This is a genomic window from Ruminococcus sp. AM31-15AC (genome assembly GCF_003462045.1).
Lineage (GTDB): Bacteria > Bacillota > Clostridia > Oscillospirales > Ruminococcaceae > Hominimerdicola > Hominimerdicola aceti.
The window spans coordinates 57,672-172,753 of sequence record NZ_QTYG01000001.1; the positions used below are offsets into that span (position 1 = coordinate 57,672).

The window sequence follows — 115,082 nt, forward strand, 5'->3', positions numbered from 1 at the left end:
ACGTTCTATCTCCGCTAGATAACGGCGATAAAGCTCTTCGGGGTCATGGGATTCACCTGATATTATTGGAGAGAATACTCCGCCGCTTGTGAACACTTCGACACCGAACTGCGAATTTATCAGTCCGTCATCAAAAAGCTGTTTATAAAGTGGCGAAGACGAGCCTATAAGCAGATGAAGCGCAACTGACGCTGTTCCAGCCTTTTTGAAAAGTTCTCTGCCCTCATAAGGCTTGCACTTGAAGCCGATATTGAAAAGTGGCAGACCCACAGGGAAGCTCTGAAATATCTTTTTCTGCGCTACATTCTCAGGTTCATCAGGAAGCTTTGTTTCAGCTCCATATTCTCGCATGGCTTCAACATTTTATCGCATATTTCCATGACCTTATCCTCGTCAACGTTTCCCGCAATGGCAAGGACCATGTTGTGAAGATTATAGAAAGTGTAGTAACACTTATAAAGAAGATCAGGGGTTATCTCAGCAATAGTATCAACAGTTCCTGCAATATCTATCTTTATAGGGTGATTTACATACATTGCTCTCAGCAGATTATAAAAGCACTGTCTTTCAGGAGAATCTGCACACATTTTTATCTCCTGACCGATTATACCCTGCTCTTTGGCTACAGACTGCTCTGTAAAATATGGCTTCTGAACAAAGTCAAGAAGTATTTCAAGAGAATCCTCCCAGTTTTCCGAGCAACTGAACGTATATGCCGTTTCATCAAAAGACGTGAAAGCGTTTGCGTTGGCACCAGTTTTTGCATATAAGTCAAAAACATCTGTGTCCTCGTTTTCAAAAAGCTTATGCTCCAAAAAGTGAGCAATGCCCTCAGGCACAGTGATGAAATCTTTGCTGTCCTTGGTCTTGAAACAGTTGTAAATTGAGCCGTACTTTGTGGCAAATATGGCTTCTGTAGTTGTGAAGCCCTCCATTTTCCACACAAGCACGTCAAGTCCTGACGGGTGATGAAAAACGCTGTAGCTCTCGCCCAGTCGCTCGCTCTTTACGATCTCCTTATTCATCACAGTCCTCCTCTTCCTCGCCCCTGATCACGAAAACAGTATCAGGCCTAAAGGTCTTTGCACAGCTATTATGTCCTCACGGGTAAGCTTTGCTATCCGCTCGTTTATCTCCTCAGGGGTGAAAGCCGTGTTTCGTGTATTCTGTGCCGCATACCAACCCATGATATCATATATGCTGTCATAGTTCGACTTGAAGCCGCCGCAAAGAGATTTCTTTGTGTTTTCAAGCTCCTCATCTGTAAAGTCACCATTACATATGGCTTCGAGCTGTTCTTCGATAGCTTTTTTTGCCTTTTCTATGTTACAGCTTTCAACGCCACTATCGATAAAAAGAGTGCCCTTTCTGTCGACATATGCGGAAGAACAATAATAGCAAAGGCTGAGCTTTTCTCTCACATTTGCAAAAAGCTTTGAAAAAGGCGTAGCCCCGAGAAGCATACAGAAAAGCTTTGCGGTGTAGATATCCTCATAATCAGACTTGAATGCCATGACCATTTTGCTTTGGCTTACCTGCATTTTAAGCTCTCTATAAACAGGCTCTGCCTTTGCAGGTGAATTGTGTCTGTAGTCTATCTTCTCCACAGGCGAAACTCTTTCGAGGGCAGCCATTTCATCTCTTATAAGCTTTTCCGCAGCAGCCGTGTTTCCACCGCCTGATATGGTTATCTCTATCTTTGCACTTTCAAGAAGCTTTTTGTGTTGTCTTAACAAATCCTCCTGAGTTATGTTCTCAGCAAGATCCACAGTTCCGATTGCAGACACAGCCGCAGGCTCGCCCTCAAAGATAAGCTTTTTAGCCTGCAAAAGTGCATAGCCACGCTTGTCATTGACAGTGGCAACAATAGCGTCGATAAGCTCCTGCTTTCTCAAAGTAAAATACTTCTCACAGAACTTTCCGTCAACAAGGTGAGGTCTTATCAGACAATTGAGAAGCTGTCTTACAACCTGAACGGATATTACTTCACCGTCTATAGTATAATCGTCACCAATAAAGCTCGCAGACAGACCGACAGACTGATAATCGCCTATGGTACCACAGTTGGTGCCGATACTTGAGCCGTAAAGCCCTGTGAGTGTAGATGTAAGCTTTGTTCGTGAAGGTATCTCTGCATTTGATGTCACAAGCACTGTTTGAAGCATTGCATTTACGCAGGCTGTTTTTTCGTTCAGCGGTGATATAAATGCTATTTTCACGCAGTTTGACTTGAATTTCTTGTCATATATTCTTGTAAGAGATATCCCTCTGCCGAGTTCTTCCCTACTATAAGATACAGCCATTTGATTACTCCTTCAAGCGTTTTCACGCTAAAATTTTTCGTGATAACACGATAATAATAATATAGTATATCACATTCCTGTGCAGATTTCCATACTTTTCACAAGAATTTCATAAATACACTTATTCTATTACCGTATAAATGAAATTTTCCCAGTGAAGCATTGTTCCCTCGTCTGTTTCGTCAGGCAAAAGCGCTCTTGCCATAAGAAGATCTTCGCCTGTGTCCACATTGAGAAGATGTGCATAATCGCCGTCAATTTTTGTTACCTTATATGTTCTTGGCTCCATTTTTATTCTCCTTTTCTGTCCATAAATACCACGTTTTCAGCACCCAGTCTGTTTTCAAGTTCGACAAGCAGTTCAGGACACATTTTCACAGCATGAACAGACTTTATGCCTGTCATTTTGCGTATATCGCTGAAAAATACCGCAAACTTTGAACCAGACTGTGCTCTGAATTTCTCGGCTATAGTTCTAACAGCTTTATGCCCTCTGCATCTCTTGAAACAAGCCTTACGCAAATATCCCTTTGAAGCTGTAATGAGCAAAATCTATCGACAGGCTCGAGCATATCCGCAAGTATCTTAGGTTCTTCCTCCTCCTTGCAGGATATCTTGCCTTTGACGTGTAGAAGCGCTCTGTCTTTTATAAGGCCTCCCATAGTTTGAAAAACTGACGGAAAAACCACTATCTCTAATGTTCCGAACTTGTCTTCAAGCTCCACAAAGCACATCATATCGCCTTTTTTGGTCTTTAGCATTTTTCTGCCCCTGACCATTCCTGCATAGTCTACTTCCGCCCCATCAGCGAAACGTTTATCAGCCATTCCGCCCTCGTCTGTACAGGCTTTTATGAGCTGTGCAGAGGTGACGCACCTTGTGGCTGAGATCACACACTCAAAGCGGTCTATAGGGTGGGCGGATATATACATACCAAGAGCTTCATGCTCAAATTCAAGAAGCTGCTGTTCGTCAAACTCGCCGCAGCGTTCTATCTTCTTTTCCATTGGCAAAGCAGCACCCATACCAAACAAATCAAGTTGACCCTCGATCACACTTCCGTCTGACCGAGTTACGCTTTTCATTATGTCCTCGCAGGCATTGAGATGTTCACGTCTGGTGTATCCAAAACCGTCAAAAGCTCCACTCTTTATAAGTGCTTCCACTGTTCTCAGGTGGATATCTCTGCCCGAAACTCGTGTACAAAAGTCTTGAAGCGAACGAAACGCTCCACCTGATTTACGCTCAGAAACTATCCTGTCGATAGCCCCCTCACCAAGCGACTTAACCGCAAGAAGTGCAAAGCGTATTCCCTCAGGCTCTGCCACAAAACCGCTTTCGCTCTTATTTATATCCAGCGGCAATATCTTCACACCGTTTTTGCTCACGTCTGCAATATAACCGTAAAGCTTATCGGTGCTGTCAAGAAGCGTGATAGTCATAAGTGCCGCCATGTATTCTTTATAGAAATGACATTTTAAATACGCTGTCTGATATGCGATAGTTGCATAAGCCGCCGCATGGGATTTGTTAAAGGCATAGCTTGCAAAAGAGGTCATTTCGTCAAATATCTCATTGGCAACATTAACGGGCACACCGTTTGCCACTGCACCACAGCACTGCCCTTTCTCACCGTAGATAAACGCTTTTCGCTCGTTTTCCAAAACAGCCGCTTTCTTTTTAGCCATTGCTCGCCTTACGATATCCGCTCTGCCGTATGAATATCCTGCGAGCGTGCGGAATATCTGCATTACCTGCTCCTGATAAACTATACAGCCGTATGTCACTTCAAGTATGCCTTTGAGCAATGGGTGCTTATACACTATCCTGTCAGGTTCATGGCGGTTTCTGATATATGTTGGGATCGAGTCCATAGGTCCTGGGCGGTAAAGAGAGATAACAGCGATAAGGTCCTCTATTCTTTCAGGGCGAAGCTTCATGACCGTTGCGGTCATTCCTGCACTTTCAAACTGGAAAACGCCCTCCGTTTTGCCCTGTGACAGCATTTCATATACCTTCTTGTCATCAAGAGGTATCTTCTCCAAGTCAAAATCAGGGTGAGTTTCTATCACCTGCTTTCGGCAGTGGTCTATAATGGTAAGGTTGCGGAGTCCGAGAAAATCAATTTTAAGAAGTCCCAATCGTTCAAGCACTGTCATTGTATACTGTGTGGAAACTTGTCCGTCACGAGAATAGAGCGGCACATAAAAATCCACAGGCTCTTTTGTGATAACAACGCCTGCTGCGTGGGTAGATACATTTCGTGGCATACCCTCGACGCTCATGGCAATATCAAGAAGTTGTCGTATCTTCATATCAGTCTTATAGAGAGAACTAAGCTCAGGTATATTCTCAATGGAATATTTAAGCGGCTGACCTCTAGGTATTTTCTTTGCAAGCATATCTCCTGTCTGATAAGGCAGACCCATTGCTCTTGCCACATCTCTCACTGCCTGCTTTGCTGCAAGCGTACCAAAGGTCGCAATCTGCGCCACATGGTCAGAGCCGTATTTCTCCACAACGTAATCAATAACACGCTGTCTGCCTTCCATGCAGAAATCTATATCAAAGTCAGGCATAGAAACTCTTTCGGGATTGAGAAAACGTTCAAAAAGCAGATCATATTTCAGCGGGTCTATACCCGTTATGCCTATGCAATAAGCACACAGACTTCCTGCACCTGAACCACGTCCGCAGCCAACAGGTATACCGTGGGTCTTTGCATAGTGAACAAAATCCCATACTATAAGATAATAGTCAGTATATCCCATTCTCGTTATAACGTCAAGCTCATAGTCAACACGTTTCAAAGCCTCTTTTGTAGGATTTTCATAACGTTTATAAAGCCCTTTCATGCACATATCACGAAGAAACTTTTCGTTATCTGAAACACCGTCTATATGGAAATACGGAAGCTTTGTTTTGCCAAACTCAAAGCTTACATTACATCTGTCAGCTATCTTTACTGTATTCTCCAGCGACTCAGGCTGAGAGGGAAAAAGCTCCGCCATTTCTTCTGCTGACTTTACATAAAACTCGTTTGTCGGAAATTCAAGCCTGCTTGGGTCGTCTAGCGTCGTGCCTGTTGAGATACACATTAGCACACGTTGCGCATTAGCGTCTGAACGTCTGAGATAGTGTGCGTCATTAGTGCAGACCATCGGTATTCCTGTTTCTCGTGAAAGCTTTATAAGCATAGGCAATATTCTCTGCTGGTCTGCAAACTTATGATTTTGAAGCTCTATAAAGTAATTATCCCTGCCAAATATAGCACGATATTTAAGAGCAGTCTGCTTTGCAGCCTCATAATCGCCATTGGTAAGCTTTCTGGGTATCTCACCCGCAAGACAAGCCGACAGACAGATAAGCCCATTATGGTATTTTTCAAGCAATTCAACATCTACTCTCGGTTTGCTGTAAAAGCCCTCTGTATATGCCGCCGACACAAGCTTTATAAGATTTTGATAACCCTCGTTGTTTTCGCACAGAAGCACAAGGTGGTAAGGCGAACTGTCTATTTTCGCTAGCTTGTCAAATCGTGTTCTTGGTGCAACATACACCTCACAGCCTATTATAGGCTTTATTCCATGAGCAAGGCACTCGTTGTAAAACTCCACTGCCGCAAACATATTTCCATGGTCTGTGACCGCAACTGCTTTCTGTCCAAGCTCCTTTACACGCAAAACAAGCTCCTTGATACGGCAGGCGCCGTCAAGGAGCGAATATTCACTATGAAGATGTAGATGTACAAACTCAGGCATTTTTATTCCTCTTTCAGTGCAAGACCTTTTTCAACTCTTATCCTGTCAGCTATTTCTGCTATCTTCTGCAATCTATGGTTTGCCCCCGAACGTGAGATAGGAGGATCTATGGCTGCACCAAGATCTTTAAGATTGAAGTCAGGATTATTATATCTAAGCTCAGCTATCTCCTGCAAATTATCAGGAAGAGAATAAAGCCCCACTGTCTCGTCTATAAGCTCGATATCGCTTATCTGCTTTTCCGCTGCTTTCAGCGACTTCTCTATATTGGCATTATCGCAATTCACCGCTCGGTTTATCTTGTTGCGCATATCTTTCATCATTTTTACGTTCATAAGTTCAAGCGAACACATAGGCGCACCCATAAGAGTAAGCATATCTATGATATTCTCAGACTCTTTTATGTAACTATCTGTGCGTTCTTACGTTCAACGTGCTTTGGAGTGATATCGTAATTATCTATAAGCAGCATACCAAAATCATTACAGAGCTCTATCGTTGGCATAACGAACTCCATATGATATTTTTTCTCAGGATTGTTCACCGAACCGCAGGCAAGAAATATACCAGCCACGAGCTGTGGATAAAACTTCTCTTTAGGCAGGTCAGCTTCTTCCAAACGCCTGCTCTTATCCATTCTGAAATAGTCAAGAAGTGTGAGCCTGTCCTCACGCTCAGGAATATCCAAAGCATAAAGCACAACGCCGTTTCGCTTTTTCTGCTCTGTGACTAACACTGCGTTTTCATTACCGGTTATCCTGCCGGTGTTCAACACGAAAAAGTCCGCTACCGCTTTGTTTTCAGTGAGAAAAGATATCTCATCATCTGACAGACAGTTACAATACGTGAGCATACCCATCATGCACACGTCAGCCTTTGGCTTTGAATTTATCTTGCTGATTATTTCTTCTTTTGCTCTGTATGAAAAGGATACGTCCTCCAACTTTCAAACCGCCTTACTGATTATTTATATCTCTGTGTGTTATTCTTATCCTGTGACCTTGCTTTCTCAGATGCTCCGCAACTGCTTCTGCAAAGGTAACGCTCCTATGCTTTCCGCCCGTACAGCCGAACGCTATAACAAGCTGTGACTTGCCCTCTTTTTCGTAAAGAGGTATGAGATAGTCGATAAGATCTGTTAGCTTGCCTAGAAGCACTTTGGCTTCGTCAAAGCTCAAAACATAATCATAAACGTCCTTGTCAAGACCTGTTTTGTTCTTAAGCTCAGGTACATAAAACGGATTAGGCAGACACCTTACATCAAATACAAGGTCGCCCTCGCTCATTGCACCGAACTTGAACCCGAACGACTGAACATCAATATGCATAAACTCGTTGTTTCCAAGAAATATGGAATAAAGCCTTTCCTTAAATTGAGCTGTTGAGCTTCTGGACGTGTCTATATAAAAATCAGCCTGTGCTTTTATAGGTCTTAATATCTCACGCTCAGTTTCAATAGCTTTTCTTATGTTTCCATATGACACCTCGTCAAGAGGGTGCTTTCTTCTTGTTTCCTTGTATCTTCTCACGATAACGTCATCTGAGCTGTCAAGGAAAAGTATTTTAAGACTCACGCCCTCGCCCTGAAGCTGCTTTACTGTGTCTTGAAGCTTCAGAAAAAGGTCGCCGCCTCTTATATCAACAACAAACGCTACCTTGTCTATTTTTCCGTCAGACTGACTGCATATGTTTGCAAACTTTGGGATAAGTTCAGGCGGCATATTATCAACGCAGTAATATCCTATATCTTCAAGCACATTCACGGCACTTGATTTTCCCGATCCTGACATACCGGTAATTATCACAAACTGCATAACGTTCATTCCTTTCTTACAAAGCTGAAAAAAATCATCACTTATTGATCCCTATTTAAATTATTCCTTGTAAGGTATTATCTTTACCTCACATTCAAGAAGATAGCCTGTCTGCTCTTTGACAATGTGCTGAACGTGTCTTATCACCGACATAATATCTTCAGTTGTTGCACCACCCTTGTTCACCACAAAACCGCAGTGCTTTTCAGACACCTGTGCTCCTCCCACTGTGTATCCCCTCAGACCACAGTCCTCAATGAGCTTTCCTGCAAACTGTCCCTCAGGTCTTTTAAAGGTCGAGCCTGCACTTGGATATTCAAGTGGCTGTTTTGAACGGCGTCTGCCCATAAGCTCCACCATTTTGTCCTGAATATCGTCATACGCTCCTGCCTCAAGTCTGAACACTCCTGAGGTTATGACTTCGCCGTTTTTCTGATAACAACTGCTGCGATAAGCAAGAGCCATTTTATTTGCCTCTGTAGTATGTACAGTACCGTCAGCCCTCACGGAGTTCGCAGAGGTTATAACGTTTTTAATCTCCCCGTCATAAGCACCTGCGTTCATGTATATCGCACCGCCCACAGTTCCCGGTATGCCATAGGCAAACTCAAGTCCTGTGAGGTTATGCTCAAGAGCGAATCTGCACAGCTTTATAAGGCTGCACCCAGCCTCGGCGTATATGGTGTTTTCGTTCATCATTTTTATCTCGTCCACTGACTGACCCATGAGGAACACCACGCCCTCATAGCCTCTGTCATCAAAGAGAAGATTTGAGCCATTTCCAACAACAATATATCTTACGTTCCATTCGTGTGCGGCTCTAACAAGTTTTGCAAGGCTTTCCTCTGAGCTTATATCCACCATTGCGGTGCATGCTCCACCGGTGCGGAATGTGGTATGCTTTGAAAGCGGCTCGTTGTAGACAACATTACATTCAAGCTCTGAGGCAAGATCAAGCAGCTTTTGTGTATTCATATATATCTGTAAAACGCCCTTGTGAGGCTTCTCCTTTCATCGTTTTAAATATCGAGGTTTGGTCTTTTCGCAAGGACATATTCCCTTATCTTTTCCCAATCACTGTTCATGATAAGCTTCTCAGGAAAATCAAGTTCCTCCGCTATCTCTGCCACTTTCGGTGTTTGACCGATAAGCTGACAGAAATGGCAGTCTGAATCTAAGACCACAGGCACTTCATACTTTTTGCAAAGCTTCAAAAGCTCCACTACGTTTCTTCTGGGCGACCTTTTGCACGCAAATGAGCTTTCATTTATCTCCACAAGCTTGCCGTACTCCTTGAACGCCTTTACACCCTTTTCATAATCGAACATAAAAGGTGCGGTGGTGCAGTGACCTATGACATCCACCTGAGGGTTCTGTGCGACTTTCAGCCAGCTTTTAGTGTGGTTCTCAGGTGTCGAGGGAGTATAGCAGGCACTGTGCATAGACGCCACCACCCATTCAAGTCCTGAAAGCAGCTTTTCGCTGGTATCAAGCTCTCCGTCATCGCTCACAACGTTAGCCTCTATGCCTCTGAGGACGGTTATCCCGTTTATCTTTCTTGGCAGTATGCCAAGGTTCACAAAGTGCCAGATATGTGGCGAATCGGGCATTTTCATGGCATGGTCTGTCATCGCTATGCCTTTCATTCCGTATTTTGCCGCCCACTGGCAGTTCTCTGTTATGGTGGAGTAAGCATGAGTTGAAGCTATAGTGTGCGTGTGCATATCTCCCTGTAAGTGCATTATAATCTATCTCCTATTTAAAAAAGTATATGCGTGTTTTTAGAAATTATCCCAGTTCTTGACCTTGTCTTTCTTGTCCATTTGCAGACCAAGATTCTGCAAAAGTTCAGCGGCAGCGTTATAACCCATTTTCTTTTGACGGTTGTTCATAGCCGCAACTTCAAGGATAACAGCAAGGTTTCTGCCCGGCTTTATAGGAATGGTAAGGCTAGGTATCTTGATTCCGAGAATAGTTGTATACTCATTGTCTACACCCATTCTGTCGTATATCTTTGTGCTGTCCCATGGTTCAAGCTCTACGATAAGGTCTATCTTCTCGCTGACCTTTACAGCACCCATACCGAACAGACGTCTTGTGTTGATGATACCGATACCTCTCAGTTCCAGGAAGTGACGGATATTATCAGGTGATGAGCCGACAAGCGTTCTGTTTGATGTCTTTCTGATCTCAACGGCATCGTCAGCCACAAGTCTATGACCTCTCTTTACAAGCTCGATAGCGGTCTCGCTCTTACCAACACCACTCTCTCCCACGATAAGGATACCCTCGCCGTATACTTCGATAAGAACGCCGTGGCGTGTTATTCTCGGAGCAAGCTCAACGTTCAAATAGCCGATAAGTGCGGCGATAAATGCTGTTGTGCTGTCCTGAGTTCTTGCGATAGGCACGCCGTATTTCTTAGCTATCTCAACCATTTCAGGGTAAAGCTCATGACCTCTTGCCACGATAAAAAGCGGTATCTTTGTAGCAAAAAGAGCGTCTATCCTCTCATATCTTGTTTTCTCGTCAAGTGAAGCAAGATAAGCAAACTCCATATTTCCGCATATCTGAACACGCTCTGCATTGAAGTACTCATAAAATCCCATAAGCTGAAGTCCAGGTCTGTTACAATCGTTCTCAGTAACAACAAGGCTGCTGATGTTCTCAGGAGCGTAGATTATCTCCATATTAAGCTGTTTGATTATCTCCTCGACAGTAACGCTGAATATCTCTGCCATTGAATATCATTCCTTTCCAGTCAAATCTTATATTCTAAGTAAACCTTTGTTATACATCTCCTGTGCGGCAAGCATAACGCCTGCTTTGCCAGTAGGGTATGTGATACCGCCCTGAAGCCATGCGGCAAACGGCGGTCTTATAGGGCGTCGGCGGAAAGCTCTATGGACGCACCCATTGTGAATGCTCCTGCCGCCATTATAACCTTGCTGTCATAACCCGGCATATCCCATGCCTCTGGAGTAACATAGCTGTCAACCGGTGAGCCTTTCTGTATTCCCTGACAGAAAGCCACGAGGTTTTCCTCGTTCTCAAGAAGAATAGATGCGATTATATCCGTTCTTGTTTCTCCGCTCTCAGGAAGGGTCTTGTAACCAAGTTTTTCAAAGAAACGGCAGGCGAAAACGGAAGTTTTAAGAGCAGAAGCAACCACCTGCGGTGCTAAGAAAAAGCCAAGGAGCATTTCTCTGTTCTGATTAAGTGAACAACCAACTTCCTTGCCCATGCCAACGCAGGTGAGCCTGTCGGCACACTTTTCCACAAGGTCTGCTCTGCCGCAGATATATCCGCCTGTAGAGGCTATTCCGCCGCCCGGATTTTTTATAAGCGAACCTATGATAATATCTGCACCAACGCTCAGTGGCTCTTTTCTTTCAACAAACTCACCGTAGCAGTTATCCACCATGACGATTATATCAGGATTTGCTTTCTTTGCTGTTTCTGCTATCTTTCCGATTATCTCAACTGTCAGTGAAGGTCTGAGAGAATAGCCTCTTGAACGCTGGATATACGCTATCTTTGCGCCAACGGCTTTCTTTGCTATCTCGTCATAATCAGGGTACATCTCGTCCACCAAGTCTACCTGCTCATACTTTACACCGAAATCAATAAGTGAGCCGTTGCCCTTTTCACCTCTGATACCAATTATCTCCTCAAGAGTATCATATGGCTTTCCAGTGCAGGCAAGCATTGTGTCTCCGCTTCTAAGCACGCCGAAAAGTGCTGTTGACAGTGCATGAGTGCCGTTCACAAAAGTGTGTCTTACCAAAGCGTCCTCGCCGCCAAGCGCCTGAGCGAACACCTTGTCTATAGTATCTCTGCCCATGTCGCCGTATCCGTAACCTGTTGTGCCTTTAAGACAGCCCTCGCTCACACGATTGTCTATAAAAGCTTTCAGCACTTTCTGTCCGTTATACTCGGCATTGCTGTCTATTTTTTCAAACATCTCCCTGCACTCATTCTCTGCCTCGGAGGCAAGAGATAAAAGCTTTGGGTCTATATCAAATATACATTCATTCATTTTCTATTCTCTCCAATACAAGATCTATTCCGCAGGCTTTAAAGCCTATCTCCTCATAATAGCTCACTCTATGGGGTCTTGCAAATAATCTGACCTGAAAGCCGTCCTGTGTGAGCTTTTCACCTATCCAATACAAAAGCTGTCTTGCATGGAACTTTCCACGCTCCTCGGGTATTGTTCCAACGTGTCCCACAAGTGCCACTCCGTCTATGATATACTGTATGGTGGCGGTGGTGTAATCACCCAGCAGGAACGACTGCGAAAGTCCTCTTCTTACTCTGTGGGAAGTATCCGTGAGCCACAGCTCATAGGAATTTTTTATTGCAGGGAAACACGGTGCGAGTATCCTGAAAACATCATCGAGTTTTGGAAGCTCGTTCACGTCAAGGGGCGGAATATCGTTTTTCGCAACAAAGCTGAACTCCGTCCTTTTGTCGCCCTTATACTCTGCCTTAGTGAGTTCTGCAAGCTTATCTGAATACTCCGCCTCAAACTCCACGGAAGCAGGCTTGTTCATAAGAATGAACCCCGCAAGCTCGCCCAATACCTTATCGTCAAATCTCTTATCCTTGAAAGTCGATATCATCATAGAGGCGTTGAATACTGATATGATACCAAGCTTTTCTCCATTTTCCTCAACGGCATAGAAATGCAGAAAATCATACCCTGTGCCGTATGCCGCAAAGTGCGACTTTATACGCCTTGTATAATTGTTAGGTTTAAGACCGCTCAGCAGTTCTGAGCTGATCTCTTTGGTTTCATAGATCATTTGTTATAAGTCCTATCCAAGATCAATTTTGTAAGAACATAAGCGTTCTCAAAGTCCGCCTTATTTATCACGCAGCTTGGAGAATGAAGATATCTGCAAGGGAGCGACACTGCGGCAGTCTTTACACCACCACGGGAAACGTGTATCGCACCTGCGTCATTTCCTCCTGCCACCATTGTTTTGGTCTGGCACGGCAGACATTTTTCTTCTGCCGCAGAAAATGCAAGCTCAAAAAGCTCACGGTCATACATTGTGTGTCTGTCCATATATGAAACAACAGGACCTTTTCCAAGCTCACATACCCTTTTCTCTCCAGAAGCCGATGGAATATCCGCAGCAGTTGTGGATTCAAGCACCACTGCATAATCAGGCGCAACAGTAAACGCCGCACAGGTCGAGCCTCGCAGACCTATCTCTTCCTGCACCACGAAGGTGAAATATGTGTCATACTCTACGCCCTCTTCTATCATTCTGAGCATTATTGCACAGCCTGCTCTGTCGTCTATAGCCTTGCATTTCACGAAGCCCTCGCCGAACTCTACAAAATCGGAAACAAATCTCACGCTGTCCCCAAGGCGCACAAGCTTCAAGGCTTCCTCACGGCTGTCAACACCTATATCTATGGTAAGCTTATCAAAAGGCACAGACTTTTTTCTCTCCTCGGCTGTGAGATTATGGATAGCCTTTCCGCCCACAACGCCAAGGACGTTATTCCTGCCGATTTTGACACGTCTGCCGAAAACAACTCTCGGGTCAACACCGCCAACTGATGACACTTTCAGCGTGCCGTCAGAATTCACATAGGTGACTATCATGCCAACCTCGTCCATATGAGCAGACACCATTATCTTATTTTTAGGCGTCTTTTTGCCCTTGCAGAAAGCTATGACATTGCCAAGGTTATCCACCCTTATTTCAGCTTTATCGCCTATTTTATCTATTATATATTCTCTTACCGCTCCCTCGTCGCCTGAAATGCCGTCAAGGAGGCAGAGGTCTTTCAGTTTATCCAACATAAATATCTACACTCTTTTCAGATATTCTGCAATAAGCAGAGCCGTATTATCAATATCGTTTATATCAACTATCTCCACAGGCGTGTGCATATGCTTTTCCGGAATGGATATGGTAACGGCTTTTGTTCCGCTTCCGCTCATACCGATAGCATCAGCGTTCGTACCTGTTTTTCCGCTCATGACTTCAAGCTGATATGGTATGCCCTTTTCTTCTGCAAGGCTAATAAAGCTATCTGACATCTCTCGTGAAAGGGACGGAGCAATTCCTATCATCGCTCCATTGCCCATTATGCCGCACTCTTCCTCGCTCTCATAGTGGGTCTTTGCAAAGGAAACGTCCACCACTATCGCATAGTCTGCATTGATATCAAAGGCGGCTGTTTTTGCACCACACTCGCCAACTTCTTCCTGCGTTGAAAAGCAAACTGCGATATTATAAGCTGTCTGCTGACCATTGAGAAGCTCCAAAGTCTTTAGGATAGCCGTACAGCCTGACCTGTCGTCTATTGCTTTAGATGTCACACGGCTTCCTGCGAGCCTTTCGGCTTTGTTTTCTATAAGCACTCTGTCACCAAGGGAAACATACTTTGCTGCATTTTCACGGCTCGTAAAACCTATATCTATGAAAACGCTGTCAAGGTCTGGTGCGACAGAGCTGTCTTTTTCAAGGTGAGGTGGAGTTGAAGTCACGATGCCCGTGAGCTTTTCTTTGCCGTAAACTGTCACCTGCTGAGCCAAAAGAAGCCTTGCATCAAGGCCACCGCAGCCTGATATTTTCAAAAAGCCGTCCTCTGTGATGTATGTGACTATCATGCCTATCTCGTCTATATGGGCGTCAAGAAGCATAACAGGCTTGCCGTCCTCCCAGCTTCCAACCTTGCAGATAACACTGCCAAGAGCATTATCCAAGGTGACTTCGCCATACTCTTCAAGGAGCTTTGCAGCAGTCTCAGCCGCTGAGCCTTCCGCTCCTGATACGCCTGCCGCAGAGCAAAGCTGTGACAGTATCTCAAATGTATCCATAATACATATCCCTGCTTTTTATAAAATTAGAGTTCGTTCACAAGTCGCTTGAAATGTCTGCCTCTTGCCTCAAAGTTAGGATAGAGGTCAAAGCTTGCGCAGGCAGGTGAAAGAGTTACAACATCTCCGCTCTCTGCCATTTTTTGAGCAGTAAGAACAGCTTCTTCAAGTGTCTTTACTCTTACTATCTTAAGACCGCTTTCAGGATAGAGCGGGCTTTCTGTAACAGCCTTTTCTATCTTGTCTGCTGTTGCGCCAAGAAGAATGAGTATTTTCACATTCCTGTTTACAGGTTCTGCAAGAGGCTCAAAAGGTATCTTCTTGTCATAGCCGCCTGCGATAACAATAAGCTTCTGATTAAATGAATTAAGTCCTGCGATAACTCTTGTAGGGCTTGTTGCGATAGAATCGTTATACCACTTAACACCGTCTATCTCTCTTACAAATTCGATCCTATGCTCAACGCCGCCGAAATTCTTTGCTACCTGAACTATGCTCTGGATAGATACCTCGCCCCATACTGCGGCAATAGCTGTGAGATAGTTCGCAACGTTGTGGATACCGGGTATCCTTATATCGTCCTTGTGTACTATCTCTGTAGTTCTGCCCTTTTCCGTGTAGCAAAGCATACCGTCGTCATTAAGATATGCGCCTGTCTGAACAGGGTGCTTTAGAGAGAATGTGACAAGCTTTCCTCTTACGAGGTCTGCAAGCTTTATAGTTTCCTCGTTATCTTCGTTGAGTACAGTTCTTGAATAGCCGTTCTGATGAGCGATAAGGTTGGCCTTTGCACCGATATACTCCTCCATTGTTCCGTGAACGTTCAGGTGGTTTGGAGTGATGTTTGTGATTGCGGCAACGTTTGGCGACTGTCTCATTGAGATAAGCTGGAAGCTTGAAAGCTCAACTACTGCAACGTCGCTGTCTGACATTGTTTCAACTATAGGCAGAAGTGCCTTGCCGATATTTCCGCCGATATGGACACGCTTGCCCTCGGCTTTGAGCATTTCGCTGATAAGTGTAGTAGTAGTAGTCTTTCCGTCTGAACCTGTTACGCCGTATATCTTGCATGGGCAGAGGTCAAAGAAAGTTTCCATTTCTGATGTAATGGCAACGCCTGCTTTTCTTGCCTTTGTGATAGTTTCATCATTATAGTACATACCCGGTGTTCTGAAAACTATATCGCAATTAAAGATGATATCAAGATAATGCTCGCCCAATGAGAACTCACAGCCCTTTGCGGAAAGCTCCTCATAGATAAGCTCATCAAATTCGTCCTCTGTCTTTTTGTCGCAGACAACGCATCTTATGCCCTTTGAGAGAAAAAGCTTTATAAGCTCCAGATGACTTACGCCCGTGCCTATGAACGCTACTCTCTTATCTTTTATTTCCATAAAATATCTTTGTGCTTTTGTCATGTCATTAACTCCTTCAATAATTCTGTCAGTTGTGTGCAATATACTGCACACATACCTATTCTATTTTATTATATATCATTTTATCCAAAAACGCAAGGACTTTTTTATATATGCAAAAAAAGTTTACCTGTCGTGTGGTCAGCAAACGTTTACTTGATTTTTGTGTCTAAATGTGCCGCAGTAACAGTGTGTTTTTTGTGAAAAGTGAGAAAAATTTATTATTTGCGAAAAAACTATTGTAAAATCGGGATTTATAAAGTATAATATATGTATATTGGTATGTTTCGTACTGACCTGAGGTCAGACAACAATTAGTATTGGAGGATATGATAATAATGGGTAATGCTGACAATGTATTGTTCGACAATGACTCAAGAGTTGCACCGCTTGGTCTTATTGCTATGGCAGGCGCTTCCGAGCTTGGCAAGAAGGTAGACGGTTATCTTACAAAATGGGCTAATGAAAACGAATTTGTTAAGGATACTTTCCTTGTTGAGGCTGTTTGTCCTAGATTTTCTTCCGGTGACGGCAAGGGCCTTATCAAGTCATCTATCAGAGGCGACGATCTTTTCATTCTCTGCGACGTAGGAAACTATAGCTGCACATACAACTATTTTGGCAGGGAAAACAGTATGTCACCTGACGATCATTATCAGGATCTTAAAAGAATAATCCAGGCTGCAGGCGGTAAGGCTCACAGAATAAACATCATCATGCCTTCCCTTTACGGCGGCAGACAGCACAGAAGAAACTACAGAGAATCTCTTGACTGTGCAGTTGCTCTTCAGGAGCTTCAGGCTATGGGTGTTTCAAATATCCTTACTTTTGACGCTCACGATCCAAGAGTACAGAATGCTGTTCCGCTCATGGGTCTTGACAACATAATCCCTTCCTATCAGGTTCTCAAGGCAATGTTTAAAAACCTTTCAGATTTCAGACCTGACAAGGATCACTTCATGATAATCTCCCCTGATGAGGGTGCTATCAACAGAAATATGTACTATGCTTCCGTTCTGGGCGTAAACCTCGGTATGTTCTACAAGAGAAGAGATTATTCAACTATCATCGACGGCAGAAACCCTATCGTTGCTCACGAATACATGGGTAATGACGTTGCCGGCAAGGACGTTTTCATCGCCGACGATATCATCTCATCAGGCGAGTCAATGCTGGATATCGCTGTAGAGCTTAAAAAGCGTAAAGCTAACAAGATCTACTGCTATGCTACTTATCCAATTTTCACAAATGGTCTTGAAGCATTCAACAAGGCTTATGCTGACGGCATCATCGACGGCGTATTCGGCACAAACCTCACATACAGAACTCCTGAGCTGCTTTCAAGCCCATGGTTCTATGAGGTAGACTGCTCTAAGTACATTGCTTACTTCATTGCATCACTCAATCATGACAAGTCTATCTCACAGGTCATCGACCCACACACAAAGATCGAAGCTCTGCTGAAAAAATACGGCATAAAGTAAATTCAATACACAACGATAAAGTTCGGGGCGGACGGCTGTCCCGAACTTTTTTTATATGAGGAGAAGATAAAATGATATTTGCAGGGATAGTTGCAGGTGGCTGTGGCTCTAGGGTAAAAAGCGCGGTTATACCAAAGCAGTTTATAGAGATAGGCGGAGTGCCTGTTATCATTAGAACAGTGAGAGCGTTTCTTGCAGTGGAGGAAATAGATATGGTTTATGTGGGCATAAAACCTGACTGGCACGAATACACTGACGAGCTTTTTGAACGCTTCGGGATAGACAAAAAGCGTGTAAGAGTCATAGACGGCGGAGTTGACAGAAACGGCACTGTAATGAACATAGCTGAGGCAATAGTCGCTGAACATGGTGAGAATGAGGGGGACATAATACTCACCCATGACGCTGTAAGACCGTTCGTGACAGAGAAAATAATAAAGGACAATATCGAGGCAATGGCGAAACATTCCGCCTGCGGAACTTATATGCCTGCAGCTGATACCATAATAAGATCTGACGGCGAAAAAGTCAGAGAAACGCTTAACAGAAGCGAGCTTTATCAGGCGCAAACTCCGCAAACTTTCAGACTTAGGGATCTGAGAAGGAATTATTATTCGCTTAGCGAGGAGCAAAATAAAAAGCTGACGGATACTTGTTCTGTGTTTACAGCCTGCAATGAGGATATATACCTTGTCGTCGGGGACGCAATGAATTTCAAGATAACCACAGATAGCGATCTAAGAATGGCGAATGCACTTGCAGAATTAAGTGAGAAATAAATCAAGGCGGTGTTGGAGAACGATCTCTGCACCGCTTTTTTCTATAGCCTACCTTGCTTTGTGCGGTTTTCAGCATAAATAAGATCACGCCCAAAACGAATATTCTCACAAAGCTTGTCAATAATAACAAACGAAAAGTTTCGCAAAGCTTATCTGTTGTTCAAAAAGTCAATAGCCATGTCTGCAGGCAGTACACCTTTTGTGCATACCTATAAAATATATTAGATATGACTAACTAAGATTGACATACAACTTCGCGCGTGGTAAAATAAATGTGGTTAGTAGCTACTAACCTAGTGAGAATAGATCATGCAGACTTCTCTATGATGACAAGAGCGAAATGTCATCAGCCCGAATGGTGGTGCGTTCGGGTAGTCTGCATAATATTAAAAAGGAGCTTATATTATGAACTATCTTGAAATCGTAAAAGTAATCGGACGTGAAATTCTGGATTCCAGAGGAAACCCAACTGTTGAAGCTGAGGTATATCTCGCAGACGGAACAGTGGGCAGAGGCACTGCACCAAGCGGTGCGTCAACAGGCGAGTTTGAGGCCCTTGAGCTTCGTGACGGCGATAAGGGCAGATATGGTGGAAAGGGCGTAACAAAGGCAGTTGAGAACATCAACACTGCTATCAATGACGCAGTATGCGGACTTGACGCTTCTGACATCTATGCCGTTGATAAGGCTATGATAAAGGCTGACGGCACTAAGGATAAGTCAAAGCTTGGTGCTAACGCTATCCTCGCTGTTTCTATCGCTGCTGCAAGAGCGGCTTCTATCTCTCTGGATATTCCTCTCTACAGATTTCTCGGCGGCATATCAGGAAACAGACTTCCTGTTCCTATGATGAACATTCTTAACGGTGGCGCTCATGCTGCAAACACTGTTGACGTTCAGGAGTTTATGATAATGCCAGTTGGTGCTCCAAGCTTTAAGGAAGCTCTACGCTGGTGCGCTGAGGTTTTCCACGCTCTGGCTTCACTGCTTAAATCAAAGGGACTTGCTACTTCTGTAGGCGATGAGGGCGGCTTCGCTCCTGACCTTGCAAGCGACGAGGAAGCTATCCAGTATATACTCGAGGCTGTTAAGAATGCAGGTTATGAGCCTGGTAAGGACTTCATGATAGCAATGGACGCTGCTTCAAGCGAGTGGAAAGGCTCAAAGAAGGGCGAGTACGTTCTTCCAAAGGCCGGCACAAAGTTTACTTCTGCCGAGCTTATCGAACACTGGAAGAAACTCGTTGAAAAATACCCTATCATCTCTATTGAGGACGCTCTCGACGAAGAGGACTGGGAGGGCTGGCAGCTTCTCACTAAGGAACTTGGCGGCAAGGTGCAGCTCGTTGGCGACGACCTGTTCGTAACAAATACAGAAAGACTTGCAAAGGGCATCAGCCTTGGCTGCGGCAACTCTATCCTTATCAAGCTCAATCAGATAGGCTCAGTTTCTGAAACACTTGAGGCTATCAAAATGGCTCATAAGGCAGGCTACACTGCGATTTCTTCACACCGTTCAGGTGAAACAGCAGACACAACTATCGCTGACCTTGCAGTTGCTCTTAACACTTGCCAGATAAAGACAGGCGCACCAAGCAGAAGTGAGCGTGTTGCAAAGTACAATCAGCTTCTCAGAATTGAGGAAGAACTTGGCGAAAGCGCAGTTTATCCACAAATGGGCGCATTTAACGTAGTCAGATAGTTTTTTGTCATATAAGGATCAAGCGAAAGCTCAGAAAAAGCAGTCCACAGGGGCTGCTTTTTTTGTTGGATAAATGCAGTGTAGGGGCAATCTGAGGTCGCCCGCTTATCATCATCTGTAAGTAGCATCAGACATAAAAAAAATCACGCCCTAACAAAGTAAGGCGTGATCTTGACTAAGGATATTTCCCTAGTGGTGAGCTATCGGGGATTCGAACCCCGGACCCTTTGATTAAAAGTCAAATGCTCTGCCAACTGAGCTAATAACTCATATCGTCCTGCAACGACTTAATTATTATACCAATTTTCCGCCCATTTGTCAAGGGGTTTTCGAGAATTTTTTCACTTTTTCCAAACTGCACATATTTATTCCCCATTTGGCATACTTTTATGCGTTTTCTAACAAAAAAACGCCCCTGAAAATCAAGGGCGTTTTATCTGCAAAACTTTAAGATCAGTTTATCTTGTTGCCGCAGTTAGGGCAGAACTGATTTCCAGCCGGAACTTTGCCTCCGCAAGTAGGGCAGAACTTTTCACCCTGTGGTGCGGCCTGAGCCTGTGGCTGTGCATATGTCTGCTGAGCGTTCTGCTGTGGAACAGAACCTGCATACTTCTTGAAGAGTGCATAAATGCCGCAAATAACAAGAAGAACAAATGCTATCCAGAACAGTACATACATGAATGTGTAGAAACCGCCATACAGCTTGCTCATACCTGAAAGATAGCTTCCTGCCGCATATGTAACTGCAAGACCCAGAACAACACCTGCACCGATAGTTACCGGCTTGAGGTACTTGTCAGCAATTTTGAAAAAATCGTTCATTAGTGAATGCCTCCTAATTTAATAATATATATTTATTATACAATCGTTATGTCATAAAGTCAATAGATTCGAGTAAAATTTTTCACTTATTTACGTTTCTATTTGTTTGCTGTAATGACAGAAATAAGCATAAAATCGCTATTTTCTTTACCCTCTGTGTCAATAACTATCTCAACAGTATGTTCTCCCTTTGCTCCGCTGTATATCTCCTCAAGACAGCAAAGGTCTCCCCAATCCTCGTCAAAGTTTGCGTCAAGAAGAACCTTGTTCTGCCTGTCACCGTCTATGACAGCATATGCAACAGGTGCAGGCTTGTTGATAGTCTTTCTGTACTGCACCATTATAATACCGCCACTCACGTTGAATTTGATACAACTTCCCTGCTTGTGAGCTATCCAGCCGCCTTTGAATGGGTCACTCCACTGCTCTGCCGCATGGGTATCAGGCTCAAAGCCCTCCATAACAGGCGAACAGCTATAGTTCTGAAATCGCTGTGCGTCCTCATATCTGCTTGCTGTAAATGGCTCAGGAAGTGCAGGCTTCTTCTCTGCACCGAGCTTTTTATAGTATGAATATTCTGTATCAAGCAGATTGCAGATAAGATCAGCTATCATCTTGTGACCTAGGTCTGTAGGGTGGAGCATATCCGCTGTGTAGTCTGCAAGGCAAACGTTTCCAAGCTGTATCTCAGGGAAAATGTAGTTTCTTACACTGACGATAGGCAGGTCATAGTGCAGACCGATAGCGTTATGTATACCCTGTGCATTTGTGCCTGTATCGTAAAAAAGATTGTTTATAAGCACAACCGCCTTGACGCTCTCTGCTTTCAGCAGACGTCTTACAAGGCTCTCATATGTTTCCATAAATAGGGGCGAACTGCTGTCGTTTACCGAAAACTCAACAAAAACAAGGTCCGGCTGTTTGTCAAGGACGTGTTCCTGCACTCTTGCCACCCCAAACTGCGAGGTAGTTGCACCAATACCAGCATTGAAGTAGCTTATCTCAGCGTCAGGAAAATTCGTCTGCCACCATTTTGCACTGCGGTCAACATATCTTAACTCAGTTTTTGTAGCATTACAGCCCATTGTTATCGAGCCGCCCAGATAAACAATGTTAAGCTTTTTTTCATTCTCTATCTTTTTGAATACCTGTGGAAGATAACCCATACTGCCGATATTCATGATAGATACGTTTTTGTCCGTCATATCCATTTCTCCTTTTATTTCTATAATGGTCTATTATAATATTATAGCATTTTTCAAAACAAAAGTAAATCATAACGGGCAAAAATATTTTGCTTTAAGCTACAAAAAGCGGTAATGTTTTTTGTTAAAATCGTGCAATGTAGATGTTGACGAAAAGTAATGATATGTTGTATAATAAAGAATAAATATACAATATGAAGAAAGAAGTGTTCATAATGCACGATTTTAAGGCACTCTGCCGTCAGGCACACACATTAGTAATATTCAAGAGCTTACATGAAGTTCCTGTCTTTGAAAAGCTACTTGACACACTTGCTGTATGCGAATCTGACAGCGACATAGCTATAGAAAAATACTCAGATTTTGTGGCTGAGCTTTTTGCATATTCTGATAATCTTACAGAATATATGCTCAAGCTGGTTCTTGAAAATGAAAACCTTTTTATGCTTAAAAAGGGAGAGGGCAAGGAGACAGGTGCGCTTTTGGAGGAATGTCTTGCAAACGAGCTTGCCGTTATCGAGGAGCTTTCACAGATACCATGCGACGAGATAATCTCAAAGATAGACTATGACGGCTTTCTGCCGAGATATGCTACACAAAAGCTTGACTTCTCGCAGATATATGCCGACCGTATACACGCTATCGGTCAGTACGGTTACGGCATCTATTCTCAGTATCATGTATTTGTTATCAAAGACGGCAAGATAGTTCCGGTTGAATATCCTGACGACATAAAGCTTTCCGACCTGCACAATTACGAACGTGAGCGTCAGGAGGTCATAAACAATACTCTTGCTCTTCTGAAAGGCAAGCCTGCCAACAACGTTCTGCTTTATGGTGACTGCGGTACAGGCAAGTCCTCAACTGTCAAGGCCATAGCAAACGAATATGCCTGCAAGGGTCTCAGACTTATCGAGCTTAAAAAGAAACAGCTCCATGAGATACCGGCCATTGTAGAAACGGTAAGCAAAAATCCATTGAAGTTCATTATCTTCATAGACGACCTTTCATTCACAGAGGACGATGATGATTTTGCGGCACTGAAAGCTATCCTCGAGGGAAGCGTTTCATCAACTGCGGACAATCTCTGCATTTATGCTACCTCAAACAGAAGACATCTTGTACACGAAACGTTCTCCTCACGAGAGGGTGACGAGATACACTTCAAAGACACTATGCAGGAGCTTCTTTCACTGTCAGACCGTTTCGGACTTACTGTTACATATCAGAAGCCTGACAAGAAGATATACCTTGACGTAGTTGAGAAGCTTGCAAAGCAATACGAGCTTAAAACTCCTATTGATGAGGTGCTTCAAAAGGCTGAGGCTTATGCGCTTTCGAGAGCAGGACGTTCACCGAGAGTTGCAAAGCAGTTCGTGGAATACATGAAGGGCATGGAAGACTAATAAATATATTATGACGATATTCAGGAGGTATTATCATGACAAAGCAGCCACAGTGGCTTGACAACGCAGTTTCTACGAGATCTATCCACAATCGTTCAATGACACAAACTCAGACGGTATCGGTGACATCAAGGGTATTACAGAAAAGCTTGACTATATCTGCGAGCTGGGGTGTAACGCTATTTGGATAAACCCATGCTTCAAATCACCTTTTGGCGATGCAGGCTATGACGTTGAGGACTATTACACTTTCGCTCCGCATTATGACACTAACGATGTTATTAAAGGCTCGGCCGCTGTATTTGTTGAAGAATAAAATAACATAAAAGAGGTCAGGGACACATTCCTTGACCTCTTTTCTTATGCCGTCTAAAGCATACTCCGAAACTCTGTCGGCGTTTTTCCAAAGTGCATTTTAAACCGCTTCATAAAGCCATATTCATTAGTATAACCGCACCTCTCAGCCACTTCCCTTACACTGAGATTTGTCGTTGCAAGAAGCTGACTGGCTCTTTCCATTCGTGCGCTTATAACGTCTGTCATGACGCTCACTCCAAACATTTTCTTATACATATGCTGAAAACTTGACCTGCTTATGCCCATATCCCATGCCATGCTGCCTACGTCTGCGATATCCTCAGGCATTGCGTATATGTATGCTCTGAGCTGCATAAAGCGGCTATTCCTGTCAGTAATAATACAGGACTTTTTGTCTGTACACTTTAGCTGTCTTGCAAGCTTTAACAAAAAGATCTCCATATAGCACCGTGTTACTTCCTCATGCCCCTCTTTCATGAGCTGATACTCATATGCTACCGAACGCATTATCTGACTAAGCTCATCAATATTTCCAAGATAAACCGGTGTATCTTTTGGAATATCAAGCCTTTCAAATTTTTCATTATCACCCTGCTCATAATTGAAATACAGCCAATCATCAGTATAAAACTCTTCTGCGGCATGGTATTTCACAGGGGTATCCGGTGAAAGCAGGATAAAAGAATTTTTCTCTGCCCTATGCTCGATACCATTTATAACGAACACCGATGGTTCTTTTATGAGCAATATAAGAGGACTGCCCACCCCTTGAGGGCAATCCATAATAAAATCTTTTCTATGGCGATAATTATAGCGACCGCACCCACAAGCATTCTGATCCCTCCCTGCTTTTATCAACTTTATTTTACCATACCGCTACATTCTTGTCAACGAAAAAAGAGCAGACGCTTTGTTCTGCTCTTCTTTCACATAATTCTATAATAGTATTACAATTATCCCCAATAGGTTCTCCAAACATTGAAATAACCCCAAGGAATTTTAAATGAGTAGGCTATCTTGCTACTGTTTGTCTTGTAGCTTCTGTTGCACCAGAAATAAACATTATAGTCATTAGCAATACCGTTAAGGTGAGTTTTGCCGTATACTGCGCCAAAAACTGCCCGCTTCACTCTTCTGGAAACGTTTGAATAATTTGCTCCGTCCCTTGAGAGCTGTGCAGATGACATAAATCCGCCACTCTTATAAATGATATCCTGAACATTGTTATATCTTGCATAGTAGGATCTCCACATTGCATTCTTTGTGTACTTTGCGGCAACATACTGGTTTGCAACACAATCTGCAACATAAACGATTGGCTTATCCCACTCTGAACCTGACATCTTGCCGACCTCATGATAAACTATACGGCACATTGCTTCCCAGCCTGCCTTGTTGAAGTCCATTCTTGCTGTCTTTATTGTTTGCGTTTTTGAATAAGCAGAAGCGGCTGAGCCATTTACAGCCTTAACTCTGAACTGATAGGAAGTCGTTCTCTGAAGACCTGTAACAGTGCAGTTCGTATTCTTGACTGTCTTGTATTTCTTCCAGCTCTTATATTTGCCGCCCTTGATGTACAGCTCATAGTTTGAAGCACCGCTTACCTTGCTCCAATGCACCTTGATAGTGTTTGTCTGCTTGTTATACGGATGAGTGAAGTCACTTCCATAGTTGATCTGAGCGGTCATCTTAGGAGTCGAAAGCTTTGCCGCAGCAGCATCGGCACTAAATCCCTCTGTCATTACCAAAAATGTCATAAGTGCTGCAATAAACATCACTATAACTTTCAGTGACTTATTCTTTGCTGAAATATAATTTGCTGAATGATCCATTAATAATACGGCTTTACAACGCATACACGCTGCATTGCCAATTCACACCCTTTCTTTTAATTAGCGGCGGTCATGTCTGTGCCGCTATTTAATTTTATTACGGTCGATTAAAATTATGTATCAATCTGTAACGATAACGGTTAAGAAAGTTACAAACTGATTACAAATTACTACACTATTGTAACACGTACAATTGCATTTGTCAAGCTTTTTTATAGTTTTTTTGATTTTTGTTTATAATTTGAAGCAAAGAATATAAAAATTGTACTAATATTTCAGCACATTGAATATTAATTTACTGTATCAGCAAGAGTTCACGCACAATTATCACAAAGAAAATATGTGCAGAATATGAACAAAATCAATGGATCAACCACAGAGATCCTGCTGTTTTTAAAAAATCTGTGGGGAAAGAGGCAAAATAATGAAAAAATATTTACCTGAGGGCAAGATCTTCAACAGCCCTGAAAACCGATATTATCTTCAAAGCGAACGAACAATGGCTGAGGCAATGGCTCAGGGATTGATACTGGAGGGTCATGCTGTGCTTTGTGACAGCGAACACAACATAATAGTAGAGCTTCCCTTTGGCAAAGGAATAATCCCAAGATCAGAGGGAGCAATCGGAATACAAGAAGGCAAAACAAAAGACATAGCATTACTTTCCAGGGTGAACAAAACGGTATGCTTCAAGGTGACAGATATTGTTCACGAAAAGGGCGAGGTCATATGCAGGTTGTCAAGGCGTCTTGCACAAGAAGAGTGCATTGAGCGATATATAAGTACACTCACATCAGGGGACGTTATACCGGCAAAGGTAACACACCTTGAGCCTTTCGGGTGCTTTGTTGACATAGGCTGTGGTCTTCCTTCACTTATACCAATAGACGCCATATCCGTCTCACGCATCACCCACCCCAACGACAGATTTTTCAACGGTCAGGACATATATGCTGTGGTAAAAAGCTGTGAGGAGGACAGGATATGCCTTTCTCACAAGGAACTTTTAGGCACATGGGAAGAAAATGCAGCATTGTTCTCCACAGGAGAAACTGTAGGCGGGATAGTACGCTCCATTGAACCATACGGTATTTTTATAGAGCTTGCTCCGAACCTTGCAGGGCTTGCAGAACCGAGAGAAAATGTGCGTGTGGGGCAGGCGGCAAGTGTTTACATAAAAGCTCTTATCCCCGAAAAAATGAAAGTAAAGCTCATTATTGTAGATGTATTTGAAAACAGCGTTTTTCCCTCAAAGATAAACTATTTCATCACCAGCGGCAGGCTCACAAAATGGGTCTATTCCACCAATGAATGTTACAAAAATATATGCTCTGAATTCGTGTGATAAGCGTACATATTTTTGTACTTGTAATCTTATTTGTACTATAATTTGTACTTGTTTTCGCAGCAAAACAAGAAATAAAAAAGGCATTGGCTTCCAATTGAAGCCAATGCCTTTTGACTTGTTAGGTCATTAAGAGGAATACCCTTTTTTCAATAGATCAACTATTCTCATAATATTTCCTCCCTGTCCCTATATTTTTTCAGAGAGTTTCAAGAAGCTCTGCGATCTTTTCTTTTTGAGCAAGCCCGTCAGAAAAAGCAGTCGCACCGCCAGCGGCTGTGCCAAGTTTAAGAGCATATTCATAATCGCCATGCAATATACCGGCGGTAAAGCCTGCCACCATTGAATCGCCTGCACCAACGGAATTTTTCACCTTACCATTACATACTCCACAGCGATGTATTTCACCGTTTTCGTCAATAAGCATTGCACCGTCCCCTGCCATTGAGATAAGCACGTTCACAGCGCCCATTTCTTTAAGCTTACGTGCGTATTTTTCTATCTCATCATCAGTAGTGAGGGTCACTCCGAACATCTCGCCAAGCTCGTGGTTGTTAGGCTTGATAAGGAAAGGTTTATATTTAAGCACATTGAGAAGCAGGTCTTTTGTTGCGTCCACTACTGTTCTGATATTCTTGTGTGCGAGCCTTTCGAGTATCTTCTCATAGATATTTGACGGCAGTGAGGCAGGTATGCTTCCTGCGAGTATAAGCGTATCTCCGTCCTGAAGCTTATCAAGCTTTGCAAAAAGCTTATTCACAGCCTCATCATCTATATCAGGACCCTGACCATTCAGTTCTGTTTCCTCAGCAGATTTTATTTTCACATTTATACGGGAATTACCGTTTTTGAGATGAACAAAATCTGTATCAATTCCCATTTCCGCTAGTCCGTTCTCGATAGCTTCACCTGTGAAGCCTGCAGTGAAGCCAAGCGCCTTTGACTGAATGCCCAGCTCTCTAAGAACTACAGACACATTTATGCCCTTGCCGCCGAAATACATCTCTTCCCTATCTGAGCGGTTGGTAGACCCAAGCTTCATTTCCCCTGTATGAACAACATAGTCGATAGCAGGATTGAATGTTACAGTATATACCATTTCACATTACCTCCTTGATATATGCTTTTGTAAGATATTTCTGTCCTGAAGCTTGTAGGTGATCGTCACTTACCTTCCGCTAATTTATCGTCGTCGCTTCTTAAAATGCAGAGAGCAACAACAAGTCCTGTCAAAGCAACAAACACCGCTTTAGTTTCAAGCAATTCTGTGACAAACGCACCCACTGCCGCTCCACTTATAAAGCAAAGGATTATGCCATAATACTGCATTGCATTACTAAGCTTTAGCTTATCCTTAGTTTTCAAATACTGAAACAGGTTATCTGTACCGCTTCTAAGATTGCCAGTACACATCGTGGTAGCGAAAGGCTTTCCGTCCATTTTCCTAAAACCCTCCACCTGCATTGCACAGGTAAAAGAAACCAGGATATTCGCCAATGTGTTAAGCGTACCGGCAGGGATAAATCCCACAATAGTCAGCACAACAAGTTCCACACCGATTATGATCCTATGCCAATGTATCCTCGGGTGTTCATTGAATTTCAGCTTCACAGCTTCCACTATCAGCACGCCAAGCATAAAGGACAGTATAGGCATGAGATAAAGAAAGACCTTCAGCCAGCTTCCCTCTTTGATATTGATAGCCAACAACACCATGTTACCTGTCTGAGCATTTGCAAAAACATGGTCACGGCTGATGTAGGTATAAGCGTCAAGATAGCCGCCCACTATTGCGAGCATCACTCCAACGCCGTAAAACTCAGCTATATGTCTGCCGTTCTTCATTGCGCAGCCCCCAGTGGCTCAAGCTCATTAAGATCATATGGCGTTTTCTGATAAATGCAGTAGTTGAGCCAGTTTGAATAAAGCAGATTAGCCGAACAGCTCCAATTGAAAATAGGCTTGTTTTCTGGATCATCGTCAGGAAAATAGCTATATGGTATCTGTATAGGCAACCCCTTTTCCTTATCTCTGAAATACTCTTTTGCAAGGGTCTCACGATCATATTCCCAGTGACCGAACAGGAAAAACTGTCTTTGCGTCCTGTCTGAAACAAGATGCACGCCCGCCTCGTTTGACACTGCCACCACTATAAGATCGTCCACCTTTTCGATATCTGCACGACGCACCTCGGTATGACGTGAGTGCGGACAATGGAAAACATCTCCAAAGCCTTTAAGAATAATGCTTTCGGGAAAGTCGATATGGTGCTTGAAATTGCCAAACATCTTCTCTTTCAAAGGATATTTGGGAACGCCATAATGATAATAAAGTCCAGCCTGAGCGCCCCAACATATGTGGATAGTTGAGAAAACATTGGTCTTTGACCATTCAAAAACTCTGCAAAGCTCGTCCCAGTAATCAACGTCTTCATACTCCATTTGCTCAACAGGCGCACCGGTGATTATAAGACCGTCATATCGGTTATCACACACCTCGTCAAAGTTCTTGTAGAAAGCGAGCATATGCTCGATAGATGTGTTCTTTGACATATGACTGCCCATCTGAATAAGGTCGATGTCAACATGAAGAGGGGTGTTGCTCAAAAGACGGAGAAGCTGCGTTTCTGTCGCAATTTTGTCAGGCATGAGATTGACAATAGCGATCTTCAAGGCACGAATGTCCTGATGAGCGGCTCTGTCATCGGGAATAACGAATATATTCTCCTTTTCCAACGTTTGGAACGCAGGAAGGTCATTTGGTATTTTAATTGGCAAAGTATATCCCACCTTTTAATTATACTCTAAAAGTTTATTATAACACGATCTCTGTTAAAAATCAACCAAAAGAGAGATTTATTCATATATTATTGAGAAAAAAGGGAGCGACCTAAGCCGCTCCCTATGTGTATCAACAGTATTCAGATCCGTACAATTATTCGTAAAGTGGATATTTCTTGCAGATAGCGTTTACCTTTTCTCTGATCTCATCAGCCTTATTGTCAAAGTCTGTTGCTGTGAGATACATACACTCAGCAATAACGTCCATGTCCTCCTCAACAAGTCCCCTTGTGGTAACTGCCGCTGTACCAACTCTTACACCGCTGGTTACAAATGGCTTCTCAGGGTCGTTAGGGATAGCATTTTTGTTTACAGTGATGTAAACCTCGTCAAGCTTTTTCTCAAATTCCTTGCCTGTGATGTGGAATGGTCTGAGGTCAACAAGCATAAGATGATTGTCTGTGCCGCCTGATACGAGATTGAATCCTCTGTCAAGAAGTCCCTTTGCAAGAGCCTGTGCATTCTTTACGATCTGCTCACCGTATGCCTTGAACTCAGGCTTGAGAGCCTCGCCAAAGCAAACTGCCTTTGCAGCGATAACGTGCATAAGAGGGCCGCCCTGTGTGCCCGGGAAAATAGCAGAATTTATCTTCTTAGCTATATACTCGTTGTTTGTGAGTATAAGTCCTCCTCTTGGTCCTCTCAGAGTTTTATGTGTTGTTGTTGTAACAATGTCAGCATATGGTACCGGTGACTGGTGGCAGCCTGCGGCAACAAGTCCTGCAATATGCGCCATATCTACCATAAGATATGCACCAACAGCCTTTGCTATCTCAGAAAGCTTCTCAAAATTGATAGCTCTTGGATAAGCGCTTGCACCGGCAACAATAAGTCTAGGTCTGCACTTGTTAGCCTGCTTATAAAGAGCCTCGTAGTCGATATAACCCTCGTCATTTACGCCGTAAGGAACGAAGTTGAAATACTTACCTGAAAGGTTTACAGGTGAGCCGTGTGTAAGGTGTCCGCCAGCGTCAAGGCTCATACCCATAACAGTGTCGCCCGGTTTAAGAAGAGCAAAATAAACAGCAGTGTTAGCCTGAGCGCCGGAATGTGGCTGAACGTTAGCATACTTAGCACCGAAGAGCTTGCAAGCCCTTTCAACAGCTATATCCTCCACAACGTCAACGCACTGACAGCCGCCATAATATCTCTTACCAGAATATCCCTCAGCATACTTATTAGTAAGCACAGAACCCATTGCAGCCATAACGGCAGGTGAAACGATATTTTCGCTTGCGATAAGCTCAAGATTTCTTCTCTGTCTTGCCAGCTCGGCTTCCATTGCTTCGCCGACTTCTTTATCGACATTTTCAACAAAGCCGATAGTATCCATTATTTTCATCGAAATTACTCCCATCATAAAATTTTACGGACATTCCGTTCTCTTTTATTATAACGTATTTTTCTTTTGATGTCAACGAAAATTTTTTTTGATTGAGGAATGAGGAGTGAGGAATTAGGGTATCGCCTGCGGCGATTTGTTTTTTGTAGAATACGATCTACAGCCGCAAGAACGCTTCGCTCTTTTCGTTTTTTCCATTTCTCACTTTTTTATCTTATCCCAATAGGCTTTCGCCATTTGCTCCGTCTTATTCTCACCATACTGATAATAAGTCCTCCCCACAAGCTTATCAGGCAGATACTGCTGTTTTACCCAATGGTTTGGATAATCATGGGGATAAAGATAGTGCTGTCCTTTCACTTTTGCGCCCTCGCCGTCAAAATGCTTATTCTGCAAGTGCCGTGGATAATCTCCGAAATCACCGTTTCTCACATCTGCTAAAGCTGCGTCTATTGCTGATTCAGCAGAATTTGATTTTGGCGCAGTGGCAAGAAGAACCACAGCTTCCGCCAATGGTATCCTTGCTTCAGGCAGTCCCCGCCTGCAGTGCGGAATCAACGCAGGATTTCGTCACCACCGCTGCCATAGGATACGCAAGTCCAATATCCTCGCTTGCAATAACAAGCAGCCGTCTGCACAGAGAAATGATATCCCCCGCTTCCATAAGCCGTGCGGCATAATGAAGTGCGGCGTTCTCGTCAGAACCTCTTATGGACTTCTGCAAAGCCGACAGAATATCATAATGCTCATCTCCTGCACGGTCATAGCGCATATTGCTGCGCTGAGTAAGAAGCTTCACATTATCAAGGTTCACGGTGAGCTTTTCACCGTCATTATCTGCCGAAAGTATGCAAAGCTCCACTGTATTTATTGACTTTCTCACATCACCACCACAGCCCCTTGCGATATGCTCCAACACACCATTTTCAAGACGCAGTTTCAGCCCCAACTCATCAGCCATAAGCTGAAAAGCACGCTTTATTGCAGGCAAGATCTCCTCCGAAGTCAGCGGCTTGAACTCAAACACAGTTGAACGGCTAATTATAGCATTGTACACATAAAAATACGGATTTTCAGTGGTAGAAGCGATAAGAGTTATCTTGCCGTTTTCAATGTATTCAAGAAGCGATTGCTGTTGTTTTTTGTTAAGATACTGTATCTCGTCAAGATAAAGCAAGATACCATTGATACCGCTGAGTGTCTCAGTTTCAGCAACTATCTGCTTGATATCAGCAATAGAAGCACTTGTGCCGTTAAGCTTATGCATAGTCATATTAGCATTATTTGCTATCATTCTTGCGACCGTGGTTTTGCCAACACCTGACGGACCATAAAAAATCATATTCGGTATTTTACCGCTTTCGATAATACGCCTGAGAGGTTTATTTTCGCCTAACAGGTGGGTCTGTCCCACAATATCATCAAGGGTTTTGGGTCTAATTCGTTCAGCCAAAGGCACACTCATTTTATGATCTCCTTAAAAAGCAATTAGTCTAAAATGTTCTGAATATCCTCTAAATGAAGCTGATAAGCCATGCTGTTTATCTTTTTTAGCAGGTAGGTTTTTGCAACAAGAACAGCTTCCTGATATTTGGTGTTTTCCATACCAAGGCAAATACGATAAATAATAAATTGATTAGAGGAGATTTTCATGATAATGTGATTATTGCCCTCGAAAGTACCACGGCAAATGGAGTTGGAGTTGACGAAGTTCCAAAGGTCGGAGTAAGTGAGAGCAGTGACTTCATCAGTAATAAACTGTTGGATAAGTTCATTCATATGGACACCCCCTATAGTGTATTTTCTTTAGTATAGCACATATTTCCGCATAATTCAAGGGAAAAAGCGGTCAAAGTTGGGAGTGTCGCCCGTTAGCTTCATGACCTCGTATCGTAAACAACAAAATGTAGGGGACGGCGACCCCGACGTCCCGATATCGAAGCGTCGAATTTTTTTGATTGTGACAAATTTATGCAAGCGACCGAAACGAACGAACAATGCTCGTCCCTGCCACAAATTGTGCGTTTTCTCAAAGTTTGTGCAATAAATTACAAGATGTAACGTCCAAAAAGCGGGCTGTCGAGGGCGCCAGCCCTACATGGTTTGTTAAACAAATAAATAATGTGCGGATAACGCAGAAATGCAACAAAAAAAGAGGCAGAATACTCCGCCTCTCATTTATCTGTACAAAGATTTGTACTATTATTTCTTTCTGGTCGAACTTACCGCACGAGTTATCTCAGGCTCTGCTTCGCCACGAACACATTCAGCCGTTATCTTTATGCCAACTATCTCATCATCAGATGGTGCTTCAAACATGAGCTTTGTGAGTATCTTCTCAACTATCGCTCTAAGTCCTCTTGCTCCTGTCTTTTCTTCAATAGTCCTCTTGGCTATCTCTCGCTTTGCGTCCTCTGTGATCTCAAAATCGATGTTGTCAAGCTTGAAAAGCTTCGTGTATTGCTTGATAAGCGAGTTCTTTGGCTCTGTCAAGATCCTGCAAAGTGCGTCCTCGTCAAGCTCGTCAAGAACCGTGATAACAGGAAGTCTGCCCACAAGCTCCGGTACGATACCGAACTTAACAAGATCGTGTGGTACTACCCTCTTCATCACATTGTTATCATCCTCCTTGCTCTTGACCTTTCCGCCAAAACCAAGTGATGATGACTCTGTACGCTTCTTGATAACACTGTCAAGTCCCTCAAAAGCTCCGCCACAGATAAACAAAATATTCTTTGTATCTATCTGTATGAACTCCTGATGTGGGTGCTTTCTGCCACCCTGTGGAGGCACATTGGACACACAGCCCTCTACTATCTTAAGAAGTGCCTGCTGTACGCCCTCACCGCTTACATCTCTTGTGATAGAAACGTTCTCCGATTTTCTTGATATCTTATCTATCTCGTCGATATAAATAATACCGTTCTGAGCCGCTTCAACATTATAATCTGCCGCCTGAATAAGCCTTGTAAGCACGTTTTCAACATCGTCGCCTACATAGCCTGCCTCTGTGAGAGTAGTAGCGTCAGCAATGGCAAAAGGCACGTTCAGAAGCCTTGCCAAAGTCTGTGCAAGCAAAGTTTTTCCTGTTCCTGTTGGTCCAAGAAGCAAAACGTTGCTTTTCTGTATCTCTACGTCATCATCGTCATTAAGTGACAAAATTCTCTTGTAATGATTGTATACCGCAACAGAAAGCGCTATCTTTGCTTCCTCCTGCCCGATAACATACTCATCAAGAACTGCCTTTATCTCCGCAGGCTTCTTAAGGGTTATGCCGCTGTCAGCTGCATTTTTACCCTTGCCACGCTGCTTCGTTGTAGGAAGTCCCTCCTGCTCAGCCAGAACATTATAGCAATAAAGTACACACTCGTCACAAATGTGGCTCGTGCCTGCTGAAAAAAGTGTTCTAACCTTGTCCTCAGGCTTGCCGCAGAACGAGCATTTTCTTATTGTATCATTAGCCATTTATTTCACCGAACCTATCTGTTAGTTATTACCTTGTCGATAAGACCGTATTCAAGAGCCTCCTGAGCTGTCATGTAATTGTCACGCTCAGTGTCGATGTTGATCTGCTCGATAGGCTTGCCTGTGTTCTGGGCAAGTATCCTGTTGAGCTTCTCTCTGGTCTTTACCATGTGGTCAGAATGTATCTTGATATCTGTACACTGACCGGAAATTCCGCCGCCTGCGATAAGAGGCTGATGAATGAGTATCTCACTGTTTGGCAGAGCAAATCTCTTACCCTTTGTGCCGCTTGAAAGCAGGAATGAACCCATTGAAGCAGCCATACCCATACATATAGTTGACACGTCGCACTTGATATACTGGATAGTATCATAGATAGCCATGCCGGCTGTGATAACTCCTCCGGGGCTGTTTATATAAAGGTCGATATCCTTTTCAGGATCCTGTCCCTCAAGATAAAGCAACTGTGCCACTACTACGCTTGCCACTGCGTCGTCTATCTGGTCGCAGAGCATGATTATTCTGTCATTGAGCAGGCGGGAATAAATGTCATAGCTTCTCTCGCCTCTGCTTGTCTGTTCCACTACATAAGGTACCAATGCCATAAAATTGCCTCCTTAATCTATTTTCGCCCGCATAAGGTCATGCGGGCGAAAGCATAAATTATCTTACTTTATAACTGCTGCGTCCTTGATAAGGTCAACAGCCTTGCCAACTGCAATATCCTTCTTAAGGTCGTCATCATGGATAAACTGCTTGATCTGGTCAACGTCAAGCTTGTAAGCCTCAGCAAGCTTATCAAACTCAGCCTTGAGCTCGTCCTCAGTTACCTCGATATTCTCAAGCTTTGCGATCTTCTCAAGTGCAAGTCTGAGCTTGACCTGCTTCTCAGCCTGCTCAGCATATGCCTTCTTTACAGTGTCGATAGTCTGACCTGTATACTGCATATAGAGATCAAGTGAGATGCCCTGTGGTGCAAGTCTCTGCTCCAGCTCGCCGATCATCTCGTTTACTCTGTTGTCAAACATAACCTGTGGGATCTCAGCTGTCATGTTCTCGATGACCTTATCGAATATCTTAGCCTCAACCTCAGAATCAGCGTGCTTCTCGTTAGCTTCCTCAAGCTTCTTCTTAACGTCAGCCTTGTATTCGTCAACTGTATCGAACTCTGTTGAATCCTTTACCATATCATCGTCCAGTTCAGGCATAACCTTCTTTGATATGCTCTTGAGCTTGATCTTGAATACAGCAGGTGCGCCTGCAAGTTCCTTTACCTGATACTCCTCAGGGAATGTTACGTTGATGTCGAAATCCTCACCGGCATTGTGACCAACGATCTGATCCTCAAAGCCAGGAATGAACTGACCGCTGCCAAGTGACAGTGTGAAATCTTCTGCCTTGCCGCCCTCGAAAGCAACATCGTCCTTGAAGCCCTCGAAGTCGATAACAACGTCATCGCCGTTTTCAGCAGCTCTGTCGTCAACTGTTTCAACAGTAACGTTCTTCTCTCTGAGAGCGTCAAGCTGCTTGTTGATATCCTCATCAGTTACAGGATTGACAACTTTTTCAACTTCTATACCCTTATAGTCCTTAACTTCAACCTCAGGCTTTGTGATGCAAGTTGCCTTGAGCTTTACGCCGTTTTCCTTGCTGATCTCAGTTACCTCTACCTCTGGGCGAGTAACAAGTTCCAGACCTGACTCTTCAACTGCGCCGTTTACAACAGGAGCGTACAGAAGATTTACAGCGTCCTCAAAAAATACCTGCTCGCCGTATTCCTTTTCGATAAGCTTTCTAGGAGCCTTACCCTTACGGAAGCCAGGCATAGCGATATTCTTTCTTGCTTTAAGATAAGCTTTCTCTATTGCAGCCTCAAAATCCTCAGCAGAGATCTCGATCTCAAGCTCGTACTTATTGGTTTCAACATTGTTTGTAGCTTTTAAACTCATTTATTATTCCTCCATTATATAAATGTATCTTATACATTATAGCACAAATATATTGTCATTTCCAGCATTTTTTTATAAATTGTCACTTTGCACAATTTTCGTTATGTCCAATGGGTCAAAATGCAAGAAATCACTAGCTATAAGCCGATATTCCACTCCGTCACGAGTGCCGTTTATTGCATAAGCGTGGGCTCTTCCGTGAAGGTGTCCGTAAAAACACTTTTTTATGCCGTATTTATGAAGCACTTCAAGCATATCATAATTACAGCTATTGCCGAAAAGCGGCGGATAATGCAAAAACACCACAGGCTCTAAGCCTGCCTTTTGCGCAGACTCGATAGAGAGTGCAAGTCTGCCTGCTTCCCTTGCCAGAACCTTCTGATCTGCAGGTTCACCATTATCGCTTATCCAGCCTCTCGTTCCGCATATGCCGTAGCCCTCGTAGCTGTAATGATTATTATGCAGGATATTTATGGTATCAAAACCGTTTTCTGCGAAAAATTTATCCATTTTGTTCTTGGTGTTCCACCAATAATCATGATTGCCCTTGGATATTATTTTTCTGCCGTTGAGCTTGTTTAGGAACTCGAAGTCTTTTTTCGACTGCTCAAAATTCATTCCCCACGAGATATCACCTGGTATCACCACAGTGTCCTCGGGACGAACTTTGTTCTGCCAGTTTGTTTCAAGCTTTGTCACATAGTCAGACCAGCCGCCGAATATATCCATTGGTTTATCTGTACCCAGCGACAAATGCAAGTCGGCAATGGCAAATAGGCTCACGGTTTTTCCTCCATTCCAGAAACTTCATGTATTATCCCGACCACTCATGCACATACTACTTTTGCAGCAAAAAGCTGCAGAAGGAGCGATGTACAAATGGAGAAGGATAGAATTTACGGTATCCACTGCAACGTAGACAAATGCGTTTACAACAGCAACAACTGCGAATGTACCGCAGGCAAGATCAACGTAGGCTGTACCTGCACCGACCCTAACTGCTGTGACGAAACAGAGTGCAAGACATTCAAGGCAAGAGGCTAATTCCCCTCGCCATGGTCAGTGGACATACGCTGTGCGCTGACCTCCGCCCGACAATAGTCGGACGGGTACATATCAAATACCCAGAGCTGAGTAGATGTAATCCTTCATATCAGCCTTGTCGATCACCTTTGTGAATCTTACTTCCTTATCTTTAAGCGCAGCAAGTGAAGCAGGAACAGGTATCTTTGAAACCTCGGCAAGCTCGTCAACAAGACCGAACTCGTCAGCGTTTGTATCCTTACCGATAGCTGCGAGAACTGAGCCTGAGAACTTATATGGGCTTGCTGTTGAAGCGATGACAGTCTTTGTCTTGTCGCCTGTAGCAGCCGCATAGTCCTTGTATACCTTCACTGCAACGGCTGTGTGAGTGTCGCAGGTGTAGGAATACTCGTCATAGATCTCCTTGATACAAGCCTTTGTCTGCTCATCGTCGCAGCAGCCTGCATAGAACTCGTCAGCGATAGCCTTCTTCACTTCGTCTGTTACCTCATATCTGCCAGTCTTGGAAAGGCTGCCGAACCACTCTCTTATCTGAGCGTCATCAGAGCCGCTAAGGTGATAAAGAAGTCTTTCAAGGTTTGAAGAGATAAGGATATCCATAGAAGGTGAGATAGTTGTATGGAACGGACGGTTTCTGTCATAAATACCTGTCTTTATAAAGTCAGTAAGTACGTTATTTGCGTTTGAAGCGCAGATAAGCTTATTAACAGGAACGCCCATATGCTTTGCATAGTAGCCTGCAAGGATATTACCGAAGTTGCCTGTTGGAACAACGATATTTATCTTGTCGCCAAGCTCTATCTCACCGTCAGCAACAAGCTGAGCGTATGTAGATACATAGTAGATTATCTGTGGTGCAAGTCTGCCCCAGTTGATAGAGTTTGCAGAGGAGAACATCATGCCGTTCTCAGCAAGCTTGTCGGCAGTTTCCTTGCTTGTGAAGATAGTCTTAACACCTGTCTGAGCGTCGTCAAAGTTGCCCTTGATTGCGCAAACGCCGACGTTGCCGCCCTCCTGAGTTGTCATCTGCTTTTTCTGCATAGCCGAAACGCCGTCCTCCGGATAGAACACGAGTATCTCTGTACCCTCAACGTCCTTGAAGCCCTCGAGAGCAGCCTTGCCTGTGTCGCCTGATGTAGCAACGAGGATAACTACCTTCTTGTCAACGCCAAGCTTCTTGATAGAAGTTGTAAGCAGATATGGAAGTATCTGGAGAGCCATATCCTTAAACGCACAAGTTGGACCATGCCACAGTTCGAGCATATAAGTGCCGTCAAAAAGGTGAGCAAGCTCTGCAATATTGTCTGTGTCGAAATTCTTTGTGTTGTAAGCACCCTCTACACAGTAGCGTATCTCAGCCTCTGTGAAATCTGTGAGGTACTTTGAGAAAACGAAAAATGCTCTCTCAGCGTAGCTTTTTTCGCCAAGAGCCTTGATATCATCAAGTGTTATGGCAGGTATCTCAGACGGAACGAAAAGACCGCCGTCCTCAGAAATGCCCTGTGCTATCGCCTGTGCAGACGAAACCTTTACTTCGCTGTTTCTTGTACTTTTGTAAAACATAAACAACAACCCTTCTTGTTTTAGATGTCCGACAGGTGTCGGCTATTTACAGACCCTTTGTTCCCACGCACCCGAAGATACCACAGCACAGCGGGCGAACGCTGTTCGCCCCTACATATGCCCTGTATATCAGTGCACGAGCCCCAAGGTCTTTACTTCCTGCTTGCGTCAAAAGCGTTCACATAATATCTTAGCTTTTTGACTCTGCCGTTCTCCAGCTCCACCGCCGCAACATCGAACCGACAGCACACAGGCTCTAAAATCCCCTTACAAAAAGCCTGTGCTGTCTGAACGATATGCCGCTGCTTGACCGGATCAACTGCCTCTTCAGCGGAGGTAAGAGAGCCATGCTCCCTAGTTTTGACCTCAACGAAAGCTATGATATCCGCTTTCTCTGCGATTATATCTATTTCACCGCCTCTGACGGTAAAATTCCTCTTTATTATCTCATACCCGTGTCTTACAAGAAAGCCGCAAACTGCGTCCTCCCCGATATTGCCAGCCTTTCGGCGCTGGGTATGGTCAATGCCCATTTTTCTTTGCATAATACTTTTTGAGAAAACTCATTCTATGTATACCGCATGGTCCATACTGGTCTATCATCTGATAGTGGAGCTTTGTGCCATAGCCTTATGCTTCTCAAACCGATACTCAGGATATTGTTCAGCCATTTGCTCCATATACCTGTCCCTTGCGACCTTTGCAAGAATTGAAGCCGCCGCCACTGCCTGACTTTTGGCATCGCCTTTTACCACCGCTATGGCAGGACATTCAAGACCCTCAGGGGTCTTGTTCCCGTCAATAAGGCAGACATCAGGCTTTGTATCCATATCCTCCACCGCTCTTTTCATTGCAAGCATTGCGGCGTTAAGTATATTTATATCCTCTATCTCTTCAACTGTTGCGGTCTGTATAGAAAAGTCAACTGCTTTTTCCATTATCTCATCAAAAAGCTCCTCACGCTTTTTCGCTGTAAGCTTTTTGCTGTCGTTTATCCCCTCTATAACCGTGTCCTTATCAAATATCACAGCCGCTGCAAACACATCTCCTGCAAGAGGACCTCTGCCAGCTTCATCGCAGCCGCACACCACGTTATGATCTTTTCTTATCTCGTTGTCAAACTCGCTGAGCGTCATATCAATACCCCTTTGGCTTTTCAAGAGTAAGTCTGCCAAGAGTACCGTTTCTGAACTCGTCCATAACTGTAATGGCTGCCCTTTCGGTATTTATCTCTCCGCCAGAAACTAAAAAGCCACGCTTTCTGCCTATTCTTTCAAGAAGCTCAAAGCCTACCACACAGCCGATAGTTTCCTCGTCAGCAGGCTCTATATCATCGGTTCTTATGCCGTAACGTTTCTCGATAAGCTCAGGATAGTTCTCTTTCAAAAACTCCAGCAGACGGCAGGCAAGATATTCCATGTCCATGATATCGTCCTTGACTGCGCCTGTAAATGCGAGCCTTTCGCCAACAAGCTTATCCTCAAACTTAGGCCACAGCACACCGGCATATCCAAAAGCTCAAAGCCCTCGTCAAGCTTCACCCACTGTTTGCCTCTTGTAACACCCGGTCTGTCCTCGACTTTTGCAAGCCTTGACCCTGCAAGTCTGTTTATAAATGACGACTTGCCAACGTTTGGTATACCGACTATCATTATCCTTATAGGTCTGCCGGACATACCCTTGGCATTCCATTTCTCGATATCGTCCTTTAAAAGCTCTTTGAGCTTTCCATAAAACTTGCTTACGTTTTTGCCACTCCTACAATCTGTAGCAAGAGCAGTTATTCCCTGTTTTGCATAATAGTCCAGCCACATTGCCGTTACTTCCGGATCGGCTGAATCAGCCTTGTTGAGAAGCACAAGCCTTGGCTTTGAGCCTACGATACGCTTCATTTCAGGGTTTCTGCTTGAAAACGGGATACGAGCGTCAGTTATTTCCACCACTGCGTCCACAAGCTTCAGATTTGACGCCATAATGCGGCGTGTTTTTGCCATATGTCCAGGAAACCACTGAACGTGAGATACTTCGCTCATATCTTCCTCCTTACTCTAACTCAATCTACCTTACCAACGCCCTCATCATTGCCTGCCGCAAATCGAAACAGAACTCTGCCGACTATCTCGTCATAAGGCACATATCCTATTACACGGCTGTCTGTGGAATGATTTCGGTTGTCGCCCATTACAAAGCAACAGCCCTCAGGCACTTCATATTCATAAACTTCACTTTCTTTATTATAGTATCTTTCATCAAAATACTCATCATCAAAGCTGCCGTCGCACTTAATATAGCTCTCATCAAGCACTGCTCCGTTGACCTTGACTATAGCCGACTTGTTGTCTATCTCGACCTTTTGCCCTTCTACGGCAATGATACGTTTGATTATCCTATTGTCAAGAACAGACGAGTTGACCACAACTATATCCCCCTGCTTTGGCGTATAAAGCAGTTTTGATATAACAAGAGAATCATTTTCAAAAAGAGTGTCCTGCATTGACTGTCCTTGTACATTCACTGTTCTGAACACAAAAGTAAAAACAAGTACGACCACGAACATTGCCATGACTATGATCTCAAGAAAGTCGAACAGATTATCAACAGCTCTTTTACCCTGCTTTTTCAACTTACCTTACCAAAGCTGTCAAATGGATAAAGCCTTAAAACTGCCTTGCCAAGCACGTCGGAGGGGTCGATAAAGCCTATCCTTCTGCTGTCTGTGGAATTATTTCTGTTATCGCCCATAACGAACAGCTTGCCCTCAGGCACGTCATACTCAAAAACATTTTCTTCCACTTCATATTTCTCATCAAAGAGATTAGTGTTATACATAGCTTCCCTGATATTGTCATTTGAAATGACCTTACCGTTTACTGTAACGGTGTTGTTATTATAATCAACGACAACCTTATCTCCGCCTGTGCCGATAACACGCTTGATGATAGTTTTGCCGAGCTTTTCGCTGTTGATAACAACAATATCGCCCTTTTGCGGTGTATAATTTATGTGAGTGATTATAAGTCTGTCCTGATCCTGCAAGGTCTCACGCATAGAAGGACCCTGAACAAGAACTATCCTGAAGAAGAAAGTAAATATCAGTATCACCACAAACATAGCGAACACGAAAGACTCAGCCATTCAAAGACCTCGTCCATAACATTCACGGGCTGTTTTTCCTTTAGGTCGTCAGGGGCGGCTTTTTTAGCCATGTCAATATCCTCCTGAGAAACGTCGCCGAATTTTTTATTATCGTCCATAAAAGCCTCGATCCTTTATCCAAAGGCGGCAAAAGCCGTCAAATACTCATATAGATTTATTATATCAAATTTCAAAACAAATTACAAGGGGGTAAGGAAAATTTCTTTGAGATAGGGGGAGCGGAAGGTTTAAGTGGGGAATGAGGAATGAGGAGTGAGGAATGAGCATAGCTGACCAAAGTAAAGACCAAGCACAAAGTAAAAGTTACCACCGAGCGCAGCGATTTTGCGGCATGACAAACTCTCCCGAATAATCTGTAGGGGCGAACAGTGTTCGCCCGTGCTCAGAATTTGCCATAATTCTGAATTGTAGATGCGGTGGGATAGTTATTACATCTACCGAACAATGTAATAATCAGGGTTTGCTACTTCGACAGGCGAACAGCGTTCGCCCCTACACATACATCGTGCAGATATGGCAAGTACAGCAAAACACCCCCTACAGGAACTTTGACAGATCAACATTCATGGCAAAGTCGTCATACCACGACAGATCGCAGCCTTGTCTTTCTTTGGGCTTTGCCGCAGTCTTTCTCTTTGAATCATTGTCAAGCCAGCCTGAGATTATGCGGTATGGGTCTGTGCAGTGCCTGCCCTTGGTAAACAGCCATTGAGATAATTTAGATATATAGCTCTCTAAAGACAGACCGACAGACCGACACCTGCTTTCAAGCTCGTTATACTGCTTTGATGTGAGCATTATATTTTTGTGTGTGCCGAAAGACCTGACTCCAGACTCCGCTGTCCCTGCGTCTTTCTTTTTCTCTTTATCTATAGCTTTATCTTTATCTTTGTCTTTATCTATATCTTTATCTGTATCTTTGTCTTTATCTATATCTATATCTTTATCTTTATCAGCTTTTTTTGCTTTTTCTGAAAACCTTTTGGTTTGTGAAAAAGCTTTTGGTTTTTCTGCGGTATCATTTATACCCTGAGGTTTTTCTTCTGCATTATCTGCTGATGCAGCTGTCTGCTCAGCTTTTTCATCAGTATTCCCTGACTCATCAGACTTTTTAGGTCTGCCGCCCTTTTTACCGCACTCGCTCCTTTGAGCACACGTCTCTTCCCATGCAATGCCGTCACGCTCGATAGCAGCCCTCATCATAAGAAACGCTATCTTTGCTCCGCCTGACAGCTTTGGTGATTCTCCCCTCTTTGCATAAGCAAACAGCGCCATGACAAGCTCGCCTATCTCTTCGCTGCTGTCAAGCGCCTGAAAAATGTCCTCCCAGTCTTTGTAAAGCATGAACGCTTTGTTGTCTGTGTGAAAATTCTTTGCCATTTTTATCGTCCTTTCTCTGTGAAGCAGAGGTAATTATCCCCCTCTACTTATCCAGAAAAAAGGGCGTTTTGTTGCATAAAAAATGCAACAATTGCAGAAATGTTGCCAAATTAAAATATAAATCATTTGTTTGCACAAATCAAGTGCTGATATTTTGTGCAATTTGACAATAAGAATTCTCCATAGCCAAAGCGGCAAGGGATAAAAAAAGAGCCGACCAAAGCCGACTCATTTTTATAGAAAGAATTATCTGATAGCTTCCTTGACCTTAGCTGCCTTACCAACTCTGTCACGGAGATAATAGAGCTTAGCACGGCGAACCTTACCGCTGCGTACAACCTCTACCTTTTCAACTACAGGTGAATGAACAGGGAAAACTCTCTCGATTCCACAGCCGTGAGCTACTCTACGAACTGTGAATGTCTCGTGGATTCCACCGTGCTTCTTAGCGATAACTGTGCCCTCGAATACCTGGATTCTGGACTTGTCACCCTCTGTAATTCTTACGTGTACCTTTACTGTATCACCAACGTTGATAACAGGTGCCTCGGATTTAAGGCTTGAATTAGAAATCTGCTTTAAAGCGTCCACTTTAAATTCCTCCTTAATATTTTCAGACATTCATTCGCTTTATGGCAGCTATCGCTGCAAAGCCAGAGGACTGCCCGCTTTAATGTCGTGCCTTTCGTTCAAAGGCGTGGCATTAACTCTCGTCGGAAGAACCGACGGTAATTCAAATGCTTTAATATTATACCACATCTCAAAACCTTTTGCAAGGATATTTATATAAAATTTTCGCCGTTTGCCATGAGTATTTTTGTACGTTCTGTATAAATTTCCGATATTTCTATACCATAACGCTCACAGAACGTGTCTATGACTACGTTCACATTAAGATTGAAGGAACTTCCGCAGGGCAGCTTTAAAGTCACCTCAAAGCTGTCCTCTAGCTCTTTGCTGTCAAGCACTGTGATATGTGGCTTTATATCCACAAGATTGATAGTCTTTTTCTTGGTTCGCTTTTCTATCTCTATCTTGTCAAGCGCTATGAACTTGCCGAAAAGCTCCGCCACTTCATGTACGCTCTTATCTGTTTTCAGCCTTGCCACATACTCCGCCGCTGTAATATCGGTATGCTTATGCTCAGGCTTTGAAACGCTCACTATCTCCAGACCAACAGGCGTTTGAGCGTTCATTCTCTCCAGAACCTCGTTGTATGGAATATCCTCCGTGAGAGCAAAGTCCATTATCTCTACCCTGCTGTCAGTGCCAAGGGGCAATGCAAGTGGGAACATTATATACACATGGGGGTTGAAGCCCTGAGTGTGCCATATTGGCAGGTGCGCCCTTTTGAACACTCGCTGAAAGGCTCTCATAAGGTCAAGGTGGGAAATGTATTTCGCCCTGCCTGTTTTTGAAAATACCGCTCTGTACTCAAATCTCTCCAAACGGAGATTTACATTCTTCGGCTCAGCGTTTGCCACAGTAAACACCTCCGTATTCGCATTTTATGCCACAGCCTGAACAGCCCTCTTTGCAGTTTCGTGTAGTCACTGCCTGATGTGCTTTCTTGTTCTCACGAACGAAAAACTCGTGGCTTACAAGATAATCAAGGTGCGACCACGGCGCTATCTCGTCATAAGAACGTCTGCGGTGAGCATAGAAGCTTGTATCAAGCCCGCACTCCTCAAATGCTTCCTGCCACTTGTCAGCCTTGAAATGCTCGTCCCAGCCGTCAAGATAACAGCCTTTTTTCCATGCGGTGTATATCGCCTTACCAAGACGTCTGTCACCCCTTGCAAGAACCGCTTCCAATATAGATGTATAGGATTGGTGAGTGCTAAGGCGTATCTTGCGGCTTGTAAGGCTCTTGAAAAGGTGTTCCTGTTTCTCTTTTATCTCCTCGGGAGTTGCCTGCGGTTCAAACTCGAAAGGCGTAAAAGGCTTTGGTACGAATGTTGCAGTAGAAACTGATATCTGCACGCTTTTGCCACGCTTTTCTTTTGGCGTTTCGTAATAAAGGTCAAGGACTTTCTGCGCAAGCTTTGCGATACCCTCAACGTCCTCCAGCGTTTCCTCTGGCAGACCAAGCATGAAATAAAGCTTTACAGTGCTGTAACCGCCCTCGAAAGCCGTTCGGCAGGTACGCATTATCTCCTCCTCGGTGATATTTTTGTTTATTACGTCACGAAGACGCTGTGTGCCAGCCTCAGGAGCAAAGGTCAGACCGCTTTTTCTTACAGACTTTATTTTCTCCAAAAGTTCTTCACTGAAATTGTCTATTCGCAATGAAGGCAGTGAAAGGTTTATCTGCTCGCCGTCGGTGTATTCCACAAGATTTTCCAAAAGCTTGTTTATCTCAGTGTAATCGCTCGTAGACAGTGACGAAAGAGAAACCTCCTCATAGCCTGTCTGCTCACAAAGGGACTTTGTTTCGTTCTTTATGGTGTCGATGCTTTTCTCTCTGAATGGTCGGTAAATAAAGCCTGCCTGACAGAATCGACAGCCTCTTATGCACCCTCTCAGTACCTCAACCACCGCTCTGTCATGGACTATCTGAGTGAACGGCACAACAAAGCCCTCAGGGTAATATACCTTGTCAAAATCCTTTATAACACGCTTTTTCACTCTGGCAGGTGCCTCAGGAACGTTTGGCGTGATAGACTTCACAGTACCGTCCTCATTGTAATCCACATCATAGAAAGACGGAACATAAACACCCTCCAGCTTTGCGGCTTCTCTTAGAAACTCCTGCTTAGTAGGCTTCAAAGGCTTCATTCTCTCGTAAAGTTCAAGAAGCTCCACATTGACTTCCTCACCCTCGCCAAGAATGAACAGGTCGAAAAAGTCAGCCATAGGCTCAGGATTGCAGGCACACGGACCGCCTGCGATAACAAGGGGCGTAAGCTCAGTTCTGTCCTTAGCAAGCACCGGCACGCCTGCAAGGTCGAGCATTTCAAGCACATTATTATAAGAAAGCTCATACATGAGAGTAAAGCCGATGAAGTCGAAATCCTTTATAGGGTCAAGGCTCTCCAGTGCGTAAAGTGGGATATCATTCTCACGCATGAGTTTGTTATAGTCCTCCTCAGGCATAAAGACACGCTCGCACCACCAGTTCTCACGGGCGTTTTTCAGACCATAAAGTATCTTCATGCCAAGGTGTGACATACCGACCTCATAAGTATCAGGAAAACAGAAAGCGAACCGCACGTCCACCTTATCCTTATCCTTCACCACGCTGCCCACCTCGCCGCCTATATACCTAGACGGACGCTGCACTTTAAGCAGCAGCTTTTCTATTTTCTTTTTCAGTTCTTCCAAAGTTTTATCCTCCGATATTGAATGTCTGTACTATCTCACCGCACCCGGTAAAGCGAGAGCAATACACAAAGTGAGGTGAAACGGGCGAACACTGTTCGCCCCTACAGTAAAAGTGCAAATGCCAATACATTTTGATTATACCAAAAATTTATTACAAAAGCAATAAGCAAAGTGTTAATATATGACTTCTGAGAGGACGATAAAACAGAAAGTTGCGGCAAATGATATGCTGACAGTGCCGTGAAGTATCATATATATCATAGCCGCCGCTGAGAGCAGAATAAATACCGCTCTGAAAAACTCGCAGACCTTGCCATTGGCAAGCAAGGCGAGTATCCTGCCACCGTCAAAATAGCGAAATGGCAGTAGGTTTAGCGCACCAAGCAGAAAGTTTATCTGACAGAAAAAGCCACCACCATTCGCCATATATGACAGCAGGCAGAGGGCAAAATTTACTGCTGCACCACCGAAAAGCACAGCAAACTCGTGGTATTTAGACAGCTGTTTATCAACAGGAGTAATGCGGATACCGCCTCCATAGACAACAATTTCCTGCGGTGAGCTTCCGAAAGCGGTCATGGGTACAAGGTGACCCAGTTCGTGGAGTGCGCAGCACATAAGCGTAACAAAGAGCATATCCGCCTGCGTACCTGAGCAGACAGACACAAGTGCGACGACGAAAAAGAAACTGAACGACACGCCGTAGGTGGTATTTTTTATCTTTATTTTAAACAAGTTCATCACCGAGATATTTATATTCGGTATTTGCTAAAATAATGTGTAGGGGCGAACACTGTTCGCCCGTCGAAGAAATAAACCCTGATTATTACGCTGTTTGGCAAACGTAAAAAACTCCCCTACAGTTCTGAATTTGTACAAGTTCTGAGCATGGGCGAACGCTGTTCGCCCCTACAGATTATTCGGGAAAGGTTCTACTGCCGCAAGATTGCTACGCTCTTTGCTGGTGCTTTTATGATAATAGAAAAAAGCGGTGTGAGTTTTTTTCCCGACACCGCCTTGAATTTATTTGTTTGGTAGTTTCATTTCTGCACCCCTCTGCACTAAATAGCAGAATAAACTCGGTGCATACATTTACCTCGTACTGAAGAGCCACAAGGGTCAGCTATGCCAATTCCTCACTCCTCACTCCTCATTCCTCATTTGTTACAGCATCTTCTTCAAATACTGTCCCGTATAAGACCTGTCGCAAGCCGCAATTTCCTCAGGCGTGCCTGTGCAGACGATAGTTCCGCCGCCGTCGCCACCCTCAGGACCAAGATCTATAATATGGTCTGCGGTCTTTATCACATCAAGATTATGCTCGATAACAAGCACTGTGTTTCCGCCGTCTGCAAGCTTCTGCAATACCTCTATAAGCTTATGCACGTCAGCAGTGTGAAGTCCTGTAGTCGGCTCGTCTAGGATATATATAGTTCTGCCTGTGGCTCTTTTTGAAAGCTCTGTTGCAAGCTTGACTCTCTGCGCTTCACCGCCTGAAAGGGTTGTAGCCGCCTGCCCTATCTTCACATAGCCAAGACCAACTTCATACAGTGTTTCAAGCTTACGGCTTATTTTAGGGATAGCACTGAAAAACTCAACGCCTTCTTCCACTGTCATTTCAAGCACGTCATAGATGTTCTTGCCCTTATATCTGACTTCCAGCGTTTCACGGTTGTATCTCATACCACCGCAGACTTCGCACGGTACATACACGTCAGGCAAAAAGTGCATTTCTATTTTGATTATACCGTCGCCCTCGCAGGCTTCACATCTTCCGCCTTTGACGTTGAATGAGAAACGTCCTGCACCGTAGCCTTTCATTTTTGCGTCAGCGGTCTGAGCGAAAAGTTCTCTGATATCGGTGAAAACGCCTGTATAGGTGGCAGGATTAGACCTTGGCGTTCTGCCTATTGGCGACTGGTCAATATCTATTACCTTATCAAGATGCTCTATCCCCTGCATTTCCTTGAATGCTCCAGAGCGTATTTTCGCACGGTTTAATCTGCCCGCAAGTTCCTTATAGATTATCTCGTTCACAAGTGATGATTTGCCTGAGCCTGACACACCTGTTACGCAGGTGAAAGTGCCGAGAGGTATCTCAACATCTATGTTTTTCAGATTGTTCTGTGTCGCACCGATGACTTTCAGATACTTGCCGTTTCCCTTTCTGCGTGTTTCAGGAACAGGTATTTTCTTCTCGCCGCTGAGATACTGTCCTGTGATGGAACGCTTGCACTTCATTATATCGTCAACAGTTCCTGCGCAGACTATCTCTCCGCCGTGAATGCCTGCTCCCGGTCCAACGTCAACCACGAAATCTGCCGCACGCATTGTGTCCTCGTCATGCTCGACCACTATGAGAGTGTTGCCAAGGTCACGAAGCCTTTTCAGTGTGGCGATAAGCTTGTCATTGTCACGCTGATGAAGTCCTATAGACGGCTCGTCAAGTATATACAGCACACCCACAAGTGATGAGCCTATCTGCGTTGCAAGCCTTATACGCTGGCTCTCGCCACCTGAGAGAGTGCCTGCGGAACGTGACAGGGTGAGATATTCAAGTCCAACGCTTTTGAGAAAGCCAAGGCGTGATTTTATCTCTTTTATTATCTGCTCGCCGATAAGCTTGTCACGGTCGCTTATCTCAAGGTTTTCAAAAAATTCAAGGGCTTTTGCGACGGACTTATGACAAAGCTCTGCGATATTTATTCCGCCAACTGTAACGCTCAGGCTTTCTTTTTTCAGCCTTTCACCATGGCATGCAGAACACTTTTCATCGCTCATATAAGCTTCTATATCAGCCTTTGCCCAATCGCTGTTAGACTCTTTATAACGCCTTTCAAGGTTTGGTATAACGCCCTCAAATTCAGCCTGATAGTCAGCCTTATAGAACTTATTGCCACGCTTTAGGTGAAGCTTCTGACCCTGCGTGCCGTAAAGGAAAACGTCTATAGCGTCTTTGTCGAGGTTTTTCACAGGCTCGTCAAGGGAAATGCCGTAGGTCTCAGAAATTGCGTTGAAATACATCATTGCGATAGAACCTTCTTCAAGGCTGTTCCAGCCGCTGGCTTTTATTGCGCCTTGTCTTATGGAAAGGTCTTTGTTAGGAATAATAAGCTCAGGGTCTATCTTCTTGAACACACCAAGACCTGTACACTTTTCGCAAGCACCGAAAGGATTGTTGAATGAGAACATTCTCGGTGTCAGCTCGTCAATGGATACGCCATGCTCAGGGCAGGCGTAATTCTGAGAAAAAAGCATTTCCTCTCCGCCGATAACGTCAACGCCAACAAGTCCCCCTGTAAGCGAAGAAACAGTTTCGATACTGTCGGTAAGACGGGACTTTATGCCCTCTTTGATAACAAGTCGGTCAACCACTATCTCGATAGTGTGCTTCTTGTTTTTCTCTATCTTTATTTCTTCCGAAAGGTCATAGGTTATGCCGTCTATACGCACTCTCACATATCCCGACTTTCTGGCACGGTCAAGTTCTTTTGTATGCTCGCCCTTACGTCCTCTGATGATAGGAGCTAAAAGCTGTATCTTAGTGCCCTCTTCAAGCTCCATTATCTTATCCACGATCTGATCCACTGTCTGTTGACGTATCTCTCTTCCGCAGACAGGACAGTGCGGTACGCCTATACGGGCGTAAAGAAGTCTGAGATAGTCATATATCTCCGTGACTGTTCCAACAGTTGAACGTGGGTTTTTTGAGGTGGTCTTTTGGTCTATGGATATAGCAGGGGAAAGTCCCTCTATGCTGTCAACATCAGGCTTGTCCATTTGACCCAAAAACATTCTCGCATAAGATGACAGCGACTCAACGTAACGTCTTTGTCCGTCAGCGTATATGGTATCGAATGCAAGAGAAGATTTACCCGAACCCGAAAGACCCGTCATAACAACAAGCTTATCTCTCGGTATGGTAACATCAACATTTTTGAGATTATGCTCTCTTGCACCTTTTATAACTATCTCGTTAATTGGCATTGGTATTCTTTACTCTCCTTTTGGTATTGAAAAATCACATATTGGTATGCAGGTGGGCGAACACTGTTCGCCACTACACACGTTTTGTGGATATATATCCGTCTTATGTTTCGCAAGGCTTTTTATTTCTTCTCACCCTTTAACTCCGCAATTTTATCACGCAGGAATGCGGCGTGCTCAAATTCAAGCAGCTTTGCCGCCTCTTTCATTTCCTTTGTGAGCTTGTCTATGAGCTTTGCGGTTTCCTGCTTTGAAAGCTTTGTTTTCTGCCTTGCCTCGTATTCCACCTCTTCCTTGGTGGATATTTCTATTACATCTCTTATATCCTTGACGATAGTTTTCGGAACTATGCCGTGCTCTTCGTTGAACTTCATCTGTATTGCACGACGGCGCTCCGTTTCGGTGATAGCCTTTTCCATTGAGCGTGTCACCGTGTCGGCATACATTATTACCTTGCCCTCAGCGTTTCGAGCGGCTCTGCCTATAGTCTGTATAAGTGCGCTTTCAGAACGCAGGAAGCCCTCCTTATCAGCGTCAAGTATCGCCACAAGAGTTACCTCAGGCAGGTCAAGACCCTCTCTCAGCAGGTTGATACCAACAAGCACATCAAACTCGCCCAGACGCAGGTCACGGATTATCTCCATACGCTCGATAGTGTCTATATCGTGGTGCATATATCTCACCTTCACGTCAAAGCTCTTGAGATAGTTTGTGAGATCCTCAGCCATTTTCTTAGTAAGAGTAGTAACAAGCACACGCTGATTTTTAGCTGTGCGCATATTTATCTCGCTGAGCAGATCCTCTATCTGACCCTCAGTCGGCTTTACGATTATCTCAGGGTCAAGCAGACCTGTCGGTCTTATTACCTGCTCCACTATCTGCTGTGACTTTTCCTGCTCGATAGGTCCAGGGGTAGCCGACACGAAAACCGCCTGATTAATATGAGAATAAAATTCATCAAATGTCAGCGGTCTGTTATCCATTGCTGAGGGCAGACGGAAGCCATAGTCAACCAGGGTCTGTTTTCTCGCTCTGTCGCCTGCATACATACCTCTTACCTGCGGCAGAGAAACGTGTGACTCGTCCACGAAAAGCACAAAATCATCAGGCAGGAAGTCAAGCAAAGTGAACGGCGTTGAGCCTGCGGGACGTCTTGCAAGCACTCGGGAATAGTTCTCGATACCGCTGCAAAAGCCTATCTCCTCCAACATCTCGATGTCATAGTTGGTGCGCTGAGCGATACGCTGAGCTTCGATAAGCATATCGTTGTCTTTGAAATATTTGATACGCTCGTCAAGCTCCTGCTTAATCTCTTCGATAGCATCGTGCATTTTATCACGGCTGACGATATAATGAGAAGCAGGGAATATCGCCGCATGGGCAAGGGAGCAAAGCACCTCGCCTGTGACAACATTTATCTCTGTGATACGGTCTATCTCATCACCGAAAAACTCGACTCTTATGGCAGTGTCTGTGGAATTTGCAGGGAATATCTCCACCACATCTCCCCTGACACGAAACTTGTTTCTCACAAAATTTATATCGTTTCGCTCATACTGGATACCCACAAGGTCAGCGATAAGCCTGTCACGGGATTTCTCCATACCACGACGTATAGACACCACCATGGACTTATACTCCTCAGGGTCGCCGAGGGAGTAGATACAAGAAACGCTGGCAACGATAATAACGTCACGGCGTTCAGCGATAGCGGAGGTAGCGGAATGTCTGAGCTTATCTATCTCGTCATTAACGGAGCTGTCCTTTTCGATATAAACGTCCTTGCTTGGCACATAGGCTTCAGGCTGATAATAGTCATAGTAGGACACGAAATATTCCACGGCATTGTTCGGAAAAAACTCCTTGAACTCAGAGCAAAGCTGAGCGGCAAGTATCTTATTATGGGCAAGCACCAGCGTCGGACGGTTTATCCTAGCAATAACGTTTGCCATAGTAAAGGTCTTGCCGGAACCGGTAACGCCCATAAGGGTCTGTTCTCTCATGCCGCTTTCGATACCCTTTACTAAAGCGTCCACCGCCTCAGGCTGGTCGCCCGATAGCTTATAATCTGAAACAAGCTGAAACTTATCCATAAATGCCTCCTCAATCGAACAGTTGTTTTAATCATTATATTACAATTATTTTTAATTGTAAAGGCTTTTTTATCAATATTTTTTGAATTTGCGTATATGTACGATTTTTCGGACTGGTATTGTTACTCAACCTGCGGTATCAGCTCGATGTATGTGTAGGGGCGAACGGTGTTCGCTCGTCGAAGTAATAAGCCCACGGCAACAACAAGGTTCGGCAGCAAAAAATTCTCCCCGACAATTCTGAATTTACAGCAAATCCTGAGCACGGGCGAACGCTGTTCGCCCCTACAGATTATTCGGGAGAGTTTGTCATGCCGCAAAATCGCTACGCTCGGTGCTTGTCCACATCTCTGTTCAGCTTTGCCCATTCCTCACTCCTCACTCCTCATTCCTCACTCCTCACTTAATACCGCTCCCCTCTTGCAATCTTCCACACTTTAGGTTATAATATCACTATAGTAATAATTTCAGGAGGACGTAACATGAATAGATCATATGACGAATACAACTACACCCTCTCAAAGCGTGAACTGGAAGAACTTAAATTCTTATTCATCTCTGATGATGTGGACTACAACGACACTGACAGCAACGGTCTTACTTTCCTGCTCACTGCTATCGAAAGTGCTGACTTTGTTGAGCAGGACGGTGTTCTCAAGCCCGACAAACGAAGTGTTGATTTCATCAAATGGCTCATCGCTCAAGGCTCAGATGTGAACTTCCCTGCTGACAAAAAGCCTTTACAATATGCTATCAAATGTGAAGAGGAGATATCTCGCCGTAAAGGCAAAGCCTGCGATATGTCAGAAATTCTTCTGCTTCTCCGTGAAAGCGGTGCAGACAGCACGGGTCTTGACGAGCTTATTGACGGAGGATTCTCCGCTCGTGTGAAGCTCTGAGGTATAGCATGAGAGAATTTATAATAAATCAGAATGACGCAGGTCAGCGTGTTGACAAGTTTCTCACAAAGGCTGTGCCGAAGCTGCCTAAAAATCTGCTGTACAAATATCTGCGCCTGAAGCGTATCAAGGTCAATGGCAAACGCTGTGAGATATCCACACGGCTTGCTTGCGGTGACGTTATGCAGCTTTACATCAATGACGAATTTTTTGATACCGACAGCGGCAAGCCTGCATTTCTTTCCGCACCCTCTGCACTGAATATTATTTACGAGGACGAGAATATTATCCTCTGCGACAAAAAGTGCGGACTTGTGGTACATGAGGACGAAAGCGGCTCGGCGGACACACTCATAAACAGGATACAGCACTATCTTTATGAAAAGGGTGAATATCGTCCTGAGGAGGAGCTGTCTTTTGCTCCTGCCCTTTGTAACAGGATAGACCGCAACACAGGCGGTATTGTAATATGTGCGAAAAATGCTGAAAGTTTGCGTGTGCTTAATCAGAAAGTCAAAGACAGAGAACTTGAAAAGCTTTATCTTTGCGTGACCGTTGGCATACCAAAGGAAAAGTCTGCACGGCTCACAGCTTATCATCAGAAAGATGAAACCACAAAAACTGTCAAGGTATCTGACAAGAAATTTGAGGGCAGCCGCACTATGATAACCTCTTATCGTGTGCTTGCGGAAAACAAGGCTGATGATCTTGCACTTCTCGAAGTTGACCTCATCACAGGCAGAACGCATCAGATAAGGGCGCACCTTGCTCACATCGGCTATCCACTTCTCGGCGACGGCAAATACGGAATAAATAAAGTCAACCGTGCATACAATGTGAAAACGCAGGCACTTTATTCGTACAAGCTCACCTTTAAATTCACCACTGACGCAGGTATACTTGAATATCTAAACGGCAAGAGCTTTCAGGTTAAAGACGTATGGTTTTGCGAAAAATTCTTCGGATATAAGCTCTGATATTTCGTTAAATCGCACTATTTCGACACTGTAGATTTGTCATATACGACAAAATAATATAATTTTCGTGCAAATTTTGTGTAAATTGTTCAAAAGTGCTTGCAAATGTATATAAAATATGTTATAATTATTTAGTCAAATTTAACGGCTGTACTATATATACAGAAAATGACAGATATATTTTATAGATTTGGAGGAACAAAGGTATGACAGGAGATCTGCATTGTCACACAACGCTGTCTGACGGCTCGCTTGGTATAGAAGAGGTCATTGTTCAGGCAAAGAGAATGGGACTTGACTTTCTTGCGATAACAGACCATGACACTCTTTCATCATCAAACAGAGCGCAAATACTTGGCGAACGTTATGGGGTCAAGGTCATTCCTGCGGTAGAGCTTTCCGCATGGGACAAGAAGCGCAATTCAAAAGTACACATTCTTTGCTATGCACCGCAGAAACCTGACAGGCTGGAAGGTCTTTGCCTGAAGTCATGCCAGATAAGAAAAGACTGTGCAAAGGAAATGATAGAAAAGGTAATGGCAAGATATCCTATTCCTGCCGATGCTGTACTGCACTACACAAAAAGCTCAAAGAGCATTTTTAAACAGCATATCATGAGAGCATTGGTAAATTACGGCTATGCAACGGAGCTTTACGGCTCTGTGAACGACAAGCTTTTTGCATATCCAAACGGCGAATGTCTTGTGACCCGTGAATATCCTGACGTAAACTTTGTGCTTGACCTTATACACTCCGCAAAGGGCATTGCAGTAATGGCACACCCTGTTATGTTCAACAACACCGAGCTGCTTCTTGAACTTATCGAGGCAGGAAAGCTTGACGGAATTGAAGCTTATCATCACTCTGCTACTCCAACTCAACAGCAGAAGCTTGTGGATATCGCAAAGGAACATGACCTGATAGTGACTGGCGGCTCTGACTTCCACGGTCTGTATAACGAAACAATGACACATATCGGAAGCATGACCACTGACAAGGAAAATCTTGACAAGCTGTTCAGGCTCATTCATATAAATTCACAAAAAGCTAACAAAGCGGCTGTGAAAACAGAGAAATAATATGGTATAATAAAGGGACATTATCATGCGGTAATGTTCCTTTAATGCGTAAAATAGAGAGGACTGTATAAAATGAACGTAATGGAAGAATCACTACAGAAACACAGAGAATGGAAAGGCAAGATAGAGGTCTGCTCAAGAGCAAAGGTAAACAATGCCAAAGACCTTACTCTCGCATATACTCCGGGCGTTGCTCAGCCTTGCCTTGAGATACAGAAAGATCCCGACCTTTCATATGAGCTTACAAGACGTGCAAATCTTGTGGCTGTTATCACAGACGGCTCTGCTGTGCTTGGTCTTGGCAATATTGGCGGTCTGGCAGGTATGCCTGTTATGGAGGGCAAGTGTGCGCTTTTCAAGGAGTTCGCAGACGTTGACGCTTTCCCGCTTTGCATAAAGTCCAATGACGTTGACGAAATTGTAAACACCATCGCTATGATATCAGACAGCTTCGGCGGAATAAATCTTGAAGATATCGCCGCTCCAAGATGTTTTGAAATAGAAGCAAAGCTCAAAGAGAGAGTTGATATCCCTGTTTTCCATGACGATCAGCACGGAACTGCTATCGTTGTCGGTGCGGCACTTATGAATGCCTGCAAGGTAGCAAACAAGAAGATAGAGGATATCACGCTTGTTATAAACGGTGCAGGTGCGGCCGGCTGTGCTATAGGAAAGCTTTTGCTTTCTCTTGGTATCGGCAACCTTATCATGGTAGACCGTGAGGGAATAATCTGCGAGGGCGATGATTATCTTAACGAGGCTCACGCTGAAATGGCAAAGGTCACAAACAAGAACAAGCTCCACGGCTCTCTTGCTGACGCACTCAAGGGTGCCGACGCTTTCGTAGGTGTTTCCAAGCCAAAGCTTGTGACCGCTGAAATGGTTAAATCCATGAACGACAAGCCTATACTTTTCGCAATGGCTAACCCGACTCCTGAGATAATGCCTGACGAAGCAAAGGCGGCAGGTGCGTTTATCGTTGGAACAGGACGTTCAGACTTCCCTAACCAGATAAACAACGTTATCGCTTTCCCAGGAATTTTCAAGGGTGCGCTTGCGGTGAGGGCTTCTGACATCAACGAGGAAATGAAAATGGCTGCCGCAAAGGCTATCGCAGGCTGTGTGCCTGAGGACAAGCTCAGTGCGGAATTTATTCTGCCGAACTCTTTTGACAGGTCAGTACCGGTCGCTGTGGCTGAGGCTGTGGCAAAGGCTGCAAGAGAAACAGGCGTAGCAAGAATTTAGGAGGTTTTTCAAATGGCAACTATAAGCTACACTCCAAGGGGAGTATGTTCAAGAAAAATAGATATCGAAGTAGAGGACGGTATCGTAAAGAAAGTGCATTTCACAGGCGGCTGTAACGGCAACACACAGGGTGTATCAAAGCTTGTTGAGGGCATGAAGGTTCAAGACGTTATCGACAGACTTGAGGGTATCGACTGCAACGGACGTGGCACATCATGTCCTGCTCAGCTTGCTGAGGCTTTGAAGTCTGCACTCTAAGCTTTCGTACTTGGACATTATACGGATATAAAAAACGGGCGAACACTGTTCGCCCCTACAAAAGAAAACGGACTGCATTTTGTTTGCAGTCCGTTTTTTTGTACATATTCTAATTCCCTGACGCTGCGCCTTGAGTGAAACTCATTGATACAAATCCCGTTCCATTCACCGTAATATCGGTATGATTATGGTCAGACCACTGCTCCGCACCGTTTATGCCGTTCGTTCGATAGAACTGAATGTCATATTGATTTTTTTCAGCAGAATCGACTTTCATAGTTGCAGTGGCAATTTTTGTATTTACATCTGTAGAAACATTTAGGCTGTAAGTGTTTTTAAACCATGTGCTGATATCAACATACTTCGTGTTCCATGTCAGTGTGACAGTACCCTCGCCGCTGCCTGACAGGCGATAGTTGAATCCGTCAAGATCTTTTGGCGAGGCGGCGTTGTCGATGAATGTGCCTGTCCATGTTGCTGATGTGTTATCATTTATATAGATAACGCCAAGCTTTGCGGAGAGCGTTTTCAACTCTGCCTGATCTGTAGGTGCGGCTGTCACTTTCATGTATATATCAGACTTTGTGAGCTGTGACTTATCAAAGGTCAGCACAAATTCATGCTTGTTGAAATCATCTGATTTAAGCACAAGTGAAGAAAATACAATTTTTGAATTACCTTCAAAAGTCTTATTTTCACCGCCATATTCAACCGAGTATTTTGCAGCTTCTTCTCCGGTAACGGCATTTCCGTCGCTGTCCACAAGCTCAACTGTAATGGTGTATGTGATATCCTTATCATTGTGCTTTATCATTGTTTGCGGATAGTTGCATACATTGACTGTCACACAAGGCGAGGTTTCCATACTGCTAAAAGTTATCGTCCTTGGAAGATCATTTTCATCTGTTGTAAGATAATTAGATGAAAACAGCATGCCAGCTCCCTTTTGTGTGGACACAACTCGCTTTACACTTGAAACGCTGGTATAAGCCGCCAGGACGCCAATAGTACTGAGTGCGGCTGCCGCAAAAGCTATCCATATTGCAAGCCACGATCTTTTAAGCTTTTTTATAAATTTGTCTTTCATAACAGCCGCCCTCCTCTCTATTTTGTGAATTATTACTTTCTCTGAACTGTCAGGTAGACCATATCAGTTTCTTTATTGTTTTGGACATTTTCATTCCATTTTACTCTTATTATAAAATAATCGCAAAACGGGTCTTTATTGTCAATTACCGTCAGTGCGTCCGACTGCCAATAAAGTGCTTCGGCATTTTTCTGAACATTGCCGTAACTGTCATAGGACTTTTCGTGAAGCGTGCTGTCACCAATGATCTCCGAGCCTTGCTGATTGAGATAATGTCCCGAGATCTTATTGCCGTCTATTTTGTAATAAAACGTTTTATTCTCTTCATCTGAAACATAAACGACAGCTTCTGATTTTTCAGTTTCACTGACGCTTTTCGCACGATATATCTCATACTCAAAAGGGATATTCGTTGTATGTGCAAGCTGTATTTGATATTGTTGCACATCTGCCCCGCCTATGCCGAAAACAAAGTCTTTATATCTGCCGTTCTCAACGTCAATATCTGCCATTTCAAGATTTGCCACAGATTCTTTGTTTCCTGCGGTGATATAAAGCTGAGTAGGGGCATTTATTTTTGTTGTAAGAGCAATAGAACGTTTGTGAGTAAACCACGCATAAACAGGCAGTGCCACAAGCAGTACCGCCGAGAGAGATACTGCTATGACTAGCTGGAGCTTCTTCTTCTTTTCTAATTTTCTGAATTTTCCAAAAATGCTTTTTGTCATAATTTTCTCCTGAAAATGCCTGCTTATTATTAGTTTATAAAGCCTGTTTCTATTTTGGCGTTGGTGTAAACAACATAGTCGCTTGCGGTAGTTCCATTAACAACTGAGTTGTTGTCATTAAGCAATACTGCGGTAAGCTCAACTCTATAGTTTGCATAGGTAAGTCCCTGCTCCTCAAAAGCCTTGCCTGTTTTTACTGTAAATTTCGTAACGGCTGTGTTTTGTTCTTCGCCATTATAGTCAGTGGTAAAAACGCACTCCTTGCCATTCAGACCGCTGTTTGATGTGGCGTTTTCCAAAGTAAAGCTACTGAGATATTTGCTAATATCGTTTGTCTGCTTATAATCGCCGCTATTGTCCTTAACATACAACCTCATTGTATACTGTATTTTTTTGCCACTGTCCCTTGTTGACCGACTCAAAGCAGACAGATCATAGATAGCATTTGCTGTTATTGCCATTTCTTCTGTAGTCATATCTTTGGCATTGATACCAAGCTGCGAAAATGGTGAATCCTTCGACTCAAGAACCGTTGACTCTGCAACGTTATAGTTTAGCTGTGCCACCGTCATTGCCTTTCTATAGTAGCGTCTGGCAGGCATATCTCCACTTTTAGAGATAGAGCTGTTCTCAATATTGTTCTGGCTATATGCAACATATGACGACGCATTTACGCCAATACCGGTTTTGGTATCCCCGTCCTTACGCTCAGGAAACTGATCTATGATCCCTGCAGTACCATAAGTTAAGCTGATATCAGCCTTGACAGTTATAGAGCCATTTGTGTCACTATTGATATAATCGTAGACCGAATCGGGATACATCAGCATATAGCTGTCTTTAGCTTCTGAAAGTGTCTCAGTCTTGCTTATTTTTGCGTTTGATAACTCTGTGTCTGAACTGTTTAAAATGCTGTAATCAACATTCACCGAAGTTCCTGCAATGATCTTTGCATTAGCTGCCGCATCGTTTTCATCAAAGTTCTTCATAGAGAATTTAAACGCCTGATACATATTGAAATCGTCACTCTTATAGCCATTAAATGTATCTCTAAGGCTCTGATCAATGCTTATCTTTGACGTCATTGTGGCACGGACAAAATTATTTGACGCTGTTATCTCCTCTGGGTCATGAGCCGTCACACTTACTAGCTGTGTAAAAAAGTTTGCAATAACATATGCGCCAGTGTCATTATTTGTCACTTGGACAAGGTTTGTAGGAATATTGCCATTGAGTTTTCTTGGCCGATTGCCGCTATAATAATTCACAAAGTTCTTGATGACTTTTTTTGAGCTTCCCGTTTCCGGAATATTGATAGTGAGATAATAGTTCTCGCTTATTATCATTTCGTCATTAGCATTTTTCGGTGTATCACTGTTCGCTGTAACAATTATCTTATAAGTGCCTGTTTCACCCTCGCCGGCAGGTCTATAACACTTGCCGTCGCTTGTTTTCACGGTAGCTGCAGCTTCATCCGCTTCAACAAGAGTTCCGTCAGATGATTCTGCGGCTGTTACCGACGCATATCTTAACAGAACATCATTCATTGTGACCGGTTTAAAGCCACTTATGTTTGTCAAGTCAAGCTCACCAGTTGTTTTATTAAACTTAGCATCACTTGCGGTAGAATGATAAGTCTTATCATTGTTATTTGCATCAACAAGAGTTAGCTTTGTATCATCGGTAAGCACACCACTGTCAGTGGCATTATCACCAATAAGATAAAGCTTTTTATCAAAGCTCCAAAGCAGGCTGTCACCGTTATTGAGCATTTTTTCCCATTCGTTAGCGGATTTGTAATAGGAATACTTAAAATAAGTAGTAACAGGTGCGTCAAAGCTCTCAAAAGCAAGCTTTGTTTTATCCGTATAATGAGAATGGTTATAGTCTGTGCCTGAGATAACGTAAGACTGGAAGCTGAAATCAAGCACCTTTCTTACAAAAACAGGAATATGAAGTCTAAGAGCAGTTTTGCCGCTTCCCGTTGGGTCGGTATAATCGAGAGTAATGACAGTAAATCTGTTTGTGCCGTCATTGTCATACTGACCGTCTGTGACCTTGAAATATCCTGTCTTGCTGTTAAACGTAAGAGTGCTTTTGTCTGATTTTTTCAAAACATCGTTATCATACACATAAGTCGCTGTGCTTACATTCATAAGATCTGTTGTTTTCAGCTTATTTGAACTGCTGTCGCAAACATCACAATTTGTCAGAACTGATATATACTTTGCGAGCATTTGTGTGATATTCAACGATGAGTTATCATCAATAAGCAGAACAGGAAGATCATTCAGCTCCTGAACATCAAGCTCGGAAGCTTGCTTGAATGTTGTAAGCTTTGAATTACCCAGATCCTCTGCATATGTCTTTATGGTACTGTTTATGCCATAGGATTTTGTCTTTGTGCCATTCGTATAGGAAGCAGCGTCACTAATGATAGTCTGCATATTTCCGCCAACAAAATCACCTGCGAAAGTCTTACCGCCGACAGTAACGCTTGGGTTTATATTGACATAAGGTGAATAGATATCAACGTGTGTCCTGCTTCCCTCGCCGATATTTTGAGTATTATTCTGATCGCCGTTGTAGTCAGAGTGAACTGCGGTGAAGCTGGCAGGTATCTGTGAAGCATTATACTGTATATCAGGTAAACAATCCGTGTTATTTACTGATACTCCGATAAATTTAGATGATAGATTTTTATCATAGTTCCAACCTATCAAGTTAGAAACAGATACGCTATTGTTGCCTCTTACATAGCCTAATTTATTTATGAGAATATCATAAGCATATGTGTTTCCACGGTCATTATGACCGATCACACCACCTGCACCTGCACCATTGGACTTATCTTCTGCTGACAGAGTAACATTGTTGACTTCACTATCAGTTATCTTCAGATCACCATTAGCTTTTATACCAACATAACCTCCGATACCTGCATCACCAGTTTTAGCAGCTGGTATACCTATCGTTGCATTTTTTACAGCAGACTTTGATATGTTCACAGCCTCATTCTGTGTGCCGACCATTCCGCCTGAGCTTGCATAACCATAAACACCGCAAGCTGATGTTTCGGACGTTCCACCATAATAACAGTTCTCATTGACAGACAACTGTTTTTTGTTTATTCCAACGAATCCGCCGGCATTACTTCCATAAACATCGACGCTGACGCTTGTGTTTTTTATTGTGCATACTTCGTTGGACAATCCTATAAGACCGCCCTCGTTCATTGTCTGGGTAGCAAGGGGTTTATTGTCTTTTTTTGAGCCGATAAAGCTGTCTGTATTATAAGGTATAAGCCGGACATTGCTTATTGTCGTTTTGATATTTGCAGAGCCTACGATCCCGCCTACGCCAAACCAAGTACCTGTGCCTTTATCAAGATTAGCAAATTCAACTTTATTAATTGTTATCTTGGAATCCCTAACATTAAATTCGCTGCCTTTCTGAGAATTTCCCACAAGACCGCCTGTTTCAAATCCGCCATACACATATATGCCGCTGTTTTCAGACTTAACGCCACTTATATTGATATTATTTGTTGACTTTCCTATAAGTCCTCCCACAGTATATGCGCCAGATACCTCAAGATCGTTCAAGGTTATTCCGCTAAACTTGCAAGAACTCTGTACTCCGCCAACAATACCACCTGTAGAAAGGTCTTCATTAACATACGATTTTCCGTCGTTGTTATACGTCTTAACGCTGATCTTGCCGGAAAGCTTAAGACTATCCACAGTTAGAGCATACGTTGAACAGTTTATCAGCCCAACTCCTTTCACTTTGTCGAATGCGGTACGATATTTATAATTATCCACATTTTCAAACTCAACAGTGTTAGCGTTACCGCCCTTGTTATCTGTTATTTTCACAGCATAGGCTTTTATATCTGTATCGAGCTTTATAGTCTGATCATTTCCCTGGATAGCTGTCAAAGACAAAGTATATCCACAGTCAATGCCGCCCAGGTTACTATCTGCTGCATCAAACAACTGATTTATTCCACGAAAACCTGTGTCGGTGAGGTCATAGGTTTCATTTCCTGTGAGCTTAACAGTAAATTTCTTACTTTGATCGTGTGCCCATTTTGCTTCATAAAGATTTCCACTTGGCTTTGTATATTTTTTTAGCATTACAGAATTTTTCTTTTCATATTCCCTGCTTGTAGCCTTTTCAAGTCTTTGATAATCTGAGATCGCAGTTTTGTAATCTTTATCATCAGAAGTCAATGTAGCTGTACCAACTTTTGAATAGTCTGCATTTCGAGTAAAAGTATAATGACCATAGCCGCAAGTGTTTTTATATTTATCTGTATATCCCATACCGGACTGTGATATGACAGACAGCATAAACAATGCCTGTGCATTAGGCACTTCAATAGTATTTGTCGTGCCGGCAATAACATTTAATTTCTCAGCATCATTAAGCTCGCTCTTGAACTGCGTGATGAGATAGTTTTTCCTGCCATTGTCAAGGTTAGTTGACTTACCGAACTTTGTTCCCTCTTCGATAGCAAAGCCGTTTACAACTCTGCCTATATATGGATTGATAAAAAGATTGGTATATACGTCTTCACCCACTGCCACAGTTTTGCTGATTGTAAGCGCACTATCTTTGGCAACGTTGCCCATATTTCTGAAAATAACACCGCCGTAAACTATGGCACCAACATATCCGCCTGCAGTAATGAGATGTTGTTTGCTGTTATCGTTATTTGCAAATGTTATATTAGGATTTGTTACCTTGACATTATCAATGATATTATCTCCACCGAACACAACGCCAATAACACCGCCGAAATACTCCGTCTTTCCGGTACTATAGTTTAATTTATTATTATTGTTTTTTGAAAGCGTTACTTCTTTGGTATATTCTATATTGATATCTTTTACAACACTTCCGCTGCTGAACCTAATGAGCGGGCTTGCAGATTTATTGGTTATAGTTGGATATGTTCCGTCGGATCTCTGCTGTCCAACAATAACGCCTCTGAAAACGTAACTGTTTGATGTTCCGCCAAGACCTGCAAAAGAACTGCCGAGAACTATATCATCATCTATCTTGTAATAAGCTTCGCAAAGATATTTGATAAGGTTATCTTTTGAAACTGAAACTTTTTTCGTTCCGCTTACAAAATTGCCTGCACCATCATAAGTATAGGTTTCATGCTTGGTGCCTTTGCAAAAAGCACTATTAGCATCAACAGTCGCCTTATCAGCAGAAGCGTTTGCATTATAGTTTACTTCCCAGCCATTTGTAGGTGCGGCTGTACTGATAACTCGTGCGACCTCGGCAAGAGTAGAAGCGTCAAGGATATATGGATCAGAGTATGTTCCGCAGCCCTCGTCCAGATATGGTCGCTCAAGGTTTACGTCTATCTCATCATAGTTTTTGGTCTTATCATACGATTTAGCAACATATGGCTTGTATTCAGTAAAGCTATATTCCTCTTTTGCGTTATTTTTGTCAGGGGAAGTATACCTGTCATCTCTACTCCAATCGCCATGATACTTATTCTGCCTGCTCACATCATCTACACGATTCTTTATGGTGTCAGACACTTCTTTTCCGTAGGTTACATTATGCTTTTCTTCTGTACCCCAATCGTCATCCCATTTATAGTTGTATATTGCAGAAGAGCCTGCGCCGTCAGAATGCTGAAAGCTTTCAAGCAAAGTAGCATTTTTGAAAATTGAATTTTCATTACTTGCGTCAAGCTTGATATTTGAGAAAGTCAGAGATATATTTTGACCATTTTCGCTTCCTACATTGCCTATAAGGCTTGTTGCGGCGTATTTCTGACCGCCTTTGCAATATTGTTCAGCGGTCGTACTGTGTTTTTTCTGTGACACATTTTGTATAGTGATCTCTGTCATGTTGCCTATCTTATTTATAAGCAAAGGAGCATAGTCGCTTATATTTTCACCGTCATTCACATACAGATCATCAAGAACGATACTGCCGGTAATTTTGACAGATTTCTTTGTAGTATTGGTGTCGTCAGCAACCGAGCCGCAAACCAATGCACCTGAACCACCATTCACCTTACCGATATTTCCCTTAAAGGTCAGTTTACCACTTATTGTAACAGCTCCATTTTCATTTCTGAAAAGTCCAGATTGCATCATGTAATGTTGCGTACGAGAATCATCGTTTTTACTAGGATTAACACTATCATTACCATTCGTATGACGAGGATGGTTATTATTTAACACTTTTTCAGACATATTAAAGCCTTTATTGTCAAAAATAATAGTTGAACTTGAACTAATAGTTAGGTTATTCGTATCAACAGGATAATAAGAATATCTACGCAAATCTATTGTTTCATCTTTAGGGAAACCAGGGTCTTTATCACAAATATATTTTTTTATGTTTGACGCCGCAAAAACTCTTGCACTCCATACAGTAGCTTTAGCTCCGCCTGTGGAGGCTTTACCATTTTTATATACATCAAGGTTATAATAATATCTTGCGCAAGGATTATCTTTCCATTTCGCACCATTATTTTTTGTTTGATTTTGATAGGTATTGCAGTGTTCACCGTCCATATAGAGCAAACGTTCATTTTTATCATTAACAGCAGGAATTGAAATTATGGCTTGACGATTGCAAACAGGACTATTTGAAGCATAAATACTACAACGAGCTATCTCATCAAAATACAAATATTTTTTACTTATATTTATCTTAGTATTTGATGAGATCTCATATCCATTAGGATCAGTGAGTTCAAAATAAGTTGCATTAAGGGCACATGTACCATAATATGAACCTGATCCATCAGAATAATTAAATGTATATGGATCATAATTTCTTCCCAATAATGTCGAGGCGAGCATGCCGAAATTTTTACAGTTGTTTGCTGTTACTGTCACACTGTCAAAGCTAACCTTTTTTATGCTCCAATAACCTGTTGTGGAAAGTACAAGACCGCCTATCTCATTACTATCAGATGTTATAGTAGAATTAGATACAATTATTTTATCCAGCGTTACTTCAACATTATACCAGTTGTGACCAATAAACCCACCGCTTGTGCTTCCGCTGATTTTAGTGGAAGTTTTTATATTAAGAGTATTTACACTAACACTTTGTATTTTCACAATATTAGGAGATGATGATATAGTCGAACCTATCTCGGCAATAAGTCCACCAACCCTGGCATTAGCACTGCCTGTTATAGGACCTGTGTGTTTGTCAGTTATATTTCCGCCAACAGTGACATTATCAAATTTAATACCAGTTGTAGGCTTTGATTTAACAGCTCCTACCATTCCGATAACTCCGCCAAGACAAGTACAATCTACCTTTGTTGTGCTATTATCGTATGTAAGATTTGCTGTTACAGCAGAATTAGTGAATGAAACTTCGCTTGTGGCGTCAGCAACATATCCAACCAGACCTCCGACAAAATTCGTATACGCACCACTTGGGGCTGCGGTCACATTGGCGGTCACGCTGTCAATAGTCAAAGCTCCGCTGTTGTATGCAGATACAGAACCAATATAACAAGCGTCACCGTCCGAAGCATTATCGCCAACAATATTGAAAATTGAAACAAGCTTTATATTGCTTATTTTTGCACCGCTTGTCTTCGCAAAAAGTCCGTTATGAGTATGGAAAACTATCTTAGCGTCTTTGCCTACGCTCATAGTAATTTTATGACTATTGCCATTCAGAATGCCTGTGAAAGTATTCTCACCATTATCACGCATAAAGCCTGTTAGACCTGTGTCGCTTATATCAACATCTGCACTAAGAGTAAAATTCGCCTTAAGTATTGCTGTTTTATCTATAGAATTTTCGCTATACTTAACAAAATCATTGCTATCATGCTGCATTATCAAAGCCGCACGGGCAAAATCTGCTCTATTGCTTATGGTTATACTATTATTGGTAAATCCATTTATTGTAACAGTATGCCCTGATTCATCAAAAGACAGAACACCGTCAGCACTCTCTGGCAGATCGGAATCATTAAGCCGAAGCACTCCGCCCCAATCCATATCGTCTATGACTATTGAAGATGTCCTTGTAAATGACCAGCCGCTTAAGCTATAGATCAAAGCATTGCCTCTATTTCCTACTATCTGACATCCGTTTTTGTTAGGGTCTTTAGGATAAAAGCCTGAAAGGTCTGTTTCACCGCCAAGCCTTACAACGCCATTTTTATTAAATTTGCCAACAATGCCACCTACGCTCTGGTTTGCAGAAACATCAGCTGCCGTAACTGTGACTTTGCCGCCAACATCAATAAAAGCCTGATCTGCATAGCCCACAAGTCCGCCATAATTATTTTGTGATGATGTGGAATTATTAATGCTTATAGTGGTATTCCTGACGCTTACATAAGCCTTGCTGTCATCACCTATCTTACCAATAAGGCCGCCAAAATCAAGGGCATTGCATGAGCCAGTCACATTTACAATGATATCACTAAGTGCAAGTTCAGATTTAAGAGAATTGGCAGAATATCTTCCGACAATACCACCATAAAAGCCTGCCCTGACAGTACCCTTGAAGTTTGAAGTAATAGTATCATTAGCAGTGCCAGTGATACTAATTTTGCACTATCTGTGCTGTTTGTCAGCACTCCGAAAACAGAACCAACAGCCGCACTGTCAGCGGTATCTCCTGATGAACAAGCAAGTGTCATTTTCATGCCACTGAATTTTGAAATATCAAATGTCTTTTCGTCGGCTTTACTGTATGTATAAGAGCCGAAAAGACCGCCCACAGTTACAGAGCCTGTAACGCTTCCGGTCATGGTAATGGTGACACCTTCGCCAACATTTATTTCTGCATTCTCTGCACTACCCACAAGTCCGCCTGCATTGTTTGCGGATACATTTACGTCTGTCAAGGCGTTGCACTTGTCGATGTTCAGTGTCGCACCAGCACTCATTTTTCCAACAAATGCACCTGCGTTCGACTTGCCTGAAACGTCAAGCAAACCGCTTGACAGGCTTACAGCAAGACTTGTGTTTTCGTCCATAGTGCCACAAGCAAGGCCTGCATTATCCCCGCCTGATACTTCCACCTTGACATTATTACTTAGAGCGATATCCAGATCGACCGTTGCTCCATTTTTCATATTGCCTATAACAGACGTGAAGGATTTATAAATTGTAGCACCTGAATCATCTATAGGATCAGCTTTTATTTTCCACTTATTAGCTGAAGCCACATCACCGTGTATAACATTCTCAGCAAGCAAAGCTGAATTTTTTTCTTCCGGTCTAGCAAAAATAATAGTATCTAAATTTGCACTGTCACTAAGATATTCAAACAGAGCAAAATTAATAGGAAGATTAATAGCTGAACCCTCATTTGCTTTGACTGTTCCCATGAAAGGATATTCTTCATTGCCAAGTCCTTTTTCTATTCCTGTAAAATCAGAAGCCTTAAACTGAGATTGGTTGTTTGAAAACAATATTGTGATTTTCTGATAAACAGCAGGATCTGCATTAAGAAGCTTTTTAAAATCGTCTGCATTCTGTATGGTATAAACGCCGCTTTTGATATCATTAGAAATGTCAGTATATGTATCTTCCGCCATAGCTGAAAGCGCATTGGTGACAGTTGATACCATTTTGGACACAACACCTGAAATGTCTGCAAGAGGCATACTTGTAACAAGCAATACGGCAGCGGTAACTAAAGAAATAACATTCTTGCGATACTTGCTATAAAGCTTGTGGCATATTCTATTAATTTTCTGATTTCTATTAGCTTTCACTTTCAACTGCCTCCGTGCAAAGTTAATATTCTTATCTATACGTTTAGTTCAACAAGGATATATTGCACCTTTGTACCTATCTTTTCGTCTGCGTCATTATACATTGAGCTTAATGACGATAACTGTGCTGTGCTGTATTTATCACCATTAAGTATTTTCTCAATAACTGTTTTATTTTGTTCTTTATCGGCATCACCTGACAAGAACAAGCTTATATTACCATTTATATATTTTGCAAAATTCAAACGCTCTTCACTGTTATCACCAAACAGCACGTTTTTCTCTGTCAGATTTTCATCTGTGCTTTTCATTAGTATCTGACCAAGCGTGTTCGGCCATACCCAATATACGTTCACTTCCTGCGGAACGTCTACTTTACAATCTTTAAACGTCCTTGTGAATGTTTCATCATGAAGAAAATCGGAATATGTGTGATTGTTCTCATCATATTTCTCAAAAAACATGATATGTCCATTCATAAATCTAGTTACTTCTTCTTCAGTAACCTTTTCATAAGAAACAGCGTCTTCGTTTTTATTCTCTGCATACCCCGTGATACTCAACTTGAACTGTATCTCCATTTCCCCCGACTGGTTCGGGACAACATAAAAAGTAGCTTTCCATGACTACCAGGATTAATACCATTCGTCATACCGCTTTCTTCATCAAGAAGCCAGTAGATCTTGTTGTTCTCGTCAGAAGTGATGTTGCTCCCATCAGACACCTTAGAGTAGTCATTGCTGTCAAGTATCTCAGCTTTAAGCACATTGGCACTGCTACTGTTTTCAGTTCAAATGGCGAATCTACGCTTTTCATTCCAAATGAATCAAGATCAAGGGCTTTATCAATAGTAAACCAAGCCAAGCTGACCGCAATAAGTATAAATGCCAGCACTGCAACTGGTATTATTTTTATAATAAGCAGTTTGCGTTTCTTCTTTTCTTCCTCGCTGTCTGCTTTCTCTATCACTTTATGCTCAGCCACTTTGGCGACCTCCATTATTTCATCGAGTCAAGCTCTTTCTGCAATTCTATCATGTGGTTTCTGCAAGCGGTTATCTCGCCTGTGTATTTGTTGAACCACTCAACGTCCATTTCGTTAGGCTCTTCCTGCAAAAGAATTGCCTGAACAAGTGCTGATTGTGAACGTGATCTCTTACGCTCTATCTCCTCGATAGTAAGTCTGCATTTCTTTATTTCTCTTTTAAGCTGCCCTTTACTGCTCACGTTATTGTCCTCCTTGCATTAATTTCCCATTTTATCAACCGAATCAACTATCTCGTTGACTTCCCTATAGCCTTTGTCAAGATTTTCGGTGATATTGTCAAGTGCTTTTTTTACGTTCTCAAGCTTGCCCTGCATTTGTTCGGGATACTTCACAAAGCAGTAATGAAGCTCATTTATAGCCTTCTGCTCCTCCGTATAATCGTCGATAAGAAACACCAGCGACCTTGCCGCACCCATATCCGAAAGTATCATGTTATATCTCGTTGGAAGATCCTTGCCGCTTTCAAGATAAGTGTCTATCTCCTCAGAGGCGGCAGACAGATTTTCCATATACTTAGCAATGTAAGTCTTTCTGACTTCCTCGGACTTGTCCATATAAAGCCCGATAAAAACGAACAGCCCTGCAAGTGCCGCAATACAAATAACCATAGCCGTTATCATTTTAGCCTTCATTATCTTTTCCTGATTCAAAGCTGTTCGCCTCCTTTTTCTCGTTTCCCTGCATTTTCAGCCGCTGAACTTCCTTTTCAACAGCCTCACGCATAAGCTTTTCCTTTTCTTCCTCAGCCGCTTTCAAAGCTTCCTCACGGGAATATATTTTTATCTCAGCGATAGTTTTTACCTCATACACCGCCATGCACACCGTCGGCAGTATCACCAACAGCATAAGCAACTTTTTTCCCGATGCAAAAGACCCAAGCCACTTGAAAAATCTGAGTTTTCCGTAGTATTTTCCAATAATGCTGACTTTTTGCACCGTCACGCTGTCCTCTATTTTGTTAGCATCGCCTTTAGTAACAAAAGTGCCGTCGCTCAAAACCTCAGATATCCTGTGAGTATTTATCTCGCCTTTAATACTATCATCTTGAGAGTAGAACGAAATGATATCCCCTGCCTTTAAGCTGTCAGTATCCGTTCTTTTGATGTAAATATAGTCACCCTCATGTATAGACGGCTCCATACTTCCGCTCATGACCTTTAGTACGCTGTAACCAAAAATGCTTGCTGTTTTGCCGATACAGCCGCAGACCATTATGTACACCGTCACACTCAGCAGTGCCGCAAACACGGCAGAGCCAAGTATTGTCAAAGCTATTTTTACTATCCTCAACGCCTTGCCGATGATACCGACTCTCCCTCCGTGTTATTGTTTGCTATATTTCTCTTTCAAATGCCTTGCCATTCTGCCAACTGCTGAAACATGATACTCCTTATAGAGACGTTTCATTTCAGTGTCGATAGCCTTCTACTCCTCAGCGGTGCGCTGTGGCGGAATATATGGTCTTGGCGGTCTGTTCTTTCGCTCAAGACGTTTTCTCTTTTTAAACTGCCTGTTTTTTATACGCCTCTTTACATCATATTTCAGATACGGAGCATATTTTTCATAGATAATCTCGATTTCACGCTCTGCACGTTTTCTCTCTGTCTCAGCCTGCTCTTTTTCCTTCTTGTCTTTGAGCATTCTGATATAGTCTGGATTATCTGTCACAACAGGTATGATCCCAAATGCGTGAGCAAGAACATATGTTATGCCACGTTTTGCCATGTAATATGGATTTTTGGAATATTCTTTAAATATCTCATTGATATTTTTATTTTCAAAGCTTTCACGTTCAGCTTTAAGACGCTCAGCACGTTCACGCTCACGACGTTCCTGCTCACGCTGCTGTTGTGCTTCTTTCGCCTTTTTTGCAGCGATCTCAGGGGACTCATACTCTGACACAAAGCTTGCAGACACGGCTTCTTCATTCGTGCTGATCTGCTGATCCATAGCAGATCCAAGGCTGCTGCGGACGAGCTTTTTCTCCTCTCGGATCCTAGCTCTTTCCTCACGGACACGCTGCTCCTCTTCACGGCGCTGGCGCTCTTCCATTTGCCTTTTGCGTCTTGCGATATGCTTGATCTCTTCCTCTTTTTCACGGCGTTCACGTTCCTCACGCTCCGCCTTTTCTCTTGCAGCCTGCTCCGCCTGCTGTTTTTGGATAAGCTCCAATCTTCTGCGTTCAGCTTCCTCATGCTCCAGCCTTATGCGCTCTTCTTCCTCACGCCGCTGACACTCAAGTTCCTCCTGCTCGGCACGCTTTCTTTCAGCTTCTGCAGCCGCAAGCTCCTCAGCCCTCTTACGGTCTTCCTCGTCTTTGAGAAACTGCTTTTCTATCTCAACTATACGGTCAAGCTCTGCCGTAAGGTTCCTGCCTCTTCGGCAGTCATACCCATATCTGTCTTACTTGCACTACTTTCTTCACCCTCACCAACTATGACATCATATTTATCAGACGTCTGCTTATCAAAACGCCTGACAACCTTTGGTGCGAGGGTCTTGCTCTTTATGGTTTTAAGCTCCTCCGACTTGTCTGCCCCATGGGTATATGAGCGGAAAAGCATATAGTTCATTGCGGTCAGACCATATATATCCTCGATATAAGAATCATCAGGTCTTTGCGCAGTATCAGAAACGTTGACCTCGTAGCCTGCCTTATCGTAGCTTTCGATAAACTGCCAAAGGGTAAGACACGCCATAAGGTCCACATTTTTAGTGATAGCGTTTGTTCTCATAACAGGCGGTCTGATAAAAGCGTTGCCAAGAGTGGTACAAAGCACTGAGCCTTTATAGCCCTCGATAGCCTTTTTGACCCTTTCAAGCCTTGCCCAAACGTCAGTATCCTTGCTGCCGCCGGCAAGACTGTCAACAGTTTCTATCTTAAAACTAATATTGACCTTTCTGCCGTCGCCGCTGTCAGCCACGGTATCGTAATTAAAAGAATAAGCCTCCTGCGCCTCTGCGGTCTGGACAAGCTTATTGTATCTTATATTTATAAAAATGTATAGCCTGTCGATAAGGGTATTTACAAATCTATTTTCATATGTATCGAGAGTTTCTTCCTTATGAATGTTGAGTATCTTTGACGGAGTTATCTTTCCTGTCTTTTTGTCGATATCCTGAATAAGATCGGTGTGCTGTCCCAGATGTTTTATGGACTCTACCGTTATCTTCCTTGACATAGCGATAGGCACGATCTCTTCCACTTCTTTAATGGTGTTTCTTGGATTTCTTATTACCGTATCAAGATGCGGCAGAGCTTTTTCTATCTCTGTGAGCCAGGACGAATCTATATTCTTCTCGATTATCTTACGATTAAAAGATACAGTTTTTTCGCCCGAAAGAAGCAAGGTACGGGCTGCCGCAAAGCTGTTATTGCCGTCAAACGTCTTTACAGCTTTGTCAAAAGCTGCACGCTGTTCGTTGTATTCGCTCATGCCCGTCCCTCCTCTCAAAGTTTATGAGTACAAATTTTAGTACAGTTTTTGCAATCTTTCAAGATATGCTATAGATTCTTTCATAGTGTTTCTGCCAAAAAGCTTCAGCATATAGGTGCAAAGCTCTTTCAACTCGTCCCTGAGCATTGCAAGGTTCAAGGACTCAAATTTTCTGAATATCTTTGTGGCAAGCACATAGTCAATGCCGTCAAGCTCCTCTCCGCCGCAGGCAACATATACAGGCACGAACAGGTTCATCTGTTTAAGTATACGGTTACCGAAAGCCACTCTCAGCTTTTCAATTACCCACAGGTCAAGCTGCTGGATCTTTTTCAGACTGTCCTGTGAAACAGGATACATTTGAAAAGCTTCCTTGAAGAGTGTATCAAGATGTTCAAAGCTTAAATTCATAGGCGGCGTGTCAGGTGCGTCAAAGGCAACTCCCTTTGCGTCAAGATTGATAGGCTGAGCACGGTCGTATACCTTATCTGAGATAGTGAACGTGGAATCATCGTTGTTGGCAGTACCGATATACCAAATGTTCTGCGGAATACGCAGTTTGCCCTTATCAAGGCGAACAGGGTCGGTACTCCACACGTTCGGAACAAGATCAAGCTCCCACTCGGCAGGGTCAGGCATTTCGAGGATAGAGAGCATTTCTGCAAAGTAATACTCTACTCTCGCAATGTTCATCTCGTCGAGAAGTATGAAGTTTACATCGTCATTGTATTCAGAAGAATAAATTCTTTTGAGGACTTCTGTTTCATTAAAGTTCTTCGTGAACTCGTTGAAGTAGCCAAAAAGCTCAGTTCTGTCACGCCATGACGGCTGAACAGAAGCAATAGTGGTATCTTTCTGCAAGAACTTACCGAATGAATATGGCAATGATGTTTTACCTGTACCAGAGATACCTTGCAGGATAATAAGCTTTGTTGAAGCCATGCCTGCAATGAAAAGTCGGATAGTTTTTATGTCATAATAAAGGTGCATTCTTGAGCAGGCAAAGTTTCTGTACGCTTCGCAGATACCGCTAAGGGTGATGTCATTATTGTAAGCAGGCGGCTCGTATGTCTTGTAGAAATTGTCCACCTCGATAAGCTTTGAAAAACGGCAATCTGCTGTCTGAACAACGCCGTCCACAGTGGTTTGAACTTCGCCCTGTGCAGGCATCTGCTCGCCCTCTGCAAGCTTTGTTTCACCCTCTGCAAGAGCGGTGTTATCATATACGCCAAGCTGAGCCACCTTCATTGCCATGATCTCATCTTTTTCCTTGGTCATTTTGACCACCTGACGCTGCAGGTCAGATATCTCTTCGATAAGATCCTCGTTGCTGACGATAGAGTGTCTGAATCTTATGTACTTTCTCACAGCAAGCACTATCATAAAAATAATAAGCACAAAGATAGCCACAACAACGATAATTGCAAGCACAGAAAGTATCCAGCCCAGCGCGCCAAAATCTGCCGAGTAGGTCTTGAATATCCTTATGTAGTTTTTTATATTGAAGATCTGTTTTATGCCGTTCCACAGACCCTTGAAGATCTGTCCAAAGCCAGCAAGCATTGACGACATGAAAACAAAAAACCATTTCAGAAATCCATTCATAATGTATCACCCAAGCAGCAGTTATTTGTCATTTTTCTCCTGCTGTGCATTTTCCTCTTCCTTTTCCTTCTGCTGTGCAAGGTATTCCTCAACTGCACGTCTTTTTATTTCTTCCTCATCGCTCTCTGTGATAGCAGGACGCTTTACCTCGATTATGGTTGCGATAAGCTTATAAAGCTCAAAGAGGAAAAACAGTGCTATCGGCAAAAGTATGCAAATGAAAAATCCCGTTTTTGTTCTGAGAAAATCCATTACCTTGCCGAAACCGCCTATTTTTGCACCGTTCCACTGACCGATTATATCACCTGCATAAACAGTGTATGTATCATCTGCGTTATTAGCGTCGCCTCGTGTGATAAAGCCTACAGAGCCGTTATCATTGAGTACCTCTGCGATACGGTGGGTATTCTTCTCTTTTTTGCCCTCTATAAGAGTCCAGAAAGTGATAACGTCGCCTTTTTTCAGAGAATTGATATCGTCTATTTCCTTTGAGATAATAAGGTCGCCTTTTTTGAAAGTTGGCTTCATTGAGTCAGATTCAACTGTGAGCGGGACATATCCCAGCAGACTTGCCGTACCATTATTCTTATCAGACGAGAACACTAGAATTGTTATAAGCAGTGCAAAGATAAGCACCACCCATGCGATAACATTAAAAACGATCTTCAAAGCTTTTTTCATAATTCAAAACCTCGGAAACCCGAGGCTTCCTCCCTTCTAATTTTTTAAGTTGTTTCAACGATCTTGAAATTCATACCAAGCTTCATTGTGCCACCGATTATTTTGTCAACACAATCAGGGTCATTTCCCTCAAGCCATATAACTACTGTATACTTGTCTTTCTCACCAGGACCAAGCTTTTCACGTCGGTCCTTCATTACCTCAGTAGAGGAGGCGAACTCCTTGTCGCAGTCGCTTTCCTTACCGCTGCCGTCAGACTTTGTTTTACCATAAACAGTTTTCTCGCCATTCACGAAAAGCTCCACTCTGATAGCTTCATCAACACCGTTCGTGACGTTCTCGATAGTCATTTCGCTGTCATAGCTAAGTGTGTCTTTACCGGAATTTATGAGATAGAAAGTATAAGCTATATACCCCTCGCCATTATGGCTGCCGTTTATCTTGTCGATATTATCAGGGAGATCTTCGCCACTGATATTTGTCATATCATAGAGGATATCCGCATTGAGCCTTGAATTGCTCGTGGTATAGTCAGGAGTTTCCGAAAGAGTAAGACCCTGATCTATCATATCATACTTACTTATCTTAACTGTAAAGCTACCATACTTGTCGTAAAAATAAGACACCGCATAAGCCGCCGCCACGATAGCGATAAGTATAATGGCAAGTATTTTAAGCAATCTCATCAATACCACATAGCGTTTAGCTTCCTTGGCGGTCCTGCGAAGTGCAAGGGTATCGACTACTCTTGTATTTTTATCTGTATTTTTACCGTCCAAAACCGTATCACCCGTTTATTACTCATTTCTATTGCGAACGTATCTTTCCGCAATATATTTTCCTGCATTTTCTCCCGAATAGTAAAGGCACTGCATACCGCTGAGCTGTTTCACCTGCTTATCATCAGTAATGCCGTCAGCTATGACCTCAGCATTAAGGTCAAAAACGAAATTCAGCAGAGAGTTCACGCAGGTATCATACCTATCGCTCTTACCAAGAACCTGAGCCACTGAGCCGTCAAGCATGATATTATCTACCTTGAACTCGGCTGTTTTCAGCATTTTAAAACCCTCAGTGCCGAAGCCCGTGAGAAGAAAATGAAAGCCCTGTCTTCTCATAAGAGCCACGTTATCTGCCGCTGTGCTGTCAGCTTCATCAAGCACATCAGGCGACAACTCGAAGCAGACACGCTCATACTTCACGCCGAACTTATCGCAATAATCTGCCGCAATTCTCGGAGCTTCCGTCTGCCTTAAAAATCTTGCAGGCATGAACACGCTTGCCCAATCAACGTCCACTTCCCTTTCGTGAAACTTGCCCAAAGCCTGCAAGAGCTGAACGAAAGCAAGCTTGAAAATGCTAACACATCGGTCGGAAAGCTGAGCCACAGGGAGATAATCCGCAGGCATGAGCGTTCCCATAACAGGAGAATTGAGCCTTGTTTGCGACTGCAAAAAAGTGACCCTGCCGCTGTCGGTATTTTTTATAGGTCTATAGAAAAGCTCCACAGCACGAACGCCGTCAACTGTTGAAATACCGTTCAAAGCAAGTCACTTCCTTTCCTGTTCCAATGTTTTATTATAGCATATTTTCGACAAAAAGTAAAGAAAAGTCGGGAGATTTCCCCAAATATGGAAAATTATTTTTTGTGCCCATTTACCAAAAAACGCCGAATTTCTTCGGCGTCTTTTTTGTTTTATTAATTAAGATTATTCTGTTACGTCTTTACCTGTGAACTTGAGAGAAATATTCCAATCCTGTGCAGCAGTAGCGTCATTACAGAACTTGCTTTCACCCTCAAGCCATACTCTGACAACAAATGACTGTACTGAATAGCTATCATCTCCAGCCGCATCAAGTGTAAATATTTCAGCAGTATCATCGTGGTTTTCATCACCTGTAACAACAGACACAGTATTAGCAGAAATCGAATCAAGCAACTCACTGTACGTAGTTTCAGTTGTTTTTGCTTTGCTTATACCCTCATTGGCACCGTCTTTCTGTGAATAGCTATCAAATGTCAAGCCATAAACATTAAGATTTGTCGTTGATGAAGTATAAGCATCAGCCTTTGTAATCTTTAAAGTATTTGTATTAGCTGTTGTTGTGATATTTGCTTTTCCAATCGGTATAACAGAAACTCTTACTGCCTTTTTAAGCTCTGTACCATCATTAACCTTTACAGACTCATCATTTGAAGCATCAACTATATCAACCTCGCAAGAAACCTTTGTTTTGTCTTTTTTTGATGTTCTAATCCACATAGGAATATCAAGATAACGACCGTTCTTTGGAGTAGCAGCAGTCACAAGAGTTGTGTTTGTCCCAGTAGCATCATAACTTTCTTTAACGCTCAAACCAACCTCGTCAGTTGTTGCGGTTGCCTTTACATCTGTACCATTCTGAACTACTTTACCACCGGCGATAATACCATTATCATCAGCATAGAACAAGTTATTACCATTAACTGAAGAAGCAGGCTGAAGCTTACCAATATTTCCATAGTATTCACCAAGCTTAACTGTACTTTTCCAAGAAACATCATCCATGCTAGGTTCTTTAATACTACCAAGTGTGCCACTGCCGATTTCACCAAGTGAAATTTCAATTCCACCGCCTGCGGTAGCAGCCATTTCGAGACCTGTTACTTCAGCATCTCTGCTCATTGTAAACCAAGCGTAAGTAGCAGTAGAAAGCATTACAGCGGAAGTTGTGAGCATTGCAACTGCAGGTATAAGTTTCTTCTTAGCAGAAGTATTCTTCTTTTCATTAGTTTTCATATCTCTTCGTCCTTTTCATAATAATTTGTCGGTTTATACTGTCCGATACAGAGGGCGCTCGTTATAGCCGATTTGCAGTAACATGACCGCCAAGCACCTTTTGTTTATGTCAATCTTATACTAAATTCGACCCACTTTGTCAATAAGCTACCAGCTTAGTATACATTATATTTATTTTAATACTTATTAACATATCAGACGCATTTTGCTATTTTTCGACATGATCATACTATGTAATAACAGCAGAAAGCACGGAATAACGTCATTTGTTATTCCGTGCTTTTTAAACCGATTATTCAATAAATTTTTTTTGTTAAACTTCAAACGTTTATGTACATATTAAGTTTATATATGTACATAAAAGTTACCATGCGTGAAATTTACAAAATATTTATATTCATTCTGCGCTGTCGAGCATTTTAACAGCCTTCATCATGATAGCACATTCAAGACGCTTCTTCTGTATCTGACATGACAGCTTATGCGCATTGTGGATATCACCTGCGTAAATGTAGTTGTTTGCATTGCAACCGCCACTGCAATAGAACTTTGCCCAGCACTTTTTGCACTCTGGCTTGTTGTAAACGTGTGCGTGAGCAAACATATCTTTCATTTCCTCGTTAAATGTGCCGTCATAGAGATTGCCCATTTTGAACTCGGTGATACCAACGAACTGATGACATGGGTAAATATCGCCGTCAGGAGTAACAGAAACATACTCGTTTCCGCTTCCACAGCCCCTAAGTCTCTTTATCGCACAAGGACCCTGATCGAGGTCTATCATAAAATGGAAGAAGTTTATGAACTTGCCCTCGTCCCTTATCTTCTGTATCTTCTCGGAAAGTATCTCATACTCCTTGAAAATCCTCGGCAGGTCAGCCTCAGTGATAGCATAAGGCTCGCTAGGGTCAGCCATAACAGGCTCAACGGATATCTGGTCGAATCCAAGGTCATAAAGGTGCATTACATCATTTGAGAAGTCAAGATTATACTTTGTGTAAGTGCCTCTTACATACCAGTCCTTGTTCTTAGGACGCTTCTCAACAAGCTTCTTGAAGTTAGGGATAATCCTGTCATAGCTTCCTGAGCCGTCAACACGCACTCTCATTCTGTCGTTGACTTCTTTTCTTCCGTCGATAGACAGAACAACGTTGTACATTTCCTTGTTGATGAAGTCTATCATCTCGTCAGTGAGGTGTACGCCGTTTGTGGTAACAGTAAATCTGAACTTTTTATTGTGAGGCTCCTCCTGTGAACGTGCATACTCAACAAGCTTTTCTACCGTACCGAAATTCAGTGACGGCTCACCGCCGAAGAAGTCCACCTCAAGAAATTTTCTGTCACCTGAACGCTCTATAAGAAAATCTATAGCACGCTTGCCTGTTTCATAGTCCATAAGCATTCTGCCCTGACCGAAATCGCCTGTTGAAGCAAAGCAATATTTACATCTCAGGTTACAGTCATGAGCAATATGCAGACACATTGCCTTGATAGGTGAAGCCACAGCAGACAGGGCATACTTCTCGTAATCGTCCTCGCTGAACAATATCTTGTCATTATAAAGAGAAACTATCTCCTCATAGCAATCCTCGATATCCTTGCTGTCATACATCTTTGACAGCTTTCTTACAACGTCCTCAGGACATTTCTCCGTAAAAGGCGGCTCAACATTGTCTAACAGATCATATGTCAGATCGTCTATAATATGTACTCCGCCACTGTTCACGTCAAGCAGTGCATTAAAGCCGCCAAGCTTAAACTTGTGTATCATTTAAAAATCACCTTTCGCTTTTATATTCATATACAAATTTATACAAAAATAAAGGGACATAAAAATGTCCCTTTAGCAAGGCGTGTGTACGCTCGCACGCCTCAGAAAGATCGGAATATTAAGCTTCTCTCTCGCACTTCTGGTTAGCAACTGTGCAGGAGGTCTTGCAAGCTGACTGACATGATGCCTGACACTTGCCGCAGCCACCCTTAGCAGCAGTCTTCTTGAGATTAGCCTTATTGATCGTCTTGATATGTTTCATAGGATTTTACCTCCAATAATTGATTTACACTAATTATACCACATATCCCACTATGTTTTATGAACGAATAGTTAATGCAGTATAAATATTTATCCTTATCAAAAACGGCTGCTTTTAGAATTTACCCCTACAACTCCGCCTACGCCTGCACACACAAGGGTAAGCACAAGCTTTGCAGGCACGGAAAAGCTTTCGGCAGCTTTTGAAAACAGTGCGCTGAGTATAACAATGATAAGAAAAATGAACACTCCGCACAGCACACCTGACAGCAGACCGTTTCTGCGTTGCCTTTTTCCGCAGACATATCCCCCTGCATACGCCCCGATACCAAGTGCCGCTGTTGACATCACCGACAGCATAAGATCAGTGGCATCTATCTTAGTGATAACATACGCAAAAGCAAGCACAGCAACAAATATCGCACCGCACCCCACGCAGGCAGACAACGCTGTAGATGACAGCACAGAAAGCTTTCTGCCCCCAAAAAGCCTGTTATTTTTCATATCCGCACCCCCACACTGAATATCCTAAAGAAATTATATTCAAAGCCATGGACAATAAGAACACAAAAAGGGACGGATAAAACTACCCGTCCCTCAAAAGCAATATTTACTTTGCGTCACCGTCATGAATTGTTTCGTTCTTAGCGATAGCCCACTTTTTAACACGGATCTTGCTTCTGTCGCCGCCTGTTTCGATAACAACAGTGTCGTCCTTGATAGAGAACACGATACCAACGATCCCGCCGTTTGTAACGACCTCGTCACCTATCTCAAGGTTATCTCTCATCTCAGCGTCTTTCTTATCCTGCTTTTTCTGCGGACGGATAATAAAGAAATAGAAGAACACGATTATGAGTACCAGTGGGATAAAAGTCATGGCAAGTGATGCAGGTGAACTCTGCTCAGCTGCCAAAACTGAAATAATTGCTGACAAATTCATCAAAAGACCTCCAAATCTAATAATACTATATTAGTATATCAGATATTTGCACAAACTTCAAGCCTTTTAACAAATAATTTTCATTTACAAGAAATTATTTCTTGTTCTTGATATACTCGTCGATAGCAGCGGCAGCCTTTTTGCCTGCGCCCATAGCGAGGATAACAGTAGCAGCGCCTGTAACAGCGTCACCGCCTGCGTAAACGCCTTCCTTAGTTGTTGACTCGTTCTCGTCAACGATAAGGCAGCCGTGGTCATTTGTTTCAAGACCGGGAGTTGTGCTTCTGATAAGTGGGTTAGGTGATGTACCGATAGACATGATAGCTGTATCAACGTCAAGAATGAAGTTTGAACCCTCGATAGGGATAGGACGTCTTCTGCCGCTTGCGTCAGGCTCGCCCAGCTCCATTTTGATGCACTCCATGCCGTTTACATGACCGTTCTCGTCGCCAACTATCTTAACAGGGTTGTTAAGAACGAGGAACTCGATGCCCTCTTCCTGAGCGTGATGAACCTCTTCCTTTCTTGCAGGAAGCTCGTCCATTGAACGTCTGTATACGATATAAACGTGCTCAGCGCCAAGTCTCATTGCAGAACGAGCAGCGTCCATAGCAACGTTACCGCCGCCGACAACAGCTACGTTCTTTGACTTCATGATAGGGGTATCATAATCGTCCTTGTATGCCTTCATAAGGTTGATTCTTGTAAGGTACTCGTTAGCAGAGTAAACACCTACAAGACCTTCACCCTCGATACCCATAAATCTTGGAAGACCTGCGCCTGAGCCTACAAATACAGCTTCATAGCCCATGCCCATAAGCTCGTCGATAGAAAGAACCCTGCCGATAACCATGTTTGTCATGATATGTACGCCCATGTTTGTCAGATTGTCTATCTCGTGCTGAACGATAGCCTTTGGAAGTCTGAACTCAGGGATACCATACATAAGAACGCCGCCTGCTGTATGGAATGCCTCGTAGATAGTTACATCGTAACCAAGCTTAGCAAGGTCGCCTGCAACTGTAAGGCTTGAAGGACCACCGCCGACAACAGCTACCTTGTGACCGTTTGGCTCAGCCTTTTCAACTGCAACTGCCTTGTCCATCATATAGTCTGCACAGAATCTCTCAAGTCTGCCTATACCGACAGGCTCACCCTTGATACCTCTTACACACTTGCCCTCACACTGATGCTCCTGTGGACATACACGTCCGCAAACAGCCGGCAGAGCGTTTGTTGTTTTAATAATAGCATAAGCTTCTTCAAACTTGCCCTCTGCTACCTTTGCGATAAACTCAGGGATCCTAACGCTTACAGGACATCCTGTCATACAAGGCTTGTGCTTGCAGTTAAGACATCTCTGAGCTTCTTCTATAGCCTGCTCAGGGGTGTAACCCAAAGTAACTTCCTTGAAGTTTCTAGCTCTTACCTTTGGCTCCTGCTCTGCGATAGGAGTCTTTGTCAAACTCATATTAGCCATTATCTTACACCTCCAGTAAGTCTGCACAAGTGAGCCTTTTCCTGCTCCTTATAAGTTGAGTTTCTTCTCATAAGCTCGTCGAAATCTACCTTCTGACCGTCAAAGTCAGGACCGTCAACGCAAGCATACTTGATCTTGCCGTCAACAGTTACACGACATCCGCCGCACATTCCTGTGCCGTCGATCATGATAGGGTTGAGTGAAACGAGAGTCTTGATGTCATAAGGCTTTGTTACCTTGCAAACGAACTTCATCATTGGAACAGGGCCGATAGCGATAACTTCGTCAAACTTAGCACCACCGTCAATAAGCTCCTGAAGCTTGTTTGTAACAAATCCGTGATAGCCGTATGAACCGTCGTCTGTACAGATGTGAAGATGTGAAGATGCCTTGCCCATTTCGTCCTCGAGGATAACGATATCCTTGCTTCTGAAGCCTGCGATAAGATCAACTTCAACGCCCATGTTATGGAGTTTCTTAGCCTGTGGATAAGCGATAGCACAACCAACGCCTCCGCCTACTACTGCAACTCTCTTGATACCCTCGTCATACTCTGTAGCAACGCCGAGAGGACCAACAACGTCATGGATATAGTCGCCCTCATTAAGTCTTGCAAGCTCAGTTGTAGATGCACCTACTACCTGGAAAATAATTGTGATCGTGCCCTTTTCTCTGTCATAGTCAGCGATAGTGAGCGGAACACGCTCGCCCTTCTCATCAACTCTGTAGATGATGAACTGACCAGCCTCAGCCTTAGCGGCAATGTAAGGTGCGTCGATCTCCATAAGAACAACAGCGTCGTTGAGCTGTCTTCTTGTTACGATTTTGTACACTAAAATCCCTCCCTGAATAATTAGCAAAATAATATTGTTTTAGGCAAATAATACAAAAACATTTTCTATTATCGCCTTACAGCATATAACATTATACTATATTTAAAAAGAAATTTCAATAGTTTTTTGTTTACTTCCATAAATTTTATAATAATATATCACAATTTGTTTACATTTAACATACCATAATTTATATATCACATATCATTTTGCAGATGTATCAAGTTTATCAAAAGCAATTTCGATGCACTCCTGCTCCTGAACACCTCTATCACTGCCACCAAACAAGCTTGCATAGCCGTATACCGCCGCTCCTGCGTAGTTATAACTAACTACAGCGTCATTTATCTGCCTGCCGATAATGCCGATATTTTCCGAAAACTCGCTTTCGCTGTCTATCTTATAAGCCCCCAGTCCTGCCACCAGCGTAACATCAGTTGTGCATATATCAGCCCACTGCTGCAGGGTTTTCTCGTAAGGCTTCACAGAATTTTCATAACCGAAGTATATCTGCGGACAGATATAGTCTATATACCCCTCCTCACTACACCACTTTTTCACGTCAGCGTACATATACTCATAGTTATTTTCCATATTTCCCTGAGGTGAAACTCCCACCAGAATATCCTTATCCACTGCTTTTACCGCACTGTATATCTCACCCACCATAAGGGAGATATTGTTCAGCCGCCATTTTGCCAGATCGTCAAACTCCGTCTGGGCAGAAAAGCACTGAGCGTCAAAGTCCTCAGCCGTTGTGGGATAAAAATAATCGTCGAAATGCAAGCCGTCAATATCATAATTCTCCGCAAGCTCCGCTGCACCCTCTGCTATAAGCTGTCTTACCTCATCATAAGCAGGATCGAGCCACAAATGGCTGTCGCCCTCAACGCTTTCAAGATAGCCGTTGTCCTCGTCATACCACTTTTTCAGAAGGAAGCTATCGTCATTATTCTGAAAACATTCCTCATTCTCACACCTGAGAGGGTTTATCCATGCGTGAAAAGAAAGCCCCTTGTCATGTGCAGTCTGTATCATTATATCAAGCGGGTCGAAGTCACTCTGCTCACCTGCCATGCCTGTTATATATCTTGATGCAGGATAAAGTTCCGAATCATATATAGCGTCCCCGAAAGGTCTGACGTGAACATACAGCGTATTACAACCTATGCTCAAAGCATTTTCGCACGCCTGAGAAAAGTTCTCACGAAACTCCTCGGCACTTTTCCCGGTGAGCATATCAGCAAGATCTATATAGGATATCCATATAGCCTTCTGCACAGTATAATTAAGCTTGTGTGACGTTTCCACATCAGTGTAGTTTTTCTCTCCGCACACAGGTATCACCGATGCTTTTTCCATAGTCACAAGCCTGTCCCTCTGGGAATTTACCTCACCTCCGCAAGAGCAAAGGGTCAAAAAACAAATAAGTAAAATAAGAATTTTTTTCAAGAATATCAGTCCTCCGAATCAGTTTCATTGAATTATACTATTCTTATTGGACAAATATTCAATCAGTATTCAAAAGCAAAAAAAGAACGGACAGACCTGCCCGTTCTTTGATAAACATATTTGCAGACTATGGAAGAAGTCTGTTGATATCTCTTGGGAACAGTGATGTTTCCCTGATGTTGTTCTTGTTAAGAAGCTTCATGAGAAGTCTTTCAAGACCGATACCAAGTCCACCGTGAGGTGGCAGACCATACTTGTGAGCCTCAAGATAGTTCTTGAAATCATCAGGGTCAAGTCCCTGAGCCTTCATCTTCTCTACCTGCTCGTTATAATCGTGTATTCTCTGACCGCCCGAAGTAATTTCAAGTCCTCTGAACAACAGATCGAACTTGTATGCTTCTCTTGGGTCTTCTCTTGAGTTCATTGCATAGAACGGAGGCTTTGAAGATGGGAAGTGTGTAACAAAGATAAAGTCTGAATCGTACTTCTCCTTTGCATACTTGCCGAGGTTTACCTCGTCCTCCGGGTCAAGATCGAACTTCTTGCCGCTTCCCTCGCCGCCTCTCAGCAGTTCGATAGCGTCAGCGAACTTGATAGACGGAACTTCCTTTATCTCAGGAACGTCAGCGTCAAGTATCTTCAACTCGTTCTGATAGTTCTCCTTGATATACTCGAAAATGGACTTGAGCATTGCTATCTCCATTTTCATAACGTCATACATACTGTCGATATAGCCCATTTCAAAGTCAAGACCGATATACTCGTTGATATGACGTGAAGTAGCGTGCTTTTCAGCTCTGTAAACAGGAGCTATCTCATAAACTCTGTCAAAGAATGCCACAGCCATTTGCTTATAGAACTGCGGTGACTGGTTAAGGAACGCAGACTTGCCGAAATAGTCAAGGCGGAAGATGTTAGCGCCGCCCTCTGCACCCTGAGCAACTATCTTTGGCGAGTGTATCTCAGTGAAGTTGTTTGCCTGCATGAACTTGTGCATACCCTGAACAAGACCCTCCTGGAGCTTGAATATAGCTCTCTCATAAGGGTTTCTCAGTGAAGCCGCACGGTTGTCAAGATTTACTTCTATTGTGCAGTTAAGTCTGCCCTGTGATATCTTCAAAGGCAGTTCAGCGGCGTTCGTTGAGATAAGCTTGATAGAATTAAGCTCTATTTCAAGACCGTTGAAATCCTTAGGATTTTCCTTAACGATACCCTTTACATTTACAAAGAAGCCCTCTCTCAGACCCTCGATAGAATCCTTGCAGTTGTCGGCAGAGTAAACTGTCTGTATAACATCTCTTGAGGTTCTTACAACGATAAAGGCAATGCTTCCCATGTTCTTTATTCTGTGAACACAGCCTGAAAACTCAACTTCCTTGCCCATGTTAGCCTTAGCGTCAGCAAGCATAAACTCTTTCTTGACGTCAGCCGTATCTATCATAAGCATTTTGCCGTCATTTTCAGGTACATACTTATCAGCGTTCTCATACTTTGTGAGCTTTGAAGCGTCGATAACGTTGTCCTTTACGTCCTCTTTCTTCTCTGCATCAGAAGCAGCGCTTGCAGCGGCAGCTTTCAGCTTGCTTTCAAGAATTTCCTTGATTATCTTAGGTGTAGCAACGCCCTTGAGAGCCTTTGTACACTGACCCATGATAAAGCCGAATACCTTTGTTTCACCGTTCTTATACTGCTCTACCTGTGCGGCATTTGCGGCAAGTATCTCGTCAACGCCTGCCTCAACCTTTGCAGTATCTACAGTGATTATCATACCCTTGCTCTTTGCAATGTCCATAGGCTTGCCGCCCTCTTCTACCATTGCTCTGAACACGGTCTTAGCGTCGTTCTTTGATACCTTTTCAGTATCAGCCATTTCAACAAGCTCTGCAAACTCCTCAGGAGTAAAGCTGATATTGTTTATATCTATCTCGCCCAGATTAACTCTTCTCATAAACTCGCCGAGAATGAACACAGCCACGCTCTTAGGATTGTTATATCTCTTAAGTGCATTCTCAAAGAAATCTGAGATTATCTTTGTTTGGATAAGCGTTTTTGCGTCTATCTCAGAAATACCGTATTCCTCAGTGTATCTCTTGAATCTGCTGCTTGGCATTTCAGGGAGCTTAGCCTTTATCTCATCAAGCTGAGCGTCTGTAAGGTTTACCTGAAGAATATCAGGCTCTGGGAAATAACGATAATCGTTAGCGTTTTCCTTTGTACGCATTGAAGTTGTCTTATCTCTGTTTGCGTTGTAACGTCTTGTTTCCTGAACGACCTTTTTGCCAGCTTCAAGAAGAAGCGCCTGTCTTTTTTCTTCATACTTGATAGCTCTGCCAACAGACTTGATAGAGTTGATGTTCTTTATCTCCGCACGAGTACCGAACTCAGTAGCGTCTGGTCTCATAAGAGAGATATTAACGTCACATCTCAGTGAGCCCTGCTCCATTTTACAGTCGCAAACACCTGCATACTGCAAAAGCAGAGATATCTGCTCAACGAAAGCCATAGCTTCTTCTGCTGACGCTATATCAGGCTCAGTAACTATCTCGATAAGCGGGATACCGCATCTGTTATAGTCAGCCATTGAGATTCCGTTGAAAGCGTCATGAACGAGCTTACCGGCGTCTTCCTCAAGGTGGATATGGTTTATTCTTATATTCTTTTTCTGACCGTTCACCTCGATCGGCACATAGCCGGGACCTACGATAGGTCTGTAAAGCTGTGATATCTGATATGCCTTTGGCAGGTCAGGATAGAAGTAGTTCTTTCTGTCGAATACTGAAAACTTGTTGATGCCGCAGTTGAGTGCATATCCTGCCTTTACAGCATACTCTACAGCCTGCTGATTGATGATAGGCAGAGTACCGGGCATACCTGTACATACAGGGCAGCATCTTGTATTTGGCGCACCTCCGAACTCAGCGGAGCAGTTACAAAAGATCTTAGTTTTGGTAAGCAGCTCGGCGTGGATCTCAAGGCCGATGACCGTTCTCCATTTTTCCATTTGTCTTACCTCCCTTAAAGCTTTGGCGCAACAGGCTTGAAGCCCTTTTCGTATGCGTCGGCAGTCTTGATGATAGTTGCCTCGTCGAACTTTCTGCCTATAACAGACATACCGATAGGCATACCCTTGCTGTCATAGCCGCAAGGAGTTGATATTGCAGGCAGACCTGCGATATTTACTGTAACTGTGCATATATCAGCCTGATACATCTGAACAGGGTCGGAAGTCATCTCAGGGCTGTATGCAACAGCAGGAGTTGTCGGCGTAAGAATAACGTCGCACTTCTCGAATATATCATTGTATTCTTTTCTGATAAGCTGTCTGAGAGCCATTGCCTTTCTGTAATAAGCGTCATAATATCCGCTTGACAGGCAGTAGTTACCAAGAAGAATTCTTCTCTTTACTTCCTCGCCGAAGCCCTCTGAACGTGACTTGATTATAAGCTCCTCATAGCTGTCGGCTGTGAGCGTTCTGTGACCATACTTGATACCGTCATATCTTGACAGGTTTGAAGCCGCCTCAGCACAGGCAAGAAGATAATAACAAGGAACAGCATATTTAAGTGACGGCATTGAGCACTCGATAAGCTCAGCGCCCATTGCCTTATATTCATCAGCAGCCTTGAGCACGGCAGCCTTTACCTCATCATTGATGCCCTCTGCATAGAACTCCTTAGGGAGTGCTATCTTCATGCCTTTCATTGACTCGCCTATCTTTGCGGTGAAGTCAGGCACTTCAAGCTTTGAGCTTGTGCCGTCATGGAAGTCATAGCCGCATATCTCGTTAAGGAGTATAGCACAGTCATGAGCGTCAAGACCGATAGAACCTATCTGGTCAAGAGATGAAGCGAAAGCCACAAGACCGAATCTTGAAACTCTGCTGTATGTTGGCTTGATACCTGTTACGCCGCAGAAAGCAGCAGGCTGTCTGATAGATCCGCCTGTATCAGTACCAAGAGCAACAGGTGCAAGTCCCGCAGCAACTGCCGCAGCAGATCCGCCTGATGAGCCGCCAGGTACACGGTCAAGATCATAAGGATTCTTTGTCTTTGCAAAAGCGGAGGTCTGTGTAGAGCCTCCCATTGCGAACTCGTCCATAGAAGTCTTGCCGAGCATTACGATATTCTCAGCGTCGAGCTTTTCCATAACGGTCGCATTATAAGGCGGAACGAAGTTTCAAGCATTTTTGACGCACAGGTGGTCTTTACGCCCTCTGTACAAATATTGTCCTTTACTGCCACAGGTATTCCTGTGAGAGCCTTTGCCTCGCCCTTATCGATAACGCCCTGAGCCTTTTCAGCCTGCTCCAGAGCCTTTTCCTCAGTAACAGTGATAAAGCTCTTTACCTTATCGTCATATTTCTTTATTCTCTCAAAATATGTCTGTGCAAGCTCTTTAGCGGAAATTTCCTTACTGTCAAGAGCCTTACGCATATCACGGATTTTCATTGAAGAAACGTCCAAATTTCACACTACCTTCCTGTTAAATTTACTCTACGACCTTAGGCACTACAAAGCAGTTGTTTGTATTCACTGCATTTGAAAGGACCTTTGAAGTAGGCATAGATTCGATGACCTCGTCTTTTCTCAGATCGTTGAGGTAAACATCATGATTGTCCTTGAGATCGTCATAGGTAATGTCGATTTCCTTTACGGTATCCATAAGATCAATAATATCAGTCATCTGCTCGGCTGTGGCTGCAAGCTCTTTATCGGAATATTCCAGCTTGCTAAGCTCTGCCAGATACTTGACCATGTTCAAATCCATATATAATCCCTGACCTTTCTTAATATTAAGGCAACGCCTTAGGTGCAAAAATACACCAATTCAATTTAATATTATACTACATCTCATACTATTTTGCAAGCAAAAATCACATAAATTCCGATTTTTTTAATATTTGCTCACCAAACGCCCAAAAACAGCAAGACCCACAGAGAAATTCCCTGTGGATCTAAGCACCATTACTTATTATTCTTTGTATATTTATCGAAAATATCAGTGAAATCAAATGTTGCGAAATAGTCAGCAGGAGTTTCGGCACGTCTTATCATGTCGAAAGAGCCGTCCTCGTGGAGAAGTATCTCTGCTGAACGGAGCTTTCCGTTGTAGTTGTAGCCCATTGAGAAGCCGTGTGCGCCTGTGTCGTGGATAACGATGATGTCGCCGGTGTCTATCTCAGGCAACATTCTGTCGATCGCAAACTTATCGTTGTTCTCGCAAAGACCGCCGGTTACGTCATACTTGTGGTCGCATGGAGCGTTCTCCTTGCCAAGAACTGTAATGTGATGATATGAACCGTACATAGCAGGACGCATAAGGTTGCAGGCGCAAGCGTCAAGTCCAACATACTCCTTATAAGTATGCTTATGATGTGTGCAGGTAGCAACGAGATGACCGAACGGAGCAAGCATATATCTGCCAAGCTCTGTGAAGATAGCAACGTCCCCAAGACCAGCAGGAACCATTATATCCTCAAATGCCTTGCGAACGCCCTCGCCGATAGCGAAGATATCGTTCTGCGGCTTGTCAGGCTCATATGCTATGCCAACACCGCCTGAAAGGTTTACGAACTTGATGTCTGCACCCGTCTTTTCATGAAGCTCAACAGCAAGTTCAAAAAGTATTCTTGCAAGCTTTGGATAATAAGCGTTTGAAACAGTGTTTGAAGCAAGGAAAGCGTGAAGTCCGAAATGCTTTGCACCCTTCTGCTGAAGTACCTTAAAGCCCTCAAAAAGCTGCTCTCTTGTGAAGCCGTACTTAGCCTCACCAGGGTTGTCCATTATCTGAGTTTCTATCTCGAAATGTCCGCCCGGATTGAAACGGCAGCAGATAGTTTCAGGAATACCGCAAAGGTCGTCAAGATAATCTATGTGTGTGAAATCGTCAAGGTTGATATAAGCGCCAAGCTCTCTTGCCTTGAGAAAATCCGCCTTTGGAGTTACGTTTGAAGAAAACATGATGTCGCTTCCGCTGAATCCGCAGCAGTCGCTCATCATAAGCTCAGTAAGAGAAGAACAGTCAACGCCGCAGCCCTCTTCCTTGAGTATTTTCAAAATGAATGGGTTAGGGGTAGCCTTTACAGCGAAATACTCTTTGAAGCCTTTGTTCCAGCTAAATGCCTTGTAAAGATCTCTGGCTCTCTGTCTGATACCCTTTTCGTCGTAGATATGAAAAGGTGTAGGATACTGCTTGATTATCTCCTCAGCCTTTTCCTTGGTTATAAATGGTGTTTTCATTATATATCAATCCTTCTGCAAATAATATATTTTATAAAAATACATATTTATCATACCATTTTAATACGGATTAGTCAAGTGAAATATCTGATTTTAAGAAATAAAATACACTTTATTGTCATTTTTCAATACAGCCACACCACTGTCACACCCATTTTAGTAAAAAAAGCACAAAGCACACAGCCGTAAAAGCCGTGTGCTTTGCATATAAAAGCCTGCTTTATGAAGCCTGATCAAACTGGCTGTTATAAAGCTCGGCATAAAATCCACCCTTTGCCATAAGAGTTTCATGATTTCCGCTTTCGATAACGTCGCCGTCACGCATAACAAGTATCAGGTCTGCGTTTTTGATAGTCGAAAGTCTGTGTGCGATAACAAAGCTCGTTCTGCCCTTTGTAAGCTTATCCATTGCCCTTTGGATAAGAAGCTCCGTTCTCGTATCGACAGAAGATGTTGCTTCATCAAGTATGAGCATAGGCGCATTCTGGAGCATTGCCCTTGCGATAGTGAGAAGCTGTTTCTGTCCTGCTGATATTGCCACGCTTTCAGAAAGCACTGTATCAAAGCCCTCAGGGAGCGTATGAACGAACTTATCAAGACCGCAGGCTTTGCACACTCTTTCAAGGGACTCGTCGCTTATGCCCTCCATGTTGTAAACAAGGTTTTCTCTCACAGTGCCCTCAAAAAGCCATGTGTCCTGCAAAACCATGCTGAACATATTGTGGACAGTTTCACGGCTCAGCTGTGAGATAGGCGTGCCGTCTATGGAGATACTTCCGCTGTTTATCTCGAAAAATCTCATAAGCAGATTTACCATAGTGGTCTTGCCTGCACCGGTCGGTCCAACGATAGCCACCTTCTGACCTGCCTTTACCTCTGCGGAGAAGTTCTTTATTATCACCTTGTCAGGAGTATCAGGATAGCTGAAACGAACATTTTCAAAGCTTACATTGCCCTTTACCTCAGGCATTTCACTGCTCTTGTCGCTCTCGTCTGAAAGTTCCTCGCTTTCGATAAAGTCAAATATTCTCTGAGCTGAAGCGGAAGCTGTCTGCATATTTGTCATGCCCTGAGCTATCTGACCAAGAGGTGATGTGAAAAGTCTTACATAAAGAATGAACGATATTATAACGCCGAATGTGATAGTGCCGTTAAGAGCGAGCATCGAGCCGAAAACACATACCGCAACGTATGCAAGGTTTCCGATAACGTTCATAAGCGGCTGCATGATGCCTGACAAAAACTGTGACTTCCAGTTTGCGTTGTATACAGCTTCGTTAAGTCCACCGAAATGTTTCTTGACATTTTCTGCTCCACGGGATATCCTTACTACCTCGTGACCTGAATACATCTCCTCAACATAGCCGTTAAGCTTGCCCAAGCTTTCCTGTCTGTCGAGGAAGAACTTCTGTGATTTTGACATTATGAAAACTATCAGGAAAAGTCCGAAGAATGTGATGAACAGTGAGATGAGTGCAAGTCGCCATTCTGTAACGAACATCATTATAAGACAGCCCACAAACTGTGCCGCCGCACTGATTATGGTCGGAAGACTGTTTGTAAGACCCTGTTGTAAAGTTGATACATCATTTGTGATACGGCTGAGGATATCGCCTTGCGAATGAGAATTGAAATATTTCTGTGGAACGCAGTTTATCTTTCTTGAAAGGTCGCTTCTCATTCTGTATGACATTTTCAGGGTGACTGTCGCCATTATATACTGCTGAATAAATGTGAACAGCGAGCTTGAAATATATATCGCTCCAAGGAAAATTCCTACCCTTGCCACCGCTTTAAGGTCAATGCCTGTCATAAGTCCGTCTGCCATAAGGTCGGTTATCTCGCCCACCTTGTCAGGCCCTATGATAGTCAGCACCGCACCAAGCGCCGCAAGAACCAATGCCACTGCAACGATACCTACGCTGCCTTTCATATACTCTATTATTTTTTTCATAGCGGACGCCATTTCGCCCTTACTGGCCTTTTCGTATTTTCTCATTGTGCAGTCCCCCTTTCTATGCAAGCTCTGCCGCACTTAGCTGTGAAAGTGCTATCTCTTTGTATACGTCGCAGTTTTTCATAAGCTCCTCATGAGTACCCATGCCCACGGCTTCGCCACGGTCAAGGACTATTATCTTGTCTGCATGACGGATAGTGCTTATTCTCTGCGCAACGATTATCTTTGTTGTGTCCTTAAGCTTCTCGTTAAGACCCTCTCTGAGCTTTGCGTCTGTCTTGTAATCAAGGGCTGAGAAAGAATCATCAAACACAAGTATCTCAGGCTTTCTTGAAAGCGCTCTTGCAATAGACAAACGCTGCTTCTGTCCGCCTGAAACGTTTCTGCCCATTTGAGATATCATATGCTCTGCGCCGTCAGGAAGCTTATCCACAAACTCCTCCGCCTGAGAAAGCTCGATAGCGTTTTTAAGCTCCTCGTCAGTTTCAGGAGCGGCACTTTCGCCGAAAAATACGTTTTCTCTTATGCTTCCTGCAAAAAGCACAGCCTTTTGCGTGACATATCCAAGCTTGTCATAAAGGGTGTCAAACTTGTAGTTTTTTACGTTTACGCCGTCAACAAGAACTTCGCCCTCTGTTGCGTCATAAAATCTTGGTATAAGGCTTATAAGCGTTGTTTTGCCGCTTCCTGTTGCACCGATTATGGCAAGGGTCTGACCCTTGTTTATCTTGAAACTTATGTTGCTCAGCTCGTCCTCAGAGGCATGAGGATATCTGAAAGAAACGTTTTTAAATTCCACAGTACCCTGCTCTCTTCCCTCGCTGACGCTTCCCTCTTTTATGTTCACGTCACGCTCAAGCACTTCGTTGATACGCTCTGCTGAGACCTGAGCCGCAGGGAGCATCATGAATATCATAACCAGCATCATAAATGACATTACAACGTAAGTGGCATATGTGCTGAAAACAACAACGTTGCTGAAAAGCGTTATCCTGTCCTGAACAGCGGTCAGGGCTATCTGCTGGATAAGCACTGCACCAAGCCAGTAGATAGCAAGGGTCAGACCATTCATTCCGATATTCATAACCGGCATCATAAGTGCGAACATTCTCTGGTTTTTAAGCTGTGTGTTCATCATATCCTTGCTTGGAACATCGAACTTGTCGTTCTGATATTTCTCAGCATTGAAAGCATGGACAACGTTTATGCCTGTGAGATTTTCTCTTGCCACACGGTTTATTTTATCAGTTAGCTTCTGAACGATACGGAATCTCGGTATGCAGGTCGCCATAACTGCAAGAACGAACACGCATATCACCACAACGAACGCCGCAGTCACCGCTGAAAGCTCCCAGCTCTTGCCAAGTATCTTTATAACAGCCCAAACCGCCATGATAGGCGATTTTATTATCATCTGAAGTCCCATTGACACTATCATCTGTATCTGTGTGATGTCGTTTGTTGTCCTTGTTATAAGGCTCGGTATGGAAAAATCCTGCATCTCCTCGCTGCCCATATCCATAACATGGTTGAACAGCTTTTCTCTTACAGTGTAGCTGAATCCTGAGGCAGTCTTTGCGGAAAGATAGCCGCAGCCGATAGCAAGAGCGGCACTTGCAAGGGTACAGCCCAGCATTTTAAGCCCAACGTTCAGAATATCGGAAGTTTCACTGCCTGCCGTGTTGAGCATCATGGTCAGGTCAGTCATATAGTCAGGCAAGGTCAGGTCAAAATACACCTGTCCCAGCACAAGGATCGTACAGAGAACAGCCATAAACACCTCACGCTTGCCCATCTTTTTAAGCAGTTTTATCATAGTTGTTACCTCCTTCTACATACATTCTTTAAGAATGCTGTCTATATTGTCGCTAACGATATGCAGACATTTTCTGAAATGTGCCATGTCATCGTCCGAAAAGCCAGCGATAAGCTTTTGTGCAAACTTTTTCTGCAGCTCTCTGCCCTCTTTTATAACAGGCTGGGCCTTTTCTGTGCAGACCAGACGGCATTTTCTTCTGTCGCCCTTTACCGCCTGCCTTTCAACAAAGCCTGCTTCCACAAGCTTTTCTACATGGAAAGACACAAGCGCCGCCTTGATATTCCTATATCTGCACACATCACCCGCTGTGTTGAACTCAGGATTGTTCGCAAGGAACATAAGCACGTCAAGGGCAGTCTTTGGCATATTGAGCTTTTTGCAAAGGGGCTGCATGACTTTTTCATATGCTTCTGCAAGCTTCTTTGAATGATCAAACATATGCGTTGCTGTTGTCATATTATCGTTCATTGTCAAACCTCCAATATTAGATATTTCAAATTTGAACAATCTAATATTAACACTTTTCAGCAGGGCGTTCAATGAACATTTTGTAAATTCAGCTTCTTATAATGTCATTTTTGTAACAATGCAACAAAAATCAAATATATGGACTATAATATTTGTACAGCAATAAAACCGCCCTCTCCGCTATTGCAATAAAGGGAGAAATGTGTTATAATAACGATGTATGGGCAGAGTATTCGCTCTGCTTCACCTTTTAAGAAAGGAAAGTGGTGCAAAATGGATATTGTAAAAGGCGATATTCTTGTAATGAAGAAAAGTCACCCCTGCGGCAGTAACAGAATGATAGTTCTGCGCTCAGGCATGGATTTCAAGCTGCGCTGCGAGGGCTGCGGACGAGAGTTCATGATAGTACGCAGCAAAGCCGAAAAGAACGTAAAAACTATTATCAGAGAGGCTGAATCATAGCTATTCTCGCAATTTATGATATATAACAAATGTATGATATGAAATAAAAATGACAGGAGAATATAACTATGTTTGAAAAACTCAAAGCACTCGAAGATAAATTCAATGAAATAAACGAAAAGCTCATGCAGCCTGAAACTGTAAACAACACTTCACTGTATACGAGCCTTATGAAAGAATACAAGACACTTACGCCGATAGTTGAAAAGTTCGGCGAATACAAAAAGGCAAAGGCTGCCAATGACGAGGCTCTTGAACTTCTTGACGCAGGCGGAATGGATAAGGACTTCAAGGAAATGGTGCAGATGCAGCTTGAGGAGTCCAAGGAAGATATGGCTAAGCTTGAAGAAGAGCTTAAGCTTCTCCTGCTGCCGAAAGACCCTAACGATGAGCGTAACGTTATCATAGAGATAAGAGGCGGAGCAGGCGGTGAGGAAGCTGCGCTGTTTGCAGGCTCTCTTTATAGAATGTATTCAATGTATGCCGCTTCAAAGGGCTGGACTATAGAAGTCATGAACGCCAACGAAACAGAGCTTGGTGGCTATAAGGAAATAACTTTCAGCGTTTCAGGCGAGGGAGCATATTCAAGACTTAAATACGAAAGCGGAGTACACAGAGTTCAGCGTGTGCCTGAAACTGAGTCACAGGGCAGAGTTCACACATCTACTGTTACAGTTGCCGTACTTCCGGAGGCTGATGAAGTAGAGCTTGACCTGAATGAAGAAAAAGACCTGAAAATAGACGTTTTCCGTTCATCAGGCGCAGGCGGACAGCACATCAACAAGACATCTTCCGCTATCAGAATAACTCACCTGCCTACAGGCATGGTAGTTGAGTGTCAGGACGAGCGTTCACAGTTCAAGAACAAGGAAAAGGCTCTGAAAGTTCTCCGTTCAAGACTTCTTGATCAGAAAGTTCAGGCACAGAACAAGGAGATAGCAGACAACAGGCGTTCACAGGTGGGAACAGGTGACCGTTCCGAAAGAATAAGAACTTACAACTATCCTGAGGGAAGAATTTCCGACCACAGAATCGGTCTTACTATCTACAGACTTGAACAGGTGCTTAACGGCGCACTTGATGAAATAATCGACGCACTTGCAACAGCCGATCAGGCTGCCAAGCTTGCAAGTCAGGAAGAAGAATAAAAATGTTTGACACAAAAATACTTGGCACTGACGAGGACAGCATAGCATATGCCGCAAAGCTGCTCTCACAGAGTGAAGTCGTTGGTATGCCGACGGAAACTGTATATGGTCTTGCGGCGAACGCTTTTGATGAAGGGGCTGTAAGAAAAATATTCGCCGCAAAGGGCAGACCTGCCGACAATCCTCTAATAGTGCATATATCTGACATTTCTCAGCTTGAGGGACTTGTGGATAAGATACCGCCCCTTGCTGTAAAGTGCGCAGAAAAATTTTGGGCAGGCCCTCTCACAATGATAATGCCAAAGTCTGAAAAAATACCAATGGTAACGAGCGGAGGACTTGACACAGTGGGCATAAGAATGCCGTCACATAAGGTGGCAAGAGCGCTTATCTCAGCCTGCGGCTTCCCTATCGCCGCACCGTCGGCAAACCTTTCAGGAAGCCCGTCACCTACAACAGCACAGCACGTCCTTAACGATATGCATGGCAGAATACCTGCCATAATAGACGGCGGAGCTTGCGGAGTGGGCGTTGAATCAACTGTTATAAGCTTTGAAGGCGAGGACGGAATAAGACTTCTGCGACCGGGATTTATCTCAGCCGAGGATCTTATGGAGATCACCCCGAACGTTCTTATCGACAAGGGCGTTTTGGAAAAGCTGGGTGAGAACGTAAAAGTCCGCTCCCCTGGTATGAAATACAAGCACTATGCCCCAAAGGCTGATGTGACTATCATTGACAGCAGCCTTGAAGCTTTCAGAGAATATGTGAAAACTCACGCTGACAATGACACCACTCTTATGGTGTTCACTGACAACGATTGTGATGGGCTTGATATCCCGCATATCTGCTATGGCGCAAATGACGAGGAACAGGCAAAAGAGCTTTTTGACGTTCTCAGAGAGCTTGACGATATAGGTGCAAAGAAAGTTTTTGCACGCTGTCCTAACAAAGACGGCGTGGGGCTTGCAGTGTATAACCGACTTTTAAGAGCCGCAGGCTTTCAGGTGGTGAAACTGTGAAAAAAACAGTAGTAGGGCTTACAGGTCAAAGCGGTGCAGGCAAGACAACTATATCGGACGCTTTCAGAGAAAAAGGCTTTGAGATAATAAACTGCGACCTTGTCGCAAGAGAAGTCACAAAGGCAGGGAACGAATGCTGTAAAGAGCTTGCAAAGCTTTTCCCAAGCTGCTTTGACGAGAACTATTCTCTTGACAGACAGAAGCTCGGGGAGATAGTTTTTTCAGATAAGAATAAGCTTCAAATGCTCAATGATACCATATACCCTTTTATAAACAAGCTTATTGACGAAAAGATAAACGCCGCAGAGAGCGAGTTTGTTCTACTTGACGCACCGACCCTTTTTGAAGCAGGTGCGGATAAGCTTTGCAGTGTTATCGTAAGCGTTGTGGCAGACTTTGGCATAAGGCTTGAAAGGATAACCAAAAGGGACGGCATTTCGGCGGAGCTTGCAGAAAAGCGTTTTTCTTCTCAGCATACTATGGAGTTTTTCAAGGCTCACAGCGATTTCGTCATTGAGAACAACGGCTCTGTGAATGACACATTCCAAAAGACCTGTGAGGTCATAGAAACAATAAAGGAAAGATATAATGGCGGCTAATGGAAAAAACAGCAGGCGTAAAAAGAAAAGGCACATAAAAAAAGGTCCCGTACTCATAGCAGTCATACTTCTGCTGTGCGGTATAGGCTGGCTCACATATCTTTATCACGAGCAGATAATCAACAAGGCAAAGGATATTCCGAACTCTTTTTCATATCCTACAGATTATGAGGAGTATGTAATAAGATACAGCACCAAGTACAAGTGCGACCCTGTGCTTGTGTTCTCTGTAATAAAAGTGGAAAGCGGCTTTAATAAAGACGCTGTTTCATCAGTGGGTGCCAGAGGTCTTATGCAGCTTATGGAGGACGCATACGACTGGATAAAATATCGCCTTGACGATCAGCGTGACAACACCTATGACGATATGTTCGACCCTGAACTTAATATCCAATATGGCACATACTATCTCAGCTATCTTATGGAAAAGTATGACGGCTCTGTAGAGCTGACAGCGGCGGCATATCACTGCGGAATGAACCTTGTTGACAGTTGGATAGAAAACGGCACTGTTGACCCTGACAATTTCAAAGTCAGCGACATACCTGACGAAAATGACCAGACTTCAAACTATGTGCGCAAGATACGCAAAGCCTATGACAATTATAAGGATATACTCAGCAGTCATGGGGATATTACAGAAAACAGTTAAGCAAAACCATGCGCAGGGGCGAACAGTGTCCGCCCATTGTAACGCAGTTTCAATAAGAATACATTAAAAGGAGGACTTTACAATGGATAACAAGAAGAAAGAAAAGTCCGAGGGCGAAAAGCTTGCAGAAAAGCTTCTTTCGGATAAGAAAAACGGTGGACTTCGCCTTAGCGAAGAAAAACTCAAAAAGGCAGACAAGTTCTGCGAGGGCTATAAAAGCTTTCTGAACACTGCAAAGACAGAGCGTGAGGCTGTTATCGAGGCAGTGGCTCAGGCTGAAAAAGCAGGCTTCAAGCCTTATGAAAAGGGCAAGAAGTATGACGCCGGCGACAAGTTCTATTTTGTAAACAGAGGAAAGGCTATCATACTTACAGTTATGGGCAAGGACGGTCTTGAAAAAGGTATCAGACTTGCTGCCGCTCATATCGACTCACCACGTCTTGACCTTAAGCAGAACCCACTTTACGAGGACAAGGAGCTTTGCCTGTTCAAGACACACTATTACGGCGGCATAAAAAAATATCAGTGGACAACTGTTCCAATGTCACTTCATGGCGTTGTTATAAAGGCTGACGGCGAAAGCGTTACAGTAAATATCGGCGAGGACAAGGACGACCCTGTTTTCTGCGTAACTGATATCCTGCCGCACCTTGCAGACGCTCAGATGAAAAGACCTGCTCCACAGCTCATCAAGGGCGAGGAGCTTAATCTGCTCATAGGCTCCAGACCATTCAGAGATGACGCTGTTTCAAACAAGGTAAAACTCAACATAATGGCTATCCTTAACGAGAAATACGGCATTGTAGAGGACGATTTCGTTTCTGCAGAGCTTGAAGCTGTTCCTGCATTCAAGGCACAGGACGTTGGCTTTGACAGAAGCATGGTAGGCTCTTATGGTCAGGATGACAGAGTTTGTGCATACACAGCTTTGCAGGCTATCCTCAAATGTAAAGACCCTAAAAAGACCTGCATGACCATACTCACAGACAAGGAAGAAACAGGAAGCGACGGCAACACAGGACTTAACAGCTCATATCTGCCATACTTCATTGCTGACCTTGCAAAGGTATACGGACTTGAGGGCAGAAACGTTATCTCTGCTTCCGAGTGCCTTTCAGCAGACGTAAATGCGGCATATGACCCAACATTCTCAGAGCCGTTCGAGATAAGAAACTCATCACAGATAAACTACGGCGTTGTTGCCACAAAGTTCACAGGCGCAAGGGGCAAGTCTGGCACTTCCGATGCTTCTGCTGAGTTTGTGGGCAGAGTAAGAAAGCTCTTTGACGAACACAACATCGTTTGGCAGACAGGCGAGCTTGGCAAGGTAGACGGCGGCGGTGGAGGAACTGTCGCACAGTATATCGCAAACCTTGACATGAACGTTATCGACGTTGGCGTACCAGTGCTTTCAATGCACGCACCATTTGAGATAACCTCGAAGATAGACACTTATATGGCATATAAGGCTTTCTCAGTTTTCTTTGCTGACTAATTTGATATCAAATAAGCAGATCCGCTTTCCCATTTGGGGAAGGCGGATCTTTTTTTGTCCCCATTGCGACAATTTTTCCATTCAAGCAGTGCTATCATAATATCAAAGGGAGGAACGTCATGAAAATTTACATAGATATACTCCTTGTGACAAACGCCATTATGACGCTTATCATGCTGGAAGCGGCAGGCAGAATATGTCACAAGGTCATAAGTCCGCTGCGGCTGTTGACAGCTTGCTCGGTGGGAGGACTTTCGTCGCTTGTTATGGCTATAGACAGCAGAGGATATTTCACTGCAGTTCTTATTGTGGTGATAAAGCTTGCCGGTGCGGTATTCACAGTGCTTATAGCCTTTGGGTGTAAAGACCCTTGGCAACTACTTCGATACTTTATCATATACTGTGCAGTGGACGCAGTTTTCACGGGTATAGTGGTGACCCTTTGGCAAATATCAGGGAGCAAGGTGATTTTTTTCAGAAACCTCACTGTGTATTTTGACATCTCTCTATTTAAGCTTGCCATTGCCTGCGGTATAGCATATGGTCTGCTCTGTCTTTATGAGAACATCACACGCAGGTGTTTCAACAGGGTCGCAAAATATGAAGCCATATACGAAAATGGTGGCTGTATAGTGAAAGTCCCTGCCATATGCGACAGTGGGAACAGGCTTTGCGACAGCTTCACAGGCACACCGGTGGTGGTTTTCTGCTGTGACAGGCTTTTCTATCACTACGACCTTGACCGTGACGAGCCTGACCCTCTAAGCGGTTTCAGGCTTATCCCCTGCTCTACTGTCAGCGGAGAGGGAATTATCCACATAACCGCCGCAGGGAGCGTAAAGATAATCGACGATAAAGACCGTGTACACAACGTCAGGTGTTATGTGGGCATAAAGCCATCGCTGAACGGAAAATCACGGGCTATATTCAACCCCGCATTGCTGGGATAATACAGGAGGAATACAAATGACCACACTTAAAACACTCGCTCTAGGGCTGAACAGATTTTTGAGCCGTTTGTTTTCAGACGACCCCGAAACTATAGATTACCTAAACGGTGCAGATTCGTTACCGCCGCCCCTAAACAAAGAGGAAGAGAAAAAAGCCTTTGAGCTTCTTGAAACAGACCCGAAAAAAGCCCGAGAACTGCTTATCGTGCATAATCTCAGGCTTGTGGTATATATAGCAAAGAAGTTTGAGTCAACAGGCACAGGCATAGAGGATCTTATCTCAATAGGCTCTATAGGGCTTATCAAGGCGGTGAACACCTTCTGTCCTGATAAAAACATCAAGCTCGCGACCTATGCTTCACGGTGCATAGAAAACGAGATACTTATGTTTCTTAGAAAATCAAATCAGTATAAAAATGAAATATCCATAGACGAACCGCTGAATGTTGACTGGGACGGCAACGAACTGCTTTTATCCGATATTCTAGGCACCGATGACGACACCGTGAACAAGGGCATAGAAAGCGAAGTTGAGAAACAGCTTCTTCTGGAGGAGATCGAAAAGCTCTGCCCTCGTGAAAAGCAGATAATGAAAATGCGATTCGGGCTCTCAGGCAAAAAAGAAATGACCCAGAAGCAGGTCGCTGATGAAGTCGGTATATCCCAATCCTACATATCAAGACTTGAAAAGCGGATAATAAAATCCATACGGCGAAATTTAGAAAAAATATGCTGATTAAAAGACTGGCGAACACACAAAATGTTCACCAGTTTTTATGTTATATGGGATAATTTTGTTTTCACAGCAGTATAATTCTTCTCAGAAATAGGGATCACCTTGCCATATGTAAGCTCTATTCTGTAACGGCTTATACGGCTTACATATTCAGGATTTACAAGATAATTTTCATGACAGCGCACAAACATATCCCTATATCGTCGTTCAAACACCTTAAGGCTCTGCACTGATTCAAATGAGCCGTCAATGTATATATGACGCAGTGACTGCCACTGCTTTCCACATAAGCTATCCATGACCTATCCAGAAAAACAAGCGCCCTGTCTACGCCATTTACTATCACTCTCTTTGTACGCCTTTCACCTGAACAGACATTTTTCTTGTATATTTCTTCATAATGTACAGGATATATCCTGTCACGTTCATCATATTTAATGGCATTGGAAATGTGACAAAGCTTTATTTTTTCCTCGCCGTTCTCACTCACCCATGAAAACTGTATCCTTTGATCTGCTCTCCCAACACTGCTGTCAGGCCAAATCGTATCCAAAATGAAAAACATTATGACCTCGCAGGATCTTTCAGTAAGACCTATGGAAAACACCTTTAGGTCGCTGAGCACAAACTCAAGCTTGTGTTCTTCTTGCGAAAAAGCATCAACAAGCGCCTCTCTGGTGCGTATCACATGCTTCTCAGCGGGACCTATCCACAGAATGTCTTCATGGCAGGCATTAAGAAAGCTGTCTATCTCGTTACTGTAGTACTTAGTGAGAATATCGGCTGAACGTGTTTCAAGAACTCTATATTCCATGAAATCAAATCCTCCGTTTGCTGAATTAATTTGTACATTTTTTATTGTATCTTTTATTATACGACATTTTTATTATTTTGTCAATAATACTGACACAATTTCATTTTCGCAAAATTTCGACAGATAAACTATGTATAAATTCTTCAGAAGTTTTATTGTATTTTTAAAGCATATGTGATATACTTAGACCATACGATAAATGAAAGGAGAAGATATCTTGGCGATAGATAGATTTTATGCGGTGATACCCGCTTATGAGCCTGATGAAAAAATGCTGGCTGTTATTGACGATATATCTTCATTGACCGATTTTCATATAATAGTCATTAATGACGGCAGCGGCAAGGATAAGCTGCCGATTTTTGCCGAAGCCGCAAAAAAAGCCATAGTTCTCACCCATGAGGTAAACAAAGGCAAGGGGCGTGGCATAAAAACCGCACTTGAATACATAAAAGAACATGAAGCCGACACTGTGGGCATCGTCATTGCAGACGCAGACGGACAGCACAAGGTGGAGGATATAATAAGGGTGTCGGAAGCCCTGAAAAGCTCCCCTGACAAGCTTATTATGGGTTGTCGCAGATTTTCTGGAAAGATACCACTGCGAAGCAAATTCGGCAACAACATCACAAAATTCGTTTTCTCATTTGCCGCAGGAGTAAAGGTAAGCGACACGCAGACGGGCTTGCGTGGCTTTTCCTCAAAGCTCATACCTTTTATGCTGTCGGTAAACGGTGACAGATATGAGTTTGAGATGAATATGCTGCTTGAATGTGCAAGAGAAGGCATAAGATTCTATGAAGTGCCTATCGAAACAGTTTACCTTGGCAAAAACGAGTCATCACATTTTAATCCTATCAAAGACTCATGGAGGATATACAAGGATATACTGAAATTCTCCTGCTCATCACTTCTTAGCTTCTGCGTGGACTATATTTTCTACAGCATTTTCGCAATGATAAGCGGGAGCGTAGCGTTTTCTAACATATGCGCAAGAGTGATAAGCTCCATTTTCAACTTTTCGATGAACAAAAAGTTCGTCTTTAAAAATAAGGAAGGCATTGCAAAGACAGCCGCAAAATACTTTCTGCTTGCCGCATTCATACTAGCTGCAAACACAATAATGCTAGAGCTATGTGTGAAATATCTCATACACAACAAATATATCAGCAAAATACTTATAGAAGTGCTGCTTTTCTTTATAAGCTGGGCGGCGCAAAAAAGTTTCGTTTTCAGAAAGAGGGAAAGAAAAATTGACGAATAAGACAAAAAAGCCAATGCCTGTTTGGGCAATGGTGATAACAGACATTGTGCTTACAGCGGCAGCGATAGGTGTGTTCATGCTTTTTGACTACGTTATGCCGCAAAGCTCAGGAGTAAAGGGAGAAGTGATCGCAACAGTTGACAGCTCCGCAGAGGGAAGCTTCACCCTGCCAAATGCGGCTGACAACCCGCAGAAAGAAGGCACAGCACAGGACGATAGCGAGCCTGCAGTTACCACAACAGCTCCGCAGGCAGAAAAGGCTACAACCACACTGCGTACTGAGCAGACGAACCACAGGAACTGGGGCAATCAGGACACTGCCGACTATCGTTCAGACCAGAATGCTATAAGCAGTATAACAAACGGTGCCATAACCTCTGAGGAGCTTGGCTCAGCTTCAACTGACAATGCTCAGGTGACAGTATACAAAAAATCTATCGGCGAGGGAAGCAACAAGATAACCTATTTTGTGGCTGATGTTTATGTCACAAGCGCAAGCGAGATAAAAGCCGCCTTTGCAGACGGAGAATTCGGTAAGAACATCAAGGACTCAGTATTCAGTATGGCGGTGGAAAACAACGCTCTTTTCGCCATAAACGGTGATTTCTATGGTAATTCAGAACGCAGTATCGTTATAAGAAACGGTATAAAATACCGTGATGATGTCAACGACGCAGACGTGTGCGTGCTGTTCACAGACGGCACAATGCAGACCTACTCCCCGTCTGAATATGACAGCGACGCTGTTATAGCAAAAGGTGCATGGCAGGCTTGGAACTTTGGTCCTGCACTTCTTGACGGAAGTGGCAACGTTCTTGAAACGTTCAACACAACAAAATATCTCAACAGTTCAAATCCACGTTCAGCTATCGGCTGTGTGTCGGCAGGCCACTATATTTTCGTGACAGTTGACGGCAGAAACGAAGGCTACTCAAAGGGCGCAACTCTCAGCGAGCTTGCGGCTATCATGAGCGATGAGGGCTGTATGTCTGCGTTCAATCTTGACGGTGGAAAGTCCGCTATGATGTACTTCAACAACAGCATTGTGAACGCTCCTGACGGCGGTGGACGTGACCTCAGCGACATTATCTATATAGGAGGATAAAAATGAAAAGACTAAGCAAAATTCTCCCACATATCACGATAATACTTGCGGGAATGTTCATTGTATTCTGGATATTGGATATACTCAACCCTACAATGAATTTCATAAACAGAAAAATATCCAACAAGCTTCTGCTGGCATTTTGCATATCAGCCATAATAACAGCGATACTAGCGGTTTACTATCAGCGCAAGAGCGACAGAAAAGAATAGAACTAATGCAGAGTCAAACGGCTCTGCATTTTTTATGGTCAGATTTTCCTGAAAAATATCTGTATAGTTCCTGATCGAAAGGTAATAATTATATTATCACGGCAGCATAAAATGCTGCTTTTTAACAGGAGCGTGCGATGCAGTACAATAAAGTTGAGATAAGCGGAGTGAACACCAATGAGCTTAAAACGCTGAAAGAGTCGGAAAAGCTGGAGCTTTTGAAAAAAGCCCATTCAGGTGACAAGAAAGCCCGTGAGGAACTTATAAACGGCAATCTCAGGCTCGTGCTGAGCGTTTTGCAGAAGTTTGTGAGCCGAAGCGACTCCCCTGACGATCTTTTTCAGGTTGGTGTTGTGGGGCTTATCAAGGCGATAGATAATTTCGATACCTCTCTTGATGTGAAGTTTTCTACCTACGCTGTGCCTATGATAGCAGGTGAGCTTAGAAGATTTCTTCGTGATTTTCAACCCATGAGGGTGAGCCGTTCTCTCCGTGACCTTGCTTATAAAGCAATGCAGGCGAAAGAACAGCTCATATGTGAAAACCAGAAAGAGCCTACTGTTGAGCAGATAGCAGACACTATCACCGAAAAGCCTAGTCAGGTGGTCATTGCCCTTGAAGCCATAACCGACCCGGTCTCACTCTATGAGCCTGTGTATTCTGACAACGGCGACGCTCTTTATGTGTTGGATCAGGTGAGCGACAACTGTGACGATAAAAGCTGGCTGGAAGAGCTTTCATTGAAGCAAGCCATGAGCGAGCTTCAGCCTCGTGAACGTAATATACTCTTCCTGCGCTTTTTCAAAGGACAAACTCAGGTGGAGGTAGCAAAAAATATTGGCATCTCTCAGGCACAGGTATCACGGCTTGAAAAAGGTGCATTGGAACACATCAAGAAAAGTATCTAACTTCTGTCGCAATACGTTAAATCGACATTTATGAATATTTTTGTTATATACAATTACATTAAGGTCACGTTTTTGAAACAATTTGATTAATAATGTGCCATTAAAGTTGCTTGTAGTCAAAAAATTTGATATAATATATATATGAGTTATTATGTTAAATCGTCATAAGGGAGTTGAAGTGTATGCTGACTGATTATTCGGTCCTTATTTCCGAGTCATATGACGGCCAGCATAAACTGTTGACCGAGGAACTGAAACGCAATGGTACAAAGGTCCATATATGCGGTGATACTGAAATAGAGCTTGAGATAGGTGCTGTAAAATATACTCCTGACGTTATCGTTATTGACTGCTGTAAGCTGGGATATAAAAAGCTTCTGCATTTTCGTGAGATACTTCACGAAGATGACATTCATCCAATAATATATAACATCTACACTTATGATGACACAGAAACGATCCGTATTCTTCTCGATTATGATGATATTCTGCACATACTTATGCCATACGACGCTAAGAACGTATGCCACTATATGCTTGACAAGCTAAAAAGGATACCTGTCGATCCTGATATCCTTAGACAGAATATTTCAAAGGAGATACATAGGATCATAACATCAACGGGCATAAACCGAAAGCATTCAGGATATGACCATATCTACTACATGATATTCCTTATTATATTCAAATATAGCGGTAATAAAGTACAAATAGGCGAACTTTATAAGGACATTGAAAAACAATACGGAAAAAGCACTGCAGCTATTGAACGCTCAACAAGAAGTGCTATAGTTTCAGGCTGGGAAAAAATGAAGCCTGTGGATAAGCAAATGCTTTTTGAAAGTTGCCTTGCTAACGGAACAAAGCCTACAAATGCAATGTACATAAACACCATAGCTTTATATGTAAAGCATTTGTATAACGATCAGTTGGAGATGTATTACAAAAACAAAAACGATCATACATAGGACGATCCCCAAAGTGCATACCTATTATAAAGGGTATGCACTTTTTTTGAAAGGGGAAGGTTTCATGATATGTAGTTTTTCAAGCTTACGAAATAAAGAGGTCGTCAATATGCGAACAGGACTGAAAATAGGCTATGTTGATGATATAGAAATGGATACTCAGGGAGCGAATATAGTTTCACTGATTGTCTATGGCAAACCAAGGGCTTTCGGTATCATGGGCAGAGATGAGGATATTATCATAAAATGCTCGGATATCGAGCTTATCGGCGAAGATACCATACTTGTAAAATTCAACGATAGTGCAGTATGCACAAAGAGCAGAACTGTAAAAATCGAAAATTTGTTAAAATAAATTGTCGTAAACTCTTGAAATGAAATAGAAAATATGATATAATATTAAAGCAATTCGCACGGACAGGTTTTTGCCGTTGGTCCTGCCGTAAGACAGGTGAAAGCAAGTAAAGCCGTCCGGAGGATAAAAACATCTGCAAAAGCAGAAATCTAAAACCAAACAGGAGGTTACTACAATGGGAGTAGTATCAATGAAGCAGCTTCTTGAAGCTGGTGTACACTTTGGTCACCAGACAAGAAGATGGAACCCTAAAATGGCTCCATACATTTTCACAGAAAGAAACGGAATTTACATCATCGATCTTCAGAAGACCGTTAAGAAGCTTGAAGAAGCTTATATGTTTATCCGTGACATCTCAGCTAATGGCGAAGAGGTACTTTTCGTAGGTACAAAGAAGCAGGCTGGAGATTCTATCAAGGAAGAGGCACTGAGAGCTAATGCACATTATGTAAATGCAAGATGGCTCGGCGGTATGATGACAAACTACAAGACGATCCAGCAGAGAATCAAGAGACTTGAGCAGCTCCACACAATGGAAGAGGACGGCACATTCGACCTTCTCCCTAAGAAGGAAGTTGTTAAGCTGAAGCTTGAGATAGAAAAGCTTGAAAAGTTCATGGGCGGTATCAAGAACATGAAGAAGCTTCCAGGCGCACTTTTCGTTGTTGACCCAAGAAAGGAAAAGATCGCTGTAGCAGAGGCTAAGAAGCTTGGCATACCTGTAGTAGCTATCGTTGACACAAACTGCGATCCTGACGATGTTGATTATGTTATCCCAGGTAACGATGACGCTATCAGAGCAGTTAAGCTTATCGCTGGTTGCATGGCTAACGCTATAATCGAAGGCAGACAGGGTGAGGACGCTGAGTCCGCTGAAGAGGCAGATAAGGTGGAAGAAGCTGACGAGGCTGCTGAATAAGAGCTGAAATTTCAGGCAGGCATTTATAGTATATTTGTCTGCCTATTTCGATATAAAACACTAGGAGGAATAATAATGGGTAAGGTATCCGTAGCAGAGATCAAAGAACTTATGACAGCAACAGGCGTTGGCATGATGGACTGCAAGAAGGCTCTTGTAGAAGCTGACGGCGATATGGAAAAGGCAGTAACACTTCTCCGTGAAAAGGGACTTGCTACACAGGCTAAGAAGAGCGGCAGAGTTGCAGCAGAGGGTATCTGCACAGCTGTAGTTAAGGGCAACGTAGGCTGCGTTCTTGAAGTAAACATCGAAACAGACTTTGCTGCTAACAATGATGAGTTCAAGGCTTTCGTTGCAGCAGTTGCTGATACAGTAATCGAGACAAACCCTGCTGACGTTGACGCACTTAAGGCAACAAAGATCAGCGGTGGTGACAAGACAGTTGAAGAGACACTTCAGGATCTGTTCATCAAGATCAGAGAGAACATGGTAATCAGAAGATTCAAGAGAATGGAAGGCATTCTTGTTCCTTACGTTCACGGTGCAGGCAGCATTGGCGTTATGGTAAAGCTTGATTCTGACATTGCAGCTGACAATGCTGAGCTCCTTGCTGCTGGTAAGGACTGTGCACTTCAGGTTGCAGCTATGAATCCTGCATATCTGAACAGAGAGGCTGTTCCTGCTGACGCTCTTGACAAGGAGAGAGAGATCATGCTGGCTCAGATGGCTGAGGATCCTAAGATGGCTAACAAGCCTGAGCAGGTTAAGCACAAGATCATCGACGGTAAGATCGGCAAATACTATTCTGAGAACTGCCTCCTTGAGCAGGCATTCGTTAAGGATGATAAGGTATCTGTTGGCAAGTACGTTGAGTCTGTAGCTAAGAAGCTTGGTGGCAAAATCGACGTTGTTGAGTACGTTCGTTTCGAGAGAGGCGAAGGCGTAGAGAAGAAGGAAGAGAACTTCGCTGACGAAGTTGCAGCAATGACAAAGTAATCTTTCTGACATAAATGAAAGTCCCTCGGTGGTGAGCCGAGGGACTTTTTTTATGGGCTTTTGATTGTAACTTGTCAAGTTTTATTATACTGCATCACATTATTGCCTCTCTTATTATAACTTCAAATAATACGTTTGCCATATTTGCATCAAACAGCGAATATCTGGACGACGCAGCTAATGCATATATTGAACAGATAAAAGATCAGGATACGCTGACCAAGACAAAAAGCATTCTGAGTTATGCTTCCAAAATGGACGGCACAACCGAGAACTGCGTTACAGCAGCACTCAACGTATACAACTTATGTGAAGCAGCAGGAATAAGATGCCACGTTAGAACAAGTGCTAACAGCGATAGCTTTTATGCTCAGAACCACGTTAACGACGTAATAGACGTTGACGGAACATCATATATCGCATATGTAAGCTTTTCCTGAAAATATAAGTTTATCATTATCAAGTAAAATATCAATTATAGTTTCTTCTGCAGCTCCTTCACAGATGCAGGCTATATATACTTCTTCTGTCATGGCTTTGTCTCCACCTTATTTATGATACTTTTTTTGAGTTGGATATATGCTTCATATGAAGGAGCAGTATTGCCTATGAGTCCACTTTTAAACGATTGTACTTTATTTTCATCATTTCTCTGCATTCGTTCATTTAATGGAGTTATTGTGATTTTATCCTTGTTTTCCACAATATAAATGCAGTCATTTCTTTTTATGTGTTCAAGGAGTTCTGAGTAATGTGTGGAGAAAATAAGGGTTGCTCCATGCGGGTTTACTCTTTTGTCCGTGAAAAATCTTATCAACGTTGATACGATCTCATGATTGAAGTGGTTCTCTAGGTCATCGATTATAAGATATCCACCAGTTTCAAAAAGAGATATGGCTCTTCCAAAGACATTTATTCCTTTTATTGTTCCTGAAGATAAATAGGTATTGAGCTCTGCAAGATCATATAGAATTTTCTCTTTTTCTCCTCGAAACTTAAGATATATAACCGTTTTTCCGTTGATTTCACTAGTATTAATATATTCTATCTTGGAATCAAAATAAGATAGAACGCTTAGAGGATATTCTTTTAAGAGTTTGAACCTGTTTATATTTGTGATTTCAAACATATCAGTAAATACGATCGTTGTTTTTTCTGCTTTTTTGTATCCCACGATAATGCTCATATCGTCTACCAGGTATTGTTCATCATCTTTCCTTTTCATTATCGTTGTTGCCGAAGAAAAGTCAAAGATGCTTGTTTTGTTGTCAGATGCGAGCAACTTCCTGGATTTAATATATTCCTCTATTATTGTATAGCGTTCATCTGCATATTTAATAACAGTGTGTAGCAGATTTACAGTATTGCAATTTACAAATACAATGTTAAAAACAATCTCATTCTGCTCGTTGCCTTCCCCAAGTATTCCGCAGTATTTTATATTATTTATTTGCTCGTTGTTTAAAACAGAAAAAACAAAAGAAATAAGCCTTAAAATTGTGGTCTTTCCGGAAGCATTGATTCCAAAAAAACTTTCTATATTATTTGTATACAGCCTGTTGGCGTTTGAGGAAGAAAGCTTAAACATTCCTTCGGTATCATTCGAGGTTGTTCTTTGTGTGTTTATAAAGTTGATTTCACATTTTCCATTGTATAGTGGTAGACCTTCCGCAGATATTTTTAAAACTTTAATCACCGATTATCAGCTCCTTTCAATATTATTATAATACAATCGTTTAAAAAAGTCAAGCGTAAAAACAAATATTTTGTTTTTACATTCGTGTAACTTTAACATTTATTATCTATAGTATGCCCATTATACAGAAAAATCAATCTCATTGCAAAAAAACAAAGCAGGCATTCTTTGGGGATAATCAGAATGTCTGCTCGTTTCGACAACATTTGTCAAAGTGCAATATTAACAATGGAAATAATATAAGAATATCACATTTCGCATAAAATGTCTATACTTTGTTTGTGATAAATCAAAATGTTTGTTTAAGAAAAGACTTAACGAGAAAAGAACAGAAATATGGAAAGTTATATACATCGCTATCATGCCCTATATTTCCATTGTTTAATTTTATACCAAAACTTATATCTTCATACCTATCAGAGGCTATAAGTGTTTTCATTGATTTCATTTTCCATTTTGAGATTTTACTGATATAAAAATCGGTGAAAATATAAGAAAAATAGAGGTAAAGTTTGACTGTGACATCCTCCCCCACCAGAAGAGGTGGGGGCTTCCTCTTGCAAAAGCAAGCAGTAGGTTCTCGTTCGATAGTACTAATGTACTAAGCATAAGCGAGCTAACCCCGTGTGTCCCACGGTTTTTGATCAATCATTATGCGAAAACGATTTGCATGCCTTCGTTTCTGATATTGATTGCAGCGTTCACATCTCGATCGTGATGTGTGCCACATTCTGGACAATCCCATACTCTAACCGCAAGATTTTTTGTTTCGGGATTTTTGTAACCACAGCACGAGCAAATCTGACTGCTTGCAAAGAATTTGTCTATCTTAACAAGCATTTTGCCTTGTTCTTCAAGTTTGTATTGTAAGAACGTTGTGAACATTCCCCAACCGTTGTCCGAAACAGATTTGCCGAAATGCAGAGCCTGTGACATTGCTTTCATATCCAGATTTTCTATGCATACGCAATCATAAGCATTGGCTATCTGCCTTGATTGTTTGTGCAAAAAATCCTTACGCTGATTGGCTACTTTTTCATGTAGTCTTGCAACTCTGACACGTTGTTTACCTCGATTCTTAGAGCCTTTTTGCATAAGTGACAACTTGCGTTGTTCATCTTTTAGTTTCTTCTCCGCCTGTCTGTAGTATCTTGGATATGATGGTTCATTTCCATTGCTATCCTTGTACAACTCGTGCATGGAAAAATCTAAACCCAAGAAATTATGAGGCTCTTTTTCTTGTACTTGACTTTCGTACTCAAAAAGAACGCTTGCATAATACTTTCCGCTTGGAGTTTGGCTAACTGTAACAGATTTCAGCTTGTAATCAGATGGAATTTGCCTATGCTGTTTCAGCTTAACAAAGCCGATTTTCGGAAGTTTCAGATAACCATTCTCCATCAAAATATTTCCGTTTATGCAATTTGTTGTATAACTCTTGCGGTTAGATTTCTTGGATTTGAATTTCGGAAAACCAATTTTAGGACTTCTAAAAAAATTGTTGTACGCTGTCTGCAAATTCATTTGAGCATTTGCTAGTGAAAGGCTGTCTACTTCTTTCAGCCATTCAAATTCTTTTTTGTATTGAGCGGGTGTATTATTCAACTTTTTTCTGGTTTTTTCATAATACTTAATTTTATCCGCCAACATGCGATTGTATACAAATCGAACGCAGCCAAAAGTCTTAGCAAACAAGACCCGCTGTTCTGTGTTTGGATATATTCTGAATTTGTATGCCTTGTTCGCCATGATTTCACTTCCTTTTTCGGTTTTTTTGTCCTTGGCTTTCGATATATTTCTTTATCACTTCAATCGATGCTCCACCTGTTGTTAGCAAACAAAAGCTCTGACTCCAGAAATATTCTTTCCAAAGTTTTTGGCGTATTTGCGGAAATTCTTTTTTCAGAAGTCTACTGCTTGCACTTTTATATGCGTTTATGAATTTGCTGATTTCCGAGTTGGGATGTGCTTTGAATAATATATGTACATGGTCCTTATCATGGTTTCATTCCTGCAAAGTAATATTGTATTTTGGTGATATATACTCAAATATCTCTTTTGATCGTTTTGATATCTCATCATAAAAAACCTGTCTACGATATTTTACTACAAGCACTAAATAATAGTGCAACAAAAATATTAAATGTGCGTTGTTGTCTAATTCCATAGTTTTTCAGCCTTTCTCTTTCATTCGACTGATTTCAGTATAGCATTTTTCTCAAGTTTGGTCAAGTATCGTAGAGAGGCAATTCATCCACCACCTAAGAGGTGGGGGACTTCTTGCTATATATGGTTAAATATAAGATGCTCTCTTTTTTGTTGACCTTTTTCTTTTGTTGAGGTCAGCAACAGAGGAAAAATTGTAGGTTTGTCAATCATATTGGACACTATTATTAAGAAATTCGATAGGCGAAAACCATTTGAGGGGACGCATAGGACGATTGTTTGTTCGACTTAAACGTGCAGCTAGCTGCACGTTTAAGTCGTCGCAGGAATAAAACCTATGGCACGAATAGAATTTGTTGTGATCTTCTCGGTGACTGCGCTCTACTTTGCCATTGTGCCTGGGCGTATATGGACGAATGAGTTTGTGTTCAATGCCAAGTTGTGAGAGCGTATTCTCAAACAGCGTTTTCTTGTCTCTTTTGCTTGGCGAAAAGCGGTTAGTAAATTCAAATCCATTGTCGGTCTGAATACATTTCGCCGTTATTCCTCTGCGTTTGTACCATTTCACCAGCCTTTTTACAAAGTCTGCTGAAGAATAGGTGCTTTGCTCCTCATATCCGTATAAAAATCTTATCCTGGTATACTC

The 115,082-nt window shown here is 43.0% G+C and carries 103 protein-coding genes, 1 tRNA gene and 8 pseudogenes (1 of these 112 only partly in view); 29 read left to right on the top strand and 83 right to left on the bottom strand.

The genetic code is table 11. The annotated features are described in order from the left end of the window. From DW793_RS14935 to murD, 17 genes and pseudogenes are all read right to left on the bottom strand, one after another. On the bottom strand, positions 1–351 hold the 5' portion of the coding sequence (locus tag DW793_RS14935) for an insulinase family protein (RefSeq protein WP_252969581.1). 249 nt of this gene lie to the left of the window's left edge; 351 of the gene's 600 nt are visible here — the first part of the coding sequence; it begins with the start codon at positions 349–351; its stop codon lies off the left edge, out of view. Further along, positions 300–1,025 (bottom strand): EF-P 5-aminopentanol modification-associated protein YfmH, encoded by a 726-nt coding sequence (locus tag DW793_RS14940; RefSeq protein WP_252969582.1) that lies wholly within the window; start codon positions 1,023–1,025, stop codon positions 300–302. The genes DW793_RS14935 and DW793_RS14940 overlap by 52 nt, the downstream gene beginning before the upstream one ends. A 27-nt stretch (positions 1,026–1,052) precedes the next feature. Then, positions 1,053–2,303 carry an EF-P 5-aminopentanol modification-associated protein YfmF gene (locus tag DW793_RS00300; protein WP_252969583.1) on the bottom strand — a complete coding sequence of 417 codons (1,251 nt, stop codon included), beginning with the start codon at positions 2,301–2,303 and terminating at the stop codon, positions 1,053–1,055. 121 nt (positions 2,304–2,424) lie between these two features. Continuing rightward, positions 2,425–2,592 carry a hypothetical protein gene (locus DW793_RS14490; RefSeq protein WP_022286737.1) on the bottom strand — a complete coding sequence of 56 codons (168 nt, stop codon included), beginning with the start codon at positions 2,590–2,592 and terminating at the stop codon, positions 2,425–2,427. A 2-nt stretch (positions 2,593–2,594) separates the two neighbouring features. Continuing rightward, the gene (locus tag DW793_RS14420; protein WP_147342134.1) at positions 2,595–2,825 is read right to left on the bottom strand and encodes a hypothetical protein; all 231 of its coding nucleotides are present in this window, start codon (positions 2,823–2,825) and stop codon (positions 2,595–2,597) included. Continuing rightward, positions 2,771–6,064, bottom strand: coding sequence for a DNA polymerase III subunit alpha (locus DW793_RS00305; RefSeq protein ID WP_118156735.1), 3,294 nt, complete (start codon positions 6,062–6,064; stop codon positions 2,771–2,773). Before DW793_RS00305 ends, DW793_RS14420 begins: the two co-directional genes overlap by 55 nt. A gap of 2 nt (positions 6,065–6,066) precedes the next feature. After that, complete coding sequence (gene whiA / locus DW793_RS14945) at positions 6,067–6,441, bottom strand: DNA-binding protein WhiA (RefSeq protein ID WP_252969584.1); 375 nt, start codon at positions 6,439–6,441, stop codon at positions 6,067–6,069. Continuing rightward, positions 6,430–6,926: pseudogene (whiA, locus tag DW793_RS14950) on the bottom strand (DNA-binding protein WhiA); the annotation flags it as partial. The gene whiA (DW793_RS14945) and the pseudogene whiA (DW793_RS14950), both read right to left, overlap by 12 nt. 94 nt (positions 6,927–7,020) lie before the next feature. Next, entirely contained in the window at positions 7,021–7,878 is an 858-nt protein-coding gene (gene rapZ / locus DW793_RS00315) for an RNase adapter RapZ (RefSeq protein WP_038671699.1), read from the bottom strand. A gap of 60 nt (positions 7,879–7,938) precedes the next feature. Beyond that, positions 7,939–8,853 (bottom strand): UDP-N-acetylmuramate dehydrogenase, encoded by a 915-nt coding sequence (gene murB, locus DW793_RS00320; RefSeq protein WP_117927397.1) that lies wholly within the window; start codon positions 8,851–8,853, stop codon positions 7,939–7,941. 44 nt (positions 8,854–8,897) lie between these two features. Further along, positions 8,898–9,620, bottom strand: coding sequence for a phosphatase (locus DW793_RS00325; protein WP_118156736.1), 723 nt, complete (start codon positions 9,618–9,620; stop codon positions 8,898–8,900). A 39-nt stretch (positions 9,621–9,659) separates the two neighbouring features. Further along, positions 9,660–10,619, bottom strand: coding sequence for an HPr(Ser) kinase/phosphatase (gene hprK, locus DW793_RS00330; protein WP_022286731.1), 960 nt, complete (start codon positions 10,617–10,619; stop codon positions 9,660–9,662). Between the two features lie 27 nt (positions 10,620–10,646). Next, a pseudogene (locus DW793_RS00335) lies at positions 10,647–11,917 on the bottom strand (methionine gamma-lyase family protein). Further along, positions 11,910–12,686, bottom strand: coding sequence for a hypothetical protein (locus DW793_RS00340; protein WP_118156737.1), 777 nt, complete (start codon positions 12,684–12,686; stop codon positions 11,910–11,912). The pseudogene DW793_RS00335 and the gene DW793_RS00340 overlap by 8 nt, the downstream one beginning before the upstream one ends. After that, positions 12,683–13,702, bottom strand: a complete 1,020-nt coding sequence (locus DW793_RS00345; RefSeq protein ID WP_118156738.1) for a M42 family metallopeptidase — start codon at positions 13,700–13,702, stop codon at positions 12,683–12,685. The genes DW793_RS00340 and DW793_RS00345 overlap by 4 nt, the downstream gene beginning before the upstream one ends. Positions 13,703–13,708: 6 nt before the next feature. After that, complete coding sequence (locus DW793_RS00350; RefSeq protein ID WP_118156739.1) at positions 13,709–14,725, bottom strand: M42 family metallopeptidase; 1,017 nt, start codon at positions 14,723–14,725, stop codon at positions 13,709–13,711. A gap of 26 nt (positions 14,726–14,751) precedes the next feature. Then, positions 14,752–16,143 (bottom strand): UDP-N-acetylmuramoyl-L-alanine--D-glutamate ligase, encoded by a 1,392-nt coding sequence (murD, locus tag DW793_RS00355; RefSeq protein WP_118156740.1) that lies wholly within the window; start codon positions 16,141–16,143, stop codon positions 14,752–14,754. A gap of 335 nt (positions 16,144–16,478) precedes the next feature. Between murD and DW793_RS00360 the strand changes: the two genes are divergently transcribed. The 3 genes from DW793_RS00360 (at position 16,479) to eno (ending at position 20,104) form a co-directional block, all read left to right on the top strand. Beyond that, positions 16,479–17,624: a ribose-phosphate pyrophosphokinase gene (locus tag DW793_RS00360; protein ID WP_181982500.1), complete on the top strand. Its 1,146-nt coding sequence runs from the start codon at positions 16,479–16,481 to the stop codon at positions 17,622–17,624. Positions 17,625–17,695: 71 nt separating this feature from the next. Beyond that, positions 17,696–18,403: an IspD/TarI family cytidylyltransferase gene (locus tag DW793_RS00365; RefSeq protein WP_118156741.1), complete on the top strand. Its 708-nt coding sequence runs from the start codon at positions 17,696–17,698 to the stop codon at positions 18,401–18,403. Between the two features lie 405 nt (positions 18,404–18,808). Further along, positions 18,809–20,104 carry a phosphopyruvate hydratase gene (gene eno, locus DW793_RS00370; RefSeq protein WP_117938613.1) on the top strand — a complete coding sequence of 432 codons (1,296 nt, stop codon included), beginning with the start codon at positions 18,809–18,811 and terminating at the stop codon, positions 20,102–20,104. Between the two features lie 193 nt (positions 20,105–20,297). Here the strand turns inward: eno and DW793_RS00375 are convergent. The 3 genes from DW793_RS00375 to DW793_RS00385 all read right to left on the bottom strand — a co-directional run bounded on the left by DW793_RS00375 (position 20,298) and on the right by DW793_RS00385 (position 22,131). Then, positions 20,298–20,373 (bottom strand) — tRNA-Lys (locus DW793_RS00375). Between the two features lie 184 nt (positions 20,374–20,557). After that, entirely contained in the window at positions 20,558–20,926 is a 369-nt protein-coding gene (locus DW793_RS00380; protein ID WP_117938614.1) for a zinc-ribbon domain-containing protein, read from the bottom strand. 98 nt (positions 20,927–21,024) lie between these two features. Continuing rightward, a complete protein-coding gene (locus DW793_RS00385) occupies positions 21,025–22,131 on the bottom strand; it encodes a GDSL-type esterase/lipase family protein (RefSeq protein WP_181988252.1) in 1,107 nt (368 codons plus the stop codon). A 215-nt stretch (positions 22,132–22,346) separates the two neighbouring features. Between DW793_RS00385 and DW793_RS00390 the strand changes: the two genes are divergently transcribed. Together DW793_RS00390 and DW793_RS00395 are read left to right on the top strand one after the other, a co-directional pair. Continuing rightward, positions 22,347–23,537, top strand: a complete 1,191-nt coding sequence (locus tag DW793_RS00390; protein WP_118156743.1) for an ATP-binding protein — start codon at positions 22,347–22,349, stop codon at positions 23,535–23,537. A gap of 35 nt (positions 23,538–23,572) precedes the next feature. Further along, positions 23,573–23,820: pseudogene (locus tag DW793_RS00395) on the top strand (alpha-amylase family glycosyl hydrolase); the annotation flags it as partial. Positions 23,821–23,906: 86 nt separating this feature from the next. Here the strand turns inward: DW793_RS00395 and DW793_RS00400 are convergent. Beyond that, positions 23,907–24,602 carry an AraC family transcriptional regulator gene (locus tag DW793_RS00400; protein ID WP_181988253.1) on the bottom strand — a complete coding sequence of 232 codons (696 nt, stop codon included), beginning with the start codon at positions 24,600–24,602 and terminating at the stop codon, positions 23,907–23,909. Between the two features lie 206 nt (positions 24,603–24,808). Beyond that, positions 24,809–25,687: a fibronectin type III domain-containing protein gene (locus tag DW793_RS00405; RefSeq protein WP_252969586.1), complete on the bottom strand. Its 879-nt coding sequence runs from the start codon at positions 25,685–25,687 to the stop codon at positions 24,809–24,811. A 424-nt stretch (positions 25,688–26,111) separates the two neighbouring features. Between DW793_RS00405 and DW793_RS00410 the strand changes: the two genes are divergently transcribed. Then, entirely contained in the window at positions 26,112–27,032 is a 921-nt protein-coding gene (locus tag DW793_RS00410) for a S1 RNA-binding domain-containing protein (protein WP_118156745.1), read from the top strand. A 199-nt stretch (positions 27,033–27,231) separates the two neighbouring features. Here the strand turns inward: DW793_RS00410 and pfkB are convergent, their stop codons facing one another. The 10 genes and pseudogenes from pfkB to DW793_RS00460 form a co-directional block, all read right to left on the bottom strand. Then, entirely contained in the window at positions 27,232–28,131 is a 900-nt protein-coding gene (gene pfkB, locus DW793_RS00415) for a 1-phosphofructokinase (RefSeq protein WP_118156746.1), read from the bottom strand. A gap of 65 nt (positions 28,132–28,196) precedes the next feature. Further along, positions 28,197–28,877, bottom strand: a complete 681-nt coding sequence (locus DW793_RS00420; RefSeq protein WP_118156747.1) for a YoaK family protein — start codon at positions 28,875–28,877, stop codon at positions 28,197–28,199. Continuing rightward, a complete protein-coding gene (metA, locus tag DW793_RS00425; RefSeq protein WP_118156748.1) occupies positions 28,874–29,809 on the bottom strand; it encodes a homoserine O-acetyltransferase MetA in 936 nt (311 codons plus the stop codon). The genes DW793_RS00420 and metA overlap by 4 nt, the downstream gene beginning before the upstream one ends. Positions 29,810–29,966: 157 nt before the next feature. Beyond that, positions 29,967–31,214 carry a serine hydroxymethyltransferase gene (gene glyA / locus DW793_RS00430; RefSeq protein ID WP_117856360.1) on the bottom strand — a complete coding sequence of 416 codons (1,248 nt, stop codon included), beginning with the start codon at positions 31,212–31,214 and terminating at the stop codon, positions 29,967–29,969. Between the two features lie 201 nt (positions 31,215–31,415). Beyond that, positions 31,416–32,679, bottom strand: a pseudogene (locus DW793_RS00435) (replication-associated recombination protein A). Between the two features lie 23 nt (positions 32,680–32,702). Beyond that, positions 32,703–32,993 (bottom strand): hypothetical protein, encoded by a 291-nt coding sequence (locus DW793_RS00440; protein WP_022286705.1) that lies wholly within the window; start codon positions 32,991–32,993, stop codon positions 32,703–32,705. A gap of 423 nt (positions 32,994–33,416) precedes the next feature. Beyond that, positions 33,417–34,679, bottom strand: a complete 1,263-nt coding sequence (clpX, locus tag DW793_RS00445) for an ATP-dependent Clp protease ATP-binding subunit ClpX (protein WP_118053949.1) — start codon at positions 34,677–34,679, stop codon at positions 33,417–33,419. Positions 34,680–34,693: 14 nt separating this feature from the next. Next, the gene (gene clpP / locus DW793_RS00450; RefSeq protein ID WP_022286703.1) at positions 34,694–35,284 is read right to left on the bottom strand and encodes an ATP-dependent Clp endopeptidase proteolytic subunit ClpP; all 591 of its coding nucleotides are present in this window, start codon (positions 35,282–35,284) and stop codon (positions 34,694–34,696) included. A gap of 63 nt (positions 35,285–35,347) precedes the next feature. Further along, positions 35,348–36,628, bottom strand: a complete 1,281-nt coding sequence (gene tig, locus DW793_RS00455; protein ID WP_118156749.1) for a trigger factor — start codon at positions 36,626–36,628, stop codon at positions 35,348–35,350. A 72-nt stretch (positions 36,629–36,700) separates the two neighbouring features. Next, on the bottom strand, positions 36,701–37,411 hold the full coding sequence (locus tag DW793_RS00460) for a metallophosphoesterase (RefSeq protein WP_118156750.1): 711 nt from the start codon (positions 37,409–37,411) through the stop codon (positions 36,701–36,703). Positions 37,412–37,507: 96 nt separating this feature from the next. On the opposite strand from DW793_RS00460, the gene DW793_RS00465 reads away from it, so the two are divergent. Next, complete coding sequence (locus DW793_RS00465; RefSeq protein WP_117856355.1) at positions 37,508–37,672, top strand: DUF1540 domain-containing protein; 165 nt, start codon at positions 37,508–37,510, stop codon at positions 37,670–37,672. A 72-nt stretch (positions 37,673–37,744) separates the two neighbouring features. Here DW793_RS00465 and thrC read toward each other — a convergent pair whose 3' ends face one another. The 14 genes and pseudogenes from thrC to uvrB all read right to left on the bottom strand — a co-directional run bounded on the left by thrC (position 37,745) and on the right by uvrB (position 53,175). Continuing rightward, positions 37,745–39,235 (bottom strand): threonine synthase, encoded by a 1,491-nt coding sequence (gene thrC, locus DW793_RS00470; RefSeq protein ID WP_022286699.1) that lies wholly within the window; start codon positions 39,233–39,235, stop codon positions 37,745–37,747. A gap of 152 nt (positions 39,236–39,387) precedes the next feature. Beyond that, entirely contained in the window at positions 39,388–39,780 is a 393-nt protein-coding gene (locus tag DW793_RS00475) for a YraN family protein (protein ID WP_252969587.1), read from the bottom strand. Further along, positions 39,758–40,371, bottom strand: a pseudogene (locus DW793_RS00480) (ribonuclease HII). The gene DW793_RS00475 and the pseudogene DW793_RS00480 overlap by 23 nt, the downstream one beginning before the upstream one ends. A 1-nt stretch (position 40,372) precedes the next feature. Beyond that, positions 40,373–41,268 (bottom strand): annotated as a pseudogene (ylqF, locus tag DW793_RS00485) (ribosome biogenesis GTPase YlqF). A gap of 20 nt (positions 41,269–41,288) precedes the next feature. Beyond that, positions 41,289–41,858: a signal peptidase I gene (gene lepB / locus DW793_RS00490; protein ID WP_118156752.1), complete on the bottom strand. Its 570-nt coding sequence runs from the start codon at positions 41,856–41,858 to the stop codon at positions 41,289–41,291. Beyond that, positions 41,855–42,370 carry a signal peptidase I gene (gene lepB / locus DW793_RS00495; RefSeq protein WP_252969588.1) on the bottom strand — a complete coding sequence of 172 codons (516 nt, stop codon included), beginning with the start codon at positions 42,368–42,370 and terminating at the stop codon, positions 41,855–41,857. The genes lepB (DW793_RS00490) and lepB (DW793_RS00495) overlap by 4 nt, the downstream gene beginning before the upstream one ends. Next, entirely contained in the window at positions 42,334–42,489 is a 156-nt protein-coding gene (locus DW793_RS14955; RefSeq protein ID WP_252969589.1) for a hypothetical protein, read from the bottom strand. The genes lepB (DW793_RS00495) and DW793_RS14955 overlap by 37 nt, the downstream gene beginning before the upstream one ends. A gap of 439 nt (positions 42,490–42,928) precedes the next feature. Further along, on the bottom strand, positions 42,929–43,771 hold the full coding sequence (locus DW793_RS14495) for a DUF6291 domain-containing protein (protein WP_181988254.1): 843 nt from the start codon (positions 43,769–43,771) through the stop codon (positions 42,929–42,931). Between the two features lie 246 nt (positions 43,772–44,017). Next, the gene (rplS, locus tag DW793_RS00505) at positions 44,018–44,362 is read right to left on the bottom strand and encodes a 50S ribosomal protein L19 (protein ID WP_022286692.1); all 345 of its coding nucleotides are present in this window, start codon (positions 44,360–44,362) and stop codon (positions 44,018–44,020) included. Between the two features lie 191 nt (positions 44,363–44,553). Then, positions 44,554–45,255 (bottom strand): TIGR03936 family radical SAM-associated protein, encoded by a 702-nt coding sequence (locus DW793_RS00510; RefSeq protein ID WP_117897556.1) that lies wholly within the window; start codon positions 45,253–45,255, stop codon positions 44,554–44,556. Next, the gene (locus tag DW793_RS00515) at positions 45,242–47,095 is read right to left on the bottom strand and encodes a TIGR03960 family B12-binding radical SAM protein (RefSeq protein ID WP_022286690.1); all 1,854 of its coding nucleotides are present in this window, start codon (positions 47,093–47,095) and stop codon (positions 45,242–45,244) included. Before DW793_RS00515 ends, DW793_RS00510 begins: the two co-directional genes overlap by 14 nt. A gap of 174 nt (positions 47,096–47,269) precedes the next feature. Continuing rightward, positions 47,270–47,830 carry a peptidase M50 gene (locus tag DW793_RS00520; RefSeq protein ID WP_118156754.1) on the bottom strand — a complete coding sequence of 187 codons (561 nt, stop codon included), beginning with the start codon at positions 47,828–47,830 and terminating at the stop codon, positions 47,270–47,272. Between the two features lie 429 nt (positions 47,831–48,259). Continuing rightward, positions 48,260–51,082, bottom strand: coding sequence for an excinuclease ABC subunit UvrA (gene uvrA, locus DW793_RS00525; RefSeq protein WP_118156755.1), 2,823 nt, complete (start codon positions 51,080–51,082; stop codon positions 48,260–48,262). 122 nt (positions 51,083–51,204) lie between these two features. After that, positions 51,205–53,175, bottom strand: a complete 1,971-nt coding sequence (gene uvrB, locus DW793_RS00530; protein WP_118156756.1) for an excinuclease ABC subunit UvrB — start codon at positions 53,173–53,175, stop codon at positions 51,205–51,207. Positions 53,176–53,657: 482 nt separating this feature from the next. Between uvrB and DW793_RS00540 the strand changes: the two genes are divergently transcribed. The 5 genes from DW793_RS00540 (at position 53,658) to DW793_RS00560 (ending at position 57,633) form a co-directional block, all read left to right on the top strand. Continuing rightward, a complete protein-coding gene (locus DW793_RS00540) occupies positions 53,658–54,074 on the top strand; it encodes a hypothetical protein (RefSeq protein WP_022286686.1) in 417 nt (138 codons plus the stop codon). An 8-nt stretch (positions 54,075–54,082) separates the two neighbouring features. Further along, positions 54,083–55,051 carry an RluA family pseudouridine synthase gene (locus DW793_RS00545; protein WP_118156758.1) on the top strand — a complete coding sequence of 323 codons (969 nt, stop codon included), beginning with the start codon at positions 54,083–54,085 and terminating at the stop codon, positions 55,049–55,051. A 206-nt stretch (positions 55,052–55,257) separates the two neighbouring features. Beyond that, on the top strand, positions 55,258–56,130 hold the full coding sequence (locus DW793_RS00550; protein WP_118156759.1) for a PHP domain-containing protein: 873 nt from the start codon (positions 55,258–55,260) through the stop codon (positions 56,128–56,130). A 72-nt stretch (positions 56,131–56,202) separates the two neighbouring features. Beyond that, positions 56,203–57,375: an NAD(P)-dependent malic enzyme gene (locus DW793_RS00555; protein ID WP_118156760.1), complete on the top strand. Its 1,173-nt coding sequence runs from the start codon at positions 56,203–56,205 to the stop codon at positions 57,373–57,375. A gap of 12 nt (positions 57,376–57,387) precedes the next feature. Further along, complete coding sequence (locus DW793_RS00560) at positions 57,388–57,633, top strand: TIGR03905 family TSCPD domain-containing protein (RefSeq protein WP_118156761.1); 246 nt, start codon at positions 57,388–57,390, stop codon at positions 57,631–57,633. A gap of 109 nt (positions 57,634–57,742) precedes the next feature. Here the strand turns inward: DW793_RS00560 and DW793_RS00565 are convergent, their stop codons facing one another. The 30 genes and pseudogenes from DW793_RS00565 to DW793_RS00710 all read right to left on the bottom strand — a co-directional run bounded on the left by DW793_RS00565 (position 57,743) and on the right by DW793_RS00710 (position 95,969). Continuing rightward, entirely contained in the window at positions 57,743–58,720 is a 978-nt protein-coding gene (locus DW793_RS00565; protein WP_118156762.1) for a hypothetical protein, read from the bottom strand. Between the two features lie 32 nt (positions 58,721–58,752). After that, entirely contained in the window at positions 58,753–59,448 is a 696-nt protein-coding gene (locus DW793_RS00570) for a hypothetical protein (protein WP_118156763.1), read from the bottom strand. A gap of 29 nt (positions 59,449–59,477) precedes the next feature. Then, complete coding sequence (locus DW793_RS00575; RefSeq protein WP_118156764.1) at positions 59,478–67,877, bottom strand: hypothetical protein; 8,400 nt, start codon at positions 67,875–67,877, stop codon at positions 59,478–59,480. A gap of 2 nt (positions 67,878–67,879) precedes the next feature. Continuing rightward, positions 67,880–69,196, bottom strand: a complete 1,317-nt coding sequence (locus tag DW793_RS00580) for a hypothetical protein (RefSeq protein WP_118156765.1) — start codon at positions 69,194–69,196, stop codon at positions 67,880–67,882. Between the two features lie 35 nt (positions 69,197–69,231). Next, complete coding sequence (locus DW793_RS00585; RefSeq protein ID WP_118156766.1) at positions 69,232–69,777, bottom strand: hypothetical protein; 546 nt, start codon at positions 69,775–69,777, stop codon at positions 69,232–69,234. A gap of 67 nt (positions 69,778–69,844) precedes the next feature. Continuing rightward, positions 69,845–70,180, bottom strand: a complete 336-nt coding sequence (locus DW793_RS00590; RefSeq protein ID WP_118156767.1) for a hypothetical protein — start codon at positions 70,178–70,180, stop codon at positions 69,845–69,847. A gap of 14 nt (positions 70,181–70,194) precedes the next feature. After that, positions 70,195–70,422 (bottom strand): hypothetical protein, encoded by a 228-nt coding sequence (locus tag DW793_RS00595; protein ID WP_022286677.1) that lies wholly within the window; start codon positions 70,420–70,422, stop codon positions 70,195–70,197. An 18-nt stretch (positions 70,423–70,440) separates the two neighbouring features. After that, a complete protein-coding gene (locus tag DW793_RS00600; protein WP_118156768.1) occupies positions 70,441–70,893 on the bottom strand; it encodes a hypothetical protein in 453 nt (150 codons plus the stop codon). Next, positions 70,865–71,512 carry a signal peptidase I gene (locus DW793_RS00605; RefSeq protein ID WP_147342135.1) on the bottom strand — a complete coding sequence of 216 codons (648 nt, stop codon included), beginning with the start codon at positions 71,510–71,512 and terminating at the stop codon, positions 70,865–70,867. The genes DW793_RS00600 and DW793_RS00605 overlap by 29 nt, the downstream gene beginning before the upstream one ends. Positions 71,513–71,668: 156 nt before the next feature. Continuing rightward, positions 71,669–72,415 (bottom strand): hypothetical protein, encoded by a 747-nt coding sequence (locus DW793_RS00610; RefSeq protein ID WP_118156770.1) that lies wholly within the window; start codon positions 72,413–72,415, stop codon positions 71,669–71,671. Between the two features lie 170 nt (positions 72,416–72,585). Beyond that, positions 72,586–73,680, bottom strand: coding sequence for a DUF2357 domain-containing protein (locus DW793_RS00615; RefSeq protein WP_118156771.1), 1,095 nt, complete (start codon positions 73,678–73,680; stop codon positions 72,586–72,588). 36 nt (positions 73,681–73,716) lie between these two features. Continuing rightward, the gene (locus DW793_RS00620; protein WP_118156772.1) at positions 73,717–75,285 is read right to left on the bottom strand and encodes a hypothetical protein; all 1,569 of its coding nucleotides are present in this window, start codon (positions 75,283–75,285) and stop codon (positions 73,717–73,719) included. Between the two features lie 21 nt (positions 75,286–75,306). After that, on the bottom strand, positions 75,307–75,966 hold the full coding sequence (locus tag DW793_RS00625; protein ID WP_118156773.1) for a signal peptidase I: 660 nt from the start codon (positions 75,964–75,966) through the stop codon (positions 75,307–75,309). 44 nt (positions 75,967–76,010) lie between these two features. Continuing rightward, on the bottom strand, positions 76,011–76,745 hold the full coding sequence (locus tag DW793_RS00630) for a hypothetical protein (RefSeq protein ID WP_118123995.1): 735 nt from the start codon (positions 76,743–76,745) through the stop codon (positions 76,011–76,013). 18 nt (positions 76,746–76,763) lie between these two features. Further along, complete coding sequence (locus tag DW793_RS00635; RefSeq protein ID WP_117876172.1) at positions 76,764–77,510, bottom strand: EAL domain-containing protein; 747 nt, start codon at positions 77,508–77,510, stop codon at positions 76,764–76,766. Between the two features lie 165 nt (positions 77,511–77,675). After that, positions 77,676–78,746, bottom strand: coding sequence for a hypothetical protein (locus DW793_RS00640; protein WP_117876173.1), 1,071 nt, complete (start codon positions 78,744–78,746; stop codon positions 77,676–77,678). 397 nt (positions 78,747–79,143) lie between these two features. Beyond that, entirely contained in the window at positions 79,144–80,517 is a 1,374-nt protein-coding gene (scfB, locus tag DW793_RS00645; protein WP_117897577.1) for a thioether cross-link-forming SCIFF peptide maturase, read from the bottom strand. A 118-nt stretch (positions 80,518–80,635) separates the two neighbouring features. After that, positions 80,636–80,779, bottom strand: a complete 144-nt coding sequence (scfA, locus tag DW793_RS00650) for a six-cysteine ranthipeptide SCIFF (protein WP_013498654.1) — start codon at positions 80,777–80,779, stop codon at positions 80,636–80,638. Between the two features lie 98 nt (positions 80,780–80,877). Beyond that, positions 80,878–81,282, bottom strand: a complete 405-nt coding sequence (locus tag DW793_RS00655) for a TIGR04086 family membrane protein (RefSeq protein ID WP_038671615.1) — start codon at positions 81,280–81,282, stop codon at positions 80,878–80,880. Positions 81,283–81,388: 106 nt separating this feature from the next. After that, the gene (yajC, locus tag DW793_RS00660; RefSeq protein WP_022287272.1) at positions 81,389–81,721 is read right to left on the bottom strand and encodes a preprotein translocase subunit YajC; all 333 of its coding nucleotides are present in this window, start codon (positions 81,719–81,721) and stop codon (positions 81,389–81,391) included. A gap of 94 nt (positions 81,722–81,815) precedes the next feature. After that, positions 81,816–83,201: an NADPH-dependent glutamate synthase gene (gene gltA, locus DW793_RS00665; RefSeq protein WP_117892367.1), complete on the bottom strand. Its 1,386-nt coding sequence runs from the start codon at positions 83,199–83,201 to the stop codon at positions 81,816–81,818. Continuing rightward, positions 83,201–84,034 carry a sulfide/dihydroorotate dehydrogenase-like FAD/NAD-binding protein gene (locus DW793_RS00670; RefSeq protein WP_022287274.1) on the bottom strand — a complete coding sequence of 278 codons (834 nt, stop codon included), beginning with the start codon at positions 84,032–84,034 and terminating at the stop codon, positions 83,201–83,203. Before DW793_RS00670 ends, gltA begins: the two co-directional genes overlap by 1 nt. Positions 84,035–84,238: 204 nt before the next feature. Further along, a complete protein-coding gene (locus DW793_RS00675; RefSeq protein WP_252969593.1) occupies positions 84,239–85,396 on the bottom strand; it encodes a glycoside hydrolase family 10 protein in 1,158 nt (385 codons plus the stop codon). Between the two features lie 217 nt (positions 85,397–85,613). Further along, positions 85,614–88,487, bottom strand: coding sequence for an Asp-tRNA(Asn)/Glu-tRNA(Gln) amidotransferase subunit GatB (gene gatB / locus DW793_RS15760; protein WP_118156775.1), 2,874 nt, complete (start codon positions 88,485–88,487; stop codon positions 85,614–85,616). 14 nt (positions 88,488–88,501) lie between these two features. Continuing rightward, positions 88,502–89,934 (bottom strand): annotated as a pseudogene (gene gatA / locus DW793_RS00685) (Asp-tRNA(Asn)/Glu-tRNA(Gln) amidotransferase subunit GatA). A 40-nt stretch (positions 89,935–89,974) separates the two neighbouring features. Further along, positions 89,975–90,253, bottom strand: coding sequence for an Asp-tRNA(Asn)/Glu-tRNA(Gln) amidotransferase subunit GatC (gatC, locus tag DW793_RS00690; protein ID WP_038671608.1), 279 nt, complete (start codon positions 90,251–90,253; stop codon positions 89,975–89,977). A 197-nt stretch (positions 90,254–90,450) separates the two neighbouring features. Further along, entirely contained in the window at positions 90,451–91,725 is a 1,275-nt protein-coding gene (locus tag DW793_RS00695) for a diaminopimelate decarboxylase (protein ID WP_038671606.1), read from the bottom strand. Positions 91,726–91,945: 220 nt separating this feature from the next. Continuing rightward, positions 91,946–93,724, bottom strand: a complete 1,779-nt coding sequence (locus DW793_RS00700) for an ABC transporter ATP-binding protein (protein ID WP_118156776.1) — start codon at positions 93,722–93,724, stop codon at positions 91,946–91,948. A gap of 16 nt (positions 93,725–93,740) precedes the next feature. Then, positions 93,741–95,498, bottom strand: a complete 1,758-nt coding sequence (locus tag DW793_RS00705; RefSeq protein ID WP_118156777.1) for an ABC transporter ATP-binding protein — start codon at positions 95,496–95,498, stop codon at positions 93,741–93,743. Positions 95,499–95,513: 15 nt separating this feature from the next. Further along, the gene (locus tag DW793_RS00710) at positions 95,514–95,969 is read right to left on the bottom strand and encodes a MarR family winged helix-turn-helix transcriptional regulator (RefSeq protein ID WP_118156778.1); all 456 of its coding nucleotides are present in this window, start codon (positions 95,967–95,969) and stop codon (positions 95,514–95,516) included. Positions 95,970–96,242: 273 nt separating this feature from the next. Between DW793_RS00710 and DW793_RS00715 the strand changes: the two genes are divergently transcribed. From DW793_RS00715 to sigE, 8 genes are all read left to right on the top strand, one after another. Then, on the top strand, positions 96,243–96,431 hold the full coding sequence (locus DW793_RS00715; protein WP_022287283.1) for a DUF951 domain-containing protein: 189 nt from the start codon (positions 96,243–96,245) through the stop codon (positions 96,429–96,431). 68 nt (positions 96,432–96,499) lie between these two features. Beyond that, positions 96,500–97,579, top strand: coding sequence for a peptide chain release factor 1 (gene prfA / locus DW793_RS00720; protein WP_117876181.1), 1,080 nt, complete (start codon positions 96,500–96,502; stop codon positions 97,577–97,579). A 2-nt stretch (positions 97,580–97,581) separates the two neighbouring features. Further along, positions 97,582–98,601 (top strand): L-threonylcarbamoyladenylate synthase, encoded by a 1,020-nt coding sequence (locus DW793_RS00725; RefSeq protein WP_118156779.1) that lies wholly within the window; start codon positions 97,582–97,584, stop codon positions 98,599–98,601. Further along, on the top strand, positions 98,598–99,200 hold the full coding sequence (coaE, locus tag DW793_RS00730) for a dephospho-CoA kinase (protein ID WP_118156780.1): 603 nt from the start codon (positions 98,598–98,600) through the stop codon (positions 99,198–99,200). Before DW793_RS00725 ends, coaE begins: the two co-directional genes overlap by 4 nt. After that, the gene (locus tag DW793_RS00735) at positions 99,190–99,852 is read left to right on the top strand and encodes a lytic transglycosylase domain-containing protein (RefSeq protein ID WP_022287287.1); all 663 of its coding nucleotides are present in this window, start codon (positions 99,190–99,192) and stop codon (positions 99,850–99,852) included. The genes coaE and DW793_RS00735 overlap by 11 nt, the downstream gene beginning before the upstream one ends. A gap of 82 nt (positions 99,853–99,934) precedes the next feature. Next, positions 99,935–101,347, top strand: coding sequence for an aminopeptidase (locus DW793_RS00740; protein WP_117856302.1), 1,413 nt, complete (start codon positions 99,935–99,937; stop codon positions 101,345–101,347). 119 nt (positions 101,348–101,466) lie between these two features. Then, positions 101,467–102,297 (top strand): sigma-E processing peptidase SpoIIGA, encoded by an 831-nt coding sequence (locus DW793_RS00745; RefSeq protein WP_118156781.1) that lies wholly within the window; start codon positions 101,467–101,469, stop codon positions 102,295–102,297. Between the two features lie 16 nt (positions 102,298–102,313). Continuing rightward, positions 102,314–103,033 (top strand): RNA polymerase sporulation sigma factor SigE, encoded by a 720-nt coding sequence (gene sigE / locus DW793_RS00750; RefSeq protein ID WP_051706493.1) that lies wholly within the window; start codon positions 102,314–102,316, stop codon positions 103,031–103,033. A 38-nt stretch (positions 103,034–103,071) separates the two neighbouring features. On the opposite strand, the gene DW793_RS15765 is transcribed toward sigE, so the two are convergent. Then, positions 103,072–103,224, bottom strand: a complete 153-nt coding sequence (locus DW793_RS15765) for a LytTR family transcriptional regulator DNA-binding domain-containing protein (protein WP_390624591.1) — start codon at positions 103,222–103,224, stop codon at positions 103,072–103,074. Next, positions 103,191–103,847, bottom strand: a complete 657-nt coding sequence (locus tag DW793_RS14500; RefSeq protein WP_181983423.1) for a hypothetical protein — start codon at positions 103,845–103,847, stop codon at positions 103,191–103,193. The genes DW793_RS15765 and DW793_RS14500 overlap by 34 nt, the downstream gene beginning before the upstream one ends. Positions 103,848–104,064: 217 nt before the next feature. Between DW793_RS14500 and DW793_RS00760 the strand changes: the two genes are divergently transcribed. From DW793_RS00760 to DW793_RS00800, 9 genes are all read left to right on the top strand, one after another. After that, positions 104,065–105,111 carry a GtrA family protein gene (locus DW793_RS00760; RefSeq protein WP_242989167.1) on the top strand — a complete coding sequence of 349 codons (1,047 nt, stop codon included), beginning with the start codon at positions 104,065–104,067 and terminating at the stop codon, positions 105,109–105,111. Beyond that, positions 105,101–106,216, top strand: a complete 1,116-nt coding sequence (locus tag DW793_RS00765; protein WP_252969590.1) for a phosphodiester glycosidase family protein — start codon at positions 105,101–105,103, stop codon at positions 106,214–106,216. Before DW793_RS00760 ends, DW793_RS00765 begins: the two co-directional genes overlap by 11 nt. 2 nt (positions 106,217–106,218) lie before the next feature. Further along, positions 106,219–106,428, top strand: coding sequence for a hypothetical protein (locus DW793_RS00770; protein WP_038671587.1), 210 nt, complete (start codon positions 106,219–106,221; stop codon positions 106,426–106,428). Between the two features lie 137 nt (positions 106,429–106,565). Next, positions 106,566–107,336, top strand: a complete 771-nt coding sequence (gene sigG, locus DW793_RS00775; protein WP_117863719.1) for an RNA polymerase sporulation sigma factor SigG — start codon at positions 106,566–106,568, stop codon at positions 107,334–107,336. A gap of 182 nt (positions 107,337–107,518) precedes the next feature. Next, the gene (locus DW793_RS00780) at positions 107,519–108,304 is read left to right on the top strand and encodes a sporulation initiation factor Spo0A C-terminal domain-containing protein (RefSeq protein ID WP_118156783.1); all 786 of its coding nucleotides are present in this window, start codon (positions 107,519–107,521) and stop codon (positions 108,302–108,304) included. Between the two features lie 64 nt (positions 108,305–108,368). Next, positions 108,369–108,659 carry a YlmC/YmxH family sporulation protein gene (locus tag DW793_RS00785; protein WP_038671581.1) on the top strand — a complete coding sequence of 97 codons (291 nt, stop codon included), beginning with the start codon at positions 108,369–108,371 and terminating at the stop codon, positions 108,657–108,659. A gap of 175 nt (positions 108,660–108,834) precedes the next feature. After that, positions 108,835–109,578: a 30S ribosomal protein S2 gene (rpsB, locus tag DW793_RS00790; RefSeq protein WP_038671579.1), complete on the top strand. Its 744-nt coding sequence runs from the start codon at positions 108,835–108,837 to the stop codon at positions 109,576–109,578. Positions 109,579–109,653: 75 nt separating this feature from the next. Then, positions 109,654–110,574, top strand: coding sequence for a translation elongation factor Ts (tsf, locus tag DW793_RS00795; RefSeq protein WP_022287299.1), 921 nt, complete (start codon positions 109,654–109,656; stop codon positions 110,572–110,574). 71 nt (positions 110,575–110,645) lie between these two features. Further along, positions 110,646–111,014: a hypothetical protein gene (locus DW793_RS00800; protein ID WP_118156784.1), complete on the top strand. Its 369-nt coding sequence runs from the start codon at positions 110,646–110,648 to the stop codon at positions 111,012–111,014. Here the strand turns inward: DW793_RS00800 and DW793_RS15605 are convergent. The 5 genes and pseudogenes from DW793_RS15605 to DW793_RS00825 form a co-directional block, all read right to left on the bottom strand. Further along, a complete protein-coding gene (locus tag DW793_RS15605) occupies positions 110,985–111,107 on the bottom strand; it encodes a hypothetical protein (protein ID WP_260647247.1) in 123 nt (40 codons plus the stop codon). The genes DW793_RS00800 and DW793_RS15605 overlap by 30 nt on opposite strands. Continuing rightward, on the bottom strand, positions 111,104–112,270 hold the full coding sequence (locus DW793_RS00805; protein ID WP_118156785.1) for an AAA family ATPase: 1,167 nt from the start codon (positions 112,268–112,270) through the stop codon (positions 111,104–111,106). The genes DW793_RS15605 and DW793_RS00805 overlap by 4 nt, the downstream gene beginning before the upstream one ends. A gap of 651 nt (positions 112,271–112,921) precedes the next feature. After that, a complete protein-coding gene (gene tnpB, locus DW793_RS00815; RefSeq protein WP_118156787.1) occupies positions 112,922–114,019 on the bottom strand; it encodes an IS200/IS605 family element RNA-guided endonuclease TnpB in 1,098 nt (365 codons plus the stop codon). Positions 114,020–114,023: 4 nt separating this feature from the next. Continuing rightward, a pseudogene (gene tnpA / locus DW793_RS00820) lies at positions 114,024–114,437 on the bottom strand (IS200/IS605 family transposase). A 204-nt stretch (positions 114,438–114,641) separates the two neighbouring features. Further along, positions 114,642–115,082: integrase core domain-containing protein (locus DW793_RS00825; protein WP_147342137.1), on the bottom strand; the 441-nt coding region annotated here is incomplete at its 5' end.

Excerpts from the sequence above, each read along its gene's own strand:
- DW793_RS14940 (WP_252969582.1), bottom strand. The coding sequence starts at position 1,025 with ATGAATAAGGAGATCGTAAAGAGCGAGCGACTGGGCGAGAGCTACAGC.
- DW793_RS00300 (WP_252969583.1), bottom strand. The coding sequence starts at position 2,303 with ATGGCTGTATCTTATAGTAGGGAAGAACTCGGCAGAGGGATATCTCTT.
- DW793_RS14490 (WP_022286737.1), bottom strand. The coding sequence starts at position 2,592 with ATGGAGCCAAGAACATATAAGGTAACAAAAATTGACGGCGATTATGCA.
- DW793_RS00305 (WP_118156735.1), bottom strand. The coding sequence starts at position 6,064 with ATGCCTGAGTTTGTACATCTACATCTTCATAGTGAATATTCGCTCCTT.
- whiA (WP_252969584.1), bottom strand. The coding sequence starts at position 6,441 with ATGCTTACTCTTATGGGTGCGCCTATGTGTTCGCTTGAACTTATGAAC.
- rapZ (WP_038671699.1), bottom strand. The coding sequence starts at position 7,878 with ATGCAGTTTGTGATAATTACCGGTATGTCAGGATCGGGAAAATCAAGT.
- murB (WP_117927397.1), bottom strand. The coding sequence starts at position 8,853 with ATGAATACACAAAAGCTGCTTGATCTTGCCTCAGAGCTTGAATGTAAT.
- DW793_RS00325 (WP_118156736.1), bottom strand. The coding sequence starts at position 9,620 with ATGCACTTACAGGGAGATATGCACACGCACACTATAGCTTCAACTCAT.
- hprK (WP_022286731.1), bottom strand. The coding sequence starts at position 10,619 with ATGGCAGAGATATTCAGCGTTACTGTCGAGGAGATAATCAAACAGCTT.
- DW793_RS00340 (WP_118156737.1), bottom strand. The coding sequence starts at position 12,686 with ATGATCTATGAAACCAAAGAGATCAGCTCAGAACTGCTGAGCGGTCTT.
- DW793_RS00345 (WP_118156738.1), bottom strand. The coding sequence starts at position 13,702 with ATGTTGGATAAACTGAAAGACCTCTGCCTCCTTGACGGCATTTCAGGC.
- DW793_RS00350 (WP_118156739.1), bottom strand. The coding sequence starts at position 14,725 with ATGGATACATTTGAGATACTGTCACAGCTTTGCTCTGCGGCAGGCGTA.
- murD (WP_118156740.1), bottom strand. The coding sequence starts at position 16,143 with ATGACAAAAGCACAAAGATATTTTATGGAAATAAAAGATAAGAGAGTA.
- DW793_RS00360 (WP_181982500.1), top strand. The coding sequence starts at position 16,479 with ATGGGTAATGCTGACAATGTATTGTTCGACAATGACTCAAGAGTTGCA.
- DW793_RS00365 (WP_118156741.1), top strand. The coding sequence starts at position 17,696 with ATGATATTTGCAGGGATAGTTGCAGGTGGCTGTGGCTCTAGGGTAAAA.
- eno (WP_117938613.1), top strand. The coding sequence starts at position 18,809 with ATGAACTATCTTGAAATCGTAAAAGTAATCGGACGTGAAATTCTGGAT.
- DW793_RS00380 (WP_117938614.1), bottom strand. The coding sequence starts at position 20,926 with ATGAACGATTTTTTCAAAATTGCTGACAAGTACCTCAAGCCGGTAACT.
- DW793_RS00385 (WP_181988252.1), bottom strand. The coding sequence starts at position 22,131 with ATGACGGACAAAAACGTATCTATCATGAATATCGGCAGTATGGGTTAT.
- DW793_RS00390 (WP_118156743.1), top strand. The coding sequence starts at position 22,347 with ATGCACGATTTTAAGGCACTCTGCCGTCAGGCACACACATTAGTAATA.
- DW793_RS00405 (WP_252969586.1), bottom strand. The coding sequence starts at position 25,687 with ATGGATCATTCAGCAAATTATATTTCAGCAAAGAATAAGTCACTGAAA.
- DW793_RS00410 (WP_118156745.1), top strand. The coding sequence starts at position 26,112 with ATGAAAAAATATTTACCTGAGGGCAAGATCTTCAACAGCCCTGAAAAC.
- pfkB (WP_118156746.1), bottom strand. The coding sequence starts at position 28,131 with ATGGTATATACTGTAACATTCAATCCTGCTATCGACTATGTTGTTCAT.
- DW793_RS00420 (WP_118156747.1), bottom strand. The coding sequence starts at position 28,877 with ATGAAGAACGGCAGACATATAGCTGAGTTTTACGGCGTTGGAGTGATG.
- glyA (WP_117856360.1), bottom strand. The coding sequence starts at position 31,214 with ATGAAAATAATGGATACTATCGGCTTTGTTGAAAATGTCGATAAAGAA.
- DW793_RS00440 (WP_022286705.1), bottom strand. The coding sequence starts at position 32,993 with ATGAATGAACTTATCCAACAGTTTATTACTGATGAAGTCACTGCTCTC.
- clpX (WP_118053949.1), bottom strand. The coding sequence starts at position 34,679 with ATGGCTAATGATACAATAAGAAAATGCTCGTTCTGCGGCAAGCCTGAG.
- clpP (WP_022286703.1), bottom strand. The coding sequence starts at position 35,284 with ATGGCATTGGTACCTTATGTAGTGGAACAGACAAGCAGAGGCGAGAGA.
- tig (WP_118156749.1), bottom strand. The coding sequence starts at position 36,628 with ATGAGTTTAAAAGCTACAAACAATGTTGAAACCAATAAGTACGAGCTT.
- DW793_RS00465 (WP_117856355.1), top strand. The coding sequence starts at position 37,508 with ATGGAGAAGGATAGAATTTACGGTATCCACTGCAACGTAGACAAATGC.
- thrC (WP_022286699.1), bottom strand. The coding sequence starts at position 39,235 with ATGTTTTACAAAAGTACAAGAAACAGCGAAGTAAAGGTTTCGTCTGCA.
- DW793_RS00475 (WP_252969587.1), bottom strand. The coding sequence starts at position 39,780 with ATGCAAAGAAAAATGGGCATTGACCATACCCAGCGCCGAAAGGCTGGC.
- lepB (WP_252969588.1), bottom strand. The coding sequence starts at position 42,370 with ATGGCTGAGTCTTTCGTGTTCGCTATGTTTGTGGTGATACTGATATTT.
- DW793_RS14955 (WP_252969589.1), bottom strand. The coding sequence starts at position 42,489 with ATGGACGATAATAAAAAATTCGGCGACGTTTCTCAGGAGGATATTGAC.
- DW793_RS14495 (WP_181988254.1), bottom strand. The coding sequence starts at position 43,771 with ATGGCAAAGAATTTTCACACAGACAACAAAGCGTTCATGCTTTACAAA.
- uvrA (WP_118156755.1), bottom strand. The coding sequence starts at position 51,082 with ATGCCAATTAACGAGATAGTTATAAAAGGTGCAAGAGAGCATAATCTC.
- uvrB (WP_118156756.1), bottom strand. The coding sequence starts at position 53,175 with ATGGATAAGTTTCAGCTTGTTTCAGATTATAAGCTATCGGGCGACCAG.
- DW793_RS00540 (WP_022286686.1), top strand. The coding sequence starts at position 53,658 with ATGAATAGATCATATGACGAATACAACTACACCCTCTCAAAGCGTGAA.
- DW793_RS00545 (WP_118156758.1), top strand. The coding sequence starts at position 54,083 with ATGAGAGAATTTATAATAAATCAGAATGACGCAGGTCAGCGTGTTGAC.
- DW793_RS00550 (WP_118156759.1), top strand. The coding sequence starts at position 55,258 with ATGACAGGAGATCTGCATTGTCACACAACGCTGTCTGACGGCTCGCTT.
- DW793_RS00555 (WP_118156760.1), top strand. The coding sequence starts at position 56,203 with ATGAACGTAATGGAAGAATCACTACAGAAACACAGAGAATGGAAAGGC.
- DW793_RS00560 (WP_118156761.1), top strand. The coding sequence starts at position 57,388 with ATGGCAACTATAAGCTACACTCCAAGGGGAGTATGTTCAAGAAAAATA.
- DW793_RS00565 (WP_118156762.1), bottom strand. The coding sequence starts at position 58,720 with ATGAAAGACAAATTTATAAAAAAGCTTAAAAGATCGTGGCTTGCAATA.
- DW793_RS00570 (WP_118156763.1), bottom strand. The coding sequence starts at position 59,448 with ATGACAAAAAGCATTTTTGGAAAATTCAGAAAATTAGAAAAGAAGAAG.
- DW793_RS00585 (WP_118156766.1), bottom strand. The coding sequence starts at position 69,777 with ATGGAGATACAGTTCAAGTTGAGTATCACGGGGTATGCAGAGAATAAA.
- DW793_RS00615 (WP_118156771.1), bottom strand. The coding sequence starts at position 73,680 with ATGAGCGAATACAACGAACAGCGTGCAGCTTTTGACAAAGCTGTAAAG.
- DW793_RS00620 (WP_118156772.1), bottom strand. The coding sequence starts at position 75,285 with ATGAATGGATTTCTGAAATGGTTTTTTGTTTTCATGTCGTCAATGCTT.
- DW793_RS00625 (WP_118156773.1), bottom strand. The coding sequence starts at position 75,966 with ATGAAAAAAGCTTTGAAGATCGTTTTTAATGTTATCGCATGGGTGGTG.
- DW793_RS00640 (WP_117876173.1), bottom strand. The coding sequence starts at position 78,746 with ATGAAAACTAATGAAAAGAAGAATACTTCTGCTAAGAAGAAACTTATA.
- scfB (WP_117897577.1), bottom strand. The coding sequence starts at position 80,517 with ATGATACACAAGTTTAAGCTTGGCGGCTTTAATGCACTGCTTGACGTG.
- scfA (WP_013498654.1), bottom strand. The coding sequence starts at position 80,779 with ATGAAACATATCAAGACGATCAATAAGGCTAATCTCAAGAAGACTGCT.
- DW793_RS00655 (WP_038671615.1), bottom strand. The coding sequence starts at position 81,282 with ATGAAAAATAACAGGCTTTTTGGGGGCAGAAAGCTTTCTGTGCTGTCA.
- yajC (WP_022287272.1), bottom strand. The coding sequence starts at position 81,721 with ATGAATTTGTCAGCAATTATTTCAGTTTTGGCAGCTGAGCAGAGTTCA.
- gltA (WP_117892367.1), bottom strand. The coding sequence starts at position 83,201 with ATGGCTAATATGAGTTTGACAAAGACTCCTATCGCAGAGCAGGAGCCA.
- DW793_RS00675 (WP_252969593.1), bottom strand. The coding sequence starts at position 85,396 with ATGGAAAAAGCATCGGTGATACCTGTGTGCGGAGAGAAAAACTACACT.
- gatB (WP_118156775.1), bottom strand. The coding sequence starts at position 88,487 with ATGGAAAAATGGAGAACGGTCATCGGCCTTGAGATCCACGCCGAGCTG.
- gatC (WP_038671608.1), bottom strand. The coding sequence starts at position 90,253 with ATGGATTTGAACATGGTCAAGTATCTGGCAGAGCTTAGCAAGCTGGAA.
- DW793_RS00695 (WP_038671606.1), bottom strand. The coding sequence starts at position 91,725 with ATGAAAACACCATTTATAACCAAGGAAAAGGCTGAGGAGATAATCAAG.
- DW793_RS00700 (WP_118156776.1), bottom strand. The coding sequence starts at position 93,724 with ATGAGAAAATACGAAAAGGCCAGTAAGGGCGAAATGGCGTCCGCTATG.
- DW793_RS00705 (WP_118156777.1), bottom strand. The coding sequence starts at position 95,498 with ATGATAAAACTGCTTAAAAAGATGGGCAAGCGTGAGGTGTTTATGGCT.
- DW793_RS00710 (WP_118156778.1), bottom strand. The coding sequence starts at position 95,969 with ATGAACGATAATATGACAACAGCAACGCATATGTTTGATCATTCAAAG.
- DW793_RS00715 (WP_022287283.1), top strand. The coding sequence starts at position 96,243 with ATGGATATTGTAAAAGGCGATATTCTTGTAATGAAGAAAAGTCACCCC.
- prfA (WP_117876181.1), top strand. The coding sequence starts at position 96,500 with ATGTTTGAAAAACTCAAAGCACTCGAAGATAAATTCAATGAAATAAAC.
- DW793_RS00725 (WP_118156779.1), top strand. The coding sequence starts at position 97,582 with ATGTTTGACACAAAAATACTTGGCACTGACGAGGACAGCATAGCATAT.
- DW793_RS00735 (WP_022287287.1), top strand. The coding sequence starts at position 99,190 with ATGGCGGCTAATGGAAAAAACAGCAGGCGTAAAAAGAAAAGGCACATA.
- DW793_RS00740 (WP_117856302.1), top strand. The coding sequence starts at position 99,935 with ATGGATAACAAGAAGAAAGAAAAGTCCGAGGGCGAAAAGCTTGCAGAA.
- DW793_RS00745 (WP_118156781.1), top strand. The coding sequence starts at position 101,467 with ATGAAAATTTACATAGATATACTCCTTGTGACAAACGCCATTATGACG.
- sigE (WP_051706493.1), top strand. The coding sequence starts at position 102,314 with ATGACCACACTTAAAACACTCGCTCTAGGGCTGAACAGATTTTTGAGC.
- DW793_RS15765 (WP_390624591.1), bottom strand. The coding sequence starts at position 103,224 with ATGTTTGTGCGCTGTCATGAAAATTATCTTGTAAATCCTGAATATGTA.
- DW793_RS14500 (WP_181983423.1), bottom strand. The coding sequence starts at position 103,847 with ATGGAATATAGAGTTCTTGAAACACGTTCAGCCGATATTCTCACTAAG.
- DW793_RS00770 (WP_038671587.1), top strand. The coding sequence starts at position 106,219 with ATGAAAAGACTAAGCAAAATTCTCCCACATATCACGATAATACTTGCG.
- sigG (WP_117863719.1), top strand. The coding sequence starts at position 106,566 with ATGCAGTACAATAAAGTTGAGATAAGCGGAGTGAACACCAATGAGCTT.
- DW793_RS00780 (WP_118156783.1), top strand. The coding sequence starts at position 107,519 with ATGCTGACTGATTATTCGGTCCTTATTTCCGAGTCATATGACGGCCAG.
- DW793_RS00785 (WP_038671581.1), top strand. The coding sequence starts at position 108,369 with ATGATATGTAGTTTTTCAAGCTTACGAAATAAAGAGGTCGTCAATATG.
- rpsB (WP_038671579.1), top strand. The coding sequence starts at position 108,835 with ATGGGAGTAGTATCAATGAAGCAGCTTCTTGAAGCTGGTGTACACTTT.
- tsf (WP_022287299.1), top strand. The coding sequence starts at position 109,654 with ATGGGTAAGGTATCCGTAGCAGAGATCAAAGAACTTATGACAGCAACA.
- DW793_RS15605 (WP_260647247.1), bottom strand. The coding sequence starts at position 111,107 with ATGACAGAAGAAGTATATATAGCCTGCATCTGTGAAGGAGCTGCAGAA.
- tnpB (WP_118156787.1), bottom strand. The coding sequence starts at position 114,019 with ATGGCGAACAAGGCATACAAATTCAGAATATATCCAAACACAGAACAG.